Source organism: Aminobacter sp. GW821-FHT11F06, from assembly GCF_058808215.1.
The window spans coordinates 281,693-364,205 of the sequence record NZ_JBXARL010000007.1; the positions used below are offsets into that span (position 1 = coordinate 281,693).

Genomic DNA, 82,513 nt, shown 5'->3' on the forward strand with positions numbered 1-82,513 from the left:
CGCGTGGCGCAGAGTTTTCGCCTGCGCGGTGCTGATGGCCACTATCACTGGTTCTCGCTCAAGGCGCGGCCGGTGATCGGTTCGGATGGCGAAGTGATCCGCTGCGTTGGCACGATGGTCGACGTCACCGAGCAGAAGAAGTCCGAAGAACGCCTCCTGCACGATGCCGTACACGACAATTTGACCGGCCTGCCCAACCGCGAGTTGTTCATGAACCGGCTGGAGGCGATCATCTCGATCGCCCGCACCGAAGAGAAGGTGCGTCCGTCGGTCTTCGTCATCGACATCGACCGTTTCAAGCTGGTCAATGACGGTCTTGGCATCTCGGCCGGCGACACCATCCTTTTGACCATCGCGCGCCGCCTGCACCGCCTGCTCAAGCCGAAAGACTCCCTGTCGCGTTTCGCCGGCGACCAGTTCGCGCTGATGCTCTTGTCCGAACAAGACCCCTCGCGCATCGCTGTTGTCGCTGACGCGATCAAGCAGGCGATCAAGGCGCCGATCACCTTTGCCAAGCGCGAGATCGTCTTGACCGCGTCTGTCGGCCTCATCACCTGGACCACGGCCCAGGCCTCGGCCGAAGACATGGTCAAGGACGCCGAGCTTGCCATGCATCAGGCCAAGCGTTTCGGCGGCGATCGCATCGAGCCGTTCCGCCCGGCCTTCCGCACAGTCGGCACCGACCGGCTGCAGCTTGAATCGGACCTCCGCCGCGCCATCGAGCGCAAGGAATTCACGCTTGCCTACCAGCCGATCGTGCGATTGGAAGATGGCAGCGTCGCCGGCTTCGAGGCACTTCTGCGCTGGGATCACCCGCGCCGCGGCATGATCCCGCCGGGCGACTTCATTCCGGTTGCCGAAGGCTGTGGCCTGATTGTCCAGCTTGGCTTGTTTGCCATGCAGCGCGCCGCCGACGACCTGGCCGAGTGGCAAAAGCAGATCAGCGACGCGCCGCTTTCGGTTTCGGTCAATCTGTCGAGCCGCCAGCTCATCCGTCGCGACCTCGTCAGCGACGTCCGCTCGGTCATCGCCAGGGCCAATCTCAAGCCGCGCTGCTTCCGCCTCGAACTCACCGAATCGCTTGTGATGGACAATCCCGAGCAGACCAACCACGTGCTGACCAAGCTCAAGCAGCTCGGCATCGGCCTGTCGCTCGACGATTTCGGCACCGGTTATTCGTCGCTGTCCTACCTGACGCGCTTCCCCTTCGACACGATCAAGATCGACAAGAGCTTTGTCGACGACACCTCGCCCAAGCGCGCGGTGCTGATCAAATCGATGGTCAACATGGCTCACGAACTGGGGATGTCGGTGGTCGCCGAAGGCATATCCGATGAGAGCGATGCGCTCGAACTGCGCCAGATGGGCTGCGAATATGTGCAGAGCTTCATGTTCGGTGCGCCTATCCCCGGCGACCAGGCCCTGAAAATGCTGAAAGAGCAGTACCCGCTCGCTCAGGCGTGACCGGCAGCACTGCTGAGCCGCGCGAGGTCGATGCCGAGCGCGGCGAGGATGCGGTCGTATTTGCGGTCGATGTCGCTGTCGAACAAAAGCTCCGGCGTCGCCGGGCAGGTCAGCCAGCCGTTCTCGGCGATCTCGCTTTCGAGCTGGCCGGCACCCCAGCCGGAGTAGCCAAGCGCCATCAGCGCGTGGCGTGGCCCGCGACCGGCCGAAATCGCCCGCAGGATGTCGACGGTCGCGGTCAGGCAGATCTCTTCCGAGACTGGCAGCGAGGACTCGACCTTGTAGTCGTCGGTGTGCAGCACGAAGCCGCGGCTACGGTCGACTGGCCCGCCATTGCGCACGATGAAGTCCTTGGCCTTCATCGGTAGCCTGATCGCCTCGTGCTCGTCCAAAATACCGAGTTGCACCAGTAGATCGGGGAACAGCAGCGGCTGGACCTGATTGATGATCAGGCCCATGGCGCCCTCGTCGCTGTGGGCGCAAATGTAGATGACGGCGCGCGAGAACCTGTCGTCCTTCATCCCCGGCATGGCGATGAGGAACTGATCGTCGAGAAAACCGCGCTGCGAAGCGCCCTTTTTCTGGCGTATGAGGTCCATGGCTAGAAGGTACCGCGTTTCCCGACTTCTTGAAAGATGGCGATAAGGTCGTGGCGTTCATCTTTTGACAGGCAACGTCACGCAAAAATGATGCGAAGTGTTGGCGCGCCCTGTTGCGGACGCTGCGGGAGGCTATCAAATCACCGCCATGAAAATTGCATGCGTTTCCACGATCTGCCTGGGCTCCGCCTTGCTTGCCGCCGCCCCGGCACACGCCTCGTCGTCGGCGTGGTTCGACGCCGAAGGCGGGCGTTTCCGGCTCGTCACCACGGGTCGGCCCGACGCCACAGGCAAGCTCCAGGGCGTGCTCGACATCGAGCTCAAGCGCGGCTGGAAGACCTATTGGCGCGATCCCGGCAATGCTGGCGTGCCGCCGCAGATCGACGTGACCGCAAGCCGCAACGTCTCGGCGGCTGAGTTTTCCTATCCGGCCCCGCAGCGGCATGACGACGGTTATTCCAAATGGGCCGGCTACGACTATCCGGTGCGCCTGCCGGTGAGTTTCACCGTGCCTGCGCCCAGTGAGCCAACGACAATCGCCGCCGACGTGTTTCTTGGCGTCTGCGAGACCATCTGCGTGCCGGTGCAGGCACGGCTTGAGGTTGATCCGGCAGCCGATCCCGACAATGCCGGCGATGCCATGTTGGTGAAGGCTGCACTCGCGGCCCTGCCAGCGGCGGCACAGCCCGATTTCGGCGTGACGGTGAAGTCCAGCGAGGGCGATCACATTTCGCTCCTGGCAGCCTCTCCGGGCGCGCCAGAGGCCGTCGACGTCTTCATTGCCGGCACCGACGGCTATCAGTTCGGCACGCCCCAGCGGCATGTCGAGGCGGGAAAGCCTGTTTTCACCGTCAAGGTGCTCGAACGTCCGGCAACGAAGCCCGCAGGCAAGGGCATTCCTTACACGCTGACGACAGTTGCCGGCGCGGTCGAAGGATTCTTGCCTTACCCCTGATCAAGCCGCGCTCAACTTCCTACATCTGGTCGGCCATTGGATAAGACGCGCATCTGCGCTAGTTGGGATGCGCGTTCATCTTGGATCTTTCAACCACCACGCATGCGAGGAAATTCATGACCATTTCGATTGGCGACAAGCTGCCTGAGGCCACGTTCAAGACGATGACCGCCGACGGTGCCAAGAACCTTACTACCGAAGAGATCTTCGCCGGCAAGAAGGTCGTGCTGTTTGCCGTTCCTGGCGCTTTCACGCCGACCTGCAGCAACAACCACCTGCCCGGCTATGTCGAAAACCATGACGCCATCATCGCGCGCGGCGTCGACACCATCGCGGTCGTTGCGGTCAACGACGTCCACGTCATGGGCGCCTGGGCGCGCTTCAGCGGCGGTGAAGGCAAGGTGCTGTTCCTCGCCGACGGCAGTGGCGATTTCGCCCGCGCAGCCGGCCTCGACCTCGACCTGTCGGCCGCCGGCATGGGCCTGCGTTCGAAGCGTTTTTCGATGGTCGTCGAAGACGGCAAGGTCACGCAGCTCAACGTCGAAGGCTCGCCCGGCCAGGCCATCGATTCCGGCGCTGCCAGGATTCTTGAGCAGCTCTAAGAGTTAATCTGCGCGTCGTCAGCCCTTGGCGGCGCGCAATCCGGCCGGTGGTCCGCTGCGTCCGCTCTTGAAGGGCGCCATGCCCTCGCGCGCCAGCTCGTCAGCGCGCTCGTTCTCGGCATGGCCGGCATGGCCCTTGACCCAGTGCCACGTCACCTTGTGACGCTTGTTGGCTTCATCCAGCGCCTGCCACAGCTCGCCATTCTTCACCGGCTTCTTGTCGGCGGTCTTCCAGCCATTCTTCTTCCAGCCGTGGATCCATTTGGAGATCCCGTCCATGACGTATTTGCTGTCGGTGTGCAGATCGACGGTGCATGGCTCCTTCAGCGCGTTGAGCGCCGAGATCGCTGCGAGCAACTCCATGCGGTTGTTGGTCGTCTCTGCCTCGCCACCGGAGAGTTCCTTGGTCTTGCCGTTGTAGCGCATGATCGCGCCCCAGCCGCCAGGGCCCGGATTGCCCGAACAGGCTCCGTCGGTGAAAATCTCGATATGCTTTGTCATTTCAGGCCGTATTCTTGGGCGGACTTGATCGTCCGATGGAAACGCAGGCGGCGGATATATTCCGACGGATCGCGCTTCATGACCAGCCCGCCATCCGGCACCGTCAGCCAGTCATAGAGCCGCGTCAGCATGAAGCGCAGTGCCGAACCCCGCGCCAGGATGGGCAGTGCCGCCTTCTCGTCCGCGGATAGCGGCCGGACGCTCTGGTAGCCGTCCAGCAGTGCCGTGCCCTTGGTCAGGTTGAAGGAAAAGTCCTTCTCGAAACACCACGCATTGAGGCAGGTGGCGAGGTCGTAGGCGTAAAAGTCGTTGCAGGCGAAATAGAAGTCGATCAGGCCCGACAGCTTGTCGCCAAGAAAAAAGACGTTGTCGGGAAACAGGTCGGCATGGATGACGCCCGAAGGCAGGTCCTTCGGCCAGCTTTTCTCGAATTCGGCGAAGTCGGCGTCGACTTCCCTGGCAAGGCCAAGCTCGACCTCGTCGGCGCGCGGGTGGGCTGGGTCCCACAGCTTGCGCCAGCCATCGATGGCGAGCGAGTTCGGACGCGTCATCGCAAAGTCCTGGCCGGCGATGTGCAGCTCGGCTAGCGCCCTGCCAACCTCGCGGCAATGCACGACCTTGGGCCGGCGCAACCACATGCCTTCAAGGAAGGTGATGACCACCGCCGGGCGGCCTGCCAGCTCGCCTACGACATTGCCGTCCTTGCCCTCGACCGGCAGCGGACAGGAGATGCCCTTGTGGGCGAGGTGCTGCATCAGGCCGAGGAAGAACGGCAGGTCGGATCTTTCGACCCGCTTCTCATACAGCGTCAGGATGTACGACCCGGTCGTGGTATGCAGCAGGAAATTGGTGTTTTCGGTGCCTTCGGCGATGCCCTTGTAGGACAGAAGCTCGCCGACCGGATAGTTGCGCAGGAACGCTTCGAGCTCGCCCTCGCCGACGTCGGTATAGACAGCCATCAGCCGTTACCGTTGACGAAGGCCATGTCGGCTGGCGTCAGCTCGACGTCGCGCAATACCCGCATCACCGGAAAATCCTCCGTCTCTGTCGCCGTTATCGCGAGTTCCACGTTCACCTCAAAGCGTTCGCGGAAAGCGTTGATGATCTCGTCGACGATGATCTCCGGTGCCGAAGCACCCGCCGACAGGCCCAGCGTAGCGATCGAGCCGATGTCGTTCCACGGAATCTCCGACGCGCGCTGAACCAGCAGCGACATCTTGGCCCCTGCCCGCTCGGCGACTTCGACGAGGCGGCGCGAATTGGAAGAGTTCGGCGCGCCGACCACGAGGTAGAGATCGGCACCCGGTGCCGTCTCCTTCACCGCGTCCTGGCGGTTTGTGGTGGCATAACAGATCGATTCGGCGGCAGGCGCCTGCATCGCCGGGAACTTTTCCTGAAGTGCTTTCAGGATGCCCGCCGTGTCTTCGACCGACAGCGTGGTCTGGGTGACGAAGCCGAGCGCTTCCGGATCCGCTGGCGCGAAATTCCGAACGTCGGCCTCTGTCTCGATCAGCGTCACCGCGCCCTCGTTCAACTGCCCCATGGTGCCGATCACTTCAGGGTGGCCGGCGTGGCCGATCAACAGCACATGGCGGCCCTTGCGCTGATGGCGCATCGCCTGCTTGTGCACCTTGGAGACCAGCGGGCAGGTCGCGTCGAGATAGAAGAGATTGCGCGCGACCGCATCGGCCGGCACTGACTTCGGCACGCCATGGGCGGAAAACACCACCGGCGCATCCTGGTGCTCGGGCGGGATTTCGCTCAGCTCTTCGATGAACACCGCGCCGAGATTCTGCAGCCCCTCGACGACGTAGCGGTTGTGCACGATCTCGTGGCGCACAAAGACCGGCGCGCCATATTTCTTGAGCGCCAGAACAACGATCTGGATCGCACGGTCGACGCCTGCGCAAAAGCCGCGCGGCTGGCAGAGCCTGATTGTCAGGGGCGGTTTTGTCAGCGTCTGGGGCATTTAATCCGGTTCTTTATTCAGTGCCGAAATGATGTCTGCACCCCCTTGCTGTCAAGGGAGGCTCTGCCTCATTTGCTGTCGGGCCGGCGCAGCAGCCAAAAGCCCATGACGCCCAGAAGTGCAAGCGCAAGCCCATACCATGTGACGGCATATTGCAGATGGTTGTTGGGCATATCGACCATGGTGACGCCACCGACAGGCAGGCCGCCCGGGTTGGCAGTCTTGTCGGCATCGATGAAGAATGGCACCACGGCAGCGCCAGCCGGCAAACCGGCGGTCGCGGCCATCACGTCGCGATCCTTCCAGTAAAAGATGTTCTTCGCCGGATCATTGTCCGGCACCAGCGAGCCCGGCTTGGCAGCGAGCGGATTGCGCGCCAGCCCGACGATGCTGACCGGACCCGTCACCTGGCCGGCCGGCCGCTTGGCCGCATCCTTAAGGTCGTAGGGAACAAAGCCGCGGTTCACCAGCGCAAAACGACCATCGTCCAGCTTGAGTGGAGTGTAGATATAAAAGCCCGACTGGCCTTCCCAGGTGGCGAAGAAGTGCCGCTCGCCTTCATGCACAAACGTTCCGCTCACAGTCACCGGCCAATAGTCGACGTCGCCGGTGGCGCGGAACTTCACTTCCATCTCGGACAATGGCAGCGGCTGTGATTGGGTACGGGAGGCGATCTGGGCGATCAGATCTTCTTTCCAGAAAAGGCGTTGGACCTGCCAGCTGCCGAGCGCGATCAAGAGCGCGAACGCGATCGTGCCGAGCACAAGCATCAGCACAAGCCCGGAGCGGCGCGCCGGAGCGGACATCGTATTCTGGTCGCTCATTCGCCCTTGTCCAAACGCCCTTCGGCGGCCTTGTTACGGTATTGCAGCGTGATCAGCACGCCCTTGATCAGCCGCAGCGAGCCGAGGGCGAGAATCAAGGTCAACGGAATCCAGAGCAGCAGGTGGAGCCACAGCGGCGGCGACAGCGTCACTTCCATCCACAGCGCGAGACCAACGACCACGAAGCCGATGATCAGGATGACAAACACTGCCGGCCCATCGCCGGCGTCGGCGAAGGAATAGTCGAGACGGCAGACGCCGCATTCCTTGCCGACGGTCAGGAAGCTCGAAAACAGCTTGCCCTCGCCGCAGCGCGGACAGCGCCCCTTGAGCCCGGCCGTGATCGGATCGACCGGTGGCCAGATCGCTTTGTCTTCGCTCATGGATTTATCTCAATGGGAGTTCCGTTTTCGACCATCTGCCAGATCTCCGCCATTTCTTCGTCGGTAACTGCGATACAGCCATTCGTCCAGTCGAACATCTGCATCAGCCAGGACCACCAGCCATACCCATTGGGCTGGCCGTGGATCATAATCATTCCGCCTGCCACTACACCTGCCCTCTTTGCCGCAGCCACGTCATCGGCATTCGGGTAGGAGATGTGGATCGAGCGGTAATAGCTGCTGCCGGGGTTGCGCCAATCAAGCACATAGCGGCCTTCAGGCGTGCGCTCGTCGCCTTCCTGGCCCTTGTGGCCAACCGGGCTCGCACCGAGCGCGACAGCATAGCTGCGAACCACCTTGTCGCCTGATACCAGCTCCAGCCGGCGCTCGGACTTGCCCACCCGCACCAGGTCGACGACGTCGGCGTGCGCGGACATCGTTGAAGCAACGAGGGCAATCAAAGGCAGGGCGAAGCGGCTGGTCAACATTGCCGCGTGGTTGCCGCAGAAAAGCGTCCAAAAAGAGAAGGCGGCCGCGTTGCCGCGACCGCCTTGCATCAAAGACCGGATCGATCAGCCGTGAGCGATGGTGCCGCCCGACGAACCCCAGACGTAGATCGCGGTGAACAGGAACAGCCAGACCACGTCGACGAAGTGCCAGTACCAGGCAGCTGCCTCGAAGCCGAAATGCTGCTTCGGCGTGAAACCGCCGGCCATGGCGCGGAACAGGCACACCGCCAGGAAGATCGTGCCGATGATGACGTGGAAGCCATGGAAGCCGGTCGCCATGAAGAAGGTCGCGCCGTAGATCGAGTCGCGGAAAGCGAACGGTGCGTGGATGTACTCGTAAGCCTGCACGAAGGAGAACAGGATGCCGAGGCCAACCGTCAGCGCGAGACCATTGACCAGGCCCTTGCGATCATTGTGCAGCAGCGCGTGGTGCGCCCAGGTCACCGCCGTGCCCGAGAGCAGCAGGATGATGGTGTTGTAGAGCGGCAGGTGGAAAGGATCGAGAACCTCGATGCCCTTCGGAGGCCAGACACCGCCGGTGAACGCCGCACGCGTCACCTGGTGGACTTCGCCCGGGAACAGTGCTGCGTCGAAGAACGCCCAGAACCAGGCGACGAAGAACATCACCTCGGAGGCGATGAACATGATCATGCCATAGCGCAGGTGCAGCGACACGACGCGCGTGTGATGCCCCTCATTGCCTTCCTTGATCGTGTCCGACCACCAGCCGAACATGGTGTAAAGCACGATCAGCAGGCCGATCGCGAAGATCCAGTAATTGGCGTTGGCGGCGTTGAAGCCGAAGATCGGGAAGACGCTGCCCTTCATGTGCTGCATCCAGGCGACGCCGCCGAACGCCATGACGAGCGCGCCCAGCGAGCCGAGGAACGGCCACGGGCTAGGATCGATGATGTGATAGTCGTGTTGTGGTTTCGCGTGCGCGTCTGCCATATCAGCCCCCGGCTTTTCCGTCGGAATTAACATTTTTCGCTTCGCCGTCAACCTTTGGCGCGGCTGCTACGGGCTTTTCCCCCTCAATCGGGAAAAAGGTGTAGGACAAGGTGATCGTCCTGAGGTCCTTGAGGTCGGGCTCGTCGACGATCGCCGGATCAACATAAAAGACGACCGGCATGTCGAGCGTCTCGCCCGGCTTCAGCGTCGTGTCGGTGAAGCAGAAACACTCGACCTTGTTGAAATAAGAACCCGCCAGTTCCGGCGTGACATTGAACGTCGCGCGGCCCTGGGTCGGGGCGTCGAACATATTCTTGGCCGTGTAGTGGATCTGGGTCGTCTCGCCGATCTTGATCTTGACGTCACGCGCCACCGGCTGGAAGTTCCACGGCAACCCGCCCGACGTGTTGGCGTCGAAGCGGACGGTGATCTCACGGTCGAGGATCTTGTCGGAATACTGCTCGACGCGCTGGGTCGTGCCGCCATAACCGGTGACCTGGCAGAACATCGCGTAGAGCGGAACGGCGGCATAAGCCATGCCGACCATGCTGCCGACAAAGGCGATGCACATGCCCGCAACCATGCGGTTGGAGCTCTGCTTCTTGGGGTCGACGGGCTGCGTTTCGTTGGTCATGCCGTTGCTCAAATCGCCCGATCCAGAATACCAGGGCCGAACTTCGCTATCGTGGCGAGATAAAAGATGATGACAAGTGCTGCCAACGCCAGGCCAATGGCGATGTTGCGGCTGCGGCGCGCCTTCTTTTGCTTGTCAGTGAGCGTAACGAAACTGTTGTCCGACATATCATGCGCCTCCAAGCGCAAAGACACGCTCGATGACGCTGTCGGCCAGATAGGCCGCAAAGATCACGAACAGGTAAAGCAGCGAATAGCCAAACAGCGCCTTGGCGGGCTTCATCACCCGGTCGCTGTCGGGCATGCGAAGCACCTTCCAGGCGTACCAGACAAAGCCTGCGCCGAGCGCCAGCGAAACCACGCCGTAGCCGATTGTGGTGTAGCCGAGCAGCCAGGGCGCCACGCCAACGGGCGCCAGCAGCAGCGAATAGGCGAAGATCTGGCGGCGGGTCGAAGCCTCTCCGGCGACGTTCGGCATCATCGGAATGCCGGCGCGCTCATAGTCCTGCGACTTGAACAGCGCGAGCGCCCAGAAATGCGGCGGCGTCCACAAGAAGGTGATGAGGAAGAGCACGAAGCTCTCGAAGCTGACGGAGCCGGTCATGGCGGCCCAGCCGATCATCGGCGGCAGCGCACCGGCCGCGCCACCGATGACGATGTTCTGCGGCGTCCAGCGCTTGAGCCACATCGTGTAGATGACGGCGTAAAAGAAGATGGTGAAGGCAAGCAGCGCCGCCGACAGCCAGTTGATGAGGACGCCGAGCGTCATCACCGAAAGGACCGACAGCACCAGGCCGAAGGTCAGCGCCTCATGGGGCGTCACCTTGCCCGACGGCACCGGCCGGTTGGCCGTGCGCGTCATGACGGCGTCGATGTCGGCGTCATACCACATGTTGAGGGCACCCGAAGCGCCAGCGCCTATGGCAATCGCAAGGATCGCGACAATGGCGAGGAACGGGTTGATGGTCTCGGGCGCGGCAACCATGCCGACAAATGCCGTGAAGACGACCAGCGACATGACACGCGGCTTCAGCAGGGCGAAGAAATCGCCCGCCGTCGCTTCCGACATGCGGATGGTTTGGTCTTCAAACCGGTTGTGGACAAGGGCCATGCGTACTTACGTCCAGTCGTTCCGTTTGGCCGAAGCCGCCGGTCTGGCCGGCGGCTTCGTAGTTCAGTCAGTGCCTTACTTGATCTTCGGCAGCTGTTCCCACTGGTGGAAAGGCGGCGGCGAAGGCAGCTGCCATTCAAGCGTGGTCGCACCCTCGCCCCAGGGGTTGGCACCAGCGACGCGCTTCTTGGAGAAGGCTTCGAAGACGCCGAACAGGAAGATCAGCACGCCGACGGCCGAGATATAGGAGCCGTAGGACGACACCATGTTCCAGCCCGCGAACGCATCGGGATAGTCGATGTAGCGGCGCGGCATGCCGGCAAGGCCGAGGAAATGCTGCGGGAAGAACACCAGGTTCACGCCGACGAACGTCACCCAGAAGTGGGTGTTGGCGATCATCGGCGAGTACATGTAGCCGCTCATCTTCGGGAACCAGTAGTACCAGGCCGCGAAGATCGCGAACACGGCACCCAGCGACAGCACGTAGTGGAAGTGCGCGACGACGTAATAGGTGTCGTGCAGCGAACGGTCGAGACCGGCGTTGGCCAGCTGCACGCCCGTGACGCCACCGACGGTGAACAGGAAGATGAAGCCGATCGCCCACAGCATCGGGGTCTTCATCGAGATGGAGCCGCCCCACATGGTGGCGATCCACGAGAAGATCTTCACGCCCGTCGGCACCGCGATGACCATCGTAGCGAAGACGAAGTAGCGCTGCGTGTCGAGCGACAGGCCGGTTGTGTACATGTGGTGAGCCCACACGACGAAGCCGACGGCGCCGATGGCGACCATGGCATAGGCCATGCCGAGGTAGCCGAAGATCGGCTTCTTCGAGAAGGTCGACACGATGTGGCTGACGATGCCGAAGCCCGGCAGGATCAGGATGTACACTTCCGGGTGACCGAAGAACCAGAACAGGTGCTGGAACAGGATCGGATCGCCGCCGCCTTCAGGCGCGAAGAAGGTCGTGCCGAAATTGCGGTCGGTCAGAAGCATGGTGATGCCACCTGCCAGAACCGGCAGCGAAAGCAGCAGCAGGAAGGCGGTGATCAGCACCGACCAGGCAAACAGCGGCATCTTGTGCAGCGTCATGCCCGGAGCGCGCATGTTGAAGATCGTGGTGATGAAGTTGATCGCACCGAGGATCGACGAGGCACCGGCGATGTGCAGCGACAGGATCGCGAGATCCATCGCAGGCCCAGGCTGGCCCGAAGTCGACAGCGGCGGATAGATCGTCCAGCCACCACCGACGCCATGGGCGCCCGGAGCGCTCGGCATGAACGCCGACAGGATCAGCAGGATGAAGGCCGGCGGAAGCAGCCAGAACGAGATGTTGTTCATGCGCGGGAACGCCATGTCAGGCGCGCCGATCATGATCGGAACCATCCAGTTGGCGAAACCACCGATCAGCGCGGGCATGACCATGAAGAAGATCATGACCAGGCCGTGCGCCGTGGTGAAGGCATTGTACATGCTCTTGCCGGCATCGATCGCGGCATCGCCGTTGACGCCGTAGACCATCTCGGCCAGGCCGCTGAAGATCTGAATGCCCGGATGGGCAAGTTCCCAGCGCATCATCACCGACAGGAAGCCGCCGACGATCCCCGCGAAAATCGCGAAGATCAGGTACATCGTGCCAATATCTTTGTGGTTGGTCGAATACACCCACCGAACCCAGCCCGTCGGCTTGTGGTCGTGATGGTCGTGAGCTGCAGCGCCTGCCATGTTCCGCTCCGTTCCCTGATCCTATTTGCCGCGGCTCAGTTGCCGGCGGCCGCGACCTTGGCCGCACCGTCCGTCTCAGCCATCAGCGCCTTGTTGGCACCTGGCAGGTCGGACTTCGCGGCGGCAAGCCACGTGTTGTATTGTGCGTCGGAGACGACGCGAATTGCGATCGGCATGTAGGCGTGATCCTTGCCGCAAAGCTCGGAGCACTGGCCGTAGTAGAGGCCTTCCTTGTCAGCCTTGAACCAGATCTCGTTGATACGGCCCGGCACCGCGTCAGTCTTCACGCCGAAAGCCGGCATGGCGAAGGCGTGGATGACGTCGCTGGCGGTGACCAGGACGCGGACCATCGCGCTGACCGGAACCACAACCTCGTTGTCCACGGCGAGAAGACGCGGATAGGCCGCCTTGTCTTCCTTGCCTGCAGCGGTGCGGTCAGTTTCAGCGAGCATCGCCGAGTTGAAGGAGAGCGGCTCGGCGTTCTGGTACTCATAGTCCCAGTTCCACTGGTTGGCCGTCGCCTTGATCGTCAGCTTGGCTTCTTCCGGCGGCGAATACTGCGCCGTCAGGAGCTGGAAGGACGGGATCGCCAAAAACAGCAGAATCACGACTGGACCGACGGTCCAGACGACCTCGATCAGCGTGTTGTGGCTGGTGCGCGACGGCACCGGGTTGGCGCTCGCCCGGAACCGCACGATGCAATAGGCCAAAAGCACGAGCACGAAGAGCGTGATCGGGATGATGAACCACAGCGTGTAGCGCTCGAACCAGGTGATCTGTTCCATGATACCGGTCGCGGCCGGCTGGAAGGTGGTCTGCCAAGGCGTCGGCTGTGCCGCATAGGCCGCGACGCTGGCAAGGGAAGCAGTCGCCGCGACGGCGCTAGCAAAGATCTTTCTCATCGCCCTCAGTATCTCCCATTTCCGTGCGGGCATAGCCGCAAGGACATCGTGCCGCTCCGGGACGGGAATCCCAGAGACGTTCGGAGGTTCAAACCATACTCTCTTTCCAACCGCAAGGAAGCAGAGGCGGAAGTCATGCGGCATTTTTGCGCGCAGGCACAGAGGCTGGCGCCGCGACGCGTTTGGCGCTAGTTGAAGAACGCGCAGGCGGACTGGCTATTCGCCCGCTTTGCGCTGCCATGCCCTCGAAAGGCGTCGCAATTCGGGCCAAATTGGGCTCGAATGTCTGGAAAACCTGAGATTGCAGGATGGCGAAGACGCTGTCTTGTTATTTACTTGCTGCCTGCACGGCCTGAACGGTCGTGATTCGCAATGGAGCCGTCATGAAGTCTGGGCTTTTTAAAACCGTGGCGAAAATGTTGGTCGCCGCTGCCTGCGTGGTTCCCATGCAAGCCGGCGCGCAGCAAAGCGGCACGGTCAAGTCCACCCATGGCGCCTGGTCGATCATCTGCGACACGCCCGCGGGTGCCACCAACGAACAATGCGTGATGATGCAAAACGTCATCGCCGAAGACCGCCCGGAGATGGGGCTGTCTGTGGTCATCCTGCGCACCGCCGACAACAAGGCCGAGATCCTGCGCGTGCTCGCCCCGCTCGGTGTGCTCCTGCCCAACGGGCTGGGTCTCAACGTCGACCAGAAGGACATCGGCCGCGCTTATTTCGTGCGTTGCTTCCAGGACGGCTGCTATGCCGAAGTGATCCTCGACAAGACCCTGCTCGACACGCTGAAAACCGGCAAATCGGCCACCTTCATCGTCTTCCAGACCCCTGAAGAAGGCATCGGCATCCCAGTCGACCTCAACGGCTTCGGCGAAGGTTTCGCCGCACTGCCCTGAGGTCGCCTGTCCTTGACCTTGAAGTTGCTCGTTCCTGAAGATTACGAGGTTTTCAAGCGAATTCGCCTGGAAGCCTTGCGCACGACTCCGGAAGCCTTTGCCAGCAGCGAACGGGACTGGGCAAGGCTCCCCGATGAGGAATGGCAGCGACGTCTCAGCAACAATTCCGTCGTCGTTTCCTTTCGGGACGAGGAGCCTGTCGGCATCATGGGGCTTATGCAGCAGCAGGCCAGCAAGATGGTGCATCGCGCGACCATCATCATGGTGTATTTGCGCGAGAGCGAACGAGGCGGCGGACGCGCCGTCGCCATGCTTGACCTGCTGCTTGATCACTCCCGCACTTTGGGTGTCCGACAGGTTGAACTGGCTGTAAGCGCGGAAAATCCCGCAGCCATGCGATTTTACCTTCGCGAAGGCTTTCAAGAAATCGGCCGCATACCCGGCGGCATTCTTCACGAAGGTCGGGAAATCGACGAAATCATGATGGCACGACGCTTGGCTCCGGGTCGCCTCGCCTCGTCGTGACGTTGCCTAACGGTGCCCGCGCGCCTACATCCGGTAAAATCGTTTATTGAAGGGCAAGCGCCATGACCAGCCTTCTCAGCCAGTTCGACATTTCAGAAGACCGCGTACGCGAGATCGTCGCCGAGACGATCGAGGGTGCGGACGACGGCGAATTGTTCCTCGAATATAGCGAGGGCGAAGCGCTGATGTTCGACAACGGCCGGCTGAAGACGGCCAGTTTCAACACCGACCAGGGGTTTGGCCTGCGCTCCGTTGCCGGCGAGGCGACGGGCTATGCGCATTCGAGCGACCTGTCTGAACAGGCATTGCTGCGCGCCTCCGACGCGGTCTCCGCCGTCAAGGGCGGCTATTCCGGCACACTCGCCGCAGCGCCTGCTCGTACCAACCGGCATCTCTATAGCGAGGAAAACCCCATCACCTCGCCGTCCTTCGAGGCCAAGGCCAAGCTGTTGCAGGAAATCGACGGCTGGCTGCGCGACAAGGACCCGCGCGTCCGCCAGGTGACCGCATCGCTGGCCTCGTCGTGGCAGCATGTCGAGATCCTGCGCGGCGACGGCCAGGTGGTGCGCGACATTCGCCCGCTGGTACGCATGAGTGTTTCTGTTGTCGTCGGCGACGGCGACCGCCAGGAAAGCGGCTCATACGGCGCTGGCGGACGCAAGAGCTTCGACGAGTTCCTGACCGAGGAAAGCTGGAAGGATGCGGCCGGCCAAGCACTTCGCCAGGCGTTGGTCAATCTGGAAGCCATCCCCGCCCCTGCCGGCACCTTCGACATCGTCTTGTCGAGCGGCTGGCCCGGCGTGATGCTGCACGAGGCCGTCGGCCACGGGCTGGAAGGCGACTTCAACCGCAAGAAGACCTCGGCTTTTGCCGGCCTGCTGGGCCAGCAGGTCGCGGCCAAGGGCGTCACCGTCGTCGACGACGGCACGATCGCCGAACGCCGTGGCTCGCTCACCGTCGATGACGAGGGCACACCGAGCGGACGCAACGTGCTGATCGAGGACGGCAAGCTTGTCGGCTACATGCAGGACCGCCAGAACGCGCGCCTGATGGGCATGAAGGCGACAGGCAACGGCCGCCGCGAATCCTATGCGCACCAGCCGATGCCGCGCATGACCAACACCTACATGACCTCAGGCGACATGGACCCGCAGGAGATCATCGCCTCGGTCAAGAACGGCATCTATGCCGTGTCGTTCGGTGGCGGCCAGGTCGACATCACCTCGGGCAAGTTCGTGTTCGGCTGCACCGAGGCCTACATGATCGAAAACGGCAAGGTGACCCAGCCGATCAAGGGCGCGATGCTGATCGGCAACGGCCCCGACGCGATGCATCGCGTCAGCATGGTCGGCAACGACATGAAGCTCGACACCGGCATCGGCATGTGCGGCAAGGCCGGCCAGGGCGTACCCGTCGGCGTCGGCCAACCGCATCTCAGGATGAACCAGATGACGGTCGGCGGCACCAGGGTGTGATACATAAAGGGCGTTTAGGTATCACCCGCTCCGCGTGGTGATACCTAACTATCAAGCCGCCCCTCAGCGCCTCTTTTTCGGCTTTTCCAGCAATGCCACAGCCTCGACATGGTGCGACCAGAGGAACTGGTCGATCGGTGTCACAGCCTTCAGCGTATAGCCGCCGTCGATAAGGATGCGCAGGTCCCGCGCGAGCGTCGCCGGGTTGCACGACACAGCCGCCACCGTGGGTACGTCCGAGCGGGCGATCTGCTTGCACTGATCCTCGGCACCGGCACGCGGCGGGTCGAAGACGATGCCGTCGAAGGCATTCAGCTCCTTGAAGGTCAGCGGGCGCCGGTCGAGGTCGCGGCGCTCGATGGTGACGCGTTTCAAGCCATTGGCAAAGCGGAAGCCGCGATCAAGCGCTGCAAGTGACGGGCCATCGCCCTCCACCGCATGAACCTCCGAATTGGCGGCGAGCCTGAGCGCGAAGGTGCCGCAGCCCGAATAGAGGTCGGCGACCTTCTTGGCCTTGCGCATATGGCCGGTGACGAGCGTGACCATCGCGTCCTCGGCCTCGGCTACCGCCTGAACGAACGCGCCCGGCGGCGGAGTCACCGTCGCAGCACCGAAGGTCAGCATCGGCTTGGTCGGCTCGACGACGATCTCGCCGTCGATGGAGAGCCTGGCGATCTTGGACTTGATGACGAAATCGGTCGCCGCACGGCGGATCGCTTCGGTCGGCTTGCCGCAATCGGCAGCGGCCACGTCAAAACCGGACTCGGTTGCGGTGACCAGGAACCTGAAAGGCTTGGATGTGTTGGCGATGATGCCGGCCAGGTGACGCAGCACAGCACTCGCCTCGACGATCTCGGGCAGAAGAACGGGGCATTCCTCGATGTCGATAAGGAGGTTGGAAAATGCCTTGTTGTAGCCGAGATGCAGTCCGGTTTCGGTGTTGCGTGCTGTAAAGGCGGCGCGGCGCCGGCTGTGCGGCGGACATGCAATGAGATCGCCGACCGGTGTTTCGATGCCCCTCGCCTTCAGCGCCTGGACCACAAGGCCGCGCTTCCAGTCGCGATAAGCACTTTCCTCGAGATGCTGGATGGCGCAGCCGCCGCATTCGGTGAAATGGCGGCAGGCGGGCTCGATGCGTTGAGGCGACGGCTCGATCACCGCGAGCAGTTGCGCACGGTCCTTTTCGCGCGCGGCGGTCACCGTCTCTCCCGGCAGCGCGAAGGGGATGAAGATATGCCCGCCATTGGCATCGACGACGCCGTCGCCATGCGCGCCCAGCCGCGCAATTTCGAAACGAGTCGTCATCGATCTTTCACTCCACCGAGCAGATATTCGCGGTTGCCGTCACCGCCTTCGAGCGGCGAGGCGCAGATGCCGAGCGCGCGCCAGCCCGGAATAGTATCAAGCCACGCGCGCAGCTCTTCGGCCATGCGCGGGCCGTCTTCAGCGTTCTTGAGCAGGCCGCCCTTGCCGATCGCCTCGCGGCCGGCTTCGAACTGCGGCTTGACCAGGAACACGCCCTTGGCGCCCGACACGGCCAGTTCGAGCGCGTTGGGCAAGGCCAGGCGCAGCGAAATGAAACTGACATCCGAGACCAGGAGATCAGGCTTTTGACCGCCAAGATCATCCGATGTCAGATTACGCGCATTGAGCCCTTCCAGGCAGGTCACGCGCGGATCGGCGCGCAGCTTTTCGTCCATCTGGCCGTGACCGACGTCGATCGCCACCACATGCGCAGCACCGCGTTCGAGCAGCACTTGCGTGAAACCACCGGTCGACGCGCCAATGTCGAGCGCGTGGGCGCCTGAGGGGTCGAAGCCGAAATGGTCGAGACCGGCGATCAGCTTGAGCGCGGCGCGTGAGACATAAGCCTGCGCCGGGTCATCAACCGCGATCGCGACATCTGCGGCAACTGTTTGTCCCGGCTTCTTCGCCGGCTGGCCACCGACGGTCACCGCTCCGCGCGCCACGGCGTCGCGAGCGCGCGAGCGGCTGGCAAAAAAACCGCGGCTGACGAGCAATTCGTCGAGCCGCAGGCTGGCTCCGGAGTGCTGCGCGTCCGATTGGACGCGCAAAGGCGCTCCAGCTTCTTGTGTCTGCGCATCGTGCTTTCCGAAAATCGATTTCGATTTTCGGGCCGATGCGCGAGCTTGCCTTGAGATTTCCATGGCTTTCAATGGCGAATGCGCGCCTGCAAGGCAAGCGCTCACTCGAAATGCTCAGGCGCGGACGGCCTGGGCCGACTTGCCAAGCGCTGCGAAGACGGCGCGCACGATGCCGCCCGAATCGAGGCCGGCATCGACATACATCTTGTCGGGATTGGCATGGTCGACGAAGCTGTCGGGCAGCGTCAGCGGACGCACCTTCAGGCCATTGTCGAGCAGGCCGTTGCGGGCGAGGAAATCGAGCACCTGGCTGGAGAAGCCGCCGACAGAGCCTTCCTCGACCGTGACCAGCACCTCGTGCGAGCGCGCCAGGCGGCGGATCAGATCCTCGTCAAGCGGCTTGGCAAAGCGCGCATCGGCGACAGTGGTCGACAGGCCGGCAGCCCCGAGTTCCTCGGCAGCGAGAAGGCATTCCTTGAGCCGCGTGCCGAATGACAGCAGTGCGACCTTGGTGCCTTCCTTGACCACCCTGCCCTTGCCGATCTCCAGCACAGAGCCGCGCTCGGGCATGTCGACACCGACGCCATTGCCCCTGGGATAGCGGAACGAGATCGGGCCTTCGTCATATTCGGCTGCCGTGCGCACCATATGGCGCAGTTCCGCCTCATCGGCGGCGGCCATGACGACGAAGTCGGGCAAAGAGGCGAGATAGGTCGTGTCGAAGGCGCCGCAATGGGTCGGCCCGTCCGCGCCAACAAAACCGGCGCGGTCGATCGGGAAACGAACCGGCAGTTTCTGGATGGCGACGTCGTGCACGACCTGGTCGTAGGCGCGTTGCAGGAAGGTCGAGTAGATCGCAACAAACGGCCTGTAGCCTTCGGTCGCCAGACCAGCGGCAAAGGTCACCGCATGCTGCTCGGCAATGCCGACATCGAAGGTTCGCGACGGAAATGCCTCGCCAAACAGGTCGAGGCCGGTGCCCGACGGCATGGCGGCGGTGACGGCGACGATCTTGTCGTCGAGGCGCGCTTCCTGGACCAGGCTTTCGGCAAACACCTTGGTATAGGCAGGCGCATTGGCAGGCGCCTTGGCCTGGGCCCCGGTGATGACGTCGAACTTGTTGACGCCATGATATTTGTCGGAGGCGGCTTCGGCAGGCGCGTAGCCCTTGCCCTTCTGGGTCACGACATGGATCAGCACGGGGCCAGTGCCATTGTCGCGGACATTCTTCAGCACCGGAATCAGATGCTCGAGATTGTGGCCGTCGATCGGGCCGATGTGGAAGAAGCCCATCTCCTCAAACAGCGTGCCGCCAGTGACAAAGCCCCGCGCATGTTCGACCGCACGGGTGATGGCACGGTCGACGCGGCGTCCGAGATATGAGGTCAGCTTCTTGCCGAGCTCGCGCACGCCGGCATAGGTGCGGCCGGATGCAAGACGCGCCAAATAGGCGCTCATCGCGCCCGCCGGCGGTGCGATAGACATGTCATTGTCGTTGAGGATGACGATCAGGCGCGCGTCCAGCGCACCGGCATTGTTCATTGCCTCATAGGCCATGCCGGCCGACATCGCGCCGTCGCCAATGACGGAAATGACGTTGTTGCGGCCACCGCTGAGGTCGCGTGCCACCGCCATGCCGAGGCCAGCGGAAATCGAGGTCGACGAGTGCGCCGCGCCGAAAGGATCGTATTCGCTCTCGGTACGCTTGGTGAAACCGGAAAGACCGTTCTCCTGGCGCAGCGTACGGATGCGGTCGCGGCGGCCGGTCAGGATCTTGTGCGGATAAGCCTGATGGCCGACGTCCCAGATGATGCGGTCGTCAGGCGTGTCGAAGACGTAATGCAACGCGACCGTCAGCTCGACAACGCCGAGGCCAGCCCCCAGATGGCCGCCCGTCTGCGACACCGCGTCGATCAACTCGGCCCGCAACTCGGCGGCCAGCTGCGGCAGCTGGCCCTCGTCAAGCGCGCGCAGGTCGGACGGCAGGCGGACCTTGTCCAGAAGGGGCGTTTCAGGTTTTGCGTTCATCACTCAGCACTAACATCAGTTAACCTTTGGCAGATACGTCCACAGGCTGCGAAAGTAAATGCGTGGAGGTGACGCGGCTCAGCTTTCGGGCAGCGGAATGAATTCTTCCTCGTCGCCAGGAACGATATCGAAGCGCCTGGTCTTCCATTCGTTCTTGGCCTGCTCAATGCGTTCTCTCGACGAGGAGACGAAATTCCACCAGATGTAGCGCTTGGAACCCAGCGACGCGCCGCCGAACAGCATGAAATGCGCACCGTTTTCAGAGCCAACGACGATCTCGTCGCCGGGCCGGAGCACCAAAAGCCGCTCGGGGGGAAAACGGTCGCCCAAAATATCGAGCTCGCCATCCAGCGTATAGATGGCGCGTTCCTCGGCATCGGCAGGGATTTTGATCCTTGCACCGGGCGCGAGCGAAATGTCGGCGTAGAGCGTGTCGGACGCCGCTCGCACCGGCGAGCGCAGCCCTTTGAAATCGCCGATGATGAGCCGGCCGGAGGCGCCGTCGGCGGCGAATGTCGGCAGGTCGGCATAGCCAGTGTTTTCAAACAGCGGCGCCACTTCCTCCTTGCCGTCAGGCAGGGCCAGCCATGTCTGCAGACCCGAAACCGACATCGGCGCGCCGCGCAGTTCCTCGGGCGTGCGCTCGGAATGGACGATCCCCCTGCCCGCCGTCATCAGGTTCACGTCGCCCGGCGCGATGACCATCTCGGTGCCGAGCGAATCGCGGTGCCGGATCTTGCCGTCGAACAGGTAGGTGACGGTCGCAAGACCGATATGCGGGTGCGGGCGCACGTCGAGCGCGTGGCCGGCGCGCAGGATCGCCGGGCCCATGCGGTCGAAGAAGATGAACGGCCCGACCAGCCGGCGCTTGGCCGTCGGCAAGGCGCGGCGGACCTGGAAACCGTCAATGTCCTTGGCGTTGGGGATAACCATCAGCTCGATGGCGTCGCAGGAAAAAGCGTCGCCGGGCGTTGGGTCGGGTGCGGGGAAAAAGCTCATGGCCACATCCTAGCTGGTGCGATGGGAGTTGCTGTCACCAAGGGTAGCACAACACTCAGGCAAACCTCAGCGCCGATCGTGCCTTCGCCTTGGCGGCTTCTTCCTCGCGATTGCGCGGATGCTGGTGCGTTTCCATCGAATGCAGCAGGTCGTGCGCTGCATCAGTGATCCTGTCGACCGCGTGGTTAAACGCCTCCTCGTTTTTCTTAGAAGGCTTTGTCGAACCGCTCAGCTTGCGGACAAACTGCAGCGCGGCGTCGCGGATCTCGTCATGCGTTGCCGGCGGATCGAAATTGAACAATGTCTTGATGTTACGGCACATCGCCTGCTCCCGGGCTTTCCACCATTTGGGCACCTTTTAACTGGGCCCAATGGGCCGCAAGGTCAAGCTAGCCCGCCTGCCAGCGTGAACAGTGTCACCCAAACATCAGGGCGCCAGCGCCGAGGAGAAGCGCGCCGTAGGTTCCCACCATGCCGGGCGCGCTCAACGGCGTTTTTCCCGTCATCATCCCCGCGACGTGAAGGCAGCGGCCAACAACCAGCAAGCCGGCGATGGTCCACAGCATCGCCACCGGCGCCTGACGATATTCGGCGAGCGCGAGCAGGATCAGGGCAAGCGGCACATATTCGGTGAAGTTGCCCTGGGCACGGATGCGCCGCATCAAGGTGGTGTCCTCACTCAGGCCGATCTTAACCCCGACCTTTTTGCGCCGCAGGCTTACCGCAATGCTCAGGACGACCAGAGCGACAGCCGCGAGCGCGGCGGTCGTCGACGTTATTGGCAGCATGGCTTTCCCTCCCAACCGGACCTTGCCCGGTCAGCTAATCATTTCTCACTTGCATTTTGCAAGTTAAAAATCCACCATGCTGCCATGACCCAGTTCCGTTCCGCATGCCCCATCGCCTCGGCGCTCGACATCGTCGGCGACAAGTGGTCGCTTGTGATCATTCGATCGATGGTGATGGGTGCGACGAGCTATTCGGATTTCCTGTCGACGCCGGAAAAGATCTCGACCAACATCCTGGCCGAAAGGTTGCGGCGCCTGGAAGACGCCGGCCTCATCGTGCAGGCACAGTCACGCAAGGGTGCGATCCGGGGCGCCTATGCGCTGACCGCGAAAGGCGCAGCACTCATTCCCGCCCTGCAAGAGCTTGCCCGCTGGGGTGAAACGCAGATACCGGACCGCTGGACAGCGCCGGAACGCTTCTATGCTGCACGGCCCGGCGATTTTATGGGCGGCGACGGGGGTGCCGCCGCGGGCTGAACGGGACGTCGCTCACTCCGCGTCGAGCGGCTCCGTGCCCACCGGCTTGCCGTCGCGGGACAAGCGAATCTTTTCGACCTTGTCCTCGGCTGCCTTCAACAGGCGGTCGCAATGCGCCTTCAACGCCTCGCCGCGCTCATAGATCTTGATCGACTGGTCAAGCGGCACGTCGCCACGCTCAAGATCGTCGACGATCTTTTCCAGTGCCGCAAGCGCCTGTTCGAAGCTCATCGCCTTGATTTCGTCATTGGGCTCAGCGGCCATGGTTCATCCTTTCATCAGGCGTGTGACGTGGGCGGCCACCGAAAAGGCCAGCCCGTGAAGATCGTAGCCACCCTCAAGCAGGCTGACGAGACGATTGCTGGAGTGGCGTGCAGCACTATCCATCAATTGCCCGGTCGCCCAGTCGAAATCGGCTTCGGTCAGATTGATCTCGGCCAGCGGGTCGCGATGATGCGCGTCGAAGCCGGCCGAAATGATGATCAGGTCGGGCGCGAAACGCTCGAGAGCGGGCAAAACGCGCGAGCGGATCGCCTCGCGAAAATGATCGCTGCCGGTGTTGGGCGCGAGCGGTGCGTTGACTATATTGCCCGCACCCGTCTCACTTTTGGCGCCGGTGCCGGGAAACAGCGGCATCTGGTGCGTCGAGCAATAAAGCACTGATGGATCGTCCCAGAAGATGTCCTGGGTGCCGTTGCCGTGATGCACGTCCCAGTCGATGATCGCTACCCGCTCGGCACCGTGCTTGCGCTGCGCATAGCGCGCCGCGATCGCTGCATTGTTGAACAGACAAAAACCCATCGCCGTGGTCTTTTCGGCATGATGGCCCGGCGGGCGCGAGGCGACGAAGACATTGTCGATCTTGCCGGAGAAGACATCGTCGACCGCGGCGTTTGCGGCACCGATCGCGGTGAGAGCCGCCTGCCAGCTTTTCGGGCTCAGCGTGGTATCGCCGTCGATCGTGGCGAGGCCTTCGGTGGGTACCTGCCGGCGGATCTTTTCGACAAATTTCTCGGGATGAACGGAGAGAATTGTCTGTTCGTCACCCATGGGTGCTTCGGCACGATCGAGCATTTCGAAAGGCTCGTCGTCGAGCGCGCGCTCGATGGCGCGCAGCCTGTCTGGGCGCTCGGGATGCCCCGGCGTCGTCAGGTGCTCCAGATAGATGGGGTGGGAATAGAGCCGGGTGGTCATCACCCCACCTTATCAGCAATGGCCGGCCAGACCATGCAGTACCTGTCAAACCTCTGGGGAAATCGGCTACGTGATGCCGGTGCCGACCGAGGATGAGTGAAGTTCAATTGGGGGCTGGCCGTTGAGCAGGAGCCCCTCCATGAGCGCTCGGAAAGCCTTCACAGCTTTCTCGGACGTCGCGCCGGGGTCCTCGGAGGTGGCGATCCACTGCGCTGCGTAGAGCGAAGCGCCACTGATCAGCCGTGCCATCGCTTCCGGGTCGATATCACGTATGACGCCCTCCTGCTTGAGCGCAGCGAGGTTCTTCGTGATCGCCAGGATACATGCGTTGGCATTGGGCCATTGCGCCGGATCGCCGAGGACTGCCGGGCCGTCGCGCAACACGATGCGCTGAATTTCCGGTTCCAGCGCCATTTCGACATAGGCGATGTTCTCGTCGACGAAGCCCTGCCAGCGGGTCCTGGCCTTGGCGGAGATGGCACTGAGGCGTAACGACATCTCATGGTCGATCTGGGCCACCACGGCCTCGAACAGACCCTTCTTGTCTCCAAAGTGATGATAGAGCGCGCCACGCGTGAGCCCCGCCTCGGCGGTAAAATCGTCCATTGATGCATTCGCGTAGCCCACCGTCGCGAATGCCCGCCGCGCGGCAGCAGTTAGCTTTGCACGTGTTTCAGCAATCATCTCGCTGCGGGGTTTGTGCGCAGTCCTCATAGTTTCTTACCTGCCGGTCCCATTCACATACGTCGCGTATATTTATTTCGCATACGACGCGTATGGTAATTGACATACGCGTCGTATGCAATTATTTCCTTTACATACGCCGCGTATGTAAGTGGCAGACCCTCAAATTGCCAGGAGTGCTCCGATGCACAATCCTTATGGTGAGATCTTCAGAACCCCGGGAGCCAAAGGCTTCGCAGCGGCTGCTTTCATCGCCCGGCTGCCGATAGCCATGGCCCCCATCGGCATTGTCGCGATGCTGTCGCAGGCGCGTGGTGAATATTGGCTGGCCGGTGCCGTCGCGGCCACCTTCGCCTTGACCAATGCCTTTGCCGCCCCGCAGATTTCTCGCCGGATCGACCGTCTCGGCCAGACTGCCGTGGCTGTACCCACCACGATCATCTCCGTCATTGCCTTCGTCACATTGCTCATTGCAACCCGTTATGACTGGCCGGCCTGGACGCTGTTCGTCTCGGCCTTCCTGGCGGCGGCCATGCCGAGCGTGCCAGCCATGGTTCGGGCGCGCTGGACCGAAATCTTCCGCAATCGGCCGGAACTCAACACGGCCTTCGCCTTTGAATCGGTCGCCGACGAAATGGTCTACATCGCCGGCGCCTCGCTTTCCGTCGGCCTGAGCGTTGCCTTGTTCCCGGAAGCCGGCATGCTGGCCAGCACACTGTTCCTGGCCCTCGGCATGGCAGCCTTCATCCTGCAAGGGTCCAGCGAACCCAAGGTCAGGGACCCGGAACGTGCAAGCGGCGGCTCGGCGATCATGTTGCGACCCGTTCAGATCATCACGCTGGCGCTTGTCTTCATCGGTACGATCTTCGCCGCCGCTGAGGTCGCCGCCGTTGCGATCACCAAGGAACTTGGCCAGCCGACCGCCGCCAGCCTGGTCATTGGCGTCTATGCAGCCGGCTCCCTCGTCGTCGGCCTGATTGTTGGCGCGTTGAACCCCAAGGCACCGAAAGAGCGGCTGCTCGCCATCTCGATCGCCATCGTGGCGCTGACCACCTTGCCGTTGCTGGTCGCCAACACGGTGCCGCTGCTCGCACTCGCCATTTTCTTCAGCGGCGTGGCGATCTCGCCCACCTTCATCATGGCCTTCGGCCTGATCGAGCGACGGGTACCCGAGGCCATGCTGACCGAAGGCATCACTTGGGTGATGGCCGGCATGGGCATAGGCATGGCGCTGGGTGCGTTCGTAACTGGTTGGGTCGTCGACAATTTCGGCGCCCAGAACGGTTTTTGGGTGTCCGTGGCCGCAGGCACGATTTCCTTTGTGATCGTCCTTCTGGGCCAGAATACGCTTGCGAGAGAACACGAGGTCGAGCTACCGCAACTCGCACCACAAGCAGCGGAATGAGGCCCACAGGATTCCAGGCCTCCCGACAGCACTAACGAGCCGCCCCATCTGGTGGCTCGGCCGCCCTCGAAATCTCAGCTTTCCCCGTCCCCGGTGACATCCATGCGTAATCCATACAACGAAATCTTCAATGCGCGTGGCGCCAAGGCATTCTCGGCTGCCGGCTTCATCGCGCGCCTGCCGCTGGCCATGATCACGCTCGGCATCGTCACGATGCTGTCGGAAACACATGGCGAGTACTGGCTCGCCGGTGCTGTCGCTGCCACCTTCGCCTTCGCCAACGCGCTGATCGCACCTCAGGTATCGCGCCTCGTCGACCGCTACGGCCAGCGCCGCATTCTCATCCCCGGCACGATTGTCGCCGTCTCTGCCTTGAGCGGCCTGATGCTCGCCACCCACTACTCGGCACCCAACTGGACACTGTTCGTGTTTGCCGTGCTGGGCGGCACGATGCCGAGCATGAGCGCCTTCGTTCGGGCGCGCTGGACCCAGATCTATCGCGGCACGCCGAAGCTGCACACCGCCTTTGCGTTCGAATCGGTGGTCGACGAAGTCATCTTCATGACCGGCCCGATCGTCTCCATCGGCCTCAGCGTGGGCGTTTTTCCCGAGGCAGGACCGCTTGTCGCCACTGTGCTTTTGGCCGTCGGCAACTTCCTGTTTGCGGCGCAACGCTCGACCGAGCCGCCGATCCACGCCCAGGACATCAGCGGCGGGGCTTCGGTCATCCGTCTCGGCTCGATGCAGATTCTGGTGCTGACGCTGATTGCCATCGGCGCGATCTTCGGAACCGCCGAAGTGACGGCCGTCGCCTTCGCCGAGGCCCAGGGCGACAAGGCTGCCGCGGGCTTTGCGCTGTCTGCCTACGCCGCAGGCTCGCTCATCGCCGGGCTCGCCTTCGGCGCTCTGAAACTGAAGCTTCCGCTGCCCAAGCAATTGCTGCTGGCCATCACGCTCGCAGCACTCACCACCTTGCCCTTGCTGATGGTCGGAAACATCCCGACGCTTGCGGTGGTCCTGTTCGTCGCCGGTGTCGCTGTCTCGCCGACCATCATCATCTCGATGGCGCTGGTGGAGCAGCTGGTTCCCTCGTCCAAGCTGACCGAGGGCATGACCTGGGCGATCACCGGCATCGGCATCGGCATGGCGCTCGGATCATCGGCCTCGGGCTGGGTCATCGACGAGTTTGGCGCCACAAGCGGCTTCTTCATCTCGATGCTGGCCGGCCTCCTGGCCTTGCTCGTCACCCTGCTGGGTCAGAGCAGCCTTTTGCGGTCGGCGCGTGGCCTGGCCGCGGTTCCCGCTGAGTGACAAAAAACGCGGCTCACCTCAGTGGGCCGCGTCATCAGCGCTCAGGCATTTTTCGGAGCACCATCCCAGCGAGAGGCTTCGCCCGAGCCGAACGCCTTTTCCTTCAGCTCGCAGAACCTCGACGACGCCTCTTCCAGCTTGCGGTCCCATTCGGCATTGGGCACCTGGCCTTCGATGACCTTGAAATAGACCTGCATCAGCGAAGCGACCGCAAAGGGTTCGATCAGCGCCGATTTGAACGCCCAGGCAAAGACGATCGCCAGCACGAAGGCCCAGCCGCCGAGTTGCCCCGGCATCAAGTAGAGGATGGCGCCGGCGGGTGCCAGCATGAACAGGAAGATCGCCAGCGATACACCCCAGACGACCAGGGACAGCCAGACAGCGTTCTTGACCATGGTCTTGCCGTTTTGAGCGTAAAGCACGATGCCCTGCCGCGCGCTCAACCACGGCGAATTGCTGCCGATGCGGATGTTGTAGCCGAGAATGATCTCGTCAACATAGGTCAGCGACATGCGGATGACCGTGTTGATGAACCTGACCAGCCCATTCAGGCCTGGGATCGGCAGGAAAGCGGCAATGCCGCCGACCAGGCCGGCGATCGTGCGGATCACACCCTTCACCAACTGATCGAGAACGAACAGGACGCTGGCCTCGGTGAAGCGCGTGGCGACGACATCGCGGGCATAAGAGAGCTGGTCCTGCCCCCCAGGGATTTCGCGCCCATCGATCAGATGGACCATGACAGCGATGTGTCCCGCCTTGACGATGTAGAGGATGTACTCGCGGACCCAGTAGACCGCGATCGAGACAACGCTGAAGCCAGCGATGCCGCCCCATAGCGCAAACGACATCGCACTGTCAGGATCGGCAGCGGCGTGCCCTAACCCGTAGCCGAAGCCGGCGCCCGCCCCCGTCGCTACGATATAGGCAAGCGTGATGCCGAAATAGACGACCATGCGCAGCACGATGAACGGCCATGTGCGCGCCATGATCGCCAGGCTACGGCCTATGCTGAAATCCCACATCCCCAGCTCTCCCCCAAGAGTGGGCAGAGAATGCGCTACCCCTAGCGGAAGTCAATCACCCCCGCCGAGGCAGCAAGAATCAGCGGATTTCGGTCTTGGCGATGCGGATGCCGAAGCCCTCGAGGCCGACATAGTGGCGCTCGCGCGAAGCAATCAGGTTGATCGAAGAGATGCCGAGATCCTTGAGGATCTGCGCACCGAGACCAATCTGGCGCCATTCGTCCTCGCGGTGGCGCGCCTCTTCGTGGTCTTCACGCTCCGCTGTCGGGCGGTTGCGGCCGAGATTGGAAACGCCGACCGAACCTTCACGCAGGTAGACGATGACGCCGCGGTTGCACTCGCCGAAGGTCTTCATGATGTCGCCCAAGCGATTGCTGGTGCCGAACACATCGGTCACCACGTCTTCGGTGTGCAGGCGCACCGGCACGTCCTCGCCGTCGCGAATGTCGCCGAAGACGATGGCGAGGTGATGCATGACGTCCCAGGGCAGCGTGTAGGTGATGGCTTTCGCCTTGCCCGCCGGGGTTTCGATGTCGAAGCTGTCGACACGCTGGATCAGCGTCTCCTGGCGCTGGCGATAGGCGATGAGATCGGCGACCGAAACCTGCTTGAGGCCGTTCTTCTCGGCAAAGGCAGCAACCTGCGGGCCACGCATCACAGTGCCGTCGTCGTTGACCAGCTCGGAAATGACACCAACCGGCGGCAGGCCAGCGAGCTTGCACAGGTCGACGGCGGCTTCGGTATGGCCCGAGCGCATCAGCACGCCGCCCTCGCGCGCGATCAGCGGGAAGATGTGGCCGGGACGGACAAAATCCGAACCGCCGACATTGCCATTGGCAAGGTTGCGCACGGTGAGCGTGCGGTCCTCGGCGGAGATGCCGGTGGACGTGCCGTGCTTGAAGTCGACGGAAACGGTGAAGGCCGTGGTGTGGGCGGAATCATTGTCGGCGACCATCGGCGCAAGGTTGAGACGCCTTGCGTCTTCCTTGAGCATTGGCGTGCAGACGATGCCTGAGGTGTGCCGCACGATGAAGGCCATCTTCTCGGCCGTGCAGTGCACGGCGGCAACAATCAGGTCGCCCTCGTTCTCGCGCCCGTCGTCGTCCATCACGACCACGATCTCACCGCGCTCGAAGGCCCTGAGCGCTTCGACGATTTTCTTCTGATCGTAGGCCATGGCTTGGTCACTCGGTGCGTTTGTTGTTCTGAAGCAGAGTAGGGCATTAGGGCAGTAAGGCAGTAGGTTTTTCTGCATGCAGAGCGAATTGCCCTACTGCCATATTGCCTTACTCCCCTAAATCCTTCCCGTCTGTCCGCGATGGCGGAGATAATGGTCGGCAATCGCGCAGGCAACCATTGCCTCGCCGATCGGCACGGCACGGATGCCAACGCACGGATCATGCCGGCCCTTGGTCATCACATCGACGTCCTTGCCGTCCTTGTCGATGGATTTGCGCGGCGTCAGGATCGAGGAGGTCGGCTTGACGGCAAAACGCGCGATCACTGCCTGTCCAGTCGATATACCGCCCAATATACCGCCGGCATGGTTGGACAGGAAGTGTGGCACCCCATCATTGCCCATGCGCATCTCGTCGGCATTCTCTTCGCCGGTGATGCGCGCGGCCTCAAAACCGTTGCCGATCTCGACGCCCTTGACGGCATTGATCGACATCAAGTTGGACGCGATGTCCTGGTCGAGCTTGCCATAGATCGGCGCACCCAGCCCTGCTGGAACACCCTCGGCGACGATCTCAATCACCGCGCCGACCGATGAGCCAGACTTGCGGATGCCGTCGAGATAATCGGCGAAAATCTGGACCGAAGCCGCGTCGGGCGTGAAGAACGGGTTTTCGGCACTGCCGATGAAATCCCAATCCCAATTTGCGCGGTCGATCGACTTCACACCCATAGACACCAGCGCGCCGCGCACGACGAGGCCGGGCACGACCTTGCGGGCAATCGCACCGGCCGCCACGCGCGCAGCCGTCTCGCGCGCCGAGGAGCGTCCGCCGCCGCGATGATCGCGCAGGCCGTATTTGACGTCATAGGTGTAGTCGGCATGGCCAGGACGATACTGCCGAGCGATCTCGCCATAGTCCTTGGAACGCTGGTCGACATTTTCGATCAGCATCGAAATCGGCGTGCCGGTCGAGATCAACGTCTCGCCGTCCTCGTCCGTGATGACGCCCGACAGCACCTTAACCTCGTCGGGTTCGCGGCGCTGGGTGACGAAACGCGACTGGCCCGGCTTGCGCTTGTCGAGTTCGTCCTGGATGTCCTTCAGCGTGAAGCGGATACCGGGCGGGCAGCCGTCGACAACGCAGCCAAGTGCCGGCCCATGGCTTTCGCCCCAGGTGGTAACGCGAAACAGGTGGCCGAAGGTGTTGTGCGACATGCAAAGGACCCTTTCCGGCAGGTGCCGGGGTATGGCCGCGTTCTAGCGCATGGCCCCGAAAAGTAAAATTCCTTTTCGAAAAAGGAGCATGCGCCCATCGAATTTGACGGATCGCCTGCATGTCCATTCGGGCGCGAAGTGCCCGACTCGCCGTATTAGCGGTGGTCAAACTGTGATCGGAGCCGATTTAGTTTTGACACATTCGGTTGGTTTCTGCTTCCTTCCGACCGCCCCGTATGTTTTGCCTCGCGCTTCGCGGGGCGCAGAGAAAAAGAGGACGACAATGCCTACCCTTATTGGGCGTACCCTTATTGGCGCCGTTGCCGCCGTGCTCATGATGTCTGGTGCAGCACTGGCCGCCGAAGCCGAAGGCCAGGTCAAGTCGGTCGACAAGGAAAAGTCGGTCATCACGCTCGACAACGGCAAGACCTACAAGCTGCCGGGCGAGTTCGATGTCGACAACATCAAGCCGGGCATGGAAATCCTGCTGGCCTATGACGTGGTCGGGGGCGAAAACCTGATCACCGACATGGAACTGCCGCAGTAAACGCGACATTCGCGGCCGCTAGAGCCAGTCCAGGCGGCCGTTTTCCAATTTCAGCACGCGGTCTTGGGGCGTATCCAGGGCCGCGGCTTTGTTTTTGGGCAGGTCTTCGACAAGCCTGAAGATCGCGCGCATGACCCCGCCATGGGTCACGCAGACCGTCGGTCGCGCAACCTCCGCCAGCCAGGGACGGATACGGCGGGTGAGCATTTCATAGCTCTCCGCATCCTTGCCCGGCGGCACGAAATCCCACTTGTCCAGTTGCCGTGCAGCGCTCACGCCCGGTTCGCGGGCTTCGAGTTCGGCGAAGGTGAAGCCCTGCCAGTCGCCGAAATTCACTTCGATGAGCCGTGCGTCAGTGCGATAGGCCAAGGGATCGAGCCCCATCGCAGTTCGCACGCGCTCCATCGTCTCGCGGGTACGCCGCATCGGGCTTGCCACGAAATCGAAAGCCTCGGGATCGGGAACAAGCTCGGCGAGCCTACGACCATTGCGGTCGGCCTGCTCGCGCCCGAGAGCATTGATGTCGATATCGGCCTGCCCCTGCAGACGTTGCTCGGCGTTCCAGGGCGTTTGGCCGTGGCGCACGAAATAGATGAGCGGGGTCATGTCGAGCCTGGTTGGAAGTCAGTCCTTCACGGCTGCGATATCGGGCGCATCGACAGCCTTCATGCCGACGACATGGTAGCCCGAATCGACGTGATGCACTTCACCGGTGACGCCGCGCGAAAGGTGCGACAGGAAATAGAGCCCGGCGTCGCCAACCTCCTCGATCGAAACGGTGCGGCGCAGCGGCGCGTTGTACTCGTTCCACTTCAAGATGTAGCGGAAGTCATCGATGCCGGATGCGGCAAGCGTCTTGATCGGGCCGGCCGAGATCGCGTTGACGCGGATATTCTTCGGGCCGAGGTCGACGGCAAGATATTTGACGCTTGCCTCGAGCGCGGCCTTGGCGACGCCCATGACGTTGTAGTTCGGCATCACCTTTTCGGCGCCGTAATAGGTCATCGTCAAAAGCGAACCGCCATCGGTCATCAGCTTCTCGGCGCGCTGGGCGACTGCCGTGAAGGAATAGACCGAAATGTCCATGGTGCGCAGGAAGTTGCCGTGGCTGGTGTCGACGTAGCGGCCAGTCAGTTCGTCCTTGTCGGAGAAGCCGATGGCGTGCACGACGAAGTCGAGCTTGCCCCACTTCTTTTCCAGCGTCTCGAAGCAGGCGTCGACGGTCGCCATGTCGGTGACATCGCAATGGCCGCAGACAAAAGCGCCGATTTCGGCGGCCAGCGGCTCGACGCGCTTCTTCAGCGCATCGCCCTGATAGGTGAAGGCCAGTTCCGCGCCCTGGTCGGCGCAAGCCTTGGCAATGCCCCAGGCAATCGATCTGTTGTTGGCGACGCCAAGAATAAGGCCGCGCTTGCCGGCCATCAGGCCCTGTCCACCCGCCATATGAGCGCACTCCAATGCATGATTTGTTTGGGAGAGCCTATCGCATAGGCAAGTTGCGCCTTCAAGCGTTGATACGCCGACGCAGTGGCCGGCGTCGTCGCCGGCCTGCTTTCAGTCGCTGGATTTGCGCATCAGCTCTTCGAGTGCCGCATCGCCGCCTTCGGGCAGCATCACGCGGACATGAGCATACATATCGCCGTGGCCGCCCGCCTTTTCAGGCAGGCCGCGCCCCTTGATGCGCAAAACCTTGTCCGAACTCGACCAGGCCGGCACCTTGACGGCAATGCGCCCGGTCGGTGTTTCCACCGCAAGCTTGGCGCCGAGCACGGCATCGCGAAGCTGGACCGGCAGATCGGCATGCAGGTCCCTGCCCTCGACGCGGTAGCGCGGATGACGGCGGAACCTGATCTTGACCAATGCGTCGCCGGCACCGCCAAAACCCTGTTCGCCCTGGCCCTTGAGCCTGATCGTCTGGCCGTCCTCGACATATTCCGGCAGCTTGACCGCCAGCTTGCGGCCGTCGGGGAACATCGCGGTGACCTTTGGCGCGGTCGCGGCTTCCTCGATGGTCACATCGAGCGTGACATTGACGTCGGCGCCCGGCTGGGCGCGCTGTCCGCCACCCATGCCTGCCCCGGCACCGGGACCAGCACCGCGCTGGCTGAAGGAATCGCCGAAAATCTGGCTGAAAATGTCACCGGCATCGAACGATTGGCCGCCCGGGCCACCGGAACGGAATTCGAACCGCGAGCCACCGTGCCCGGCCTGCTGGCGGCGGAAGCCGCCGAACGGATCACCGCCGGCAGCGCCTTCAAAGCCATGGAAGCGCTGCTTGCCTTCGGCGTCGATCTCGCCGCTGTCGAAGGCCGCCTTTTTCTTCTCGTCGCCGAGAATCTCGTAGGCTTGGTTGGCCGCGGAAAAGCGTTCCTTCGCCTTCGGATCGTCAGGGTTCTGATCCGGGTGATGCTTCTTGGCGAGCTTGCGGTAAGCCGCCTTTATGTCCTTGGCCGAGGCGTTCTTGGCAACGCCCAGCACCTCATAGGGGTCGCGCATGCGTCATTCCACAACAGAGAAAAGGGTTGGTTCCTCCCTATATGCGCTTGGCTAGGAAGAAATTCCAGAGGCGGAAATGCCGCAATCGTCAGGCCGGTTCGAATGCCAGCATCTGCCAGGCGCCGGCACCGGCAGCACAAACCTCGCCCTTGAACAGGCTGACACCGTCAAAACTCTCGCGCGAAGCGGCGAATTCGCGGCACAGCACGCCGCGCTCGGTGCTTTCCACAAGCGCACTGATGGCGCCGCGCGAACCGGTCTCCGCATTGGCCCAGGGAATCGCCTTGCCCTTCAGCTCGGCGATATCGGCTGATGAAACCGCGTTGCGGATCGTCGTCTGATCGGCCAGCCGATTCGCATCGGTGGTCCGGTTCACGTCATCCGGGATCTTGCTGGTCACAAGGCTGCGATCCACCTCGGCCTTTTCCAGGCTGAAGCCGCCGGCGCCACAGGCGCTGATCGTCGTCAGGCTCAGCAGCAGCACCACCTTGAAGGATCGGAACCCGAATTGTGGGAGGCAATGGCCCTCAAAGGCTTGCGCGAAGCGCGACAATAGGCATTCTCCCGGTCGGAAATGGCAGGTCGAGTAAAAGCTATGACGGACTCAGAGTTAACAAGCAGTGACTTCACCGAGAGCGCGGAGCCTTTCCGGCTTTTTGCCGCGTGGCTCAAGGACGCCACGGCCAGCGAGCCGAACGACCCCACGGCACTAGCGCTAGCGACCGTCGACACCGACGGGCTGCCAGACGTGCGCATGGTGCTGCTCAAGGGTTTCGACGAACACGGCTTTGTCTTCTACACCAATTTCGAAAGCGCCAAGGGCCGTGAGATCCTGGCGACGATGAAGGCCGCCATGTGCTTCCACTGGAAGTCGCTGCGCCGTCAGGTGCGGGTACGCGGCCCTGTGGAAATCGTCACCGATGCCGAGGCCGACGAATATTTCGCCACCCGCCCGCGCGGCAGCCGCATCGGCGCCTGGGCGTCGAAACAGTCGCGCCCGCTCGAAAGCCGATTCGCGCTGGAAAAGGCCGTGGCCGAATACACTGCCCGCCATGTCGTTGGCGAAATCCCCCGCCCGCCGCATTGGTCGGGATTCCGCATCGTGCCGAGCCAGATCGAATTCTGGCACGACCGTCCGTTCAGGCTGCATGACCGCGTCGTCTTCAGCCGCAACGCAGAAGGCGGCTGGGACAAGGATCGGCTTTATCCTTGAGAATCCTTGAGACTCGACCTCCCCACAAGGGTGAGGGTAAGATCAGCCCTTCTTGCGTGACATGAAGGCGACAAGCGCCGCACGCGCTTCGTCGGACTTGAGCCGGGCGCGGAAATGCGCGCCCTCTTCCTTGATGCGGGCGACAAGCTCGGAACGGTCGCCACGCATCAGGTCGCGTGCGATCTTCAGCGCCTCAGGCGGCTTGGCCGCGATCTCGCGGGCTGCGGCAAGTGTTGCCGCTTCCAGCTCGTCTTCGGCGACGACCTTGTAGATCAGTCCTGCGGCCAAGGCGCGGTCGGCCGGAAAGCCCTCGCCGAGCCCGAGCAACGCAAAGGCGCCCTGATGGCCAAGCACCTGCGGCGCAAGCAGGCTGGAGCCCGCCTCAGGCACCAGGCCAAGGTCGACGAAGGGCGTGCGGAACACAGTGCGGGGCGTAGCGAAGGTCAGGTCGCAATGCAGGTTGATGGTCGTGCCGATGCCAACGGCGATGCCGTCGACACCCGAGATGAGGGGTTTTTCGGTCTTGGCGAGCGCCAGCAGGAAATCCCAGACCTCGCCGCCACCTTCGCCACCTGATGCAATCACCATGAAATCGGCAAGGTCATTGCCGGACGAAAACGCGCCGGGCACGCCAAGAAAGACATGGCAGCGTACCGCCGGATTGGCATCGCCCGCGACAAGTGCTGCCGCCATCTCGGCATACATGGCCCGGGTGATGGCGTTCTTCTTGTCCGGACGGTTCATCCGGATGATCTGCACGGCGTCCTGCCGTTCGATGAGAATGTGGTCGCTCACGTCAGTCTCGTCCCTCGTCCCAGATGTCACGCCGAAATCAGCGCCGTGGCGGCAGCGGCAAGGCTGCCTGCGCCACCGGTGATGCGGTCCTTCAGTGCCGCCGTCTCGCCGAGCAGGTTTTCGGCGAAGAACCGGCAAAGGGCGATGCGGTTCTGATCGCCGTCGGCAAGGGCCGCGCGCGCCAGATAGGCCCCGCCGGCCACCAGTGCGAACAGCCTGAGATATGGCGTGGCCCCAGCCAGCGCATCGTCCGTTCGGCCGTCGCTGAGCTTGATTTGCAGATCGCGCGTGGCGTCCTGCAGATCGTCGAGCGCCTGATCGAGATTGAGTGCTGTGCGGCCATAGTCCTTGGAGTTCATCGCAGCGACAGCAATTGCGATGCCATCCAGCTCCTTGATGTAGCCGAAGACATGCTCGCCGCCGCCAAGCGGCAGCTTGCGGGTCACAAGGTCGATCGCCTGGATGCCGTTGGTACCCTCGTAGATCGGCGCGATGCGGGCGTCGCGCAGAAGTGCGGCGGCACCGGTCTCTTCGATGAAGCCCATGCCGCCATGGACCTGCACGCCGAGCGAAGCGACGTCGACGCCGACATCGGTGGCAAAGGCTTTCGCGACCGGGGTCAAAAGATTGGCGCGGTCCTGCCAATGCGCCTTGTCGGCACCTTGCGAAACCCGGGCCATATCGATGGCATGCGCACAGGAATAGGCAATGGCACGCGCGGTCTGGGTCAGCGCCTTCATGGTCAGCAGATTGCGCTGAACATCCGGGTGGTGGACGATGGGCGCCATGCCCTCGCCCTTGTAGGACGACGCCTTGCCCTGGCGACGGTCGTTGGCATAGGCAAGCGCTTTCTGGAACGCGGTCTCGGCAATGGCGACGCCCTGTATGCCAACCAACAGCCTCGCATTGTTCATCATGGTGAACATGCAGGCGAGGCCGCGATGTTCCTCACCGATCAGCCAGCCGACGGCGCCCGGCTCGCGGTCCTTGGCAAAACCGTCGCCATAAATCATCGTGCAGGTTGGCGAGGCGTGGATGCCGAGCTTTTCCTCCAGACCTGAGCAGAACACATCGTTGCGCGCACCCGGCGTGCCGTCCTCGTTGAGCAGGAATTTCGGTACCAGAAACAGCGAGATGCCGCGCGTGCCTGCCGGCGCATCGGGCAGCCGCGCCAGCACCAGATGGACGATGTTGTCGGTGAAATCATGCTCGCCATAGGTGATGAAGATCTTCTGCCCGAAGATGCGGTAGGTGCCGTCATCGGCCCGCTCGGCGCGGGTGCGCAATGCCGCAAGGTCCGAACCGGCCTGCGGCTCGGTCAGGTTCATCGTGCCCATCCATTCGCCGGAGGCGAGCTTGGCGAGATAGGCAGCCTTCAGCTCGTCGGAGGCATGTTTTTCCAGCGCCTCGACCGCTCCCATGGACAGGGTCGGGCCGATGCCGAAGGCCATCGAGGCCGAGTTCCACATTTCAAGGGCAGCGACCCCCATCATGGTTGGCAGGCCCTGCCCGCCATATTCCTCGGGCCCGTTCAGGCTGTTCCAGCCGCCCTCGGTCCAATGCTTGTAGAGTTCTTTCCAGCCAGGCGGCGTGGTCACCGCAGCGTTCTTGAGTTTGGCGCCCGTCCTGTCGCCGACCTTGTAGAGCGGCGCCACCTCCTCGGTGGCGAAGCGCCCGGCCTCGCCCAGGATGGCGTCGATCAGGTCTTCGCCAAGGTCGCCGAAGGTGCCGGCGTCGAGCGCGGCCTTGAGGCCCGCGACATGCTTCAGCGCAAAAGCTATTTCTTCCACCGGGGCGCGATACATGACGCTTCCTCCTGCCTGACCTGATGAACTGCTGTCGCGGCCTCACCACCGCCTAGCATGCACACTAGCCGCGTTCTTTCGGCGAGGGGAAGTGACTTTTTACGTAAACGTCAAATTTTTGGCCGCACTTTGCACCAAAGTCTCAGGTGGGTAGAAGACGCGAAATCAAGAGGAACGACCATGCTCGCCCGCCCCGACGCCTATAGCTGCATCGAATGTGGCCTGCCCTACCGTTCCGAAGGCTTTTGGTATCACGGCGGCAAGATCGAGGATGGCGCCGCCTACTGGACCGATCGCGGCATCCTGTGTTCGCCGAAATGCTCGCTCGACCACCATCGCAAGCGCGCCGCCGAAGGCACACTTCCAACCGCGCCCGCACCTGATCCGTTCGAGTGACAGCGCCCCCTGTCGCTTTCAACCTAGGGGCGGTGGAGCTTTATCAGCATTTCCTTAACCATGGCGGTTCACCATCGGCTCGTCACCGAGGATCGCCTTTGAGGGGACTGGCGTCTAAGCTTCACCGTCTTGCGCTCGCTGCGCTCACCGCCGCGTGGACATTGCACCTTCCTGCGGCCTCCCATGCATCCGACTTCTCCGAACCGTGGAAGAAGGTCGACCGCGCGCTCGTCATCGATGCGTACGAATACAATTCCATCGACTGGCAGAAGCTGTCAGGCGACAAACGCATCGTCGGCTTCATCAACAAGGCCTCGGACGGCTTGCCGCCACCTTATTCATGCTCCGGCGATGAAACGGCCTACAAGCTGTGCAAGGCGCTGTGGAAACGCCATGCGGTGACCCGCGAGCTGTTTCATACACGCAAGATCGTCGCCAAAGCGCTCGGCCTCAAATGGGGCGCCTACCACCTCGCCCGTCCCGGCAATCCGATCGAACAGGCCGACAACTTCCTCGACTTCGCCGAGCCCGGTCCCGACGACCTGATGGCCATCGACATCGAAGACAACGATCCAGCAAACTGGATGTCGCTGGAGGACGCCGAGTTGTTCGTGCGCCGCATCTTTCAGCGCACCGGTCGCTACCCGATCCTCTACACCAATGGCACGACGTCGCGTTACATCGCCGACAACCGCTACCGCTACCGGCTCTTGTCGCGCCTGCCTTTGTGGTATGCGCGTTACAAGCCCGAGATCGGCATCCATTTTCCGAAAGGCAACTGGCAGGGCTATTCGCTGTGGCAGTTCTCGGCCCAGGCCAATTGCGGCATCAACCGCTGCCCCTATCGCGTCGCTGGCACGCCCAATGACATCGACGTCAACGTCGCGCCGATGGACGCGGAGGGCTTGCGCAAGGTCTGGCCGTTCGGCCAGCTGATCGAAACGACCGACGAGTTCATGGTCAATGTGCCGGTGCCGATCGCGCGCGACGACGGCCTCAAGGGCGAAGGCCGCATCACCTACGCCTCGGTCGCCTATCCGGTGCGCCTCGATCTTCTTGCCGAGACGCTGCGAGCAAGCTGGAATAATGCCGTTCTCGGCGCCCTGCCGGCGATCAACCCGCCAGCGAGCCGCTATGCCAATGGCATGGCGGAATATGTCGCCTCAAGGCTCGACCAGCGCCTGCGCGAAACCCGCAAGGTCGAACTCGATCCGGTCTCGACCGCTTCCACCGAACTGGACAGTGCCGGGCGCTAAGCCTGTTCGCGTTCGACCGCGCGCCAGCCGATATCGCGCCGGCAAAAGCCTTCCGGCCAATCGATCAGGTCGACAGCCGCATAGGCCTTTTGCTGCGCTTCACCAACGCTGTGGCCCGTCGCCGTGACGTTCAACACGCGCCCGCCATTGGCGACGATCTTGCCGCCCAGCAAAGCCGTGCCGGCGTGGAACACCTGAGCGCCTGAGGCTTCCGCCTCGTCGATGCCCGAAATGACCGAGCCTTTTTCCTGCGTACCAGGATAACCCTTGGCCGCCATAACAACCGTAAGTGCCGCCTCGTCACGCCAGCGCGCCGAAACATGGGCCAGCTGGCCATCGGCGGCGGCGTTAAGCAGCACGAGAAGGTCTTCCTTGAGCCGCATCATCAGCACCTGGCATTCGGGATCGCCGAAGCGCGTGTTGTATTCGATCAGTTTCGGGCCTTTGTCGGTCAGCATCAGGCCGGCGAACAGCACGCCGGCAAACGGCGCGCCCATTTCCGCCATGCCGCGCATCGTCGGCTCGATGATCTCGCGCATCGTCTGTTCGATCAGCTCAGGTGTCATCACCGAAGCGGGAGAGTAGGCGCCCATGCCGCCGGTGTTGGGCCCGACATCGCCGTCGCCGACGCGCTTGTGGTCCTGCGCGGTGCCAAAAGGCAGCGCCGTCTTGCCGTCGCAGAGGCAGAAGAAGCTTGCTTCCTCGCCGGTCATGAACTCTTCGACGACGACGGAAGCACCAGCACCGCCGAATGCGCCATCGAAGCAGCCATCCACCGCTTCCAGTGCCTCATCCAGCGTCATCGCCACCGTCACGCCTTTTCCGGCAGCGAGGCCATCGGCCTTGATGACGATCGGCGCGCCCATCTTTTCTACGTAAGCGCGAGCGTCGCCAGCATTATCGAAGCGGCCATAAGCGGCGGTCGGAATATCGTAGCGGGCGCAAAGATCCTTGGTGAAGCCTTTCGACCCCTCAAGCTGAGCTGCCTCGCCCGACGGGCCGAAGACGCGGATGCCAGCTGCGCGCAGGTCATCGCCAATGCCCGCCACCAGCGGCCCCTCGGGACCCACAACGACAAGGTCGATGCTCTTGTCCTTGCAGAAGGCGGCGACAGTTGCATGATCGGCAATGTCGAGCGCCACCAGTTCGGCTTCCCTAGCGATGCCGGGATTGCCCGGCGCGGCATAAAGCTTGGTCAGCATCGGCGACGCCGCAAGCTTCCAGGCCAGCGCGTGTTCGCGGCCGCCGGAGCCGATGAGGAGAACATTCATGCGAGTGACCTCTTGCCGATGCGGGATATGCACCCGCTATTGGTCGTGGCGGCCAAGGTCAAGCTCGCCGCCTACCGACTGTAGTGAAAACGGCACGCGGATATCTCTAGCGCCTGGGCATCACCGGTCCCGATGACACGATAGACCAACCGATGTTCGTGATTGATACGCCTGGACCACCATCCCGACATTTCGTTGCGCAATGGCTCAGGCTTGCCGATTCCCGCAAACGGGCTGCGTTGTGCATCCCGGATCAATTCATTGAGACGGGTCGTCATCTTCGCGTCAGTGCTCTGCCAGTAAAGGTAATCTTCCCAGCCTTTGGCAGTCCACAGAAGTTTCACGGTTCGATCAGCTCATGTTCCTCGAGCTTGCCGGCATTGGCCTCTTCGATCGATTTCAGCAGCCTTTCAGCGTTTGCGGGGTTGCTGAGCAAGTACAGTGTCTCCTTCATCCCCTCCCACTCGGAAAGTGCCATCACCACCACAGGCTCATGGTTTTGCCGCGTGACGATCAGTTCCGTCCGGTCTTCCTCGACCTTGTCAAAATGCTTGGCCATGTTGGCACGAAGTTCAGTAAGCGTGACATAGGTCATGACGACCTCCTTGATCCATTTCCGTACATATATACGTACATATCGCTCGTATCAAGGCAGAGCGTCTTGACGCCCGCCCGCGCCGCTGGCACTCCCATCACATGGAACAGATCCAATCGAAAGCCGGCCAGGGCCGGGTCGCCGACGCCCCTAGCGGACACTGGGTCTACCGCGCCCTGCCGCGCGGGCTGTGGCCCTACGCCCAGCTCGCGCGTTGGGACCGGCCGATCGGCTGGGTGCTGCTGTTGTGGCCGTGCTGGTGGTCGGCGGCGATGGCGGCAAGCGCTTTTGCGCGGCCCGGCGACAGCCTGATCTCGCTGTTGCCCTCGCCATGGCTCCTGGCGCTGTTCCTGATCGGTGCCGTCGCCATGCGCGGGGCCGGCTGCACCTACAACGATCTCGTCGACGAAGGCATCGACGCCCAGGTCGAGCGCACGCGTTCGCGCCCGCTTCCCTCCGGCCAGGTCAGCCGCCGTCAGGCGTGGTTGTTCATCGTGCTTCAGGCCGTGGTCGGGCTTGTCGTGCTGTTGCAGTTCAACAGCTTCACCGTCCTGCTCGGAATCTCGTCGCTGGCCATCGTTGCGATCTACCCGTTCATGAAACGCATCACCAACTGGCCGCAGTTCGTGCTCGGCCTTGCCTTTTCGTGGGGCGCGCTGATGGGCTGGGCGGCCGAGTTCGGCGACATCGACGGACCGGCAGTGCTGCTCTATTTCGGTTCGATCATGTGGGTGATCGGCTACGACACGATCTACGCCCACCAGGACAAGGAAGACGACGCGCTGGTCGGCGTGAAATCGACCGCGCGCTTCTTCGGCGAAAACACCAAATCATGGCTGGTCGGGCTTTATGGCGGGGCGCTGATGCTGTTTGCCACCGCTTTTGCCATCGCGCAGGTGCCGATGCCCGCGCTCGCCGGCCTTGTCGCCGCCGGCGCGCATATGATCAGGCAGATCGTGACGCTCGACATCGACGATCCAGACCAGTGTCTCAGGCTGTTCAGGTCGAACGGCCAGATCGGCTGGATCATCTTCATCGGCCTGATCTGCGGCGGCGCCTGGGTGGCGCTGAAGCCGCTGATCTAGATACGCGTCATGCCCTGGCGATGATCTCTTCGCCGTCGATAACCAGCCGGACACCGAGCGTGCCCGATTTGCGGCGGGCCAGGAAACGCGGACGGCGCATGCGCGACACCCGGCCCTTGCGGCGTTCCTGCGGCGGCATCGTCTTGATCGCCGCGCCGAGCGAATCCTCAAGCGTGCGGGCAACACCGTCTGCCTCGATCAGCAGCATCGGCAGACTGTAATAGTCGGCCCAGGCGCGCCAGTCGGCGGCAACGTCCTCGAGATCGTCGGCGACCAGGAGCGGCACCGAAAGCATCGGATCGTTGTGCAAAAGTTCCAGCGTCACCGTGACGTTCAGGTTCTCGTCTTCCATGGCACGCGCTGCGACACCGCGGAAGGCCCGCGCCGGCAGCGCGATGGCAGCGGGCAGCCCGCTTTGCGCCAGCACACGGCGGATCACCGCGCCGCGGTGGTCGATCGTGAAGGTGACGTCGCCAAGGTCATCACGCGTGGTGTAGCTGACCTTCTGCGGCAAGCGGAACGGGTCGAGGCGCATGTTGCGTCCCGCCCAGACTGGCTTCAGTCCGGTGTTCATATTGTGCCTTCCTGTTATCTCCTGAGAGCCGGTTTCCGGTCTCTCCGGACCAGTTTTCCCGGTCTCGTTGGGAAGGACACTAGCGGGGGGTCCTTACCGCCCCGCTTAAGAAATTGGGTTAAATTTTGCTGATCTCTCCGATGGTTATCGGAATGCCACCAGAGACGTTCAAATCGTCTTGCCGGGGTTCATGATGCCGGCAGGATCGAACGCCGACTTGACCCGGCGCATCAGCTCGATGGCGATGGGCGGTGCGGTGGCGATCAGTTCGTCGCGCTTGAGCTGGCCGATGCCGTGCTCGGCCGAGATCGAACCGTTCATGGCGCGCACGACGTCATGCACCGCCTTGTTCATCTGGCGGTACAGCGCGAGGAACGCAGCACCGTCCATGCCAACCGGCTGGGAGATGTTGTAGTGCAGGTTGCCGTCGCCCATGTGGCCGAAGCAGACCACGCGCGCCTCGGGGCAGACACTCGCCACCGCGACCGCCCCTTGTTCGATAAAAGCGGGGATGCTGGCGATCGGCACCGAAATGTCATGCTTGATCGATGCACCTTCGGCCTTTTGCGTTTCAGGCAGCATTTCGCGCAGGCGCCAGAACTCGTTGGCCTGGCCGACGCTTGCGGCAATCGCCGCGTCGCCGACCTGCTCGGCCTCGAAGCCAGCCGAGAGAATTTCCTCGATCAGCGTGCGCGCGTCCTCGGCGGAGCGGCCCGACGAGATTTCCATCAGCACCTGCCAGGGCCAATCACCTTCCAGCGGCGGGCGCGCATCGGGAATGTGGCGCATGGCAAATTCCATCGGCAGATGTCCGATCAGCTCGAAGGCTGTCAGCGCGCTGCCTGCAAGGTCCTGGGCGCGGTCGAACAAGGCAAGCGCAGCCTCGGGCGACGACAGCCCGACCCAGGCCACCTCGCGACCCTTCGGCTTGGGATAGAGTTTCAGCACGGCAGCCGTGATGATTCCGAGCGTGCCTTCGGCGCCGACGAACAGGTTCTTCAGGTCGTAGCCGGTGTTGTCCTTCTTGAGCTTGCGCAGGTCGTCGAGCACCTCGCCGGTGGGCAGCACCACCTCGACGCCGAGGCACAATTCGCGTGCATTGCCATAAGCGACCACGCCAGTGCCGCCGGCATTGGACGACAAATTGCCGCCAATCTGGCACGAGCCCTGCGAGGCCAGCGACAGCGGGTAAAGCCGGTCGACGTCGTCAGCCGCCTTGTGCAGCACATCGAGCACGACGCCCGCTTCGGCGATCACCGTATTGGACACCGGATCGATCTCGCGGATGCGGTTGAGCCGCGACAGCGATAGCACGATCTGGCCGCCCGAGCGGTCCGGCACCTGGCCGCCGACGAGGCCGGTATTGCCGCCCTGCGGCACGATCGGCGTCCGCGTCTCGGTGGCGAGCTTCATGATCGCGCTCACCTCCTCGACGTTTGCCGGACGCAGCACCAGAGAAGTCGCGCCGGTAAACAGCCCGCGCGGCTCGTGCACATACGGTTCGATGTCGGTGTCCGAGCGAACCGCATAGCGTTCGCCGACGATAGCAGCAAAGCGCTCGGCAAGCGCGGGATCGAGGCCGGAAGGATTCTGGGTCATGTGATGAAAGCTAAGTTCAGATGTGAGGAATGTCACGCGGTGCGGCAGCCCGCGCCAGCCTGTCGTTGATCGCCTCGCCGAGTTCGTCGAACGGCACCGGCTCGACGGCAATCAGATCGGCGCCGCTGCGGTCGAGGCTTTGAAGATGCGCAAAGAGATTGGTCGCCGCTTCGCGCAGATCGCCTGTTTCGGACAGATTGAGGAAAGCGCGCGCCTGCAGCCATCCCTCGGCACGGTTGGGGCCAAAGCCAAGCAACGCCTCTCCTGCCCCGACACTGTCGGCGTTGAGCCGCATCTGGGCGCCCGGTGCGTAGTGGGAGGCGAGCATGCCCGGAGCTTCGATGCCAGCGGTCATGCCGCGCAGCAAGGACATGCCGGCGATAGCCTCGATTTCGCCAGCGGGAACACCACCGGGACGCAGCAACCGCACCTTGCCGTCCTCGACCTTGACGATGGTCGATTCGAGCCCGACCGAAGTCGCGCCGCCATCGACGACGAGTGGGATGCGTTCGCCGAGATCGCTGGCTACTGCCTCGCCGCTTGTCGAACTGATCTTGCCCGAGCTGTTGGCGCTGGGCGCCGCCAGCGGCCGCCCGAGTTTTGCAATCAACGTGCCGCCAAAGCCCTTGGGCATACGCAGCGCAATCGTGTCGAGCCCGGCAGTGACGAGCGGGTGGATGCCGGAACCTGGGCGCAACGGCACGACAAGCGTCAAAGGCCCCGGCCAGAATTTTTCGGCGAGTTTGCGTGATAGCGGATCGAACACGCCGATGCGTTCGGCCATGGCCATGTCGGCGACATGGGCGATCAAAGGATTGAAACGCGGCCTGCCCTTGGCCTCGAAGATGCGCGCCACGGCCTCGCCGTTGGTGGCGTCACCGGCCAGGCCATAGACGGTCTCGGTAGGTATGGCGACGACCTCGCCCGCGCCAAGCAGCGCCAGCGCCCGCTCCATCGCCTTGTCCGCTGCGATCAGCTCCGCCACGTCATAGCTTCCAGTTGCATGCCCGGTCCCTAGCCCGCATCAGGTCTTGCGACAAGGCGCGGCGCCCAAGATTCAGCTATTGGCTAAAATGCGCGGCATCTTCGCAAGCCGGCCGCAACCGCCGTGCAGATAGGTTTCCCGCGAAAACTGCTTCAATTCGGGGGGCCAAATGCGTCTGTTTGCTGCGTTTCTTGCGGCCGGTATCTCCATGTCCGGTTCGGCTTATGCGTCTTCGATCATCGTGGTCGAAGGCGATACGATCAGCCCGTCATCCGTCCTTGTCGACGCTCCAAAATCGGCTGCCAGGTCGATCGTCGAGATCGGCGTTCCATCCATCGACGCCGGCAAGGTCGCGGCAATCGATACCGCGCCCGCAAACGCCAACCGCAAGATAGGTCCCGAACTGATGGTCATCCGTAGCGGCGAGGTTGGCAGCGCGGCGGCCGCACCGGCAGCCACCACGTCATCGGACGCGGCCACCCCGCAGCAGGTTGCGGCAGGAGATCAGGCAGCGATGCCGAGCGGCAGCTCAACGGTCGATCCGGCGCCTGTGGAACCCGAGTAGGCCGGCTTGACCGCCTTTCAGGCGATTGCCTTCCAACTGACCGTTCAACTTGTGTCCGGGCGGCGCTGCCGCCCGGTTTCTAGCCCGCGATCTTGGAGAAGTCGGCGACCTGATCGGTTGCCGTGCGGATGCGGGCGAGCAGCGCCAGACGGTTGGCGCGCACGGCCACATCCTCGTCATTGACGAGAACTTTCTCGAAGAATGAATCAACCGGTTCACGCAACACGCTAAGCGCCCGCATGGCGGCTGAAAAGTCTTCATTGCGAATGGCTTGGCCGGCTTCGCTGACGGCCTGATCCACCGGCGCAAACAGCGCCCTCTCCGCTTCCTCGCGGAAAAGAGCCGGGTCGACGGCTGCCGCAACCGCAGTCCCCTTCTTTTCCTCGGCGGCCAGAATGTTTGCGGCACGCTTGGTGCCGGCGAGCAGGTTCTTGCCATCTTCGGTGTCGAGGAACTTGCCGAGCGCTTCGACGCGACGGGTGATGGTCAAGAGGTCGTCGGCGTCAGGCGTGATCACCGCGTCGATCAGATCGTGGCGGGCGCCGAGCTCGCGCAGATAGACCTTCAGGCGATCGTGGAAGAACGCGATCAGGTCAGCCTTGAGTGGGACGGCTCGATCAATCGTTTCCTTGCGCAGTTCCGCCTCGTAAGCGGCGAGCGCGTTGTCGACATCCTGTTCGCCGTCGACATCGCCGCTGTCGATGGCAGCCTGCGTGGCTTCGAACGCGGCGAGCCGGCGCTGGACGGAGGCCTCCTCTAGCTGCCGCAGGGCTGCATCAAACAGCTGCTGCAGCGGCAGGCGACCGCGCGCCGACAGGATGATCCTGACGATGCCGAGTGCTGCACGGCGCAGCGCGTAGGGGTCCTTCGAACCCGTCGGCTTTTCGTCGATTGTCCAGAAGCCAACCAGCGTGTCGAGCTTGTCGGCGAGCGCCACCGACACCGAAACCGGGTCGGCGGGCACGCGGTCGGACGGACCTTGCGGCTTGTAGTGTTCTTCGATTGCCGCAGCGACCGAAGGGCTTTCGCCCTGCAGAAACGCATATTTGCGGCCCATCGCGCCTTGCAATTCGGGGAACTCGCCGACCACCTCGGTCTGCAGGTCCGCCTTGGCGAGCACAGCCGCGCGGTCAGCCAGTTTCGGCTCGGCACCGACAAGCTTTGCGATCTCGCGCGCCAGGCCACGGATGCGTTGCACGCGCGCGCCTTGCGTTCCGAGCTTGGCATGGAAGGTCACGCCGAGATGGTCGAGGCGGGCCATGCGCTGGTCGAGCGGCTTCTTGAGGTCGAGCCCGAAGGCCTCGGCCGACTGTTTCAGCGTATCAAGGTCAGGCAGATCGTGCTGGTCGGTGTTCCAGAAATAAAGCGCATCGGAGAGACGCGCGCGCACCACCTTGCCATTGCCGTGGGCGATCTCCTTGCCACCGTCCTTGGCCTCGATATTCGAGGTCAGGATGAAGTGGTTGGACAGCGCGTCCTCGCTGCCATGCGGGCGCGTCACAAAGCATTTCTGGTTGGCGCGGATGGTCAAGCGGATGACCTCGGCCGGGATCTGCAAGAAGGCATCCTCGAAGGTGCCCATCAACACGACCGGCCATTCGACCAGGCCAGCAACCTCTTCCAGCAGCCCCTCGTCCTCGACAAGGTCGAGCCCGTTGGCGAAGGCCAGATTGCGCGCATCAGCGAGGATCATCTCCTTGCGGCGGTCGGCATCGATGACGACCTTGGCCACCTCGAGCTTGGCGGCGTAATCCTCGAAACGCCGGACCTTGATGGCCTCGGGCGCGTGGAAACGATGGCCATAAGTGACGTTGCCGGAACGGATGCCGTCGACCTCGAAATCGACCACCACAGGCTCTTCGGTCTCGGGGCCGAAAGTGCAGACGATAGACTGCAGCGGACGCACCCAGCGCAGGCTGCCGGGCTTGGCCGAAGCCGGCCCCCAGCGCATCGACTTCGGCCACGGGAAACTCTTGATGATCGCCGGCACCAGCTCGGCGATGATCTCTTCGGCCGAACGGCCGGGCTTGGAGATGTGGGCGACGTAGAAATCGCCCTTCTTGGGATCGCTATGGACATGTGCTTCGGCAATCGAAGCCAGACCGGCGCCGCGCAAAAAGCCCTGGATCGCGGCTTCGGGCGCCTTGGTGCTCGGGCCCTTGCGCTCTTCGCGAACGTCCTTGGAGCGTGGCGTGAGGCCCCTGATATCGAGCGTCAGCCGGCGCGGCGTCCAATATTCGCGCGCCGCCTCATAGGTGAGGCCCGCCTCGACAAGACCGTCGGTCAGCATCTTCTTGAGATCGCCCGCCGCCTTGCGCTGCATGCGCGCGGGAATTTCTTCGGAACGAAGTTCGAGCAGCAAATCCGGCATCAGAGTTTCTCCATCCGCATGCCATCTTCCTTCATGCTCGTCTTCGCACTGTCGGCTCCTCCCGCTTCCGTCAGCAGGAACGCCTCGCCGCACATCTTGGCGAGATTGCGCACGCGCAGGATGTAGCTCTGGCGCTCGGTGACCGAGATCACGCCGCGCGCATCGAGCAGGTTGAGCAGATGGCTCGCCTTGATGCACTGGTCATAGGCCGGGAACACCATCTTGTGGCGAAGCTGATTGCCACCTTCGGCAGGCGCGCCGGCATCGAGCAGCGCCTTGCACTCGGCTTCGGCGTCGGCGAAATGCCTGAACAGCATGGCCGTGTCGGCATGCTCGAAATTGTGCCGGGAATATTCCTGCTCGGCCTGCAGGAAGACCTCGCCATAGGTGACCTTGTCGTCGCCTTCGAGACCGTTGAAATTGAGGTCGTAGACATTGTCGACGCCCTGCACATACATCGCCAGGCGCTCGAGACCGTAAGTCAGCTCGCCGGCGACAGGGGCGCATTCGATGCCGCAGACTTGCTGGAAATAGGTGAACTGCGACACTTCCATGCCGTCGCACCAGCACTCCCAGCCAAGCCCCGCCGAACCTGTTGTCGGGTTTTCCCAGTCGTCTTCGACAAAACGGATGTCATGCACCAGCGGGTCGACGCCGATTGCGGCCAGCGAGCCGAGATAGAGCTCCTGGAGATTCGCCGGGTTCGGTTTCAGGATCACCTGATACTGGTAATAATGCTGCAGCCGGTTCGGGTTTTCGCCATAGCGCCCGTCCTTGGGACGGCGCGAGGGCTGCACGTAAGCGGCATTCCAGCGCCGGGGTCCGAGCGCGCGCAGCGTCGTGGCCGGATGAAGCGTACCTGCGCCCACTTCCATGTCATAAGGCTGGAGAATGATGCAGCCTTGCGCGGCCCAGAAATTGTGCAGCGTCAGGATCAACCCCTGAAACGAACGGCTGGGGTGCATGTGGGCGGGCATTGGGTTGGTCACGGGCGAAGCTCGATCATTGGCGCGCGCCCCGCACAACTGCGGGGCCGCAAGACGGTTCGTCCTAGTCCGGCCATCGGCAAGGGTCAAGCAGTGGCCGCGCGATGCGGCTCACTTGCCCGGCAGCTGAAGTTCCTGGCCCGGTGCGAGCCGGGCGGGATCGCCGCGCAGCTGCGGGTTTAGGTCGAGTATCTCGCGAAAGCGGTCGCCATCGCCGAGCACCTCGTTGGCGATCGACCACAAGGACTGGCCGCGCTGCACCTTGTAGGCAGCCGGGATCACCTGGACGGCGGGCTCGACCGCTGGCACCTCCGCCTCACTCTTTTTCTGGCTGTCGGGTGCGGGCGCTTCCGGCTTGATCTCGTTCAGAGGCGGCTTGGCCGGAGCTTGCAGGGCCGTGGGCTTTTCAGGCAGCGGCGGCAGGCCGCTTACGAGCTTCTTTTCGACCTCTGCCAGAACGTTCGGCTCCGGCTTCATGTCGCGGGCATGGCGCCACTGGAACGTGGCCTCAAGCTTGCGCCCGGCACGCCAGTAGGCGTCGCCAAGATGGTCGTTCAGCACCGCATCGTCGGGCTTTAGCGACACCGCGCGCTCCAGTTCGCGCACGGCGTCATCGTAGCGGCCGAGCCGGTAGTAGGCCCAGCCGAGCGAATCGATGATGTAGCCGTCGCTCGGCCGCAGATCGGCGGCCTGCTTGATCATGCCCAGGCCTTCATCGAGGTTGGTATCCATGTCGACCCAGGAATAGCCGAGATAGTTCAGCACCTGCGGCTGATTGGGGAACAGCTTGAGTGCTTCGCGGAAATTCGGCTCGGCCTTGGGCCATTCCTTCAGCCGCTCATAAGCGATGCCGCGCTGATAAAAGATGTTCCAGTTGGCGTTGGTCGGCGTCTTCAGCACGCCAACCGCCTTGTCGTAGACGTCGGCTGCGGCACGGTAGTTTTCCGTGGAAGCATAGACCCCGCCCAGCGCCAGATATCCACGCATGTCATCGGGATTGGCTTCGACCAGCGCCTTGAGATGCGTGATCGCCTCGTCGTGACGCTTGAGGTCCGCCAGGTTGAGGCCGAGTTGCAGCTCCGACAGGCGCTTCAACGGCGACGTCTCGGGCACTCGACGATAAAGCGCGATCGCCGCCTCGCTATCGCGCTGCTGCTCGGCAATTGCTGCAAGCTGCACCAGGAGCTCGTCGCTTTCGGGCTTCAGCGCCAGTGCATATTGCAGATAGAGCCGGACGAAAGGCTCGCCACCGCCGCGATTGAGCGCGGTCGACAGATTGAGCAGGATTTCGGCGGCACCGTCGTTCGGACCGGCCACAAGCGGGGGGATTTTCTCGCCCTTGGTGATTTTCTCGCGCAATGCCGAAATCGGCAGCTTGCCGGGCGCGAACTCATCGGCACGGTCGAGGACAGCCAGCGCTTCGGTCTTCTTGCCGGCGCGTGCCAGGAAGCCGGCATAGGCCTCGGCCGCGCGCATCCAGGTCTCGGGTGCGGCACTGCCGGCGCCAACATTGTCGATGGTGGCGCGGAAGATTTCGTTGGCCTTGTCGTTCTTGCCGGCCGTCTCGGCAATAAGCGCCTGGTGATAGGTCTTGAACAGGTCGTACCATTCGGGGCCCTCGAGCTTGTCGAGGAACTGCAGCCCGTCGCCGCCGCGGCCTTCGCCCTGCTTGGCCCAGGCCGTCATAGTGCCGGTGATCAGCCGATCCAGATCGGATTCGAGCGCCAGCTTGAGCCATTTCTCGGCGGCTTCGTAATCCTTCTTGCGAAACGTATCGACAGCCAGCGCCAGCCGCGAGAAGCGCTCGACATCGGGAACCGTCTTCAACATCTCGGCGTAAGGCAGCGACTCGTCGAACCGACCCTGCGCAATCAGCGCCAGCATCGCGCTCTGCTGGAGGGCGGTATCCGAGGGATCGAAGGCCAAGGCACGCTTGTAGTAGGCAATCGCACTGTCGAGGTCGTCATCGGCTTCGGCGATGCGTGCCGCCAGATAAGCTCCTGAAAACGAACTGATTTCGACCGGCTCGGAGACCTGTTTGGCATATCCGGGCTGGGTCAGGGCGGTAAAGCCCGCAAGAGCTGCCAGGCCCAAAAGCCAAATTGCGCGTCGCTGCCGCATGAATGTCCTTCCTAGTCAGGTCGTATGGTCATCATGACACCCGCGAGGCGGGATCCGTGGCCGCAACTTCGTTTTCGCCGCCAAGCATGGCCTTTTTGGGGTCGCGCTTCAATCCGGCACCGCTTCACAATGCGACAACCGGCTCAAGGTTTCCAGAGCCGCAGCGCCGGCGCGCGGCTACCAACCTCAAACGACGCGGCTGATGCAGAAATCGATGACGTCGAGCAAGGCCGCTTTCTGCGGCGTCTGTTCGAGCGGTGCGAGTGCGTCGCGGGCGATCTCGCCAAAGTGGCTGGCACGGCCGATCGTATCGGCGATGGCACTGTGGCGGACCATCAGGCCGACAGCCTTTTCAAGTGCGGCATCGTCGGAAACGCCGTCCTCGATCGCGCTTTTCCAGAACGCACGCTCGGCGGCGGTGCCCCGGCGATAGCTCAGGATGACCGGAAGCGTGACCTTGCCCTCGCGGAAATCGTCGCCGACATTCTTGCCGAGGTCCTTGCTTGACCCGCCATAATCCAGCGCGTCGTCGATGAGCTGGAAGGCAAGGCCGAGGTTCATGCCGTAGGAGCGAAGGGCTGCCTTGTCGTTCTTCGATGCGCCTGCGATCACCGGCCCGACTTCGGCGGCAGCCGAAAACAGCGCTGCAGTCTTGGCCTTGATGACGGCGAAATGCTCGTCTTCGGTGGTTTCGAGGTTCTTGGCGGCCGCAAGCTGCATCACCTCGCCTTCGGCGATGATCGATGCGGCGGAAGACAGGATGTCGAGCGCTTCGAGCGAACCGACCTCGACCATCATGCGGAAAGCCTGGCCGAGCAGGAAATCGCCGACGAGCACGCTTGCCTGATTGCCCCAAATGGTGCGGGCGGTCTTCTTGCCCCGGCGCAAATCGCTTTCGTCGACGACATCGTCATGCAGCAGCGTTGCCGTGTGCATGAACTCGACCGACGTGGCGAGCCTGACGTGGTTTTCGCCGGAATAACCGAACATCTGGGCAGCTGCGAGCGTCAGCATCGGGCGCAAGCGCTTGCCACCCGACGAAATAAGGTGGTTGGCCACCTCCGGGATCATCTCGACATCGGAGCCTGCCTTGGACAGGATCAGCTCATTGACCCTGGTCATGTCGGACGAGGTCAGGTCGATCAGGTCCTTGATCGACGCGGTGTCCCGCTTTCCCTTCTCGATGTTGAGAACGACACCCAAGGCCAACACTCCCAATTACACAGACGCGTGGTCGCGCGCGTATCTCTTAGGCGATTCTAAGGCGCCATGCACGGTGCCCGCAAGTGGCGAATTGGCGCGGTGCAACACGTAGCGTTTACTTCGTCGCACCAAACTGCGAATTTCACCACATGATCGAACTCATCCGCACCAACGACGCCGTCATCATCTCCTTTGTGGAATCGCTGCTGCGCGACGCGCGTATCGGCTGCTTCGTCGCCGACCAGAACATGAGCGTGCTCGACGGTTCGATCGGCATCCTGTCGCGCCGCATCATGATCGACGCCGACGACGCCGACGAAGCGCGGCAGTTGCTCACCGACGCCGGCATCGAGCACGAAATCCGCCAGAAGTGACAACCCAGCCGCCATCAGCCGAAGATATGGAGTTGCCGCCGCATACGGTGGACGCTTTCCATCGCGGCGCGTTCTGGCTGGTCCAGCCCAGGAATGACGGTCATCGCGCCGGCATGGACGCGTTGATGCTGGCGGCTGCGGTACCGGCAGCGTTTTCCGGGCGGCTCGCCGATTTTGGCGCTGGCGCCGGTGCCGCCGGGCTTGCGGTTGCCTCACGCTGCAAGGGCGCACAGGTATTGCTGGTCGAACTCACCCCCGAAATGGCGGCTTTCGCCAACGCCACGCTTGCCCATCCGGGCAATACACAGCTCGCCCAGCGCGCTTCGGTGCTCGTCGCCGACGTTGGCCTGTCCGGCAAGGCACGAACCGAAGCCGGGCTCGCCAATGCCTCGCTCGACTTCGTCATCATGAACCCGCCTTTCAACCCACCGCACCATCGCCCGACGCCTGATGCGCTGAAGCGCCAGGCGCATGTCATGGAAGACGGGCTGTTCGAAGACTGGATTCGCAGTGCCGCAGCCGTGGTCAAGCCACGCGGCGGCTTCGCCATCATCGCCAGGCCGGAGCAGCTGGCACCGATCCTGACTGCCATGGACGGGCGCTTCGGCAAGGCGGAGATCGTTCCGGTGCACCCGCGCGCCGACGCCCCAGCGATCCGCGTCATCATACGTGCGGTGCGGGCCTCGCGAGCACCGCTGGCGCTATGCCCGCCACTGGTGCTGCATGAGCAAAACGACAGCTTCTCGCAACGTGCCCAAGACATAAGCAGCGGCCGCTCGTCGCTTTTCGGCGATTGAGCAACGCTCGAGCATTGCGGATGTCGCAAGAATACATACATCCCGCATGACACTGACCGGAGAGACTAAGTGAAGAACCCGTTCCGCCGCCTGCTGCCGAAATCCATGCGTGGCGGCGAAGTCATCATCCCCGTCATCAGGCTGCAAGGCGCCATCATGTCGGGCGGCGGCCAGTTCCGACCCACTCTTTCGCTGGCAACCACCGCAGGCCTGATCGAAAAGGCCTTCGCGATCAGCAGCGCGCCGGCTGTCGCCATCTCGATCAACTCGCCCGGCGGTTCGCCGGTGCAGGCGCGCCTGATCTACAAGCGCATCCGCGACCTCGCCGCCGAGAAAAACAAGAAGGTGCTGGTCTTCGTCGAGGATGTCGCCGCCTCGGGCGGCTACATGATCGCGATTGCCGGCGACGAGATCATCGTCGACCCCTCCTCCATCGTCGGTTCGATCGGCGTCGTGTCGTCGTCCTTCGGCTTCACCGAGCTGATCAAGAAGATCGGCGTCGAGCGGCGCGTTTATACCGCCGGTGAAAACAAGGCGACGCTCGATCCGTTCAAGCCGGAAAAGAAGGAAGATGTCGAGCGGCTGAAAAAGCTGCAGCTCGAAGTGCACCAGACCTTCATCGACATGGTCAAGGACCGCCGTGGTTCCAAACTCAAGGACGACCCAGATCTGTTCACCGGCCTGTTCTGGTCGGGCAAGAAGGGGCTGGAACTCGGCCTGGTCGACGCGCTCGGCGATATGCGCACAGTGCTTCGGGACCGCTATGGCGCCAAGGTCGAGCTCAAGCTGATCACCGCACCGCGTGGTCTGTTCGGCCGCAGGCTGGGTCTCGGTTCGTCGTCCATGGGCTTCACGCCCGAGGTCGCGGGCGCGGTTGCCACCGGGCTTGTGGATGCGGCGGAAGAGCGCGCGCTGTGGAGCCGGTTCGGCCTTTGAAAAAGCAGAAATAGCGGATTATCATCGGGAAAACCCGACTGGCCGGAAAGCCGGCCCCCGACGGGAGGAGAATGACGATGCCTCAGCTCATCTTTTTCGTGCTTGTCGGCGTGGTGGCATATATCGGCTATCGCTCCTTCATCAAGGAAGCCAACCGGGTGACCGCCAAGGTGCGCCGCAGCGAAAAGCAGCGCCAGACCGGCGCCAACGGCACATTGGTCAAGGATCCCGAGACCGGCGAATACCGGCTCGAGAAGGACTGACGACCAGCCCGTGACCTTGAACAGCGTCGCGCTCGCCGAACTCGCCCCGGCCAAGATCAACCTTGCACTACATGTCACCGGCCAGCGTTCGGACGGCTACCATCTGCTCGACTCTCTGGTCGTATTCGCCGATCTCGGCGACCGCATCACTGTGACCTCCTCAAATGAGGACCGCTTCTTCGTCGATGGCCCGTTCGCTGGCGATGTGCCGCGCGACGGCGGCAACCTTGTCCTGCGCGCCCGCGACGCACTGCGCGCTGCCTATCCTGCTTATACGGCGCAACCGGTTTCGATCTCGCTCGAAAAGAACCTGCCGGTCGCCTCCGGCATCGGCGGCGGGTCGAGCGATGCGGCAGCCACATTGCGGGCTTTGAAGCGGCTGTGGCGCATCCCAGACACGGTAGCGCTCGCCGACCTCGCCTTGCCGCTCGGCGCCGACCTGCCGATGTGCCTGGCAGGGCGACCGCTGTTTGCGCGCGGCATCGGCGAAAAGCTCGAGCCCGTCGCGCATTTCCCCGCGCTGCATCTGGTGCTGGTCAATCCCGGCGTCGCGGTCCAGACCCCAAAAGTGTTCCGGGCGCTGGCCTCGCGCGACAACCCAGCACTTGCGCCGCTCGACACCGCCGACACGGTGCTCGAATGGCTTGCCGCGACGCGCAACGACCTCGAACCTGCGGCAATCTCAATCGAACCGTCGATTGCCGAGGTGCTGACCGCCCTTCGCCGGTCTGGTGCTGCCTTCGCCCGCATGTCAGGTTCCGGCGCCACCTGCTTCGGCATCTTCGACAGTGCTGCTGCCGCCTCGCGCGCCGCGAAGTCCATCTCAGGCGAGCATCCGAACTGGTTCAGCGCCGCCACCACGACCCGGACCTAGGAGCCCAAGACAATGTCAAGCGAGCCCCGCCCCTTTGTACCCGTCCGCATCGCGGTGCTCACCGTCTCCGACACGCGCACGCTCGCCGACGACAGATCGGGCCAGACGCTCGCCGACCGCATCACCGAGGCCGGCCATATGCTCAAGGCGCGTGACATCGTCACCGACGACAAGGACCAGATCCGCGACCGCGTCACCGCCTGGTCGCTCGATCCCGAAATCGACGTGATCATCACCACGGGCGGCACCGGCTTCACCGGCCGCGACGTCACTCCGGAAGCGCTTGAGCCGATCTTCGAAAAGCGCATGGACGGCTTTTCCGCAGTCTTCCACCGCATCTCCTACGACAAGATCGGCACGTCGACGATCCAGTCGCGCGCCACCGGCGGCGTGCTCAACGCCACATTCGTCTTCGTGCTGCCGGGTTCGCCCGGCGCGTGCCGCGATGCCTGGGACGGCATCCTCAAGGCACAGCTCGACTACCGCCACATGCCGTGCAATTTCGTGGAGATCATGCCGCGCCTCGACGAGCATCTCAGGCGCGGTGGGGCCAAGCCGGCCTGAGGCGAACTACTGCTGCGCCACGACGATTTCTGCGTCGAGCGTTTTCATCGCCAGCCCGCGCGCGATGCCTTCGGCATCGGCGCCATTGCGGCCCAGCACCGCCGCCTGCTTCCTGGTGATGACCAGCCCCTGCTCCAGCGCATGCGGCCGTGAGGTCACACGCGCCCAGAACGACCGGTTGCTAGACCTCGACCGCGTGAAGCGCGCGGCCATCGTGACCCGGCTCATGTGGCGCACGACGCTCTCTGTCCAGCCCTCGGCGAGCCGGGCGCCCGGCTCGAGCAAAAGCAGCCAATCGCTCTTGGCCTGTGCGATGCCTGCCTGGATACCGCCGCTGGCGACATAGGCGCAGCCGGCATGCTCGGCGACGTAATGGGTCTGGTCGGTCGAGCCAAGGTCGCAGACGATCACCTCGCGCACGACACCTTCGACCGCACCACCGACCAGCGAGGCCAGCGTACGCGCCAGCCCCTCCTCGTCGTCCTTGGTCTCGATCAGAACGCTCAGCATATCTAGCCGCATATCCGAAAGGCGGCCAAAGCGCCAGCTTCGCTGCTCTAATCACAAAGTTCTTGCTTTGTTCTCATTTTCAAAATAGGAATAGTTTCATGCCGAACGAATCGACGGGCGGCCGTTTTCCCTTCGGGAGATAGTGAAATGGAACCCATTGCACGGGCCGATATTGCCGCCTTCAAGGGCGGCGGAGCCGGAATGGCCAATGCCATGATCGAGGAAAGCGGCCTGCGCATCAATCACGAGCGCCGGCGCGGCCGTGGCGCGGGCGTCAATCCCTCCGGGCGCTACGAGCCGGTCAGCCGCCACGTCTTCGACGATGGCTGGAGCACCATCGAGGCACTGCCGCCGTTCAAGACCGAGGTCCAGGTCGAAAAGCCGCGCACCATCATCACCCGCAACGAGTCGCCCGACATTTCCTTCGATCGCTCGATCAATCCCTATCGCGGCTGCGAGCATGGCTGCGTCTATTGCTTCGCCAGGCCAACGCACAGCTATATGGGCCTGTCCGCCGGGCTCGACTTCGAGTCCAAGCTGTTCGCCAAGCCCGACGCGGCAAGGCTGCTCGACCGCGAGCTGTCGAAGGACGGCTACCAGCCGCGCACCATCGCCATCGGCACCAACACCGATCCCTACCAGCCGATCGAAAAGCACTGGCGCATCATGCGCGAGGTGCTCGAAGTGCTGGAGGCTCGCAACCACCCTGTCGGCATCGTCACCAAGTCGGCGATGGTCGTCAGGGACATCGATATCCTCAGCCGCATGGCCGAAAAGGGCCTCGCCAAGGTCGCACTGTCGATCACCACGCTCGACCGCATGCTGGCTCGCACCATGGAGCCGCGCGCCGCGACCCCGACCAAGCGGCTTGAGGCGATCAGGCAATTGTCCGATGCCGGCGTGCCTGTCTCGGTGATGGTGGCGCCGATCATCCCGGGCCTCACAGACCAGGAGATCGAACGCATCCTTGATTCGGCAAAGGCGGCTGGGGCGACAGGTGCCGGTTACGTCATCTTGCGCCTGCCGCTCGAAGTCAGCCCGATCTTCAAGGACTGGCTGCTGCGCCATTATCCCGACAGCTACCGCCATGTGCTGTCACTGATCCGCTCGATGCGCGACGGCAAGGACTACGACTCCGAATGGGGCAAACGCATGAAGGGCAAAGGTCCCTACGCCTGGCAGATCGGACGCCGCTTCGAGATTGCCGCCCTGCGCCTTGGCCTCAATGCCGTGCGCACGCCGCTCAGGACCGACCTGTTTGAAGCCGCGCCCAAGGACCAGCTGCAGCTGACGCTGCTTTGACCCGATACGGCGAACCGCTTTGCCGGTTCGTCTCCACCACCCCGTCCGGCCTCTCCCCGTGGCCAGCTGACGGTGTGCCTTTCCTGACCGCCGCCCCAATCGGTCGGGAAAGACTTGCGGAGAATCGGAGCCGATGCGAGCATCGCCGCAATATGGCTCGCCCGCGTTCCGATTCTCCGCCCCTCTTCGAATTCATCGAAAAGCCCGACTTCGCCTTCGAAAAGAAAGCGATCGCAGCTGGTCTGTGGCCGTGCGCGGGGCTCGATGAAGCCGGGCGTGGGCCACTTGCTGGCCCGGTCGTGGCGGCTGCCGTCGTGCTGGACCCCGACAACATCCCGGCTGGGCTTGACGATTCGAAGCGCCTGTCGGCGGCGCAGCGCGAGAAGCTGTTCGACGAGGTGCTCAGCAAGGCGCTCGGCGTTGCCGTGGCTTCCGTCTCGGCCGACAGCATCGACCGCAGCGATATCCGCAAGGCGAGCCTGGAAGCCATGCGCCGGGCGCTGGCAGGCCTGCCTATGACCGCCAAATCAGCCCTCGCCGACGGCCGCGACGTGCCCCCTGGCCTTGCCTGCACCTGCCGTGCGCTGGTCAAGGGCGACCAGCGTTCGCAATCCATTGCGGCGGCGTCCATCGTCGCCAAGGTAACGCGCGACCGGATGATGTCTGTCTGCGGCTCGCAGGACGACCGCTACGGCTTCGAAGTCCATATGGGCTACGCTACGGCACGTCATCGCGCCGCGATCATCGAGCACGGTGCCTCGCTTCGCCTGCACCGTATTTCCTTCGCCCCGTTCAGGGATTAACCCCGACAGAAAATGAAGGCGCTAGCCCTGCTGGCCCTGCTGGCCCTGAGGCGATGGCTTGCCGAGCCTGCGCTGAAGTTCGTCGAAGTCCGCAACGAACCAGATCGACTTGCCCTTGTTCGTTTCGCGCACGAAGTCGCGAAGTGCCCCGCTGCCATCGAGCGCCTGCGTGATGTCACCGACGACGGCGCAGCCAAGACCGTAATTCACGAATTTCTGAAACACCTCGCCGGCAACGCCGGTGCTGAGCTTGAGAAAATCCGGACCGAGCCTTTCCACGGGGATGGCGAGGAAGGCCGCTTCATTCGACCACGCCTCGCTGATGAAGTCATTGGCGTCGGCGGCGGTTCGCAGGATCGCGCCTTGGTGCGTGAATTGGAGCACGCGCAAATGCTGAATTTCGACGATCTGGTTCATGCCACTGGCTAGCAGCCGCAGTTGTGACGCGCAAGTCGGGCGTCGAGCCAACGCTTGCCTGACGCGAGACGCCCGTTTTCGGGCGGTGCCTGGAAAACAAAAAAGCCGCCGGAAATTCCAGCGGCTTTTTCTGATCTGCTAGGCGTGCTCGACTTAGTTGAGCTTGGCCTTCACTTCCTGAACCGAACCCTTGAAAAGATCGGCGCTGGTCTTGGTGTCGACCTTGCCACCGAGGATCTGGCGGGCCGCTTCGACCGCGAGGTCGACAGCGCTGGCGCGGACTTCGTTGACCGCCTCGCGCTCCGCCTGGCCGATCTTCTGCTCGGCAAGCGCGGTCCGGCGAGCAACATACTCTTCGGTCTTCTTGTGTGCTTCTTCGGCGAGAAGGCTGGCTTCGCGCTTGGCCGACTCGACGATGTCAGCTGCATCCTTCTCGGCTTCCTTGCGCTTGCGCTGATACTCGGCGAGCAGCTGCTGGGCTTCTTCACGAAGCTTGCGTGCGTCTTCGAGCTCGGCTCGGATGCGGTCGGCACGCTCGTCGAGCGATTTCGACAGCATGCCCGGCACCTTCAGGTACAGGACAAGTGCGATGAAAATGACGAGAGCGACTGTGGCCCAGAATGTTGCGTCCATGGCCTTGCTCCTACTTGCCCGCTGCCTTGACGGCGGCAGCGATGTCGGCCTTGTCGACCTTGCCGGCCCCCAGAGCCTGGACGATCGCCACAGCGGTGTCCTCGGCGATGGAGCCCACTTCCTTCATGGCGTTAGCCTTGATGGTAGCGATGCGAGCCTCGGCCGCGGTGAGCTTCTGGTCCAGCCCGGCTTCGACTTCCTTGCGCTTGGCTTCGGCTTCCGCCTTGGCCGCGTCGCGTGCTTCCTGGCCGATGGCGTTTGCCCTGGCTTTCGCCTCGGCAAGCTCCTGCTCGTATGCGGCAACCGCCGCATCCGCCTCGGACTTCATCCGGGCGGCCTGGTCGAGATCCCCTGCGATGCGATCGCGACGCACCTCAAGGATACCGCCGACACGCGGCAGCACGGCGTTTTTCAAGAAGAGATAAAACAGGCCGAAAGTGATCGCGAGCCACAAGAGCTGCGAAGGATAGGACGACGAATCAAAGGGCGGGAAAACGCCTTTTGCGCCGTGCTCAGCGCCCGTGCTCGTGTGAGCCCCGGCACCGGCATCGGTCTGAGTTGCTCCAGCCGCAGGAGCGACTTCCTCGGCATAACCCGGTGTGACAAACATCTCTTTCCCCTGTCCATCCTACCGGCCGCAACGCGCGGCCGGTTAAATCGCCTAGCCGGCTCTCACGTGAAGAGGAGCAGCAGAGCGATGAGGAGCGAGAAAATGCCGAGAGCTTCGGTCACGGCGAAGCCGAAAATCAGGCGGCCGAACTGGCCATCAGCTGCCGACGGGTTGCGCAGGGCGCCCGACAGGTAGTTACCGAAAATGCTACCGAGGCCGATGGCCGCGCCACCCATGCCGAGGCAGGCGATGCCTGCGCCGATTGCCTTTGCTGCGTCTACTTCCATTGTCCAACTCCTTGTGGATCGAAACTTAGTTGCGATTTCCCGACCGGCGATTACCCGCCGACGAATTCTTGCTCAATGGCCCGGATGCAGGGCGTCGTTGAGGTACATGCAGGTCAGCACCGCAAACACATAGGCTTGCAGGAACGCGACCAGGACTTCCAGACCGGTGATGGCGACCGTCATCAGCAGCGGCAGCAGCGAGCCTGCAACGCCGACGGCGCCAAGCGCGCTCAGCGAGGTAACAAAACCGGCGAAAACCTTGAGCGTGATGTGGCCGGCCAGCATGTTGGCGAAAAGACGAACCGACAGGCTAACCGGGCGCGACAGGAACGAGATCACCTCGATCAGCACCACCAGCGGCACCAATATGCCGGGCACGCCTTGCGGCACGAACAGTTTGAAGAAGCCGAAGCCGTGCTTCATGAGGCCGTAGACGACGACAGTGCCGATCACCAGCAGCGCCAGCGCGAAGGTGACGATGAGATGGCTGGTGACGGTGAAGAAATAGGGGAACAGGCCGAGCAGGTTGGCGACGAGCACGAACATGAACAGCGAAAACACGAACGGGAAGAACCGCATGCCTTGCGAGCCGGCGGCGTCGCGCAGCATCGAGGCGACAAATTCGTACGACATCTCCGAAATCGACTGCATGCGGCTCGGCACCAGGCCGCGGCTCGACGTCGTCAGGAACAGGAAGGCGCTGGCGCAAACCACTGTGGCGACCATGAAGGCAGCCGAATTGGTGAAGGAGAAATCGAGGCCGCCGATCTCGATCGGAATCAATTTCGAGAGCTGAAACTGATGAATAGGATCGTTGGCCACGCTGGCCCCCCTTCGCCTAAATTGCGCCTTGCGGCACTACTATTTGTTTTCCGGCTCGTCCGGCCGCCTGTCGGGCGACCTTATGCCGGCATCAGTAACCATTCCCGCTGAACGCAGGACATTGAGCACACCGGCACCAAAGCCGAGCAGCAGAAACACGATCAAGCCCCAAGGCGACGTGCCCGCCAGCCGATCGATGATCCAACCCAGACCGACACCCACCGCAATCCCGGCGATGAACTCGCTGGACAGCTTGAGTGCCTGGCCGTAGCCGGTCACACCGTTCGACCCTGTACCCTTCTCCCCCTCGCGGCTTGCCGGGCGTCTTGTCGCAAGTGTTGCTTCAAGCTTGAGCCGGCGGCGCTCAAGTTCATCGTCGCGACGATCGTTTTCGGCTCGATTTTCAGGCCGGTCGTTTCCAGTATCGCCCGGCCCTGATGGCTTGGCCATTGCAAACTCCCGCCCGGTCCGAGCGTATCCGTTCGTCCGCTTCAAAGTCGCCGGCAACATAGTTAGAGGGTGGGTGCCCGTCAAGCCACGCGGACACCCTTCTAACTAAGTATTTTAGTCAGTAAAATCAGAGAGTTGGTGAAGTGCGACATCCTGCCCTCGCCGCCAGTCGGCGATCACCTGCCGAATCCGTACGCAATCGGGGACTCGCTTGCCCCAAGCAGCCGGGTCTCCGGCGCGATCAGCTCCAGCCGCCGCCATAGGTGCGATAGAAGATGTGCAGGCCGATCTTGGTCATCTTCTTCATGCCCCGCGCCCAGCCCGGATTGACGTAGTTGGCGTAATAATGGGTCGACGAGCCCACTTCCGGGATGAAGATCTTGCCGGCGGTCACCGCCATGGCGATGTCCTGGGCGGTCTTGTAATGCGAGGGGCTGGTGACACGGTCCTTGGTGCCGTCGCAAGCAAACGAGAACTGGCAGCGGTTGAACCAACCGTCGTTCTGATAAACGACGCCGCAGATGCTGTTGGGATAGGCCGGGTTGCGTACCCGGTTCAGGATGACCTGGGCGACAGCCGCCTGGCCGCGCAGCGATTCGCCACGCGCTTCGAAATAGATGCCGGTGGCCAGGCATGTCTGTTCGGCCTTTGAAAACACGCCGGCCGGCAGCGGGTTTCCCAGCCACCAGTGATCGCCCTCGCCCATCGGCGGAATGAAGCGGCCGTTGGCCTGGTCGTCGCTGCCCAACAGCGCTTCGAACGGCGAGGCCTTGGCGTAATCGGGCTCGGCAGGCGCGTAGGCCGTGGCCAGCACGTCGGCCTTGTCGTTGGTGACCAGCGACGCAAGCATCGCCGGTACGCCGGGCGAGGCATTCTCCCTGGTTTCCTTGACGTGGAAGGCGGCGGCGATCTGGACTTCCTTGCCCTTGATGTCGGGCTTGGCGAAGGTCAGCTTGAGGCTACTGTCGGGACCTGGGCGCAGAAGCGAGCTGGTGCGTTCGAACACCGACCCGGCGGTGAAATTCTTCGGCGGCGCAAAACGCGCGACATGGATGATGCGGCCCTTCTTGTCGACGCGCACGACGCGCTCTTCGTCAGGCACATCGGGGGCGCCGAATTTCTTGCCCCTGAACGAGACGGTGCCGACGCCCGCGATCTTGACGCCCGAGCCGGACATCGGACCGGTGATGATGCCGTCGACAAAGGGCATTTCGGCGGCATGGACCGAGCCGGCTGCCGATTTCTCGACATAAGACCCCCAGCGCGTGCTCTGTCCTTCAAGGCCGGAGACGAGGCTGGTCATGTCCTGGTAGGCGGCGACGGTGGGAAAGCCGAGCCAGATTCCGAGCCCGACGACGGCGGGCGCCAGGAACGAACGTCTACCCTCGCGGGCAGCAACAAACCGCCGCTTCACAACTCGTCGATGCACAGAAACTCTCCAGGACGCAACACACCCCTACTGGAGAGAAAAATGAAGCATTAACCTTGATGGAGCGTTAACGCGCGCCCTTAGAGCGACGCGCGTCCTCTTGGACGCGCAAAAGACGCTCTAACGCTTTGAATTTGCGCATCGTACTTTCCGAAAATCTGAACTGATTTTCGGGTCGATGCGGCGTTGCGGCAATGTGGCAAGGGCCCGCATGATGCGAGCCCTTTGAACTTGTCAGCGTTTTTTCTTGGCGCGTCCGGCAAAAGGATTGTCGGAGGTGCGCAGCGCCATGCGGATCGGCACGCCGGGCATGTCGAAGGACTCGCGCAGATTGTTGACGAGATAGCGCACGTAAGACTGCGGCATCGCATCGGGGCGCGAGCAGGACAGCACGAAGCCGGGGGGCCGCGTCTTCGCCTGGGTGATGTACTTGATCTTGAGCCGGCGGCCAGCGACAGCGGGCGGCGGGTGATGGGCAAGGATGCCTTCGAGCCAGCGGTTGAGCTTGCCGGTCGACACGCGGCTGTTCCAGACCCGGTGCGTCTTCATCACCGCGTCCATCAGCTTGTCCAGCCCACGGCCGGTCTCCGCCGACATCGGCACGGCCTGCAGGCCGCGCGCCTGCGGCAACAGCCGCTCGGTCTTTTCGCGCAGTTCGGCCAGCGCTTCCTGCGGATTGTCGATAAGGTCCCACTTGTTGAAGGCGATGACGGGCGCCCTGCCCTCGCGGATGATCAGGTCGGCGATCTGCAAATCCTGCTTTTCAAACGGGATCGTCGCGTCGAGCACGATGATGACGATCTCGGCGAAACGGATGGCGCGCAGGCCATCTTGCACCGACAGCTTCTCGAGCTTTTCCTGGACCCTGGCCTTGCGGCGCATGCCAGCGGTGTCGAACATCTTGATGCTGCGGCCGTGCCAGTCCCAGTCGACCGAAATCGAATCGCGGGTGATGCCGGCTTCGGGCCCGGTCAAAAGGCGCTCTTCTCCGAGCAGCGTATTGATCAGCGTCGACTTGCCCGCGTTGGGGCGGCCGACAACCGCGATCCTGAGCGGCTTGGTCTCGTCATAAGCATGGACATCCTCGGCGTCGGGATCGGTGATGTCCTCACCAATCAGCACGTCGCTTTCGGCGATGTCGTCTGCGTCGTCCTCGTCATCGGCGAAGACGCGTTCCTTGCCAAGTGCCTCGACAACTGCGTCGCGCAGGTCTGGCATGCCCTGGCCGTGTTCGGCCGAGATCTGCACCGGCTCGCCGACACCCAGTTCCCATGCCTCGAGCGCACCGCTCTCAGCGCCGCGCGCCTCGGACTTGTTGGCGACGAGCACCACCGGCTTGCCGGAGCGGCGAACGATCTCAACGAAGGTGCGGTCGTCAGGGGTCACGCCCGCCTTGGCGTCGACCATGAAGAAGATGAGATCGGCTTCGTGGATGGCGATCTCGGTTTGCGCCCGCATGCGGCCCTGAAGGGTCGCTGCAGCCGCGTCCTCGAAACCGGCAGTATCGATGACGTCGAAGACGAGGTCGTAGAGTTTGGCCGGATGGACGCGGCGGTCGCGCGTCACGCCCGGCGTGTCATCGACAAGGGCGATTTTCTTTCCAACCAGGCGGTTGAAAAGCGTGGATTTGCCAACGTTCGGTCGGCCGATTATGGCGATCTTGAAAGCCATCAGAGCCGCATCACGACGCGTTGCCGGAACCGCGGATCAGTTCGGCCAGGAGGTTGGAGCGCTGACGCGCGTTGCGCGGCGCGCCGTCGTCGGAGGAGATTTGCTCAAACAGCTTGAGCGCGTCGGTGAGCTTGCCGTCCTTCCAGGCAGCAAGGCCAAGCGCCTCGCGCGCCGAATGGCGTAGCGGATTGGTGTCGTTGGTCAGCGTCTCGACGCGGCTCGACACATCGGCATAAGAGCCGTGATCGACAAGAAGCAGTGCTGCGCGCAGGCGCGCGATGTCGCGGATGACGCCGGGAATGGAGGTGTCTGCGGCCACTTCATCGAAGCCGGCAACGGCGGCCTTGAAGTCGCCCTTGTCGGCCTGGACGGTTGCCGCACGCATACGGGCGAGCAGCGGATAAGCACCGTAGCCATCCTTCTCCAGCGCGTCGAAAGCGGCGAGCGCCTCGTCGGCCTTGCCGGAATTGGCAAGCGTAAGCGCCTGCGAAAACTGATCGCCGGACTGGTTGGCGCTGCTTTCGTGCCAATATTCCCAGGCGACGAACAGGCCGGTGCCGATGACGACCAGCACGGCGGCGACGATTGCCGCGGCACCATACCGGTCCCACAGGGCCTTCGCCCGTTCATGGCGAATTTCCTCGTTCACCTCACGAAAGAAACTGTCGTCCGACATACTATCCAACCACCTTCGCCCCTCGGGGCCCGTTCTGAGCCTGCGTTTTAACGGAATTTTGCCGGCATGGAAGGGGGCGGGGTGGAAATTCGGTGGGTGGGCGCTGCTCCTCGCGCCCTTCGACTAAATTGGGTGGCCGAGCAAGCGGCACTTGGTGAGCTCTACGTTGCCCCCCTCTGGCCTGCCGGCCATCTCCCCCACAAGGAGGGAGATTAGTCTCGTAACCGGCGGCGCTCATTCTGCAACGTCATAAGGACAAGCCTTGCGACGTTGGTAGTTGGCCCGAGCGCCGATGACGGCGTGATCTCCCTCCTTGTGGGGGAGATGGCCGGCAGGCCAGAGGGGGGTGCGAAGGATCGCGACGTTGAAATAGAACGAGCCAAGGCGTTGGAAATGTCAGCAACCGTGGAGAACCATTCCACGCCGAAGCGGCCTGCCCCAAGTGCTGGCTGCCGCATGTCGCATTCCATGCCGAACGCAGACGTGCCACATTTGGCGGCTAACGCCCGACGTCACCAAATCCCCTGAAATTGCGCAGCAGTCCCCAAAACATGTCCAAAGCGTTCCCGAGTGTCCTTTTGTCCGCGTCGCTGATCGCCCTTCCGGCGGTGGCCGGCCCTGCCCCCAAGGTCGAGGACGTCAAGGCGCCGCAGGTGGTGCTGATCTCCTTCGATGGCGCCCACGACCTTGCGCAATGGCAGCGCAGCCGCAACCTGGCGGCCCGGACAGGCGCGCGCTTCACCTATTTTCTGTCTTGCGTGTTTTTGCTGTCGCGCGAAACGCGCGGCGAATATCTCGCGCCCGGAAAATCGGCAGGCAGGTCGAATGTCGGCTTTGCCATGGACAAGCAGGAGGTGGTCGATCGGCTCGGCCAGATCAACCTCGCTGCCGCCGAGGGTCATGACATCGCAAGCCACGCCTGCGGCCATTTCGACGGTGGCAAATGGAGCAAGGCCGATTGGACCAAGGAGTTCGACGCGTTTTCAACTGTCATGCGCGACGCCTACAAGATCAATGGCATATCGGCCGAGCCAGCGGGATGGGCCAGGATCGCAGCCTCGGTGACAGGTTTTCGCGCGCCCTATCTCTCGGACAGCAAAGGGCTGACGGCAGCGCTGCGCGACAAGGGCTTTGCCTACAATGCCAGCGGCGTGTCACGCGAGCCGGAAGAGCCAAAACTCGACGCCAGCATGATGGAGTTCGCCCTGCCGCTGATTCCCGAGGGCCCGTCGGAACGGCGCGTCATCGCGATGGACTACAATCTGTTTGTTCGCCATTCCGGCGGCGTCGACAAGCCTGACGAGGCCGCCAGATACGAAACCCGCGCCTATGACGCGTTCCACGCGGCCTTCGACAAGCAATATGCGGGCGGGCGCATTCCGCTGCAGATCGGCTTTCACTTCACGCTGATGAACGACGGCGCCTATTGGCGCGCGCTGGAGCGTTTCGCCGGCGAGGTCTGCGTCAAGGCCGATGTCGAATGCATCAGCTATGCCGACTATGTGGCGAAGGGCAACGCAGCGCCGGTGCAGGCCGGCGGGTGAGCGCGCTTTTGCTGGCGCATTTGCACGTTGATGCACAGATCCTGCCTGCCAGCTAGCGGATCCTGCGCCGCCTCTGATTTGCGTCGCGGCATGGATTCCCGACACTCTCCGCTCGTTTCACTCGCTCACGAGGTCGGGAATGACGGATTGCGGGGGGACGCTTCCGCCAGTCTCCAGCGTTGGCGATTGGCGGAAACGGTCAACAAAGCTCGTCATTCCCGACCTCGTGAGCGAGTGAAACGAGCGGAGAGTGTCGGGAATCCATGCCGCAACCCAAGCGATGTCAGAAGCGGTGCAGAAGTTGTTTCGTATATCCAGAAGGCCATCGAATATGCCCGAAGGGCTAGCAGTAAGCCGATCACATGACGGCCAACTGCATATCCAGCGGCTTTCGATCGGAAGCGAACAGAGCCAACGGCTCGTCCTCACCCCTCCTCAAACGCTTCGCAGCCCCCTCCATTGCATAGGGCGAGGCCCCATCTGACCAGAATCACGCCACCGGCTGGTCTTCCGGCTCCAGGCCAGCCTTTTCGCGGTCGAGATAACGCTTGTCGATGTCGGGCAGCTCGCCGCCGGTGAGCGTCGCTTCGAAGGCGCGCAGACGCTTGTAGACTGACAAAAGCTCAACGATCGTCGACCACGAATTGACCAGGAACTGGAACGAGCTGGTGACTTGCGAGAAAGCGTAGCTGATCTGGTTCATCAGGCCGAGCGTCAGCTTCTGCGCGGCGATCGACGGCACCATGACGATCAGCGAGAACATGTTGTTGGCCTGGAGGTAAGTGTAACGCACGACGTTGAAATAGACGTAGTGGAAATAGAGCCGGAAATAATTACGGCGGACATTGGTGAACAGATCGGCGACCGTCGCCGGCTGGGCTCGATCGTCATGATCCTCGCCATAGACCAGTTCCTTGCGGTAGGCCGCCTCGACACGCTGGTTGCGGAACTGCAAGCCGGGCAGCTTGTAGCCGGCGAGCGCCAGGCTGATCGTTCCAAACAGCGACCAGGCAATCGCGGCAACGAGCAGCGGCTGCTTGATCTCGCCCAGTAGCGGCAGATGCGTGATGTGCGTCGACAGCTGGATGAGCACGGGCGTAAACGCGATCAGCGTCATGATCGAATCGATGAAATTGACGCCCAGGCCTTCCATGATCTGGGCGAAGCGCATGGTGTCTTCCTGCACACGTTGGGAAGCACCTTCGATGTGGCGCAGCCGGCTCCAATTTTCCATGTAGTAGCCGTTCATCGCCATGCGCCAACGGAAGACCCAGTGGCTGACGAAGAAGGCATTGACGACGGCGACGTTCATGCCGATCAGCGCCAGACCGGCGAAGCTGGCGATTTGCCAATAAAGCTGGTCGTCGGTCGCTGTCGTTGTCTTGGACAGGATATTCTGGATCAGGTCGTAGAACGGGCCGTACCAGTTGTTGACGGCGACGCTGACCTGGACCTGGAAATAGACGACGAACAGGATGAGGGCCGTGCCGAGGATCGACCAGCGCTGCCAGGGGTGGGGCGAATACCAGCTCCAGAAGGCATAGAAGATCATCACGCCAAAGAAGAAATAGATGTAGAACCACAGGAAGGGCGGCGACCAGAACACCGAGATGCCGATGATCTTGGGCGCGTCGGCCAAGGCTGGGGCCATTCCGAAGACGGCTCCCAATTGTTCGCCTCCGAAAAACCAGGCCAGGACAAGCGCCAGGCTCCACAGAGCAGCCGAGGAGAAAAACAGCTTCGGCTGCGGGAAGAAGGATACGAACACGGTTCCGGGTTCCTTTCGGAGACGGCGGCATTGCCAATTGGCCGCATGAAGTCACACTTCGCGACACAAGGGAATCCCCGGCGGCGCGCCCATGTTGCATTGCGCGCGCGATCGTGGCGATTTTCGGCTTTTGCAGATTACAGTTAGGTAACGTGCGACATGAACCAGTCAGCCTATGCCGCAGCCGGGCTCTATGCCGCGCTCAACACCTTCATCTTGTTGTGGCTGACGATGGCGACAGCACTCGTCAGGCGAAAGCACATGGTGCTGATTGGTGACGGCGGGATCGAGCATCTCAGCCGCACGATGCGCGGCCATGCCAACGCCATCGAAAACGTACCTGTCATGCTGATCCTGCTCGGGCTCGCGGCAGCACTGGGTGCGCCTGTGGTGGCGATCCATGTGCTGGGAGCGGTCTTCACCTTCGGGCGCGCGGTGCACGCCTGGCATTTTACCCGCGAGCGGGGCCGGCAATGGCAACGGGCCACTGGCTTTGGCCTCAGCATGCTGACGCTCGCGGCAGCGGCACTCGGCGTGCTCGGGCATGCCATCGTGCTGCTTTAGGTACGACACGCTCCACCGCCAAGGCCGGGCAGCGAGCGGCGAAAGCCGCGGCTGAACGGCAGGTCGCCGAGTTCGCGGGCGTCCATGCGCGCGATGTCGGGATGGGACAGTGGGTCGCGCATCCAGGCAAGGCAGCGTTCGCTGTCGGACTCAGCATTGGACGACGGGATAGGCAGCAGTGCGCGCAAACTTGAGAAAATCTTCATTTGCCTTCTCCTGAGGCGTTGATCCTCTCACTCCAAAATCGCTACAATCACGCATCTTTCAATCAAGAACTTGCCGGCTGGAGTTTAGAAAAACTTGAGTTCTAACCTCAATCGCGTCCACCTCAACGGGCTCCGCGCGGTGGAGAGCGTGGCGCGCGGCGGCGCGCTGGTCAAGGCCGCCGACGAGCTTGGCGTTTCGGTGAGTGCGGTGAGCCAGCAGATCACGCGCACCGAACGCCAGCTCGGCCGCGCGATCTTTCGGCGCGGCGGGTCGGGACTGGTGCTGACCGCCTTCGGGACGGAATTCACACGCAGGCTGACAGCCGGATTTCAGGAGATTTCGCGCGCCGTCGCCCTTGCCGATGAAGCGAGCTCGAAGATGCTGGTGGTGTCGGTGGCGCCCGCCTTCGCCTCGCGCTTCCTGGTGCCACGGCTGAACAGCTTCAACCAGCGCTTTCCCGAACTGAAGCTCCGGATCGACGCCTCGACCGGGCTTGTCGATCTCGACCATTCCGACGTGGATCTCGCGATCCGCATGGGAGACGGCAAATGGCCTGGCGTGCGGGCGGAGCTGCTTCTGGCGCAGGAGGTGTTTCCAGTCTGCGCGCCGGCACTGGCGGCGAGGCTGAAGACGCCGGCCGACATCGCCCAACTGCCCGTCATCGCCGACGAGAGCACGATGATCAGCTGGGAGCGCTGGTTCGAGGCGGCGGGGCTTGCGCCCTACCCCGTTCTGCCGGCGGGGCCTGCTTTCACCGATCCGATCCTCGGCATCGACGCAGCGATCGCCGGCCAGGGCGTGGCGCTGGCCTGGCAGCTTTTGTCGGCAGATGCGCTGACCGACGGGCGGCTGGTGGCGCCGTTCGGCATCACGGTGGCGAGCGGGCTCGGCTATTATCTGGTGACGCAGGCTGCCGAACGGCCGCCGCGCAAGGTCAGGGATTTTTCGGACTGGCTGCGCGAAGAGATCGCAGCGACCATGGCGCGGTTCGGAACGCGTCTAGCCTGAGAAGGCCGCTTCGTAGATCTCGGGCTTGAAACCGACGATGCGGCGCTCGCCGAGATCGAGCATCGGGCGCTTGATCATCGAGGGCTGGGCGAGCATCAGGGCGATGGCCTTGTTTGCATCGAGGCCGGCCTTGTCGGCATCGGGCAGCTTCTTGAAGGTGGTGCCGGCGCGGTTGAGCACGGTCTCCCAGCCGAATTCCTTGACCCATTTCTCCAGCCGCTCGCGGTCGATGCCTGAAGCCTTGTAGTCGTGGAAATCGTAAGGCATGCCGCGGCCTTCGAGCCAGGTGCGCGCCTTCTTGATGGTGTCGCAGTTCTTGATGCCGTACATGATGATGGGCAAGCTCGCCTCCGCGCGACAGGCCGGCGTTGAGTACCGACTCGGCCAATTCAGATGCGGTTTGCTTCCTATATGAAGCCTGTTTTGGCAAGCAGCAGGGCTGACGCGTAGAGGCCGAAGCCGAAGACCGTATGGGTTGCCAGGCTGCGTAGACGCGCAACATTCGGCTTGGGCGTTTTCGACGCGGCGAAGCCGGACCCCATGCCCGGCTGCATGATGAAGAAGGGCGCTGCGACCGTGAGCACGCCAACGATCAACGCCGGAAGCAGTGTCGGCTGACGCGCCCAGTCGAGGCCCCAGATCGCGAGCGGGACAGCGGCAAAGACGATGCCGATGGCATAGTGTGCGCTCCAGCCGATGACACCCTCGCCGCGAACCGGCGCCGCCTGAGCGATTGCGCCATGCACAAAGCGGCCGCGCGGGAAATGGCCGATCCAGCGGCCGACCATCGCAAAGTTGAGCGAAGGAATGCCGAAGCAGCGCTTCAGGAAGATGCCCCAGATATCCATCACGACCGTTGCGCCAACGCCGATCAAGACTGCGTATCCAAAGATTTCCAGCACTTCATTCACCTGCTTTCATTGGCGGCGCGTCGAGGGTCACCTTCCGCGCCTCCCCGACGACGGTCTCACATCGTCGGTCGCCATCAACATTCAATAACTTAATTGATTGATTGATGGAGGAATGATAGCTTCATGTCAATGATCTCAGCAGAAACCCAGATCTTCGCCGACATCGCCGAGCTCGCGCGTACGCTTGGCAATGGCCACCGGCTGATGTTGCTCGAACACATCGCCCAGGGCGAGCGATCCGTCGAGCGGCTGGCCGAGCTTTGCGGCCTGTCCATCGCCAACGCCTCGCAGCATCTGCAACAGCTCAGACGTGCGGGTTTTGTGCAGACCAGGCGGGACGGCAAGCACGTGCTGTATCGGCTAGGAAGCGGGCCGATTCTGCCCCTGCTGAAAGCGCTTAGGCATCATGCGGAGCACAACCGCTCGGAAATCCGCGAACTCATCGCCGACAGTGTCGGCCGGCGCGAGAGGCTGGAAGCGATCTCGCCGGCAGAGCTGCTGGCGCGGATGCAGGAAGGCAGCATCACCTTGCTCGATGTTCGCTCGCATGAAGAATTCGCGCTGGGGCATCTGCCGGGCGCGATCAACATCCCTGCCGAAGAACTCGAGTGCCGGTTCGCCGAGCTTCCGGCGGATCAGGAAATCGTTGCCTATTGCCGAGGTCCCTATTGCATCCTCTCCGTCGATGCCGTCGCGGCCTTGCACGCGAAGGGTTTGCAAGCGAGCAGGCTGGAGAACGGATTCCCGGACTGGAAAGCGGCCGGATTTCGCGTCGAGACCTAGATCAATCCCACCACTATGCTCTCAAGCTGAAATCACGGGCGTCCATGCCTGCATTTTAGCTGTTTTGTGTTGACCTAGGCCTAACTGTCTAGGCGCAATGCCCTTGTCAAACACGTCCAGCCAATTTACATAGGAACCTAATCATATCTATCCTAATGAATGAGAGCCGCGATGAGCGCCGACGTCTTGAAGAGCGCGTTTTTCGATGAACTGCTGAAGGTCAACCGCAAGCTGCGGACGATGTTCGACGCCCGGGTGAAGAAGCGCGGGCTGACCTTGGCGCGCGCCCGGCTGTTGATGCAGATCGCCGAACGCGAAGGCGACACCCAGGCTGAACTCGCCGAGCTGATGCATATCGAGCAGCCGTCGCTTGTCGGGCTTCTCGACGGGCTGGAAAAGAAGGGGCTGGTGGTACGCTGCACCACCGACGATGACCGCCGCGCCAAGCGGATTTTCCTCACGCCCGCCGCCCGGCGCGAAACCGACGGCATGGTCGCCTTTGTCGAAGAACTGCGCAACCAAGTGCTGGCTGGCGTCGACGACGCCGATATCGAAAGCGCGACGCGCGTGCTGAGCATCCTGAGCCGCAACATCGGCGATGCCGCCGAGGACTGAGTGGCCGAGATGCAGCAGCCAGCAGACCCAGACGAAGGACGCCACGAGGCGGCGGAGCCGCAACAGGCCGACGTAGCGACAGAGGCGCCGGCTCCTGCCGCGCCCGCGCCGCCGCCCTTCGTGGCCAAGCCGCCACTGATGGCGGCTGCCTATATCTGCGCCTCGGCCATGCTGTCTCTGACGCAAGGGCTCGGCATGAACCTCGTTGCCGCAAACATCCCGCAGATCCAGGGCTCGATCGGCGCGACCGTCAACGAGACCACCTGGCTGGTCGCCGCCTATATGGCGCCGAACGTGTCGCTGTCGCTCGCGCTGATCAAGATCAGAACGCAATACGGCCTGCGCAATTTTGCCGAGCTCAGCATCCTCGGCTTCGTCATCGCCTGCGTGCTCAATCTGTTCATCCGCGACCTGCCGTCGGCGCTGATCGTGCGCTTCATGAGCGGCATCGCTGCAGCCCCGATGTCGTCGCTGGCCTTCCTCTACATGCTGGAATCGTTTCCTCCAGAGAAGAAGCTCAATATCGGCCTGCCGATGGCGCTGACTTCGATCACGCTGAGCGCACCGCTGGCGCGACTGATCTCCCCTTCCCTGTTCGACCTTGGCGGCTTTCATGCCGTGACCATGTTCGAACTCGGCATGGCGATGGTTGCCTTTGCCCTGGTCTATGCCTTGCCGCTGGCGCCGCAGCCGCGCGCCAAGGTGATCGAGAAGCTCGACGTTGTCAGCTATTTGCTGATCGCTGTCGGCTTCGGCTCGACCGCAATCGTTCTGGTGCTCGGGCGACTGTACTGGTGGCTGGAAGCGCCATGGATCGGCGTGCTTCTGGCACTCGCTGTTGTGTGCATCACCATCGCCGCCGTCATCGAACTCAACCGCAAGAACCCGCTGCTCGACATTCGCTGGCTGGCAAGCCCGCCGATCCTGCATTTCACCGGCGTGTTGCTGATGTTTCGACTGGTGCTGTCGGAACAGGCGCTCGGCGCGTCCAGCCTGTTCCAGGCCTTGGGCATGACCAACGAGCAAACCCGCCCGGTCTATGGCGTTATCCTCGTCGCATCCATCGCCGGCGGTGCGACCTGTGCCATGCTGATGAAGCACGGCAAGGAGGAGCGCATCCATATCGCAGCGCTGATCATGATCGCCGTAGGTGCCTTCCTCGACAGCCGCGCCACCAATCTGACGCGGCCGGAGCAGGTCTTCTACAGCCAGGCGCTGATCGCCTTTGCCGGTGCGCTGATCCTGCCGCCGGCCATGAAGAGCGGACTGATGTCGGCGTTGAAGAAGGGCCCGAACTACATATTGAGCTTCATCATCGTCTTTCTGGCGACTCAGAGCATCGGCGGCCTGCTCGGTTCGGCTGTTTTCACCACCTTCATTACGATCCGCGAGCAGTTCCACCACAATGTGCTGATCGAGCACATCGCGCTGACCGACCCGCTGGTGGCGCAACGCGTCGCCCAGCTCGGCGGCGCCTATTCCAAGGTCATCACCGACAAGGTTCTGGTGAACGCCGAAGGCCTGGTTTTGCTGTCGCAGCAAGCGACACGCGAGGCCAATGTGCTCGCCTACAACGACGCCTTCATGCTGATCACGGCCATCGCGCTTGCGCTGCTGTTTTTGCTCTTTGCCCACATCGCCATCGTCGCCATCCGCAAGCGGATGGCAGCGCCCCCACTCCCAGCCACCGCGTGAACCGCCATGCTTACGAAAAGTCTCCACCTCCTGCGTTCCGCCAGTACGTTGCTGGCCATAGTCCTCGGTATCGCCGGGCTGACGCTGATCCTCTATGTCTGGCAATTGCCGCCCTTCAAGAGTTCTGTCGTGGTCACCGAGAACGCCTATGTGCGGGGACAGGCGACCATCCTGGCACCACAGCTTTCGGGCTATATCGCCGAAGTGGCGGTGCAGGACTTCCAGGACGTCAAGGCAGGCCAGCTTATGGTCCAGATCGACGACCGCATCTTCGTGCAGAAGCTTGAGCAGGCACGCGCGACGCTTGCCGCACAGCAGGCCGCATTGGCCAATTCTGAGCAGCAGCGGCACTCGGCCGAAGCACGGGTCAAGTCGGCTGAGGCGCAAATCGGGTCCGCCAAGGTTGCCTATGACAACGCCCAGGCCAGCTGGGGCCGGATCGAGCCGCTGCTTGAGCGCGGCGTGTCGACGCTGAGCGAGGCCGACAAGGTGCGCACGGCACTCGAACAGGCGCGCGCCGCCAACAGTCAGGCGGAAGCGGCCGCCGAAGTGTCGCGCCAGGACCTGCAATCGACAATCGTCGGCCGCCAGTCGCTGGCGGCAGCGGTCGCAGGCGCCGAGGCCGCCGTGCATCTGGCCGAAATCGACCTCAAGAACACCCGCATCGTGGCACCCGAAGACGGACGGCTCGGCGAGGTCGGCGCACGGCTTGGCCAATATGTGGCGCCGGGAACGCAGCTGATGGCGCTGGTGCCCAAGCGCACCTGGGTGGTCGCCAACTTCAAGGAAACCCAGCTTGCCAACATGAAGGTCGGCCAGCCGGTAACCTTCACCGTCGATGCGCTCGGTCATGGAACGCTGACTGGCCATGTCGAGCGCTTCGCGCCGGCGACGGGCTCGGAATTCAGCGTGCTGAGACCAGATAACGCCACGGGGAATTTCACCAAGGTGGCGCAGCGCCTGTCAGTGCGCATCAGCATCGATCCGGGCCAGGCGATGGCGGAACAACTGTCGCCCGGCATGTCGGTGGTGGTCAGCCTCGACACGAGTTCGCAGCCGCAGGCCGAGGCGGCGGCGCACTGACTTGCAGACACCTACACTCGGCGTTGACGCCCTCCCTCCCCCTTGTGGGGAGGGATACAGGGTGCCAGGCCAATTTCAACCTTGCCATTTGAACGCCTGGAATTGTCAGGCAAGCGCGAAAGCACCCCCACCCTTTATCCCTCCCCACAAGGGGGGAGGGAGGCGTCGACGTTGCGGGCTTCAGGCCTGGTCCGTCCGAGGCTTACGCCTTGCGAACCATCGGATAGCTCGACGAGAAGATCTCCTCGACCGGCAGGTGGTTGAAGGTGCGCAGCGGGTATTTGGCGATGACGCCTTCGAACTGTGTCTGCGCACGCTTGCGGTAGGCACGGTCGTCGACGCCCGGAATGACGCCGTCTTCCATGACGAAGCGGCCGCCGATCATCACGCTCTGCACCGACTGCGCCGAGGCGTTGAGCATCAGCGTCTGGATCGGGTCTTGAAGAGCCGCAGGAATTCTGGCGCAACGCGCGGCAGCCGCTGCCAGCAAGCTGAGATCAGCCCTGCAACCGCCAACGGCCGGGATGGAGATAAATCCCCTGGCCGTGCAAGCTATGGACCAGTGCCAATTCGCCTACGCGCCAGGTAACCGGGTTTTCGAGCGGCGTTTCCGGCAAGGAACTGATGTCGCGGAGCAAGGTGCAGTGCGGCTCATAGCTGGCGCGCATGCGCATGTTCAGCCCGACGGTTCCGAGCGCCGCGCCAAGCTTGCGCTGCAACACCACGAGCTCGGCTTTGCCGTTGCCGCAGAGCAGGACGAGCGGAGGCTTGCCGCTGCTCTTGAAACTGATGAAGCGGTCGAAGGTCAGCTCGAACGGTGGTGCTCTGACCGCCTCGCCGGCCCGCATGGCGACATCGAGCAGTCGGGAAGGCAGACCGGCATGCTTCCCAAGGGAAAATAGCGAGACGTGGAGCCGGTCGGCAGCCTGAAGCTGACCAGTCAAACCATGCTGACAACACAGATTTTGCCTCAACGCGGCGGTGCGTGCAGCGTCTACAGGCCCGGCAAGCAAACAGAAGAACAGATTGTCGGTGTGTCGACGCTGCACCACCGGTGGCAGGCCGAGATCGAGCGACAGTTGATCAGCTGACGCATTAGATGGATTGCGTAATTTCCCTCTCGTGGACATGCGATGACCTCGCCTCACCTTGAGAACAAAACGAGATCATCGTAAGTATTTTTTCCTACCGAGGCAACTACCGCTGCTGGTCGTTTCGAGTGGTTCCAAGCCTTGCTGAGGGGCCGCGCAGATGCGCGGCCCCGCAGCGTTGAGGTCTCAGCGCACCGGCGGGGCGTACATCAGGCCGCCGGCGTTCCACAATGCGTTGATGCCGCGATCGATCTTCAGGTCGCTCGACTGGCCGAGGTTGCGCTCGAAGATTTCGCCGTAATTGCCGACTGTCGAAACGACATTGTAGGCCCAGCGCGGATCGAGCCCGAGCTGCTGGCCGCTGTCGCCTTCAGCACCCAAGAACCGCTTGATCGCCGGATTGGCCGAGGTCAGGCCGGCTTCGGCGTTGTCTTTCTTGATGCCGAGTTCTTCTGCCTCGACGAGCGCGAACAGCGTCCAGCGCACGATGTTGAACCACTTGTCGTCGCCCTGGCGCACGGCGGGTCCAAGCGGTTCCTTGGAGATGATCTCGGGCAGCACGGTGTAGGCGGCAGGATCGGTGAGCTTCAGGCGCTGGGCATAAAGGGCGGAGGCGTCGGTGGTGTAGACGTCGCAGCGGCCGCCAGCGAAAGCCTTGATGATGCCGTCGGCGGAATCGATGACGACGGGCTCGTATTTCAGCTTGTTGGCGCTGAAATAGTCGGCGACGTTCTGCTCGGTGGTGGTGCCTTGCTCGGCGCAGACGGTGGCGCCGGAAAGCTTGAGCGCGCTGTCAACGCCGAGATCCTTGCGGATCATGAAGCCCTGGCCGTCATAATAGGCGGTGCCGACGAAATGGATGCCCAAGCTGGCATCGCGCGACAGGGTCCAGGTGGTCTGGCGCGACAGCACGTCGACGCTGCCCGACTGCAGCGCGGTGAAACGCTCCTTGGTGGAGAGCGGGACGTAGCTCACCTTTTCCGGGTCGCCAAGCACGGCTGCCGCCACCGCGCGGCAGAAATCGATGTCGAAGCCGCTCCATTTGCCAGTGTCGTCGGGGGCCGAAAAGCCGGTGACACCCTGGCTGACGCCGCAGGTGACCTTGCCGCGCTCCTTGACGATGTCGAGGGTGTCGGCTGCCGCTGGCACAGCCATAAATGCCGAGCCGAGCAGAAGTGCTGTGATGCACGTATGTTTCATGTCTTCCTCCCTTGGTATCCCGAGGCAAAGCCTCTTTCTGCCGCCGGCGCGTGAGGTGCCGGAAGTTGGTGAAATCCCCTGTCGTTAAGTCCCTCCGCGCGAAGCTTTCGCCCGGGTCTGCTATGCCCCTTCGGCGAGAACCGCCGCGAAGGTTTCTTCCAAAACGCCAACCAGGTGGTCGGCGTTGGCCCGGCTGAAGATCATCGGCGGGCGCATCTTGAGCACGTTGTCATGCGGTCCTTCGGTACCGATCAAAACGCCGCGCGCCCGCACCCCGTCATTGACCTTGCGGGCGAAGGCCGTGGCCGGCTGCTTGGTCTTGCGGTCGGCGACAAGTTCAATGCCAAGGAACAGGCCCTGCCCCCTGACATCGCCGATGACCTCGTAGCGCGCCTGCATCTCCTTGAAGCGCGCAACGAGATAGGCGCCCACATCGGCGGCGTTCGCAAGCAAGCCGTCGCGCTCGATGACGTCGAGCACGGCAAGGCCCGCCGCACAGGACACCGGGTTGCCGCCGAAGGTGTTGAAATACTCCATGCCGTTGTTGAAGGAGGCGGCGATCTCCCTGGTGGTGACCAAGGCTGCCATCGGGTGGCCGTTGCCGATCGGCTTGCCCATGGTGACGATGTCGGGCGTGACGCCTTGGGTTTCGAACGCCCACCAATGCGAGCCGACGCGGCCGAAGCCGACCTGGACCTCGTCGGCGACGCAGATGCCGCCGGCAGCGCGGACCATGGCGTAGACTTCCTTGAGGTAGCCCTCGGGCAGGAAGACCTGGCCGGCGACGCTGGGGATGGATTCGGCGAGGAACAGGCCGGGCGCACGACCTTGTCTGGCCATCTCCGCGATCTGCTCGGCAATGCTTTCGGCAAAGCGTTTGGCGTGCTCCTCGACCGGCCAGTCCTCTGGCGCGCGATAGCTGTCGGGGATTGTCGCCTCAAAGACATGAGCCGGCCGGCCCTTGCCGCCCTTGCGCTTGTATTTGTAGGGGCTGAGGTCGATCAGCTCCTGGGTGGTGCCGTGATAACCCCAGTCGAGCACGATGGCCTCGCTGCGGCCGGTGTGGGTGCGGGCCATGCGCAGCATCAGCGAATTGGCTTCGCTGCCGGAACAGGCGAAGGACGCCACCGACAGGCCTTCGGGCAGCGTCGCCGTCAGCCGCTCGGCGTAGGTGACGATGCCGTCGTGCAGGTAGCGCGTGTTGGTGTTGAGCCTGGCGGCCTGGCGGGCAATGGCCTCGACGACATCAGGATGGGCATGGCCGAGATGGCAGACATTGTTGAAGCAGTCGAGATAGGCGCGGCCGCGGTCGTCGATCAGCCAGGCGCCCTCGCCGCGCACGAACTTGATCGGCTCGGAATAAGAGATCGACAGGTTGGGCAGCAGCGAGGTTTTCCGCGCGGCGACGATTTCGGGACGCGTCCGGCCGGTCTGGACAAAGGTTTCCGGCGGGATGCCGGCAAGCTCGGCGGCGTCGGGGAAAAGTTCGCGCCAGACATCGAGGTAACGCGCTTCACCGACGCCGAGGATGTCGCGGGCGGCGAGGTCGGGATCGGCCGAGATCTGGAAATGCAGATGCGGCGCCCAGCCGCCATTTTCGGCAGGCACGCCCATTTCGCCGACGAGGTCGCCGGCAGCGAGTTGCTGGCCTGGCGTCAGCCGCTTTGCGGCTTCATGGCCGAGATGGCCCCACAAGGTGACGAAGGGCGGGCAACCCTCGGGCTCGTGGCGCAGGGCGACGAGGCAGCCATAGCCGAGCGGGTCCTCTTCGATCTCCACACTTTTCACTGTTGCGGCGAGCGGGGTGAAAACCTTGGTGCCGGCGGGCATGAACAGGTCGAGGCCAAGATGATGGACCCGGCGCGCGCCTTCGACGAAACGCGACCAGAAGATGTCTGAGGTGTAGACCGTGCGCGCTTCGCCCCATGGGCCGATGCCGAGTGCGACACCGTTCTCAGTGCAATAGGCATCCCACCAGGCGGTGGCTATCTCAGGCTGCTGTCCAGCCGACGTCACGGTCATCGGATGGGCCGGATCGCCGTAAGGCACCAGCGCTTTGACCAGAGTGGCCGGATGGCGATCGAGGATCGGCGCGAGGCCTTTGCAGTTGGCGCCGATCCAGCTGGCAATGGTGCTGGCTCCGGGTGCGGCATCGAAACCGCAGGCATGGCGCAGGATGGCGGTGGCGAACCTGCGGTTCATCGCACCGAGACGACGCAGCAGCCGCCAGGCCGGCGCCTCCGATATGGCGAGGTAAGGATTGTCGCCAGTCTTTTCCTTGCGGGCAGCCGACAGGGTGACGCTGATGACCAGCCGCATGGCGATGAGGTCGAACAGGACATCGAGCTCGTCTTCGCGCAGCGGATATTCGGCGTGAAAGCCGGCGGCCAAGGTCGCGGCGGCCCCGATCGGGTCCTCGACGTCGAGGATCGAATAGGCGCAGGCGACAGCCACTTCGGCGATCAAGGGCGAATAGAGCGCGTCACCGAAATCGATGATGCCGGCAATGCGGTCGCGTCCGTCCTCTTCGACCAGCACGTTCCAGTCGTTGGCGTCGTTGTGGATGACCTGCGCGCGCAAACCGGCGAGACGGGGAGCTACCTCCGCATCGAAATGGTCGAGCAGGCGCCGTAGAAGTGCGCGGTCTTCGGCGTCAGGGATATGTGGCAGGCGCTGGCGCGCGGCGCCGGCCTGGCGGATGTCCCAGTCGAATGAACGCAAGGCGCCTGCATGGATGAAGCCCTGCAGCGCGCGGTCGAGCCGGCCTAGTGCTGAACCCAGATTGGCCAGGAGTTCGGGCGTACGCTCGACCTCGGCCAGCGGCAGGCCGGGCAGCCATGATACCAGCCGCAGCGCGTGGCGCTCGCCAGCAGCACTTGCAACCTCAGCCAGCGGCGTGCCGATTTGCGAAACCTTGAGACGCGGAGCCACAACATCGGGGCTGGTGCGCGCCAGATGATCGAGCAATGCGACCTGGAATTCGCTCTCGCTGGCGGGCTCGCTGGCATTGACGATCTTGAAGATCCACTGCGCGCCGTCGTCGGCTGAAAGCTTGAAATTCTGGTCGCGCTCGCTGTCGAGCGAGGTGACACGACCGCTCACACCGAACTGGCTCGCGGCCAGGTCGGCGGCTTCGCCAAAGGAGAATGCGGGCGCGGGATGGGTCACGTCAGTCATGTTCTATCCGGATTTGCTGGTATTGAAGCTTGGCACGGGCCGAAAAATCGGGCATCCGGCAAAGCGTCGGTTGCACCGGCACTATGACTGCATGGACCGGCACTTTAACGGCACGGATCGGAACCAGGCGATGAAGGAACTCGACGCCAAGGACAGGGACATTCTGGGCATCCTGTCGAAGGAAGCGCGCATTCCGCTAAAGACCCTTGCCGGACGCATCGGGCTCTCCCGCAGCGCCACCAGCGAACGCGTCGCGGCACTGGAAAAGAGCGGCGTCATCCGCGGCTATCGCGCCGACATCGGCCAGATGGATAGCAACCTGGTTTCGGCGTTCCTGCTGGTGACGCTGGTCAGCACCCCTTCCATAGGCGTGCTCGACCAACTGGCGCGTTATTCGGAAGTGCGGCGGGTGTCGTCCATCACCGGCCAGCTGGACCTGATCGTCGAGGTCGAGGTGCCGTCGATCGACAGGCTGAACACGCTGCGCGACATCATCGCCACGCACCCAAGCGTGCAGGACCTGACGACGCTGATCGTGCTGCGCCGGGACATCGAGCGGCTGGAGTAAATGGCGAACATGACGATCCGACAAATCGTGAAATTTCCCGACCCTCGGCTGCGCCTCGTCGCCGAGCCTGTCACCGCCTACGACCAAGGCCTTCGCGAACTCGCCGCCGACATGCTCGATACGATGCGCGCGGCATCGGGCATCGGCATCACCGCGCCGCATATCGGCATCGCCAAGCGCCTCGTCGTGCTCCAGCTGGAAGGCACCGACAGCGCGCGGACCTACGTCAATCCTGAGATCATCTGGGCTTCGGACGAGATGCTGCCGCACACGGAAGGCAGCGTGTCGATGCCGGGCGTGACCGACGAGATCAGGCGGCATGCGCGGGTCCGCGTCACCTACCAGGATCTCGACGGCGTCGAGCAAACTGAAGAGGCCGAGGGGCATCTCGCGGTTTGCCACCAGCATGAGATCGACCAGCTCGACGGGATCTTCTGGATCGAGAGGCTGTCGAAGCTGAAGCGCGACCGCCTGGTCAAGCGCTATGAAAAGCTGCAACGGGCGCTCTAGCTGTGAGCTTTCAGGAGGTTGTCCATTCGGTCCCGGCCGGGAAAGCTGAGGTTGTCAAAGCTTCAGTGAGTCT

91 protein-coding genes (1 of these 91 only partly in view) are annotated in these 82,513 nt (G+C 62.9%); 32 read left to right on the forward strand and 59 right to left on the reverse strand.

From position 1 onward, the window contains the following. Positions 1–1,464, forward strand: partial view of an EAL domain-containing protein gene (locus tag AC1RTB_RS18675; RefSeq protein ID WP_492880305.1) — the 3' portion only. It extends 1,377 nt beyond the left edge of the window; 1,464 of the gene's 2,841 nt are visible here — the last part of the coding sequence; its start codon lies beyond the left edge, outside the window; the stop codon is at positions 1,462–1,464. Here the strand turns inward: AC1RTB_RS18675 and AC1RTB_RS18680 are convergent. Beyond that, complete coding sequence (locus AC1RTB_RS18680) at positions 1,455–2,063, reverse strand: YqgE/AlgH family protein (protein ID WP_492880035.1); 609 nt, start codon at positions 2,061–2,063, stop codon at positions 1,455–1,457. The genes AC1RTB_RS18675 and AC1RTB_RS18680 overlap by 10 nt on opposite strands. A gap of 148 nt (positions 2,064–2,211) precedes the next feature. Between AC1RTB_RS18680 and AC1RTB_RS18685 the strand changes: the two genes are divergently transcribed. Together AC1RTB_RS18685 and AC1RTB_RS18690 are read left to right on the forward strand one after the other, a co-directional pair. Continuing rightward, positions 2,212–3,018 (forward strand): protein-disulfide reductase DsbD domain-containing protein, encoded by an 807-nt coding sequence (locus tag AC1RTB_RS18685; protein WP_492880034.1) that lies wholly within the window; start codon positions 2,212–2,214, stop codon positions 3,016–3,018. A 116-nt stretch (positions 3,019–3,134) separates the two neighbouring features. Next, the gene (locus AC1RTB_RS18690; protein ID WP_492880033.1) at positions 3,135–3,620 is read left to right on the forward strand and encodes a peroxiredoxin; all 486 of its coding nucleotides are present in this window, start codon (positions 3,135–3,137) and stop codon (positions 3,618–3,620) included. An 18-nt stretch (positions 3,621–3,638) separates the two neighbouring features. On the opposite strand, the gene rnhA is transcribed toward AC1RTB_RS18690, so the two are convergent. From rnhA to coxB, 12 genes are all read right to left on the reverse strand, one after another. Further along, a complete protein-coding gene (rnhA, locus tag AC1RTB_RS18695; RefSeq protein ID WP_492880032.1) occupies positions 3,639–4,121 on the reverse strand; it encodes a ribonuclease HI in 483 nt (160 codons plus the stop codon). Further along, entirely contained in the window at positions 4,118–5,080 is a 963-nt protein-coding gene (locus AC1RTB_RS18700) for a homoserine kinase (RefSeq protein WP_492880031.1), read from the reverse strand. Before AC1RTB_RS18700 ends, rnhA begins: the two co-directional genes overlap by 4 nt. After that, entirely contained in the window at positions 5,080–6,090 is a 1,011-nt protein-coding gene (gene ispH / locus AC1RTB_RS18705; RefSeq protein WP_492880030.1) for a 4-hydroxy-3-methylbut-2-enyl diphosphate reductase, read from the reverse strand. The genes AC1RTB_RS18700 and ispH overlap by 1 nt, the downstream gene beginning before the upstream one ends. Before the next feature lie 68 nt (positions 6,091–6,158). Next, positions 6,159–6,914 carry an SURF1 family protein gene (locus AC1RTB_RS18710; RefSeq protein WP_492880029.1) on the reverse strand — a complete coding sequence of 252 codons (756 nt, stop codon included), beginning with the start codon at positions 6,912–6,914 and terminating at the stop codon, positions 6,159–6,161. Then, entirely contained in the window at positions 6,911–7,297 is a 387-nt protein-coding gene (locus AC1RTB_RS18715) for a DUF983 domain-containing protein (RefSeq protein ID WP_492880028.1), read from the reverse strand. The genes AC1RTB_RS18710 and AC1RTB_RS18715 overlap by 4 nt, the downstream gene beginning before the upstream one ends. Beyond that, positions 7,294–7,785 carry a L,D-transpeptidase family protein gene (locus tag AC1RTB_RS18720; RefSeq protein WP_492880027.1) on the reverse strand — a complete coding sequence of 164 codons (492 nt, stop codon included), beginning with the start codon at positions 7,783–7,785 and terminating at the stop codon, positions 7,294–7,296. Before AC1RTB_RS18720 ends, AC1RTB_RS18715 begins: the two co-directional genes overlap by 4 nt. A gap of 84 nt (positions 7,786–7,869) precedes the next feature. Further along, a complete protein-coding gene (locus tag AC1RTB_RS18725; protein WP_492880026.1) occupies positions 7,870–8,757 on the reverse strand; it encodes a cytochrome c oxidase subunit 3 in 888 nt (295 codons plus the stop codon). A gap of 1 nt (position 8,758) precedes the next feature. Further along, a complete protein-coding gene (locus AC1RTB_RS18730) occupies positions 8,759–9,391 on the reverse strand; it encodes a cytochrome c oxidase assembly protein (RefSeq protein WP_492880025.1) in 633 nt (210 codons plus the stop codon). An 8-nt stretch (positions 9,392–9,399) separates the two neighbouring features. Beyond that, the gene (locus AC1RTB_RS18735; protein ID WP_492880024.1) at positions 9,400–9,558 is read right to left on the reverse strand and encodes a cytochrome c oxidase system small membrane protein; all 159 of its coding nucleotides are present in this window, start codon (positions 9,556–9,558) and stop codon (positions 9,400–9,402) included. Between the two features lies 1 nt (position 9,559). Further along, positions 9,560–10,501 (reverse strand): heme o synthase, encoded by a 942-nt coding sequence (locus AC1RTB_RS18740; protein WP_492880022.1) that lies wholly within the window; start codon positions 10,499–10,501, stop codon positions 9,560–9,562. Between the two features lie 75 nt (positions 10,502–10,576). Then, positions 10,577–12,226, reverse strand: a complete 1,650-nt coding sequence (gene ctaD, locus AC1RTB_RS18745; RefSeq protein ID WP_492880021.1) for a cytochrome c oxidase subunit I — start codon at positions 12,224–12,226, stop codon at positions 10,577–10,579. 35 nt (positions 12,227–12,261) lie between these two features. Continuing rightward, a complete protein-coding gene (coxB, locus tag AC1RTB_RS18750) occupies positions 12,262–13,128 on the reverse strand; it encodes a cytochrome c oxidase subunit II (RefSeq protein WP_492880020.1) in 867 nt (288 codons plus the stop codon). A 416-nt stretch (positions 13,129–13,544) separates the two neighbouring features. On the opposite strand from coxB, the gene AC1RTB_RS18755 reads away from it, so the two are divergent. The 3 genes from AC1RTB_RS18755 (at position 13,545) to tldD (ending at position 16,024) form a co-directional block, all read left to right on the forward strand. Further along, the gene (locus AC1RTB_RS18755) at positions 13,545–14,024 is read left to right on the forward strand and encodes an invasion associated locus B family protein (RefSeq protein ID WP_245432147.1); all 480 of its coding nucleotides are present in this window, start codon (positions 13,545–13,547) and stop codon (positions 14,022–14,024) included. A gap of 6 nt (positions 14,025–14,030) precedes the next feature. Continuing rightward, complete coding sequence (locus AC1RTB_RS18760; protein WP_492880304.1) at positions 14,031–14,549, forward strand: GNAT family N-acetyltransferase; 519 nt, start codon at positions 14,031–14,033, stop codon at positions 14,547–14,549. 62 nt (positions 14,550–14,611) lie between these two features. Continuing rightward, on the forward strand, positions 14,612–16,024 hold the full coding sequence (tldD, locus tag AC1RTB_RS18765; RefSeq protein ID WP_492880019.1) for a metalloprotease TldD: 1,413 nt from the start codon (positions 14,612–14,614) through the stop codon (positions 16,022–16,024). A gap of 63 nt (positions 16,025–16,087) precedes the next feature. On the opposite strand, the gene AC1RTB_RS18770 is transcribed toward tldD, so the two are convergent. From AC1RTB_RS18770 to AC1RTB_RS18795, 6 genes are all read right to left on the reverse strand, one after another. Further along, the gene (locus tag AC1RTB_RS18770) at positions 16,088–17,329 is read right to left on the reverse strand and encodes a class I SAM-dependent RNA methyltransferase (protein ID WP_492880018.1); all 1,242 of its coding nucleotides are present in this window, start codon (positions 17,327–17,329) and stop codon (positions 16,088–16,090) included. Beyond that, on the reverse strand, positions 17,326–18,099 hold the full coding sequence (locus tag AC1RTB_RS18775; protein ID WP_492880017.1) for a TlyA family RNA methyltransferase: 774 nt from the start codon (positions 18,097–18,099) through the stop codon (positions 17,326–17,328). Before AC1RTB_RS18775 ends, AC1RTB_RS18770 begins: the two co-directional genes overlap by 4 nt. A gap of 144 nt (positions 18,100–18,243) precedes the next feature. Continuing rightward, positions 18,244–20,157: a 1-deoxy-D-xylulose-5-phosphate synthase gene (dxs, locus tag AC1RTB_RS18780; RefSeq protein ID WP_492880016.1), complete on the reverse strand. Its 1,914-nt coding sequence runs from the start codon at positions 20,155–20,157 to the stop codon at positions 18,244–18,246. Between the two features lie 78 nt (positions 20,158–20,235). Continuing rightward, complete coding sequence (locus AC1RTB_RS18785; RefSeq protein WP_492880015.1) at positions 20,236–21,156, reverse strand: pirin family protein; 921 nt, start codon at positions 21,154–21,156, stop codon at positions 20,236–20,238. 55 nt (positions 21,157–21,211) lie between these two features. Then, a complete protein-coding gene (locus tag AC1RTB_RS18790) occupies positions 21,212–21,478 on the reverse strand; it encodes a DUF2277 domain-containing protein (protein ID WP_492880014.1) in 267 nt (88 codons plus the stop codon). Between the two features lie 94 nt (positions 21,479–21,572). After that, complete coding sequence (locus AC1RTB_RS18795) at positions 21,573–21,944, reverse strand: MAPEG family protein (RefSeq protein ID WP_492880013.1); 372 nt, start codon at positions 21,942–21,944, stop codon at positions 21,573–21,575. An 84-nt stretch (positions 21,945–22,028) separates the two neighbouring features. Between AC1RTB_RS18795 and AC1RTB_RS18800 the strand changes: the two genes are divergently transcribed. Continuing rightward, positions 22,029–22,421 carry a winged helix-turn-helix transcriptional regulator gene (locus tag AC1RTB_RS18800; RefSeq protein WP_492880012.1) on the forward strand — a complete coding sequence of 131 codons (393 nt, stop codon included), beginning with the start codon at positions 22,029–22,031 and terminating at the stop codon, positions 22,419–22,421. Between the two features lie 12 nt (positions 22,422–22,433). Here AC1RTB_RS18800 and AC1RTB_RS18805 read toward each other — a convergent pair whose 3' ends face one another. The 3 genes from AC1RTB_RS18805 to AC1RTB_RS18815 all read right to left on the reverse strand — a co-directional run bounded on the left by AC1RTB_RS18805 (position 22,434) and on the right by AC1RTB_RS18815 (position 24,299). Beyond that, positions 22,434–22,685: an exodeoxyribonuclease VII small subunit gene (locus AC1RTB_RS18805; protein WP_055978295.1), complete on the reverse strand. Its 252-nt coding sequence runs from the start codon at positions 22,683–22,685 to the stop codon at positions 22,434–22,436. 3 nt (positions 22,686–22,688) lie between these two features. Next, complete coding sequence (locus tag AC1RTB_RS18810) at positions 22,689–23,615, reverse strand: histone deacetylase family protein (RefSeq protein ID WP_492880011.1); 927 nt, start codon at positions 23,613–23,615, stop codon at positions 22,689–22,691. 66 nt (positions 23,616–23,681) lie between these two features. Further along, positions 23,682–24,299 (reverse strand): TetR/AcrR family transcriptional regulator, encoded by a 618-nt coding sequence (locus AC1RTB_RS18815; RefSeq protein WP_492880303.1) that lies wholly within the window; start codon positions 24,297–24,299, stop codon positions 23,682–23,684. A 184-nt stretch (positions 24,300–24,483) separates the two neighbouring features. Here AC1RTB_RS18815 and AC1RTB_RS18820 point away from each other — a divergent pair, with 184 nt between their 5' ends. Together AC1RTB_RS18820 and AC1RTB_RS18825 are read left to right on the forward strand one after the other, a co-directional pair. Then, complete coding sequence (locus AC1RTB_RS18820; RefSeq protein WP_492880010.1) at positions 24,484–25,704, forward strand: MFS transporter; 1,221 nt, start codon at positions 24,484–24,486, stop codon at positions 25,702–25,704. A 102-nt stretch (positions 25,705–25,806) separates the two neighbouring features. After that, positions 25,807–27,015, forward strand: coding sequence for an MFS transporter (locus tag AC1RTB_RS18825; protein WP_492880009.1), 1,209 nt, complete (start codon positions 25,807–25,809; stop codon positions 27,013–27,015). Positions 27,016–27,056: 41 nt separating this feature from the next. Here the strand turns inward: AC1RTB_RS18825 and AC1RTB_RS18830 are convergent, their stop codons facing one another. From AC1RTB_RS18830 to aroC, 3 genes are all read right to left on the reverse strand, one after another. After that, a complete protein-coding gene (locus AC1RTB_RS18830; protein ID WP_492880008.1) occupies positions 27,057–28,040 on the reverse strand; it encodes a hypothetical protein in 984 nt (327 codons plus the stop codon). Positions 28,041–28,119: 79 nt separating this feature from the next. Continuing rightward, positions 28,120–29,217, reverse strand: coding sequence for a 3,4-dihydroxy-2-butanone-4-phosphate synthase (ribB, locus tag AC1RTB_RS18835; protein WP_492880007.1), 1,098 nt, complete (start codon positions 29,215–29,217; stop codon positions 28,120–28,122). A gap of 117 nt (positions 29,218–29,334) precedes the next feature. Continuing rightward, positions 29,335–30,435, reverse strand: coding sequence for a chorismate synthase (aroC, locus tag AC1RTB_RS18840; RefSeq protein ID WP_492880006.1), 1,101 nt, complete (start codon positions 30,433–30,435; stop codon positions 29,335–29,337). 283 nt (positions 30,436–30,718) lie between these two features. Here aroC and AC1RTB_RS18845 point away from each other — a divergent pair, with 283 nt between their 5' ends. Continuing rightward, positions 30,719–30,982, forward strand: coding sequence for a DUF1344 domain-containing protein (locus tag AC1RTB_RS18845; RefSeq protein WP_492880005.1), 264 nt, complete (start codon positions 30,719–30,721; stop codon positions 30,980–30,982). 18 nt (positions 30,983–31,000) lie between these two features. Here AC1RTB_RS18845 and AC1RTB_RS18850 read toward each other — a convergent pair whose 3' ends face one another. From AC1RTB_RS18850 to AC1RTB_RS18865, 4 genes are all read right to left on the reverse strand, one after another. Continuing rightward, positions 31,001–31,588, reverse strand: a complete 588-nt coding sequence (locus tag AC1RTB_RS18850; RefSeq protein WP_492880004.1) for a histidine phosphatase family protein — start codon at positions 31,586–31,588, stop codon at positions 31,001–31,003. An 18-nt stretch (positions 31,589–31,606) separates the two neighbouring features. Beyond that, positions 31,607–32,425, reverse strand: a complete 819-nt coding sequence (gene fabI, locus AC1RTB_RS18855) for an enoyl-ACP reductase FabI (RefSeq protein WP_476787524.1) — start codon at positions 32,423–32,425, stop codon at positions 31,607–31,609. A 111-nt stretch (positions 32,426–32,536) separates the two neighbouring features. After that, positions 32,537–33,478 carry a DnaJ C-terminal domain-containing protein gene (locus AC1RTB_RS18860; RefSeq protein ID WP_492880003.1) on the reverse strand — a complete coding sequence of 314 codons (942 nt, stop codon included), beginning with the start codon at positions 33,476–33,478 and terminating at the stop codon, positions 32,537–32,539. 88 nt (positions 33,479–33,566) lie between these two features. Then, entirely contained in the window at positions 33,567–34,031 is a 465-nt protein-coding gene (locus tag AC1RTB_RS18865; RefSeq protein ID WP_492880002.1) for an RT0821/Lpp0805 family surface protein, read from the reverse strand. Between the two features lie 42 nt (positions 34,032–34,073). On the opposite strand from AC1RTB_RS18865, the gene pdxH reads away from it, so the two are divergent. Next, complete coding sequence (gene pdxH, locus AC1RTB_RS18870) at positions 34,074–34,691, forward strand: pyridoxamine 5'-phosphate oxidase (protein WP_492880001.1); 618 nt, start codon at positions 34,074–34,076, stop codon at positions 34,689–34,691. A 42-nt stretch (positions 34,692–34,733) separates the two neighbouring features. On the opposite strand, the gene AC1RTB_RS18875 is transcribed toward pdxH, so the two are convergent. Then, complete coding sequence (locus tag AC1RTB_RS18875) at positions 34,734–35,486, reverse strand: crotonase/enoyl-CoA hydratase family protein (protein ID WP_492880000.1); 753 nt, start codon at positions 35,484–35,486, stop codon at positions 34,734–34,736. Positions 35,487–35,512: 26 nt separating this feature from the next. Beyond that, complete coding sequence (locus AC1RTB_RS18880; RefSeq protein WP_492879999.1) at positions 35,513–37,291, reverse strand: acyl-CoA dehydrogenase family protein; 1,779 nt, start codon at positions 37,289–37,291, stop codon at positions 35,513–35,515. Positions 37,292–37,471: 180 nt separating this feature from the next. Between AC1RTB_RS18880 and AC1RTB_RS18885 the strand changes: the two genes are divergently transcribed. Both AC1RTB_RS18885 and AC1RTB_RS18890 read left to right on the forward strand, forming a co-directional pair. Further along, the gene (locus tag AC1RTB_RS18885) at positions 37,472–37,687 is read left to right on the forward strand and encodes a hypothetical protein (protein WP_492879998.1); all 216 of its coding nucleotides are present in this window, start codon (positions 37,472–37,474) and stop codon (positions 37,685–37,687) included. A gap of 161 nt (positions 37,688–37,848) precedes the next feature. Beyond that, positions 37,849–38,943 (forward strand): glycoside hydrolase family 25 protein, encoded by a 1,095-nt coding sequence (locus AC1RTB_RS18890; RefSeq protein WP_492879997.1) that lies wholly within the window; start codon positions 37,849–37,851, stop codon positions 38,941–38,943. On the opposite strand, the gene purD is transcribed toward AC1RTB_RS18890, so the two are convergent. From purD to AC1RTB_RS18905, 3 genes are all read right to left on the reverse strand, one after another. Next, positions 38,940–40,214, reverse strand: a complete 1,275-nt coding sequence (gene purD, locus AC1RTB_RS18895) for a phosphoribosylamine--glycine ligase (RefSeq protein WP_492879996.1) — start codon at positions 40,212–40,214, stop codon at positions 38,940–38,942. The two genes, AC1RTB_RS18890 and purD, sit on opposite strands and share 4 nt — an antisense overlap. A 71-nt stretch (positions 40,215–40,285) precedes the next feature. After that, positions 40,286–40,558 (reverse strand): Txe/YoeB family addiction module toxin, encoded by a 273-nt coding sequence (locus tag AC1RTB_RS18900; RefSeq protein WP_492879995.1) that lies wholly within the window; start codon positions 40,556–40,558, stop codon positions 40,286–40,288. Beyond that, positions 40,555–40,809 (reverse strand): type II toxin-antitoxin system Phd/YefM family antitoxin, encoded by a 255-nt coding sequence (locus AC1RTB_RS18905; protein WP_492879994.1) that lies wholly within the window; start codon positions 40,807–40,809, stop codon positions 40,555–40,557. Before AC1RTB_RS18905 ends, AC1RTB_RS18900 begins: the two co-directional genes overlap by 4 nt. 101 nt (positions 40,810–40,910) lie before the next feature. Here AC1RTB_RS18905 and ubiA point away from each other — a divergent pair, with 101 nt between their 5' ends. Further along, on the forward strand, positions 40,911–41,894 hold the full coding sequence (gene ubiA, locus AC1RTB_RS18910; RefSeq protein WP_492879993.1) for a 4-hydroxybenzoate octaprenyltransferase: 984 nt from the start codon (positions 40,911–40,913) through the stop codon (positions 41,892–41,894). A gap of 7 nt (positions 41,895–41,901) precedes the next feature. Here the strand turns inward: ubiA and AC1RTB_RS18915 are convergent, their stop codons facing one another. The 3 genes from AC1RTB_RS18915 to AC1RTB_RS18925 form a co-directional block, all read right to left on the reverse strand. Further along, positions 41,902–42,468, reverse strand: a complete 567-nt coding sequence (locus AC1RTB_RS18915; RefSeq protein ID WP_492879992.1) for a DUF6101 family protein — start codon at positions 42,466–42,468, stop codon at positions 41,902–41,904. 168 nt (positions 42,469–42,636) lie between these two features. Beyond that, on the reverse strand, positions 42,637–44,067 hold the full coding sequence (locus AC1RTB_RS18920; protein ID WP_492879991.1) for an FAD-binding oxidoreductase: 1,431 nt from the start codon (positions 44,065–44,067) through the stop codon (positions 42,637–42,639). Between the two features lie 16 nt (positions 44,068–44,083). Further along, positions 44,084–45,022 carry an L-threonylcarbamoyladenylate synthase gene (locus AC1RTB_RS18925; protein WP_492880302.1) on the reverse strand — a complete coding sequence of 313 codons (939 nt, stop codon included), beginning with the start codon at positions 45,020–45,022 and terminating at the stop codon, positions 44,084–44,086. 199 nt (positions 45,023–45,221) lie between these two features. On the opposite strand from AC1RTB_RS18925, the gene AC1RTB_RS18930 reads away from it, so the two are divergent. Next, on the forward strand, positions 45,222–45,617 hold the full coding sequence (locus AC1RTB_RS18930; RefSeq protein WP_492879990.1) for a hypothetical protein: 396 nt from the start codon (positions 45,222–45,224) through the stop codon (positions 45,615–45,617). Between the two features lie 79 nt (positions 45,618–45,696). On the opposite strand, the gene glyS is transcribed toward AC1RTB_RS18930, so the two are convergent. The 4 genes from glyS to AC1RTB_RS18950 all read right to left on the reverse strand — a co-directional run bounded on the left by glyS (position 45,697) and on the right by AC1RTB_RS18950 (position 52,298). Beyond that, positions 45,697–47,988 carry a glycine--tRNA ligase subunit beta gene (gene glyS / locus AC1RTB_RS18935; protein WP_492879989.1) on the reverse strand — a complete coding sequence of 764 codons (2,292 nt, stop codon included), beginning with the start codon at positions 47,986–47,988 and terminating at the stop codon, positions 45,697–45,699. Further along, a complete protein-coding gene (locus AC1RTB_RS18940; RefSeq protein ID WP_492879988.1) occupies positions 47,988–48,977 on the reverse strand; it encodes a glycine--tRNA ligase subunit alpha in 990 nt (329 codons plus the stop codon). Before AC1RTB_RS18940 ends, glyS begins: the two co-directional genes overlap by 1 nt. Positions 48,978–49,085: 108 nt before the next feature. Further along, on the reverse strand, positions 49,086–51,095 hold the full coding sequence (locus tag AC1RTB_RS18945; RefSeq protein ID WP_492879987.1) for a tetratricopeptide repeat protein: 2,010 nt from the start codon (positions 51,093–51,095) through the stop codon (positions 49,086–49,088). Between the two features lie 186 nt (positions 51,096–51,281). Continuing rightward, positions 51,282–52,298, reverse strand: coding sequence for a polyprenyl synthetase family protein (locus AC1RTB_RS18950; protein WP_492879986.1), 1,017 nt, complete (start codon positions 52,296–52,298; stop codon positions 51,282–51,284). A gap of 149 nt (positions 52,299–52,447) precedes the next feature. Here AC1RTB_RS18950 and AC1RTB_RS18955 point away from each other — a divergent pair, with 149 nt between their 5' ends. The 6 genes from AC1RTB_RS18955 (at position 52,448) to moaB (ending at position 56,106) form a co-directional block, all read left to right on the forward strand. Then, complete coding sequence (locus AC1RTB_RS18955; protein ID WP_492879985.1) at positions 52,448–52,672, forward strand: putative signal transducing protein; 225 nt, start codon at positions 52,448–52,450, stop codon at positions 52,670–52,672. Positions 52,673–52,698: 26 nt separating this feature from the next. Continuing rightward, positions 52,699–53,469, forward strand: coding sequence for a tRNA1(Val) (adenine(37)-N6)-methyltransferase (locus AC1RTB_RS18960; RefSeq protein ID WP_492880301.1), 771 nt, complete (start codon positions 52,699–52,701; stop codon positions 53,467–53,469). A 105-nt stretch (positions 53,470–53,574) separates the two neighbouring features. Next, entirely contained in the window at positions 53,575–54,405 is an 831-nt protein-coding gene (locus tag AC1RTB_RS18965) for a S49 family peptidase (RefSeq protein ID WP_492880300.1), read from the forward strand. A 77-nt stretch (positions 54,406–54,482) separates the two neighbouring features. Continuing rightward, a complete protein-coding gene (locus AC1RTB_RS18970) occupies positions 54,483–54,668 on the forward strand; it encodes a hypothetical protein (protein ID WP_476781887.1) in 186 nt (61 codons plus the stop codon). 10 nt (positions 54,669–54,678) lie between these two features. Then, positions 54,679–55,542 (forward strand): 4-(cytidine 5'-diphospho)-2-C-methyl-D-erythritol kinase, encoded by an 864-nt coding sequence (locus tag AC1RTB_RS18975; RefSeq protein WP_492879984.1) that lies wholly within the window; start codon positions 54,679–54,681, stop codon positions 55,540–55,542. A 12-nt stretch (positions 55,543–55,554) separates the two neighbouring features. Next, the gene (moaB, locus tag AC1RTB_RS18980; RefSeq protein ID WP_492879983.1) at positions 55,555–56,106 is read left to right on the forward strand and encodes a molybdenum cofactor biosynthesis protein B; all 552 of its coding nucleotides are present in this window, start codon (positions 55,555–55,557) and stop codon (positions 56,104–56,106) included. A gap of 6 nt (positions 56,107–56,112) precedes the next feature. Here moaB and AC1RTB_RS18985 read toward each other — a convergent pair whose 3' ends face one another. After that, the gene (locus AC1RTB_RS18985) at positions 56,113–56,616 is read right to left on the reverse strand and encodes a glycosyltransferase (protein ID WP_492879982.1); all 504 of its coding nucleotides are present in this window, start codon (positions 56,614–56,616) and stop codon (positions 56,113–56,115) included. A gap of 147 nt (positions 56,617–56,763) precedes the next feature. On the opposite strand from AC1RTB_RS18985, the gene AC1RTB_RS18990 reads away from it, so the two are divergent. Continuing rightward, positions 56,764–57,918, forward strand: coding sequence for a PA0069 family radical SAM protein (locus AC1RTB_RS18990; protein WP_492879981.1), 1,155 nt, complete (start codon positions 56,764–56,766; stop codon positions 57,916–57,918). A 152-nt stretch (positions 57,919–58,070) separates the two neighbouring features. After that, positions 58,071–58,721: a ribonuclease HII gene (gene rnhB, locus AC1RTB_RS18995; RefSeq protein WP_492879980.1), complete on the forward strand. Its 651-nt coding sequence runs from the start codon at positions 58,071–58,073 to the stop codon at positions 58,719–58,721. 21 nt (positions 58,722–58,742) lie between these two features. On the opposite strand, the gene AC1RTB_RS19000 is transcribed toward rnhB, so the two are convergent. The 9 genes from AC1RTB_RS19000 to AC1RTB_RS19040 form a co-directional block, all read right to left on the reverse strand. Further along, positions 58,743–59,138, reverse strand: a complete 396-nt coding sequence (locus AC1RTB_RS19000; protein WP_492879979.1) for a DUF4180 domain-containing protein — start codon at positions 59,136–59,138, stop codon at positions 58,743–58,745. 153 nt (positions 59,139–59,291) lie between these two features. Beyond that, on the reverse strand, positions 59,292–59,771 hold the full coding sequence (locus AC1RTB_RS19005; RefSeq protein ID WP_492879978.1) for a F0F1 ATP synthase subunit B: 480 nt from the start codon (positions 59,769–59,771) through the stop codon (positions 59,292–59,294). Between the two features lie 10 nt (positions 59,772–59,781). Then, positions 59,782–60,381 carry a F0F1 ATP synthase subunit B gene (locus tag AC1RTB_RS19010; protein WP_492879977.1) on the reverse strand — a complete coding sequence of 200 codons (600 nt, stop codon included), beginning with the start codon at positions 60,379–60,381 and terminating at the stop codon, positions 59,782–59,784. A gap of 62 nt (positions 60,382–60,443) precedes the next feature. Further along, complete coding sequence (locus AC1RTB_RS19015; protein ID WP_476781895.1) at positions 60,444–60,668, reverse strand: F0F1 ATP synthase subunit C; 225 nt, start codon at positions 60,666–60,668, stop codon at positions 60,444–60,446. Positions 60,669–60,740: 72 nt separating this feature from the next. Next, positions 60,741–61,490 carry a F0F1 ATP synthase subunit A gene (locus AC1RTB_RS19020; RefSeq protein ID WP_492879976.1) on the reverse strand — a complete coding sequence of 250 codons (750 nt, stop codon included), beginning with the start codon at positions 61,488–61,490 and terminating at the stop codon, positions 60,741–60,743. Between the two features lie 39 nt (positions 61,491–61,529). After that, on the reverse strand, positions 61,530–61,940 hold the full coding sequence (locus AC1RTB_RS19025) for an AtpZ/AtpI family protein (protein ID WP_492879975.1): 411 nt from the start codon (positions 61,938–61,940) through the stop codon (positions 61,530–61,532). A gap of 241 nt (positions 61,941–62,181) precedes the next feature. Further along, positions 62,182–63,369 (reverse strand): cell wall hydrolase, encoded by a 1,188-nt coding sequence (locus tag AC1RTB_RS19030; protein ID WP_492879974.1) that lies wholly within the window; start codon positions 63,367–63,369, stop codon positions 62,182–62,184. Between the two features lie 234 nt (positions 63,370–63,603). Then, positions 63,604–65,040: a ribosome biogenesis GTPase Der gene (gene der, locus AC1RTB_RS19035; RefSeq protein WP_492879973.1), complete on the reverse strand. Its 1,437-nt coding sequence runs from the start codon at positions 65,038–65,040 to the stop codon at positions 63,604–63,606. 10 nt (positions 65,041–65,050) lie between these two features. Then, a complete protein-coding gene (locus AC1RTB_RS19040; RefSeq protein WP_492879972.1) occupies positions 65,051–65,716 on the reverse strand; it encodes a tetratricopeptide repeat protein in 666 nt (221 codons plus the stop codon). Between the two features lie 551 nt (positions 65,717–66,267). Here AC1RTB_RS19040 and AC1RTB_RS19045 point away from each other — a divergent pair. Further along, positions 66,268–67,260: a polysaccharide deacetylase family protein gene (locus AC1RTB_RS19045; protein WP_492879971.1), complete on the forward strand. Its 993-nt coding sequence runs from the start codon at positions 66,268–66,270 to the stop codon at positions 67,258–67,260. 490 nt (positions 67,261–67,750) lie between these two features. On the opposite strand, the gene sbmA is transcribed toward AC1RTB_RS19045, so the two are convergent. Further along, a complete protein-coding gene (gene sbmA / locus AC1RTB_RS19050) occupies positions 67,751–69,028 on the reverse strand; it encodes a peptide antibiotic transporter SbmA (RefSeq protein WP_492879970.1) in 1,278 nt (425 codons plus the stop codon). A 159-nt stretch (positions 69,029–69,187) separates the two neighbouring features. On the opposite strand from sbmA, the gene AC1RTB_RS19055 reads away from it, so the two are divergent. Next, positions 69,188–69,592 carry an MAPEG family protein gene (locus AC1RTB_RS19055; RefSeq protein WP_492879969.1) on the forward strand — a complete coding sequence of 135 codons (405 nt, stop codon included), beginning with the start codon at positions 69,188–69,190 and terminating at the stop codon, positions 69,590–69,592. Here AC1RTB_RS19055 and AC1RTB_RS19060 read toward each other — a convergent pair. Then, positions 69,589–69,798, reverse strand: a complete 210-nt coding sequence (locus AC1RTB_RS19060; RefSeq protein WP_492879968.1) for a hypothetical protein — start codon at positions 69,796–69,798, stop codon at positions 69,589–69,591. The two genes, AC1RTB_RS19055 and AC1RTB_RS19060, sit on opposite strands and share 4 nt — an antisense overlap. A gap of 94 nt (positions 69,799–69,892) precedes the next feature. Between AC1RTB_RS19060 and AC1RTB_RS19065 the strand changes: the two genes are divergently transcribed. Further along, positions 69,893–70,807, forward strand: a complete 915-nt coding sequence (locus tag AC1RTB_RS19065) for a LysR substrate-binding domain-containing protein (RefSeq protein WP_492879967.1) — start codon at positions 69,893–69,895, stop codon at positions 70,805–70,807. Here AC1RTB_RS19065 and AC1RTB_RS19070 read toward each other — a convergent pair. After that, positions 70,799–71,149 (reverse strand): ArsC family reductase, encoded by a 351-nt coding sequence (locus AC1RTB_RS19070; RefSeq protein WP_492879966.1) that lies wholly within the window; start codon positions 71,147–71,149, stop codon positions 70,799–70,801. The two genes, AC1RTB_RS19065 and AC1RTB_RS19070, sit on opposite strands and share 9 nt — an antisense overlap. A 65-nt stretch (positions 71,150–71,214) precedes the next feature. Continuing rightward, positions 71,215–71,682 (reverse strand): DUF2938 domain-containing protein, encoded by a 468-nt coding sequence (locus AC1RTB_RS19075; RefSeq protein WP_492879965.1) that lies wholly within the window; start codon positions 71,680–71,682, stop codon positions 71,215–71,217. 159 nt (positions 71,683–71,841) lie between these two features. On the opposite strand from AC1RTB_RS19075, the gene AC1RTB_RS19080 reads away from it, so the two are divergent. The 4 genes from AC1RTB_RS19080 to AC1RTB_RS19095 all read left to right on the forward strand — a co-directional run bounded on the left by AC1RTB_RS19080 (position 71,842) and on the right by AC1RTB_RS19095 (position 75,894). Next, on the forward strand, positions 71,842–72,501 hold the full coding sequence (locus AC1RTB_RS19080; protein WP_492879964.1) for an ArsR/SmtB family transcription factor: 660 nt from the start codon (positions 71,842–71,844) through the stop codon (positions 72,499–72,501). A 171-nt stretch (positions 72,502–72,672) separates the two neighbouring features. Beyond that, on the forward strand, positions 72,673–73,116 hold the full coding sequence (locus AC1RTB_RS19085; RefSeq protein ID WP_492879963.1) for a MarR family winged helix-turn-helix transcriptional regulator: 444 nt from the start codon (positions 72,673–72,675) through the stop codon (positions 73,114–73,116). Positions 73,117–73,254: 138 nt separating this feature from the next. Continuing rightward, entirely contained in the window at positions 73,255–74,811 is a 1,557-nt protein-coding gene (locus tag AC1RTB_RS19090) for an MFS transporter (protein ID WP_492880299.1), read from the forward strand. Between the two features lie 6 nt (positions 74,812–74,817). After that, the gene (locus AC1RTB_RS19095; RefSeq protein WP_492879962.1) at positions 74,818–75,894 is read left to right on the forward strand and encodes an HlyD family secretion protein; all 1,077 of its coding nucleotides are present in this window, start codon (positions 74,818–74,820) and stop codon (positions 75,892–75,894) included. A 202-nt stretch (positions 75,895–76,096) separates the two neighbouring features. Here the strand turns inward: AC1RTB_RS19095 and AC1RTB_RS19100 are convergent, their stop codons facing one another. The 4 genes from AC1RTB_RS19100 to AC1RTB_RS19115 form a co-directional block, all read right to left on the reverse strand. Further along, on the reverse strand, positions 76,097–76,384 hold the full coding sequence (locus AC1RTB_RS19100) for a hypothetical protein (RefSeq protein ID WP_492879961.1): 288 nt from the start codon (positions 76,382–76,384) through the stop codon (positions 76,097–76,099). Between the two features lie 7 nt (positions 76,385–76,391). Further along, positions 76,392–77,024, reverse strand: a complete 633-nt coding sequence (locus tag AC1RTB_RS19105) for a 2'-5' RNA ligase family protein (RefSeq protein WP_492879960.1) — start codon at positions 77,022–77,024, stop codon at positions 76,392–76,394. 147 nt (positions 77,025–77,171) lie between these two features. Then, a complete protein-coding gene (locus AC1RTB_RS19110; RefSeq protein WP_492879959.1) occupies positions 77,172–78,185 on the reverse strand; it encodes an amino acid ABC transporter substrate-binding protein in 1,014 nt (337 codons plus the stop codon). Positions 78,186–78,305: 120 nt separating this feature from the next. Further along, positions 78,306–81,362 carry an aminotransferase class III-fold pyridoxal phosphate-dependent enzyme gene (locus AC1RTB_RS19115; RefSeq protein ID WP_492879958.1) on the reverse strand — a complete coding sequence of 1,019 codons (3,057 nt, stop codon included), beginning with the start codon at positions 81,360–81,362 and terminating at the stop codon, positions 78,306–78,308. 130 nt (positions 81,363–81,492) lie between these two features. Between AC1RTB_RS19115 and AC1RTB_RS19120 the strand changes: the two genes are divergently transcribed. Both AC1RTB_RS19120 and AC1RTB_RS19125 read left to right on the forward strand, forming a co-directional pair. Next, the gene (locus AC1RTB_RS19120; RefSeq protein ID WP_492879957.1) at positions 81,493–81,930 is read left to right on the forward strand and encodes an Lrp/AsnC family transcriptional regulator; all 438 of its coding nucleotides are present in this window, start codon (positions 81,493–81,495) and stop codon (positions 81,928–81,930) included. A gap of 9 nt (positions 81,931–81,939) precedes the next feature. Continuing rightward, positions 81,940–82,440, forward strand: a complete 501-nt coding sequence (locus AC1RTB_RS19125; protein WP_492879956.1) for a peptide deformylase — start codon at positions 81,940–81,942, stop codon at positions 82,438–82,440. Positions 82,441–82,513: the final 73 nt, after the last annotated feature.

Excerpts from the sequence above, each read along its gene's own strand:
- ribB (WP_492880007.1), bottom strand. The coding sequence starts at position 29,217 with ATGGCCTACGATCAGAAGAAAATCGTCGAAGCGCTCAGGGCCTTCGAG.
- der (WP_492879973.1), bottom strand. The coding sequence starts at position 65,040 with ATGGCTTTCAAGATCGCCATAATCGGCCGACCGAACGTTGGCAAATCC.
- AC1RTB_RS18930 (WP_492879990.1), top strand. The coding sequence starts at position 45,222 with ATGCGTCTGTTTGCTGCGTTTCTTGCGGCCGGTATCTCCATGTCCGGT.
- AC1RTB_RS19060 (WP_492879968.1), bottom strand. The coding sequence starts at position 69,798 with ATGAAGATTTTCTCAAGTTTGCGCGCACTGCTGCCTATCCCGTCGTCC.
- AC1RTB_RS18990 (WP_492879981.1), top strand. The coding sequence starts at position 56,764 with ATGGAACCCATTGCACGGGCCGATATTGCCGCCTTCAAGGGCGGCGGA.
- AC1RTB_RS18985 (WP_492879982.1), bottom strand. The coding sequence starts at position 56,616 with ATGCTGAGCGTTCTGATCGAGACCAAGGACGACGAGGAGGGGCTGGCG.
- AC1RTB_RS18740 (WP_492880022.1), bottom strand. The coding sequence starts at position 10,501 with ATGGCCCTTGTCCACAACCGGTTTGAAGACCAAACCATCCGCATGTCG.
- AC1RTB_RS19005 (WP_492879978.1), bottom strand. The coding sequence starts at position 59,771 with ATGGACGCAACATTCTGGGCCACAGTCGCTCTCGTCATTTTCATCGCA.
- AC1RTB_RS18880 (WP_492879999.1), bottom strand. The coding sequence starts at position 37,291 with ATGTATCGCGCCCCGGTGGAAGAAATAGCTTTTGCGCTGAAGCATGTC.
- aroC (WP_492880006.1), bottom strand. The coding sequence starts at position 30,435 with ATGTCGCACAACACCTTCGGCCACCTGTTTCGCGTTACCACCTGGGGC.
- AC1RTB_RS18885 (WP_492879998.1), top strand. The coding sequence starts at position 37,472 with ATGCTCGCCCGCCCCGACGCCTATAGCTGCATCGAATGTGGCCTGCCC.
- AC1RTB_RS18970 (WP_476781887.1), top strand. The coding sequence starts at position 54,483 with ATGCCTCAGCTCATCTTTTTCGTGCTTGTCGGCGTGGTGGCATATATC.
- AC1RTB_RS18905 (WP_492879994.1), bottom strand. The coding sequence starts at position 40,809 with ATGACCTATGTCACGCTTACTGAACTTCGTGCCAACATGGCCAAGCAT.
- AC1RTB_RS18710 (WP_492880029.1), bottom strand. The coding sequence starts at position 6,914 with ATGAGCGACCAGAATACGATGTCCGCTCCGGCGCGCCGCTCCGGGCTT.
- glyS (WP_492879989.1), bottom strand. The coding sequence starts at position 47,988 with ATGCCGGATTTGCTGCTCGAACTTCGTTCCGAAGAAATTCCCGCGCGC.
- AC1RTB_RS19045 (WP_492879971.1), top strand. The coding sequence starts at position 66,268 with ATGTCCAAAGCGTTCCCGAGTGTCCTTTTGTCCGCGTCGCTGATCGCC.
- AC1RTB_RS19055 (WP_492879969.1), top strand. The coding sequence starts at position 69,188 with ATGAACCAGTCAGCCTATGCCGCAGCCGGGCTCTATGCCGCGCTCAAC.
- AC1RTB_RS18805 (WP_055978295.1), bottom strand. The coding sequence starts at position 22,685 with ATGGCCGCTGAGCCCAATGACGAAATCAAGGCGATGAGCTTCGAACAG.
- AC1RTB_RS19090 (WP_492880299.1), top strand. The coding sequence starts at position 73,255 with ATGGCGGCTGCCTATATCTGCGCCTCGGCCATGCTGTCTCTGACGCAA.
- AC1RTB_RS18770 (WP_492880018.1), bottom strand. The coding sequence starts at position 17,329 with ATGACGACTCGTTTCGAAATTGCGCGGCTGGGCGCGCATGGCGACGGC.
- AC1RTB_RS18830 (WP_492880008.1), bottom strand. The coding sequence starts at position 28,040 with ATGTGGGATTTCAGCATAGGCCGTAGCCTGGCGATCATGGCGCGCACA.
- tldD (WP_492880019.1), top strand. The coding sequence starts at position 14,612 with ATGACCAGCCTTCTCAGCCAGTTCGACATTTCAGAAGACCGCGTACGC.
- AC1RTB_RS19010 (WP_492879977.1), bottom strand. The coding sequence starts at position 60,381 with ATGTTTGTCACACCGGGTTATGCCGAGGAAGTCGCTCCTGCGGCTGGA.
- moaB (WP_492879983.1), top strand. The coding sequence starts at position 55,555 with ATGTCAAGCGAGCCCCGCCCCTTTGTACCCGTCCGCATCGCGGTGCTC.
- AC1RTB_RS19000 (WP_492879979.1), bottom strand. The coding sequence starts at position 59,138 with ATGAACCAGATCGTCGAAATTCAGCATTTGCGCGTGCTCCAATTCACG.
- AC1RTB_RS18850 (WP_492880004.1), bottom strand. The coding sequence starts at position 31,588 with ATGACCCCGCTCATCTATTTCGTGCGCCACGGCCAAACGCCCTGGAAC.
- AC1RTB_RS18755 (WP_245432147.1), top strand. The coding sequence starts at position 13,545 with ATGTTGGTCGCCGCTGCCTGCGTGGTTCCCATGCAAGCCGGCGCGCAG.
- AC1RTB_RS18825 (WP_492880009.1), top strand. The coding sequence starts at position 25,807 with ATGCGTAATCCATACAACGAAATCTTCAATGCGCGTGGCGCCAAGGCA.
- AC1RTB_RS18795 (WP_492880013.1), bottom strand. The coding sequence starts at position 21,944 with ATGCTGCCAATAACGTCGACGACCGCCGCGCTCGCGGCTGTCGCTCTG.
- AC1RTB_RS19080 (WP_492879964.1), top strand. The coding sequence starts at position 71,842 with ATGTCAATGATCTCAGCAGAAACCCAGATCTTCGCCGACATCGCCGAG.
- AC1RTB_RS19115 (WP_492879958.1), bottom strand. The coding sequence starts at position 81,362 with ATGACTGACGTGACCCATCCCGCGCCCGCATTCTCCTTTGGCGAAGCC.
- AC1RTB_RS19015 (WP_476781895.1), bottom strand. The coding sequence starts at position 60,668 with ATGGAAGTAGACGCAGCAAAGGCAATCGGCGCAGGCATCGCCTGCCTC.
- AC1RTB_RS18690 (WP_492880033.1), top strand. The coding sequence starts at position 3,135 with ATGACCATTTCGATTGGCGACAAGCTGCCTGAGGCCACGTTCAAGACG.
- AC1RTB_RS18955 (WP_492879985.1), top strand. The coding sequence starts at position 52,448 with ATGATCGAACTCATCCGCACCAACGACGCCGTCATCATCTCCTTTGTG.
- AC1RTB_RS18860 (WP_492880003.1), bottom strand. The coding sequence starts at position 33,478 with ATGCGCGACCCCTATGAGGTGCTGGGCGTTGCCAAGAACGCCTCGGCC.
- AC1RTB_RS18920 (WP_492879991.1), bottom strand. The coding sequence starts at position 44,067 with ATGACCCAGAATCCTTCCGGCCTCGATCCCGCGCTTGCCGAGCGCTTT.
- ubiA (WP_492879993.1), top strand. The coding sequence starts at position 40,911 with ATGGAACAGATCCAATCGAAAGCCGGCCAGGGCCGGGTCGCCGACGCC.
- AC1RTB_RS18820 (WP_492880010.1), top strand. The coding sequence starts at position 24,484 with ATGCACAATCCTTATGGTGAGATCTTCAGAACCCCGGGAGCCAAAGGC.
- purD (WP_492879996.1), bottom strand. The coding sequence starts at position 40,214 with ATGAATGTTCTCCTCATCGGCTCCGGCGGCCGCGAACACGCGCTGGCC.
- AC1RTB_RS19110 (WP_492879959.1), bottom strand. The coding sequence starts at position 78,185 with ATGAAACATACGTGCATCACAGCACTTCTGCTCGGCTCGGCATTTATG.
- AC1RTB_RS19025 (WP_492879975.1), bottom strand. The coding sequence starts at position 61,940 with ATGGCCAAGCCATCAGGGCCGGGCGATACTGGAAACGACCGGCCTGAA.
- AC1RTB_RS18925 (WP_492880302.1), bottom strand. The coding sequence starts at position 45,022 with ATGGAGCGGGCGCTGGCGCTGCTTGGCGCGGGCGAGGTCGTCGCCATA.
- AC1RTB_RS18915 (WP_492879992.1), bottom strand. The coding sequence starts at position 42,468 with ATGAACACCGGACTGAAGCCAGTCTGGGCGGGACGCAACATGCGCCTC.
- AC1RTB_RS18845 (WP_492880005.1), top strand. The coding sequence starts at position 30,719 with ATGCCTACCCTTATTGGGCGTACCCTTATTGGCGCCGTTGCCGCCGTG.
- AC1RTB_RS18965 (WP_492880300.1), top strand. The coding sequence starts at position 53,575 with ATGCGTGGCGGCGAAGTCATCATCCCCGTCATCAGGCTGCAAGGCGCC.
- AC1RTB_RS18700 (WP_492880031.1), bottom strand. The coding sequence starts at position 5,080 with ATGGCTGTCTATACCGACGTCGGCGAGGGCGAGCTCGAAGCGTTCCTG.
- rnhA (WP_492880032.1), bottom strand. The coding sequence starts at position 4,121 with ATGACAAAGCATATCGAGATTTTCACCGACGGAGCCTGTTCGGGCAAT.
- AC1RTB_RS18815 (WP_492880303.1), bottom strand. The coding sequence starts at position 24,299 with ATGATTGCTGAAACACGTGCAAAGCTAACTGCTGCCGCGCGGCGGGCA.
- AC1RTB_RS19085 (WP_492879963.1), top strand. The coding sequence starts at position 72,673 with ATGAGCGCCGACGTCTTGAAGAGCGCGTTTTTCGATGAACTGCTGAAG.
- AC1RTB_RS18715 (WP_492880028.1), bottom strand. The coding sequence starts at position 7,297 with ATGAGCGAAGACAAAGCGATCTGGCCACCGGTCGATCCGATCACGGCC.
- AC1RTB_RS19040 (WP_492879972.1), bottom strand. The coding sequence starts at position 65,716 with ATGTCGGACGACAGTTTCTTTCGTGAGGTGAACGAGGAAATTCGCCAT.
- AC1RTB_RS18730 (WP_492880025.1), bottom strand. The coding sequence starts at position 9,391 with ATGACCAACGAAACGCAGCCCGTCGACCCCAAGAAGCAGAGCTCCAAC.
- AC1RTB_RS18735 (WP_492880024.1), bottom strand. The coding sequence starts at position 9,558 with ATGTCGGACAACAGTTTCGTTACGCTCACTGACAAGCAAAAGAAGGCG.
- AC1RTB_RS18960 (WP_492880301.1), top strand. The coding sequence starts at position 52,699 with ATGGAGTTGCCGCCGCATACGGTGGACGCTTTCCATCGCGGCGCGTTC.
- pdxH (WP_492880001.1), top strand. The coding sequence starts at position 34,074 with ATGACGGACTCAGAGTTAACAAGCAGTGACTTCACCGAGAGCGCGGAG.
- AC1RTB_RS18680 (WP_492880035.1), bottom strand. The coding sequence starts at position 2,063 with ATGGACCTCATACGCCAGAAAAAGGGCGCTTCGCAGCGCGGTTTTCTC.
- AC1RTB_RS18945 (WP_492879987.1), bottom strand. The coding sequence starts at position 51,095 with ATGCGGCAGCGACGCGCAATTTGGCTTTTGGGCCTGGCAGCTCTTGCG.
- AC1RTB_RS19095 (WP_492879962.1), top strand. The coding sequence starts at position 74,818 with ATGCTTACGAAAAGTCTCCACCTCCTGCGTTCCGCCAGTACGTTGCTG.
- rnhB (WP_492879980.1), top strand. The coding sequence starts at position 58,071 with ATGGCTCGCCCGCGTTCCGATTCTCCGCCCCTCTTCGAATTCATCGAA.
- AC1RTB_RS18685 (WP_492880034.1), top strand. The coding sequence starts at position 2,212 with ATGAAAATTGCATGCGTTTCCACGATCTGCCTGGGCTCCGCCTTGCTT.
- AC1RTB_RS19105 (WP_492879960.1), bottom strand. The coding sequence starts at position 77,024 with ATGTCCACGAGAGGGAAATTACGCAATCCATCTAATGCGTCAGCTGAT.
- AC1RTB_RS19125 (WP_492879956.1), top strand. The coding sequence starts at position 81,940 with ATGACGATCCGACAAATCGTGAAATTTCCCGACCCTCGGCTGCGCCTC.
- AC1RTB_RS18800 (WP_492880012.1), top strand. The coding sequence starts at position 22,029 with ATGACCCAGTTCCGTTCCGCATGCCCCATCGCCTCGGCGCTCGACATC.
- coxB (WP_492880020.1), bottom strand. The coding sequence starts at position 13,128 with ATGAGAAAGATCTTTGCTAGCGCCGTCGCGGCGACTGCTTCCCTTGCC.
- dxs (WP_492880016.1), bottom strand. The coding sequence starts at position 20,157 with ATGAACGCAAAACCTGAAACGCCCCTTCTGGACAAGGTCCGCCTGCCG.
- AC1RTB_RS18810 (WP_492880011.1), bottom strand. The coding sequence starts at position 23,615 with ATGACCACCCGGCTCTATTCCCACCCCATCTATCTGGAGCACCTGACG.
- fabI (WP_476787524.1), bottom strand. The coding sequence starts at position 32,425 with ATGGCGGGTGGACAGGGCCTGATGGCCGGCAAGCGCGGCCTTATTCTT.
- ispH (WP_492880030.1), bottom strand. The coding sequence starts at position 6,090 with ATGCCCCAGACGCTGACAAAACCGCCCCTGACAATCAGGCTCTGCCAG.
- AC1RTB_RS18725 (WP_492880026.1), bottom strand. The coding sequence starts at position 8,757 with ATGGCAGACGCGCACGCGAAACCACAACACGACTATCACATCATCGAT.
- AC1RTB_RS18720 (WP_492880027.1), bottom strand. The coding sequence starts at position 7,785 with ATGTTGACCAGCCGCTTCGCCCTGCCTTTGATTGCCCTCGTTGCTTCA.
- AC1RTB_RS18785 (WP_492880015.1), bottom strand. The coding sequence starts at position 21,156 with ATGAGCTTTTTCCCCGCACCCGACCCAACGCCCGGCGACGCTTTTTCC.
- ctaD (WP_492880021.1), bottom strand. The coding sequence starts at position 12,226 with ATGGCAGGCGCTGCAGCTCACGACCATCACGACCACAAGCCGACGGGC.
- AC1RTB_RS19120 (WP_492879957.1), top strand. The coding sequence starts at position 81,493 with ATGAAGGAACTCGACGCCAAGGACAGGGACATTCTGGGCATCCTGTCG.
- AC1RTB_RS18790 (WP_492880014.1), bottom strand. The coding sequence starts at position 21,478 with ATGTGCCGTAACATCAAGACATTGTTCAATTTCGATCCGCCGGCAACG.